The following is a 107,937-nucleotide window of genomic DNA, read 5'->3' as shown; positions in this document are numbered from 1 at the left end:
GTCAAGGAGTACAAGGCCGAGCTCATGCACCCGTACTACGCGGCCGAGCGCGGTCTGGTCGACGACGTCATCGACCCCGTCGAGACCCGCTCGGTGCTGATCCGGTCGCTGGCGATGCTCGCGACCAAGCACGCGGACCTGCCGTCCCGCAAGCACGGCAACCCGCCTCAGTAACGCACGTCACCGCACGTCCCGTACTTCAGTCATCGGAGACATACGCATGAACGACACGCTCGTACGCGTCGAGAAGGGCCTCGCGGACGCCGAGGAGCTGGCGGCCGTGACCGCCGTCCTCCTCGCCCGCGCCGCCGGCCACAACTCGGCCGCCGCCCGCATCCCCCGCCCGCGCCGCAGCACGGCCGCCTGGCGCCGCCTGGAGCGCACGCCCGGCTTCCGGGCACCGCACAGCTGGCAGGGCTGAGCCGGCAGGGCTGACGCCCGGCCCGCACGCACGGGGAAGGGCCCCGAACCGACCGGTTCGGGGCCCTTCGTCTGCCTGTGCCGCAACGCGAAGAGGTCCCCGCACTCCCGAGGAGTGCGGGGACCTCTTCGCATCCGAGCTGCGGCGCAGCCGCCCGGCTAGCGCAGTCGCGCCATGAGGGCGTGCTCGACGAGCGTGATGAGGGCGCTCTTGGCCTCGTTGCGGTGCCGGGCGTCCGTCGTGATGATCGGCGCGTCCGGGCCGATCTGGAGGGCCTCGCGGACCTCCTCCGGCGTGTACGGCTGGTGTCCGTCGAAGCCGTTGAGGGCGATGACGAAGGGCAGGCCGCTGTTCTCGAAGTAGTCGACGGCCGGGAAGCAGTCCGCCAGGCGGCGGGTGTCGACGAGGACGACGGCGCCGATGGCGCCGCGCACCAGGTCGTCCCACATGAACCAGAAGCGGTCCTGACCCGGCGTACCGAACAGGTACAGGATCAGGTCCTGGTCCAGCGTGATACGGCCGAAGTCCATGGCCACGGTCGTCGTGGTCTTGTCCGGCGCGTGGGTGAGGTCGTCGATGCCCGCCGAGGCGGAGGTCATGACGGCTTCGGTGCGCAGCGGGTTGATCTCCGAGACCGCGCCGACGAACGTGGTCTTGCCCACGCCGAAGCCACCCGCGACGACGATCTTCGCGGAGGTGGTGGAGCGGGCTGCCTCGCCGCTAGAGGTTCCGAAGTCCACTGAGCACCCTTTCGAGCAGTGTCACGTCAGGCTGGCCGCCGGCGGACGCATCGCCGCCGGGCTGATGAATGGCGACGAGTCCGGCCTCCGCCAGGTCGGCGACGAGGATTCGGGCGACGCCGAGAGGAATGGTCAGAAGTGCCGAGATCTCGGCGACCGACTTGATCTCATGGCACAGGTGGCAGATGCGCTGGTGTTCCGGCAACTGCCCTTGGAGCTGGGACGGCTGGGCCGTGGTGTGCACCAGTGCCTCGATGGCGAGCTGGTACCGCGGCCGGGTCCGGCCGCCGGTCATCGCATAGGGACGGACCAGCGGGTTGTTCTTCTTGCCGCCCGACGGGGCGGCCGCGCGCCGTTGCTGAGGCTGGGCCGGCACATGGGGAGGGCGCTGCTGCTCCGGCATGGACCCGTAGCCCGGTGAGGATGGTGAGGAGGGGAAGTTGTAGCGGTTCCAGGGCTCTTGAGCCTGCTGGTCATTGCCGTACGGGTAACCGCCTGGGGGCGTTGCCACGTCTTCCTCCTCCAACTTGCCTGTCTACTGCTGGTCGCGCCACCGCACCCTATGGCGCGGTGGCGCGAAACGCACTGCCTCTTTGCTAGTTGAGAAGGCTCCCCTGCAGTTCCGCCCGCAGGTCGGGCGTCAGTACGTTGCCCGCGCGGTCGACGAGCAGGGCCATCTCGTAGCCCACGAGGCCGATGTCGCACTCCGGGTGCGCCAGCACGGCCAGCGAGGAACCGTCGGAGATCGACATGATGAAGAGGAAGCCGCGCTCCATCTCCACCACGGTCTGGTTGACCGTGCCGCCCTCGAAGATCCGGGAGGCACCGGCGGTCAGTGAGGTCAGGCCGGAGGCCACTGCCGCCAGCTGGTCGGCGCGGTCCCGCGGAAACCCTTCGGACATCGCCAGAAGGAGTCCGTCGGCGGAGACCACGACGGTGTGGGACACCCCTGGGGTGTTGTCCACGAAACTGGTGATCAACCAGTTCAGGTTCTGCGCCGCCTGGCTCATCGGGCTCAACTAACGCTCCTGATCGTAGGTGCCGCCGGGGCCGAAGCCCTGGTCGTGTTGCTGCTGGTCGTTCGCGGAGGTCTCCCCCGCGGTGCGCCCCTGCTGGATGCCGCGGCGCAGGTTGGCGAGCCTGCCACGGACGTCCTCCGGTGCGCGGGAGATCTGGGGGCCGCCCTGGGGGGTCTGCTCCGCCTTGCCCTCGACCAGATTGGCCTTGGGAACCCGGCGAGGGAGACCGGAGGGGGTCACGCCGCCGGCCTTCGGCTCACGGAGCTGTCCGGCACGCTGCCACCGCTCGTCGTTCGCCGACCGCCATTCGGAGTTGTCACCCTCCTGAGGCTGCTGTGGGACCTCCTGCTGGGACTGCTCCCGGTCTCCGCCGTCCCTCGTGGCCTCCTCGCCCGTCTCGGTGTGCTGCCACCGCTTGTCGCGGCGCGGCAGACCGGACCCGGTCAGCGAGGGGGATCCGCTCGAGGCGGGGCCCGGACGGTCGAACTCTACGCGCTCCGGCTGGGCCGTGTCAGCGGTCGGCCGGGATTCCGATTCCGCTCCGTAGCCCTGTCCGTACCCATGCTGGTACGTACCTGCGTCGGTCCACTCGCCTTGATGAGCGGGGGCGTTGTAGTCGCCGTAGCTCGGGGAACCGCCGGCGTCCGGCTGCGGGTAGGAGGGTTCCGCGTAGCCGTTCTCCGCATAGGCCTGCCCGTCCTGGTGGTACGGGTCGGCGGCCGGTGCGGCGGTGGGCTGCGCCTGCGGGGGTATGTGCTCCTGCGGCTGTGCGTGGGGCTGCTCGAACTGCTGCTGAGGAACCTCGTCGCGGAACAGCGGGCGGTTGTCGGCGGCCTGCGCCTCCAGCGCCGCACGCCGCTCCTCGCGCATCAGCGAGCGTCCGACCGGGTCCAGCGAGGCGCCGGAGCCGGCGGCGTCCGGCCGCGCGTCGTAGCGGGAGTCGTCGAAGCCGAGCTCGGCGGCGGTGCGGCCCTGGGCGACGGGCGGCGCCGCCTGCTGCTGGCCGGGCACCATCCGGGAGACGGTGAAGTCGCCGTCGGCGAGCTCGTCGCCGCCACCGCCGTGCGTGATCGCGTCCGGGAGCATCACCAGGGAGGTGGTGCCCGCCTGCTCGCCCGAGGGGCGCAGCTGGACGCGGATGCCGTGCCGGGTGGCCAGGCGGCCGACCACGAACAGGCCCATGCGCTGGGAGATCGCGGCGTCCACCGTCGGCGGGTTGGCCAGCTTGTGGTTGATGTCCGCGAAGTCCTCGGCGGTCAGGCCGATGCCCTTGTCGTGGATCTCGACCATGACGCGGCCGTCGGGCAGACGGGTCGCGGTGACGCGGACCTTGGTGTGCGGGGAGGAGAACGAGGTGGCGTTCTCCAGCAGCTCGGCGAGCAGGTGCACGAGGTCGGTCACGGCCAGGCCGTGGATCTCGGCCTCCGGGACGCCGCTCAGCTCGATGCGCTCGTACGCCTCCACCTCGGAGGTGGCCGCGCGCAGCACGTCCACCAGCGGGATCGGCTGGTCCCAGCGGCGGCCCGGCTCCTCGCCCGCGAGGATGAGGAGGTTCTCGCCGTTGCGGCGCATACGGGTGGCCAGGTGGTCCAGGCGGAAGAGGTTCTCCAGCTGGTCCGGGTCGGCCTCGTTGTTCTCGAGGTCCGTGATCAGGTTCAGCTGACCCTCGATCAGGGCCTGGTTGCGGCGCGAGAGGTTGGTGAAGATCGCGTTGACGTTGCCCCGCAGCAGGGCCTGCTCGGCGGCCAGCCGGACGGCCTCGCGGTGCACCTGGTCGAAGGCGCGGGCGACCTCGCCGATCTCGTCCTTGGTGTCGATCGGGATGGGCGTCACGCGGGTGTCCACGCGGCCCGGGTCGGTGCGCGAGAGCTGGTCGACCAGGGCCGGCAGGCGCTGCTCGGCGATGTCGAAGGCGGCGGTGCGCAGGCGGCTCATGCTGCGGCTCATCGAGGCGGCCATCTTTCCGGCCACCAGGAAGGCGATCAGCAGCGCCAGGATCATGATCGAGGAGTTGACGATCGCCTCGCGTTGGGCGTCCGAGGCGATCCTGTCGGCCTCCTCCACCGCGTGGTCGGCCAGGTGCTCCTCGACGGAGCGGTAGGCGCCGAACTTGGCGGTCGAGGTGGTCAGCCACGAGTCGGCGGTGACGCCCTTGGCCTTCAGCTGGGCGGCGGTGGCGCCGGACATGATGGTCAGCGCCATCTTGTCCTGCTCCTCGACCTGGGCGTCGGAGCTGAGCGCGCTGTTGAGGCGCTTGATGTCCTCGTCCATGCCGCCGGCCTCGTACTCGCCGCGGGCGATGTACTCGAGGAAGTTGTAGGAGGCGAAGGCGGTGAGCAGCGTCTCGCGGTTCTTGGCCGTGCCCGGGTCCACCAGCAGGTGGGTGCCGATGGAGCGCTGCAGGGACTCGGCGGCCTTGGCGAGCGAGACCGCGTAGACCATGCGGCCGTAGGAGGTGACGTTGCCGGTGCCCAGGCCGAGCTCGTTGGTGAAGGCCATGAGCGGACGCTGGATGGCGCCGTAGCCGTCCTCGGTCTTCGCCCCGTCCAGGGCCGGGGTGTACGCGGCCTGGCGCAGCTTCGGCAGCGTCGGCTCGGCGTCGCGGACGGCCTTGAGACGGCGCTTGAGCGCCGGGGTGTCCGGCATCTCCTTGACGCGCTTGTCGAACTCGGCGCGGGCGGAGTCGGTGGTCTCGCGGGCCTTCTTGACGGTCGCGTCGTCGCGGTTGCCCTCGAGCAGCGGCTTGGCCGACACGTCGCGCTCGTCGATGACGGCGTGGGCGTAGGTGGCCGCGGCCCGCACCAGACGCGCGGTGTCCGCGGCGTCCTGCGCCTCGAGCCAGGTGTCGACGGAGGACTTGACGTTGAGGCCGCCGAACACGAGGGCGATGATCACGGGGATCAGCAGGATCGCGTTCAGCCGGAGGCGCACTCGCCAGTTGCGGGGCGAGAATCTCCCGCCGCGGCCCTGGGGGGCGGCGGGGGGTTCGGGCATGTCGGAAGGCGGCACCGCTGTGCGCGACGGCGGGGTGAAGTTGCCCCGCTCGTCCCGCGCCTGCTGCGCGGCGCCCGTCTTTCTTCGCCTCACTCGACCAACAACCTCTCGGCGTCTGCACCTGTGCTGTGCCGTTTATCCGTGAGAGCCATGACGGCTCGGTCCGGGAATTCCAGCACGTCCGGCAGGTGCATTCCAAACAACGGACAGAGCCCGTGAAGGCCGCGATTTGCCTGACATAAAACGGGCATTAAGGCCGAGCCGCGCCAAATGGCGGGGTGGTTGACTGCAGAACGAAGTCGGCCGGACGCGCCCAGTGGTCGCGTCCGGCCAATTCTCTGTCGAAACGTTATGAACGAAGAAGGACGTCGTGGTCAATCCCACAACTTACACACCGTCACGACATTCGGTCGAACAACGCTATTTCAGCCGCGCCATCAGCGCGTGCTCGACGAGCGTGATGAGCGCGCTCTTCGCCTCGTTGCGGTGGCGCGCGTCGGTCGTGATGATCGGCGCGTCCGGGCCGATCTGGAGGGCCTCGCGGACCTCCTCGGGAGAGTACGGCTGGTGTCCGTCGAAGCCGTTGAGGGCGATGACGAAGGGCAGGCCGCTGTTCTCGAAGTAGTCGACGGCCGGGAAGCAGTCCGCCAGGCGGCGGGTGTCGACGAGGACGACGGCGCCGATGGCGCCGCGCACCAGGTCGTCCCACATGAACCAGAAGCGGTCCTGACCGGGCGTACCGAACAGATAGAGGATCAGGTCGTCATCGAGGGTGATTCGGCCGAAATCCATCGCCACGGTCGTCGTGGTCTTGTCCTGAACGTGACTCAGGTCGTCGATGCCCGCCGAGGCGGACGTCATCACGGCCTCGGTGCGCAGCGGACTGATCTCCGAGACCGCACCGACGAACGTGGTCTTGCCGACGCCGAAGCCACCCGCCACCACGATCTTCGCGGAGGTGGTCGAACGGCCGGTGCCGACCGTGCTCCCGTTAGAGCTTCCGAAGTCCACTGAGCACCCTTTCGAGCAGTGTCACATCCGGCGTACCGCCGGACTCCCCGCCGCCGCCCGGCTGGTGAATCGCCACCATGCCGGCCTCCGCCAGGTCCGCGACCAGGATCCGTGCCACACCGAGCGGCATGTTCAGCAGCGCGGAGACCTCCGCGACCGACTTGACCTCCCGGCACAGGTGGCAGATCCGCTGGTGCTCGGGAAGCAGCCCCCCGAGGTGGGCCGGGTCGGCCGTGGAGCTGACCAGCGCCTCGATGGCGAGCTGGTAGCGCGGCCGGGTGCGACCCCCCGTCATGGCATAGGGGCGGACCAGCGGCTGGTCGCCTTCATCCCCGTACGGCGCATGGTGAGAAGCGCCGTACGGGCCGGGCGAGGCGGGCGGGGTCATGAATCCTCCGGACGGGACAGCAGGATGGCAATAATGCCGTCGAGCGGGGGCCGGTGGGGGGTTTTCGGCCGTACGGTCGGACGGGATATGCGGTGTGTGTCGGTCAGTTCAGCAGGCTGCCCTGGAGCTCGGCGCGGAGATCCGGCGTGAGCACATTGCCCGCGCGGTCGACGAGCAGGGCCATCTCGTAGCCCACGAGGCCGATGTCGCACTCCGGGTGCGCCAGCACGGCCAGGGACGAGCCGTCCGAGATGGACATGATGAAGAGGAACCCCCGCTCCATCTCCACCACGGTCTGGTTGACCGTGCCGCCCTCGAAGATCCGGGACGCGCCGGCCGTCAGCGAGGTCAGGCCGGAGGCCACCGCCGCCAGCTGGTCGGCGCGGTCGCGCGGGAACCCTTCGGACATCGCCAGAAGCAGTCCGTCGGCGGAGACCACCACCGTGTGCGACACCCCCGGGGTGTTGTCCACGAAGTTGGTGATCAACCAGTTCAGATTCTGCGCCGCCTGGCTCATCGGACTCAACTAACGCTCCTGCTGGTAAGTGGGGCCAACATTGTGACTGCCGGTGGTCGGGCCGCTGCCGGCCTGACGTCCCTGCTGGATGCCCCGGCGGAGATTGGTCAGCCGGCCGCGTACGTCGTCGGGCGCACGCGAGACCTGCGGACCGGTCGGAAGGGACTGGGTCTGCGTCGTTTCGGCGGTTCCCTCGACGAGGTTGGCACGCGGCACCCGCCGCGGCAGCCCGGAAGAGGTGATTCCGCCCGCCGCCGGCTCGCGGACCTGCTCGGCCCGGCGCCAGCGCTCGTCGTTGGGGGAGCCCGGCCAGTTCTCCTGCGCGCCGCCGCTCGGCGCGGCCGGCGTGCGCGGCACGTCGCGGCGCGGCGCCGGGCGCTCGGAGTCGGCCGGCTGCTGCGGCACTCCGCCGCCCTGCGTGTCACCGGCGGCGCCGCGGAACCAGTGCGACTCCAACTCCTCGAACAGCGGGGTACCGGCCTGCGGCTCGGCGCCGGCGCCCGGACGTCCGCCGCGGGCGGCCGGCTCGAACCTCTCGCCGCCGGCCTGCGCGTCGCCGGGCACGGCCTGCGGGAACTGACCCGTCGCCGCGTCGCGGGAGTCACCCGGTACAGCCTGCGGGAACTGGCCCGTGCCTGTCAGCGCGTCGCCGGGGTTCGGCTGGGCGAACCGGCCCGTGGGCGCGTTCCGGTGGTCGCCGGGCGCGGCCTGCGGGAACCGGCCGGTGGCCGCGTTCGGCGTCTCGCCGTGCGTACCGGGCAGGTCGTACTGGCCGGAGGTGTTGCCGGACTCGTTCCCCGCGGGGCGGGTGAAGGAGCCGGTGGCCTCGGGGCCGCCGGGCAGCGCGAACTGACCCGTCGTGGTGTTCGGCGCCTCGCCCGCGGCGGGCAGCGCCGGGAACCCGGCGGTGTCGGCGGGCTGCTGGAACCGGCCCGTCGTGGCCGACGGCGGCTCGGTCGCGTCCGTGATCGGCGGGAACTGCGCCGTGTCGCCGGGGCCGCCGCCGAGCGGGGCACCGCCGGCGGCCGGGCCGCCCTTCTTGCGCTTGGGCGGCTTCGGCGCCGAGGGACGGCGGCCGGAGTGCTCCGCGTCCTCGTGACCGCGCGGCGTGTCCTGGGCGGCGCGCGGCGAGCCGTCGCCGGCCAGCGGCCAGTCGTCGGCCGGGGCGCCGGGGCCCTTGCGGCCCGGCCCGGCGGCCGGAGCCTGCGGGGAGTTCTGGGCGTTCCGGTCGTTGCCCCAGCTCGGGGCCTGACGGCCGGTGTCACCGGCGGCGGGCGGGGAACCGGCCGCACCGCGGGCGGGCAGCTGCGGACGGCCACCGGCACCGGCCGGCGGCGGGACCGCGGCGGGGCCGCCGGCACCGCGGGTGGGCAGGCCGGGGGTGCCGGAGGCCGGGGCGCCCTTGCCGCCGCGCGGCGTGGTGTCGAAGAGGCTGCCGGTGGCGGCGCCGCCGCTGGGGCCGGAGCCCGGGGCGGGACGCGTCGGCAGGCCGTTGCCGGTCGCACCGCCGCGCGGCGTGATGGCCGGGCGCGGGCCGCTGCCCGGCACCTGGCCGCGCTGCTGGCCGGGGCCGGCCGCGGGAGCACCCGGGCCGCCGGGACCGCCGGGGCCGCCGGCACCCGCACCGGGGGCCGGCTTCTTGTGGCCCTGGGCCACGTCGACCGGCAGCATGACGAGCGCGGTCGTACCGCCGGAGTCGGACGGGCGCAGCTGGATGCGGATGCCGTGTCGCAGGGACAGACGGCCGACCACGAACAGACCCATGCGCCGGGAGACGGAGACGTCCACGGTCGGCGGGCTGGCGAGCCGCTCGTTGATCGCCGCGAGGTCCTCGGGCGAGAGGCCGATGCCGGTGTCGTGGATCTCGACCAGCACCCGCCCGTCGGGCAGCGCGTGACCGGTCACCTTGACCTTGGTCTGCGGGGAGGAGAAGGAGGTCGCGTTCTCGAGCAGCTCGGCGAGGAGGTGGACGAGGTCGTTGACCACGCGGCCGGCGACCTCGGTCGGCGGCACGCCGCTGAGCTCGATGCGCTCGTACTGCTCCACCTCGGACGCGGCGGCACGCAGGACGTCGACGAGCGGCACGGGCCGGGTCCACCGGCGGCCGGGCTCCTCACCCGCGAGGACGAGGAGGTTTTCGCCGTTACGGCGCATACGGGTCGCGAGGTGGTCGAGGCGGAACAGCGAGGAGAGCTGGTCCGGGTCGGCCTCGCGGCTCTCGAGCTCGGAGATGAGCGAGAGCTGACGCTGGATGAGACCCTGGCTGCGGCGCGAGAGGTTGGTGAACATCGCGTTGACGTTGCCCCGCAGCAGGGCCTGTTCGGCGGCCAGACGCACGGCCTCGGTGTGCACCTCGTCGAAGGCCGCGGCCACCTTTCCGATCTCGTCCCGGCTGTGCACACCGACGGACTCCACGGACGTGTCGACGTCCTGCGGGTCGGTCTCGGACAGCTGCTTGACGAGCTCGGGCAGACGTTCCTGGGCGACCTTCTGGGCGGTGTCCTGCAGCCGGCGCAGCGAGCGCACCATGGAGCGGGCCACGACGAAGGCGCCGACGAGCGAGATGCCCAGAACGAGGACGATGAGGGCACCGTTGAGGATGGCCTCCTGGTTGGCCTCGTCTCTCAGCTCGACGGCCTTCTGCTCCATCTGGTTGAGCAGGGTGGTCTCGATCTTGCCCATTTCGGTGATCTTGACCGTGTCCTGGTCGTACCAGTCGCGGTAGCTGGTCTTCTCGTCCTTCAGCGCGTCGGTGTTGCCGAAGACGCGGTTGGCGAAGGTGTTCGCCGAGGTGATGTTCGGGTCGCCGCCGTTGAGCGCCTTGAGGAGCTCGACGCCGTCCTCGGAGCGGATGGCGGTGAACCGCAGGAGGGCCTGTTCCTCCTGCGACAGCGCGGACTGGCCGTACTGGTGGTCGTTCTCGCCGAGGTGGGCGCCCTTGGGGTTGGCGAGCGCGGCGCTCAGCATGGCTCGCTGGATGGAGGCGAACTCCTTGGCGGACGAGAACGTCGCCAGCGCACGCGTCGCGGTGATCATCTCGCTGTTGCTGGTGGCCTGGGCCATGTCCTGGGACAGCGAGAGCAGGGCGTTGATCAGGCCGTTGTAGTTGCTGATCGTCCGCGCGATGTACTCGCGGTCCTTGTAGGACTCCTGGCGGATCTTCTTGATCTTGTCGAGCTCACGCGTGATGTCGACAAGGGTGGCCTGGACGCCGTTCATCGTCGGGTCGTCGGGACGCGCCTTCTTGGTGGTCTCGCGGAACGCCTCGATGGCCCGGTCGGCCCGCTGGCGGGAGGCGACGACCTGGTCGTCCTTGGAGTTGGGGTCGCGGTTGAGGGGACCGGCGGACCGGTCGCGTTCCTCCTGGAGCGCGCTGGCCAGCTGGGTGGCCTTGCCCGTCATCTCCGTGAGGAGCTTCATGTGGTCGAGCTGGTCGACGTTCTCGAGCGAGGTGTCGATACGCAGGGCACCCAGCGTCGTCGCGGCGACAACGGGCAGCGCGAGCAGGGAGACCAGTCGGGTACTGATGCGCCAGTTGCGCAGGGCTATTCGTGAGCCCGTGCTGTTGGCACCCTTTCCCTTCGGCCGTTCGGCGGGCTTGCCACCGTTCGGTGCGTCGACGGGCGTGCCGCGGTCGGTCGCACCGCGCGGCTCCGGCTCCGCCGCAGCGCTGCCATCCCTCTTGAAACGTCCCTGCACTAGCGTCGCAACCTCTGGACCAGGCGTCCCGCCGGGTGAGCGGAGGGACGGTGTCGAGTCGTGGGGGACCGCGGTGCCCCCCTGGCGGTCCCCGGAATTCCAGCACAGTGCCGGATCTCCCAACAAGGCCGGTGCCCGGGGTGAGAAAAAGGGTGACGCTCGGTGAGGGGTTCGGTGACGCACCGTAGAAGATCGCGCCCTGTATGCCGGATTTAATGTCATGAGTCGCCTGGTCCGCCTCGACGGCCCCGGCGTGTCCCAGTCGCCATGATCAGGAGCGGAACGTCTGATTCAGCCCTGCAATGTCCGTTTCGTGGGGGCCAATTGAGCGCCCGTTATGCCGCATTTTTCGGTTCCGTCGTGAGCAAACTCACAGGAGGGCCAGGTCTTGTCCGGCGCGCCGCTGGGGATAGGAGCGCCTTAGCCTGGTCCTTTGCCCAGGCTCCGGCCCGGGGCCCGAAAAGCGCCACGATCCCGGCCGCTCCTCCCGGACGCGCCGCGATCCCGAACAACGCGAGGCACCGCCAGTGAAGACGACCATGCCCTCCCGGAAGACCGCCAACCCGCGCCGCACCACGCTGGCGCACCTGAAGGCCGCCGAGACGACCGGCCTCTTCGCCGTCGCCGAGCGCCCGGAGCACGCCACCGAGCTGCCGACCTCCACCGCCAACCCGCGCCGCACCGTCCTCATGGTCGCGCCGCAGACCCAGGCGCCCCAGGACTGACCGCGAAGCGCACGGGCCGCGCCGCGCCCCCCGCGATAGCCTGAGGTGTCAGACTCCGGCCAATCAGACAAGGGGCACGAGCTTCCCGTGCGCATCGCCAGGTTCTCCATCGAAGGAAACGTCGCCTTCGGCGTAGTGGAAGGGGACGCGTCGACCGAGGGCGGTCCCGTCCTCGACATCATCAAGGGGCACCCCTTCGCGGAATTCGAGCGCTCCGGGCAGAAGGTCCCGCTGAGCAAGGTGCGGCTGCTGCCGCCCGTGCTGCCCAACAAGGTCGTCGCGATCGGCCGCAACTACGCCGAGCACGCCGCGGAGCTGGGCAATGAGGTCCCGGAGGTGCCCGTCACCTTCTTCAAGCCCTCCACCGCCGTCATCGGCCCCGGCGACCCGATCGCCTACCCCTCCTTCTCCAGCGAGCTCCACCACGAGGCCGAGCTCGCCGTCGTCATCGGCCGCATGTGCCGCGAGGTCCCGCGCGAGCGCGTCAAGGACGTCGTCCTCGGCTACACCTGCGCCAACGACGTCACCGCGCGCGACGTCCAGCAGCGCGAGAAGCAGTGGGCGCGGGCCAAGGGCTTCGACACCTCCTGCCCGCTGGGCCCCTGGATCGAGACCGAACTCGACCCCTCCGACCTCGGCATCATGTGCACCGTCAACGGCGAACAGCGCCAGCTGGGCCGCACCGGCGACATGCTGCGCAAGGTCGAGGACCTGATCGTCCACATCACCGAGGCGATGACGCTGCTCCCCGGCGACGTCGTCCTCACCGGGACTCCGGCCGGCGTCGGACCCCTCAACGTCGGCGACGAGGTCGCCGTCACCATCGAAGGCATCGGCACTCTCACCAACAAGGTGATCAAGCGTGGCTAACGCGAACGTCCGCGTACGTTTCTGTCCCTCGCCGACCGGCAACCCCCACGTGGGCCTGGTCCGCACCGCCCTCTTCAACTGGGCGTTCGCCCGCCACCACGGCGGCACCCTGGTCTTCCGCATCGAGGACACCGACGCGGCCCGCGACTCGGAGGAGTCGTACCAGCAGCTCCTGGACGCCATGCGGTGGCTGGGTCTGGACTGGGACGAGGGCCCCGAGGTGGGCGGCCCCCACGCCCCGTACCGCCAGTCGCAGCGCATGGACATCTACAAGGACGTCGCCGCCAGGCTGCTCGACGCCGGTCACGCGTACTACTGCTACTGCACGGCCGAGGAACTGGACGAGCGCCGCGAGGCGGCCCGTGCCGCCGGCCGCCCCTCCGGTTACGACGGAAAGTGCCGCGAGGTCAGCGAGGAGCAGAAGGCGGAGTACGAGCGCGAGGGCCGCGAGCCCATCGTCCGCTTCCGGATGCCCGACGAGGCGATCACCTTCACCGACCTGGTGCGCGGCGAGCTGACCTTCACCCCGGAGAACGTGCCCGACTTCGGCATCGTCCGGGCCAACGGCGCCCCCCTCTACACGCTCGTCAACCCCGTCGACGACGCGCTGATGGAGATCACGCACGTGCTGCGCGGCGAGGACCTGCTCTCCTCCACCCCGCGCCAGATCGCCCTCTACCGGGCGCTCGCCGAGATCGGCGTCGGCAACGGCGGCACCCCGAGCTTCGGCCACCTGCCGTACGTGATGGGCGAGGGCAACAAGAAGCTCTCCAAGCGCGACCCGCAGTCCTCCCTCAACCTCTACCGGGAGCGCGGCTTCACCCGCGACGGGCTGCTCAACTACCTCTCGCTGCTCGGCTGGTCCCTCTCGGCCGACCAGGACATCTTCTCGATGGACGAGATGGTCGCCGCGTTCGACGTCACCGACGTCAACGCCAACCCGGCCCGCTTCGACCTCAAGAAGTGCGAGGCGGTCAACGCCGACCACATCCGCCGGCTGGACCCCAAGGCGTTCGCCGAGGCCTGCGAGCCCTGGCTGCGGGCCCCGCACGCCAACTGGGCGCCGGAGAACTTCGACCAGGCCGCCTGGGAGGCGATCGCCCCGCACGCCCAGACCCGCCTGACGGTCCTCTCCGACATCACCGCCAACGTCGACTTCCTCTTCCTGGACGAGCCCGTCGAGGACGAGGCGTCCTGGACCAAGGCGATGAAGGAGGGCTCGGACGCGCTGCTGCGCACGGCCCGGGAGAAGCTGGCCGCGGCGGAGTGGAACGCCGACGCCCTCAAGGCCGCCGTCGTCGCCGCGGGCGAGGAGCACGGCCTCAAGCTCGGCAAGGCCCAGGCCCCGGTCCGGGTGGCCGTCACCGGCCGCACGGTCGGCCTGCCGCTCTTCGAGTCCCTCGAGGTCCTCGGCCGCGAGCGCACCCTGGCGCGCGTCGACGCCGCCCTGGGCAGGCTCGCGGGCTGACGTCCACGACGTCCGGCCGTACCGGGGCCCGGCAGCCTGTTCCAGGCCGCCGGGCCCCGGCGCGTGTCCGGGGCGGGTCGCGCCCCGGCCGCACGACCGCCCGGCCACCAGGCGGGTTATCGATTTTGGACCCCAGTCCACCTTCGGGTAATGTTCTTCCTGCGCCGCCCGAGAGGGCCGAGAGGCCGGAACGGAAGGCGCAAGCCGGACAAGACCCCTTCAGGGGGGTGGAGTTACGGTGGGGTATGGTGTAATTGGCAGCACGAGTGATTCTGGTTCACTTAGTCTAGGTTCGAGTCCTGGTACCCCAGCCAGAGGAAATCCACTGGAAATTCTCTGGCGAAACTACTGGTAAAGTAGAAACCGCGCGAAAGCGCAAAACGCGAAGTGCAAGCCCCCGTTGTGTAGCGGCCTAGCACGCCGCCCTCTCAAGGCGGTAGCGCCGGTTCGAATCCGGTCGGGGGTACAGATTCCTCAGAGGGAGACCTCGAAGGGGATCGCTAGGGCCCCCGTTGTGTAGCGGCCTAGCACGCCGCCCTCTCAAGGCGGTAGCGCCGGTTCGAATCCGGTCGGGGGTACTGGTTAATAACCACCATGGGGTATGGTGTAATTGGCAGCACGAGTGATTCTGGTTCATTTAGTCTAGGTTCGAGTCCTGGTACCCCAGCGCAGATTGCTTTTCGAGTCTGCAAAGCAAAACAAAAGCAAGCCCCCGTTGTGTAGCGGCCTAGCACGCCGCCCTCTCAAGGCGGTAGCGCCGGTTCGAATCCGGTCGGGGGTACAAAAAAGAAAGAATGCCTTTCGCTTCGGCGGAGGGCATTTTTTCATGCGTCCTTCCCCCCGCCCCGGAGGCGGCGGGATAATCCCCGCATGGTCCATCCCCACGGCGTGCGCCGCCGGGTCCACGCCGGTGACCTCCAGCCCGGCGACCACGCGTGCCTGCTGTTCGAGTCGGACGAGGAGCGGGCGTCGATCCTGCGGGACTTCGTCCTGGGGGCCTGGACGCGGAGGACAAGATCCTCTACCTCAGCGGCGAGGACGACCCGCCCGGCCCCGACGCCCTGCTGGACGCATACCGCCTGAGCAGCGCCCCCGGAGCCCGCGCCGACCGCGTCGAGGTCGTACGCCTGGCCGAATTCCTCTCCGGTCCCGGACAGTTGGAGCCCACCGCTCTGATGCACCGGCTGCGCAGCGCCGCCCGGCGCTCGCGCGAGGAGGGCTACCGCGCGCTGCGGGTCGCAGGAGAACTGTGCGCCGCGCTCCACGACGGCCAGGACGTCCACCGGCTGCTGCGCTACGAGGCGTTGCTGGCCGAGGAGTTCAGCTCCGGCGGGGCCCTGGCCGTCTGCCAGTACGACATCCGGCGCTGCGAACCCGCGGCCCTGGACGCCTTCGCCTCGGCCCACGCCCGCAGCGTCGAGGCGGACCCGCTGGTGCGCACCGCCGAGCTGGTCGTCGCCCGCACCTACCGCCCGCAGGGGCTGCGCATCGAGGGAGTGGTCGACGAGGGAGCCCACCGGTGCCTGCGGGACGCCCTGCGGTCGGTCGCGGGCGTGCGGGACGACGTCCGGCTGGAGATGTCCCGGGTGGAATTCCTCGACCTGGGCGGGCTGCGGCTGCTGATGACCTTCGCCCGCGCCCGCGCCGCCCGCCACTGCACCGTCGAGCTCAGCGGGCTGCCGCCGCACCTGCTGCAGGTCATCACCGTCGTCGGCTGGGACCGGACACCCGGCCTCCGGCTGGGGGCCGTGCATGCCTGCTGAGGGCCCCGCCGGGACCGGCTTCGTCCACCACGCCTGCCTGTACGGCAGCGACGCCGAGTTCCTGGCGACGGCCGTGCCCTTCGTGCGCGACGGGCTGGCCGCCGGCGAGCCCGTACTGGCCGCGACCACGCCCGCCAACATCGAACTGCTCCAGCGGGCCCTGGGGGAGCGGGCGCACGCGCTGGACACCGCCGAGACCGCCTACTTCGGCCGCCGCCCCGTGGAGCGGGTGACCGCCTTCCTGCGCTACCACGACCGCCGCGCCCGCCCCGGGCGGCGCACCCGGATGATCGCCGAGCCGGTGTGGGGCGGGAAGTCCGCCCGTCAGGTCGCCGAGTGGAAGCGGATGGAATCCGGGCTCAACGTGCTGCTGGCCGCCCTGCCGGTGTGGATGATCTGCCCCTACGACACCAGGACCGTCCCCGCCGACGTGGCGCGGGCCGCCTGCGCGACGCATCCCGCGCGGCTGGACGGCCGGCGGCTGATCCCCTGCGCGGGATACGCGGACCCCGGCGCCTACGCGGCCGAGGTGGCGCCGCCGCGCTCCCCGGCGCCGCCGGGGGCCGCGCGCACCGGCCCGACGGCGCGGCGCGCGGCGGTGCGCCGCTTCGCCCGCGAGCGGGCCGTGGCGGCGGGCCTGAGCGGTGAGCGGCTGGCGCTGGCCGTCCTGGCCGTCTGCGAGGCCGCGGGCTATCTGCTGGCCGGGGGAGGCACGCGGGTGGCCCTGCGGGCCTGGGAGGAGCCGGGGGCGGTGGCGTACGAGCTGCTGTGCACCCGGGACGGGGGCCGGGCCCTGGCGGTGCCGGCGTTCGTGGGCTTCCATCCGCCGGGGCCGGCCGCCCACCCGGAGGACGGTCTGTGGCTGGCCCGCACGCTCAGCGAGTCCCTGGAGGTCCGGGCGAAGGGCGCGCTGACGCGCGTCACCCTGCGGATCGCCGGCCCCGGGGACGCGGAACGGCTGTGACGACAGGCGCTGGGCCTGCCGTCACAGCCGTCGTTCCACGGGCTCGCCCGCCTCAGCCGTTGCGGCGCAGGGCCTCCGTGAGGCGGACGGCGGCGTCCAGGACCGCCTGGGCGTGCATGCGGCCCGGGTGGCGGGTGAGGCGCTCGATGGGGCCCGAGACGGAGACCGCCGCCACGACCCGGTTGGACGGGCCGCGCACGGGCGCCGAGACCGAGGCCACGCCCGGCTCGCGCTCGCCGATCGACTGGGCCCAGCCCCGGCGCCGCACGCCCGAGAGCGCCGTCGCCGTGAAGCGCGCCCCCTGCAGGCCGCGGTGCAGCCGCTCCGGCTCCTCCCAGGCCATGAGCACCTGGGCCGCCGAGCCGGCCTTCATCGGCAGGGTGGAGCCCACCGGCACGGTGTCCCGCAGTCCGGACAGCCGCTCGGCGGCCGCCACACAGATGCGCATGTCGCCCTGGCGCCGGTAGAGCTGCGCGCTCTCGCCCGTCACGTCCCGCAGGTGCGTGAGCACCGGCCCCGCCGTGGCCAGCAGCCGGTCCTCGCCGGCCGCGGCCGCCAGCTCGCTGAGCCGGGGCCCCAGGATGAACCGGCCCTGCATGTCGCGCGCCACCATCCTGTGGTGCTCCAGCGCCACCGCGAGCCGGTGCGCCGTCGGACGCGCCAGCCCCGTCGCCGTGACCAGCCCGGCCAGGGTCGCCGGACCCGACTCCAGAGCACTCAGTACCAGAGCCGCCTTGTCGAGTACTCCCACGCCGCTCGAGGCGCCACCAGTGTTGTCCATGCAACGATACTCGCGTCTCAAAGTATGAAACGCAAGTTCAAATTTTCCCGAGACCCGCCAACCTGGAACGCACAGCACCATCCGGCAACGAGTTGGCCGGCGACGACGCCGGCCGGAGGGACAGCGATGGGACGGACACTCGCGGAGAAGGTCTGGGACGACCACGTCGTCACGCGCGCCGAGGGCGAGCCCGACCTCCTCTTCATCGACCTGCACCTGCTCCACGAGGTCACCAGCCCGCAGGCCTTCGACGGCCTGCGCAAGGCCGGGCGCCCGGTCCGCCGACTGGACCTGACCATCGCCACCGAGGACCACAACACCCCCACCCTCGACATCGACAAGCCCATCGCGGACCCCGTCTCCCGCACCCAGCTGGAGACCCTGCGCCGCAACTGCGCCGAGTTCGGCGTCCGGCTGCACCCGCTGGGTGACGTCGAGCAGGGCGTCGTCCACGTGGTGGGGCCGCAGCTGGGCCTGACCCAGCCGGGCACCACCGTCGTCTGCGGCGACTCCCACACCTCCACCCACGGCGCCTTCGGCGCGCTGGCGTTCGGCATCGGCACCAGCCAGGTCGAGCACGTACTGGCGACCCAGACGCTGCCGCTGTCGCCGTTCAGGACGATGGCGGTCACCGTCGAGGGCGCGCTGCCGCAGGGTGTCACCGCCAAGGACCTGATCCTGGCGATCATCGCCAGGATCGGCACCGGCGGCGGCCAGGGCTACGTCATCGAGTACCGCGGCGAGGCCATCGAGCAGCTGTCGATGGAGGCCCGCATGACCGTCTGCAACATGTCCATCGAGGCGGGCGCCAGAGCCGGGATGATCGCCCCGGACGAGACCACCTTCGCCTACCTCAAGGACCGCCCGCACGCACCCAGGGGCGCGGACTGGGACGCGGCCGTCGAGTACTGGCGCACCCTGCGCACCGACGACGACGCCGTCTTCGACCACGAGGTCGTCATCGACGCCGGCGAGCTGTCCCCGTTCGTCACCTGGGGCACCAACCCCGGCCAGGGCGCGCCCCTGTCCTCGGCGGTGCCCGACCCCGCCTCGTACGAGGACGCCTCCGAGCGCCTGGCCGCCGAAAAGGCCCTGGAGTACATGGGGTTGACGGCAGGTCAGGCACTGCGGGACATCCGCGTGGACACCGTCTTCGTGGGCTCCTGCACCAACGGCCGGATCGAGGACCTGAGGGCCGCCGCGGCGGTGCTCGAGGGCCGCGGCGTGGCCGACGGCGTCCGGATGCTGGTCGTCCCCGGGTCCGTCCGGGTGGCCCTGCAGGCCGTCGAGGAAGGACTGGACAAGGTGTTCACCGCGGCCGGCGCCGAGTGGCGGCACGCCGGCTGCTCCATGTGCCTGGGCATGAACCCCGACCAACTCGCGCCGGGCGAGCGCTCCGCGTCGACGTCCAACCGCAACTTCGAGGGCAGGCAGGGCAAGGGCGGCCGCACCCATCTGGTCTCGCCGCAGGTCGCCGCCGCCACCGCCGTCCTGGGCCATCTGGCCTCCCCGGCCGATCTGCCCGCCGCCGACGCCCCCGCCCCCCTGGAGGTCTGAGCCATGGAAGCCTTCACCACGCACACCGGCCGGGCCGTCCCCCTGCGCCGCAGCAATGTCGACACCGACCAGATCATCCCGGCGCACTGGCTGAAGAAGGTCACCCGCGACGGCTTCGAGGACGGGCTCTTCGAGGCCTGGCGCAAGGACCCGGACTTCGTGCTCAACCGTCCCGAGCGCGCGGGCGCCTCCGTGCTGGTCGCCGGGCCCGACTTCGGCACCGGCTCCTCCCGCGAGCACGCGGTCTGGGCGCTGCAGAACTACGGCTTCCAGGCCGTGGTCTCCTCCCGCTTCGCCGACATCTTCCGCGGCAACTCGCTGAAGAACGGTCTGCTGACGGTCGTCCTGCCGCAGGAGACCGTCGAAGCGCTGTGGGAGCTGACCGAGAACGACCCCACCGCCGAGGTGACGGTCGACCTGGTGGACCGGCAGGTGCGGGCCCCGGGCATCACGGCCGGTTTTGAGCTTGACGAGAACGCCCGGTGGCGGCTGCTGGAGGGGCTGGACGACATCGGACTGACCCTCCGGCACGAGGCGGACATCGCCGCTTTCGAGGCCCGGCGGCCCGCTTTCAAGCCCTCCACGGCCCTGATCTGAGGTCGATTCCGGCTCGTTTGGCCCAGTGTCGGGCGGCTTGGGACGGCTCCCCGGAGCCCCGGATTTTCGCTGCTCACCCAGGGTTTGGCATGATGCGCCCCCTGTCTTCGGACAGGGGGCGCGTTGCTTTGTTGAGGGCCCGTGAAGCGACAACTCGCCTCAGATGGCACAATCGGTGCATGGAACGCGACAGCCAACTCGAGCTTTACCGGCTTGTCGCCGCCCAACTGAAGGAAGCGCACACGAAAGTGCGCACACTGCAAGTCCCGGAGGGCGTACGGATGGCGCTGTCCCGGCAGCTGCTGGCCATCACGGCCTCGGCGAAGCACGATCTCTCAGGCGCGGCAAGGCGTCTGGACCGGCTGATGAACGACCTCGACGAGGGCCGTTTCCCCCAAGAGCCCGGCACGCACGGAACTCCGTGATGCGTCGGGTTCGTTGCGGCACAAGGGTGATTAGACCGTTTCGTGTTTGATTTGCGGTATATATCTGCCTAACGTGCGAAAAAGCTGGAGCACATTCCAGCCAATGTCTCCGAAGGGGAAGACGTGAACAAGGCGCAGCTCGTTGAAGCGATTGCCGACAAGCTCGGTGGCCGTCAGCAGGCCGCAGACGCGGTCGACGCGGTACTCGACGCGATTGTCCGTGCGGTTGTCGCCGGCGACCGGGTCTCGGTCACCGGTTTCGGCTCGTTCGAGAAGGTCGACCGTCCCGCCCGCTACGCCCGCAACCCGCAGACGGGTGAGCGGGTTCGGGTCAAGAAGACCTCGGTGCCGCGCTTCCGTGCGGGCCAGGGCTTCAAGGACCTGGTGAGCGGCACGAAGAAGCTGCCGAAGGGTGGCGAGGTCTCTGTCAAGAAGGCCCCCAAGGGCAGCCTGACGGGTGGCAAGGTCACCGCCAAGGCCGCGGCCAAGAAGGCCACCGCCAAGAAGGCGGCCGCGAAGAAGGTCACCGCCAAGAAGGCGGCGCCGACGAAGGCAGCCGCGGCGAAGAAGGTCACGCCCGCCAAGAAGGCGGCAGCCGTCAAGAAGACGACGGCCGCGAAGAAGACCACGGCCGCCGCCACCAAGGCGGCAGCGGCGAAGAAGACCACCGCCGCGAAGAAGACGACCGCCAAGAAGGCGGCCCCGGCCAAGAAGGCGGCCGTCGCGAAGAAGACCGCGCCCGCCAAGAAGGCCACGACCCGCACCACCACCGCGCGCAAGACCACCGCCAAGAAGACCGCCGCCAAGAAGAAGTAAGGCAGCGGCACACGGCGTCACGCGCCGGGCCGGGCTCCCTCCGGGGAGCCCGGCCCGCGGTGCGTGTACGGCCGTGCGGCGACGGCCACCGCTATGGCGTCGTGCGGCTGGAGGGGTCGTCCGGCGGGAGGGCCCGCAGTCAGAAGGTCTGCAGCGTCACCAGGGCCACCCGGCGCTCCGCCACCGGGCCCGAGGCGCCCTCGGCGAACTCGATCCGCACCCGCTGCCCCGGCCGCAGCAGCCGCAGCCCGCCGGCGTCGAACGCCGCCGTGTCGAAGGGCACGGGCGTGCCGTCGTCCAGGAGAACGCTCCCGGAGCGGGTCTGGGGGTCGAAGGTGTACGCGGTGGCCTGCATGTCAGCAGCCTAGTCCGCCCCACTGACAACGGCCGTCACGGCACCGGCCAGGGCCGCCGTGCGGGGCCCCACGCCCAGCCGCAGCGCCGCCCGCAGGTCCCGCGCCGTGTCCACGTCCCGGCGCACGGAATCCACCCCCGCCAGGCCGATCTCGCGCGCTCCCGACGCGCTGTGCCGCGCCCGCGAGGCGCCCTCGAACGCCGGCGCCAATTCCATTCCGCGGTTGGCCGCCAGCAGTGTCGTACCGATTCCGGCGGCGTCCGCGAGAAATGCGCGCGGGAATTCCGCGGCGAAATCGAGCACCCGCCCGAGTTCGGCGGGGCGCAGTGCCGGCAGATCCGCGTTCAGGGTCGCCACCGGTGAATCCGGCCGCCCCGCGCGGACCGCCCGCGCCCCGTGCGCCAGCGCCGCGTTCAGGCCCCCGTCCCCCGGCGGCTCGGGCAGCACCCGGGCGCCCAGGGCGGCCAGCTCGGCGCCCGCCTGCCGGTCCCGGGTGACGACCGCCACACCGCCCACTGACGGGCAGGCCAGTGCCGCGCCCACGGTGTCCAGGGCGAAGGCCAGCGCGAGCGCCGGGCCCGGCAGCCGCGCGGACTCCGCCCGGAGACGGCTCTTGGCCATGGCCAGCGGCTTCACCGGCACCACCAGCGTCCACACCACATCCGCCCCCTCGCTTCGCTTCGGTCTCATTGTCACCCGCTGCCGCAGCCATGACCGGAACGCGGGGTTACGGTGTTCTCGACAGACCGGGTACCTGGGGCGACACTTGTCCGGCCCCCGGGTGAGCACCAGACCCGAAGCAGCCGCCAGGTCCCAACAGAAGGGTGTCCGAGTGTCCCGCCGCAGAATCGGCTTCTGGTACCGCTTTACGGCGGTGTTGGCAAAACCGCCGCTCGTGGTTCTGTTCAAGCGGGACTGGCGGGGAATGGAGCACATTCCGGCCGACGGCGGATTCATCACCGCGGTCAACCACAACTCCTATCTGGACCCGCTGTCCTACGCGCACTTCCAGTACAACACCGGGCGCGTCCCGCGCTTCCTCGCCAAGGCCGGCCTGTTCAAGGGCAGCTTCGTCGGCGCGATCCTGCGCGGCACCGGGCAGATCCCCGTCTACCGCGAGTCCGCCGACGCCGCCACCGCCTTCCGGGCCGCCGTGGACGCCATCAACAGGGGCGAGTGCGTGGCCTTCTACCCCGAGGGCACCCTCACCCGCGACCCGGACATGTGGCCCATGGAGGGCAAGACGGGCGCCGCCCGCGTCGCCCTGCTCACCAAGGCCCCCGTCGTCCCGGTCGCCCAGTGGGGCGCCAACGAGGCCATGCCGCCCTACGCCAAGCAGAACAAGCTCCGGCTGTTCCCCCGCAAGACCCTCAAGGTGCTGGCCGGCCCGCCCGTCGACCTCTCCGCCTATTACGGCAAGGAACCCACCGCCGAGGTGCTGCGCGAGGTCACCGACCTCATCATGCGGGCCATCACCGACCTCCTCGCCGAACTCCGCGGCGAGCCGGCCCCCGCCGAGCCGTACAACCACAAGAAGGCCCGCGCCGCGGCACGCCGCGCCGCATCGGCCGAGGAGGACAGCAAGTGACGCGCGTCGCCGTCTACGGCACCGGATCCTGGGGCACCGCCTTCGCGATGGTCCTCGCCGACGCGGGCTGCGAGGTGACCATGTGGGGCCGCCGCGCCGCCCTGGTGGACGCCATCAACACCGGCCGCACCAACCCCGACTACCTCCCCGGCGTCGAGCTGCCCGCCGCGGTACGGGCCACCACCGACCCCGCCGAGGCCGCCCGCGACGCGGCGTTCACCGTCCTCGCGATCCCCTCCCAGACCCTGCGCGCCAACCTCACCGAGTGGGCGCCCCTGCTGCCGGACGACACCGTGCTCGTCTCCCTGATGAAGGGCGTCGAACTGGGCACCGCCAAGCGGATGAGCGAGGTCGTCGAGGACGTGGCCAAGGTCTCCCCGGACCGCGTGGCCGTCCTCACCGGCCCCAACCTCGCCAAGGAGATCGCCGCCCGGCAGCCCGCCGCCGCCGTCGTCGCCTGCCGCGACGAGTCCGTCGCCAAGCGCCTGCAGGCCGCCTGCCACACCGCCTACTTCCGCCCGTACACCAACACCGACGTCGTCGGCTGCGAACTGGGCGGCGCCGTCAAGAACGTCATCGCCCTGGCCGTGGGCATCGCCGACGGCATGGGCCTCGGCGACAACGCCAAGGCCTCCCTCATCACCCGGGGACTGGCCGAGACCACCCGGCTGGGCCTGGCCATGGGCGCCGACGAGCACACCTTCGCCGGCCTCGCCGGCATGGGCGACCTGGTGGCCACCTGTGCCTCGCCGCTCTCCCGCAACCGCACCTTCGGCGCCAGCCTCGGCCGCGGCATGACCCTCGAGGAGACCATCGCGGTCACCCGGCAGACCGCCGAGGGCGTCAAGTCCTGTGAGTCCGTGCTCGATCTGGCCCGGCGTCACCATGTCGACATGCCGATCACCGAGACCGTCGTGGACATCGTCCACGAGGGCAAGCCGCCCATGGTGGCCCTCAAGGAGCTCATGTCGCGCAGCGCCAAGCCCGAGCGGCACTGACGCACCCGCTGCCAGCAGGTACTCTCGACGCGATATGAGCAGCGAGACCTCCCCCCAGAGCACTGACCGGAAGCCGCGTGTCGCGGTCGTCTTCGGCGGCCGCAGTTCCGAGCACGCCATCTCCGTGGTCACCGCGGGCGCCGTCCTGCGCGCCATCGACCGCACCAAGTACGAGGTGCTGCCGATCGGCATTACCACCGACGGCCGTTGGGCACTGACCGCCGACGACCCGGAGCGGATGGCCATCACCGGCCGCACGCTGCCCAGCGTCGACGACCTCACCGAATCCGCCGAGGGCGGCGTCCTGCTGCCGGTCACCCCGGCCAGCCGCGAGGTCGTCTACACCGAGCCCGGCGCCGTGCCCAAGGCGCTCGGCGAGGTCGACGTCGTCTTCCCGGTGCTGCACGGCCCCTACGGCGAGGACGGCACCCTGCAGGGCCTGCTGGAGCTGGCCGGCATCCCCTACGTCGGCGCGGGCGTCCTGGCCTCCGCCGTCGGCCAGGACAAGGAGTACATGAAGCGGGTCTTCATCTCCTTCGGGCTGCCCGTCGGCCCCTACGAGGTGATCCGCCCCCGCGAGTGGGAGACCGACCCGGCCGCCGCCCGCAAGAAGATCGTGGACTTCGCCGGCGAGCACGGCTGGCCGCTGTTCGTGAAGCCCGCCCGCGCCGGCTCCTCCATGGGCATCACCAAGGTCGACGACCTCTCCGGCCTGGACGAGGCCATCGCCGAGGCCCGGCGCCACGACCCGAAGATCCTGGTCGAATCGTTGCTGCGAGGCCGTGAGATCGAGTGCGGCGTCCTCGAGTTCGCCGACGGCCCGCGCGCCAGCGTGCCCGCCGAGATCCCCCCGGTCAGCGCGCACGACTTCTACGACTTCGAGGCCAAGTACATCGACTCCGCCTCCGGCATCGTGCCCGCCCCGCTGAGCGACGACGAGACCCGCCGCGTCCAGGAGCTGGCCGTCGAGGCCTTCGAGGCCGCCTCCTGCGAGGGACTGGTCCGCGCGGACTTCTTCCTCACCGAGGACGGCGAGTTCGTGATCAACGAGATCAACACCATGCCCGGCTTCACGCCCATCTCCATGTACCCGCGCATGTGGCAGGAGAGCGGCGTGGCGTACCCCGAGCTGGTCGACCTGCTCCTGCAGGCCGCCCTGCGCCGCTCCACGGGCCTGCGCTAGCCGCACGGACCCCGGTGGGCGGCCTCAGGACTGGACGCCCACCGGGACGGTCTTCCCGACGGCGTCGGCGAGATCGGTCAGCGCGCTGATGTCACCGGCGCCGCCCACCACCGCCTTCGGCAGCGTCACCTCCACCCACGCCTGCCGCAGCGTCGTGGTGCAGCGCACACTGCCGTCCGGCTGCTTCTCCGGCAGCCACTCCACACCGTCGATCTCCACCGAATCGGCCGTGGGGTTGTAGTGTTCGGTGCCGGGCGTAAGGATCTTGGGACGCCCCACCCCGCAGCGCAGCGAGATCGCCGGGTCACCCCACACGGCGGTGAGATCCGAGACGGGATCGGCACTACGCCGCTTCCGTCCGTCCACGGTCCCGGGCAACTCCTTGTGCAGCGCCCTGCAGAGCTCGGCCTGCCGGGCCGGCGGCGTGGGCACCGCCAAGCTCGCCTTGCCGTCCGTGGCCGCAGTGCAGGCCACGGACGTGCACAGCAGGGCGACGACAGCGGGCAGGCCGAGGGGCCGGCGAAGCGAAATCTTCACCGGCCGAGCATACGGGGGAGCTAGATGTGGACGACCGGGCAGGTCAGGGTTCGGGTGATGCCCTCGACCTTCTGCACCTTGGCGACCACCATCCGGCCCAGCTCGTCCACGGTGTCCGCCTGCGCGCGCACGATCACGTCGTACGGCCCGGTGACGTCCTCGGCCTGGATCACTCCCTCGATCTTGCCGATGACTTCGGCCACGGTCGACGCCTTGCCGACCTCGGTCTGGATCAGGATGTACGCCTGTACCACGGGACCTCCAGGGCGGCTACGAGGATCATGTGGGGAGAAGAGACGCCACGGTACCGCGTCGCCGCACGCCGCGGGGAGACCCGCGCGGCCTGCGCGGCGCGGGACACGTCATGAACAGGGCAACCGAACACTCCGAGGAGGAGCTCAGTGAAAGGCACCGTGGGCGAGTTGGGGGAGTTCGGGCTCATCAGAGAGCTGACCTCCCGGCTCACCACCACCCCGGCGGTCCGTCTCGGGCCGGGTGACGACGCCGCGGTGGTCGCCGCGCCCGACCGACGGGTCGTGGCCAGTACGGACGTGCTCCTGGAAGGGCGGCACTTCCGCCGCGACTGGTCCACCGCCTACGACGTCGGCCGCAAGGCCGCCGCCCAGAACCTGGCCGACATCGCCGCCATGGGCGCCGTGCCCACCGCCGTCCTGCTCGCCCTCGTCGTCCCCGCCGAGCTCCCCGCCACCTGGCCGACCGAGCTCATGGACGGGATCCGCGACGAGTGCCAGGTCGCCGGCGCGGCCGTGGTCGGCGGCGACGTGGTGCGCGGCGAGACGATCACCGTGGCCATCACGGCCCTCGGCGACCTGCGCAACCACGAGCCCGTCACCCGCTCCGGCGCCCGCGCCGGCGACGTCGTCGCCGTCACCGGCTGGCTGGGCTGGTCCGCGGCCGGACTCGCCGTGCTCTCCCGCGGCTTCCGCTCCCCGCGCGCCTTCGTCGAGGCCCACCGGCGGCCCGAGCCGCCCTACCACGCCGGCCCCGCGGCCGCCGCGCTCGGCGCCACTGCCATGACGGACGTCAGCGACGGCCTCATCGCCGACCTCGGGCACATCGCCGAAGCCAGCAAGGTCCGCATCGACCTGCGCACCGCCGCCATCGACGTGCCCACGCAGATGTACGACATCGGCCAGGCCGTCGGCGTCGACCCGCTGCAGTGGGTGCTGACCGGGGGAGAGGACCACGCCATCGTCGCGACCTTCCCGCCGGACGTGAAGCTGCCGGCCCGCTGGAAGATCATCGGAGAGGTGGTCAACCCCTCCGCCCTGCCACAGGTCACCGTCGACGGCGCGCCCTGGGACAAGGCCGGCGGCTGGGACCACTTCGGGGACGACCTGGAGCCCGGCGAGTAGATTGCGCCCATGCGCATACCCCCGCCCCGCGTGCTGACCGTCGCCGGATCCGACTCCGGCGGCGGCGCGGGCATCCAGGCCGACCTGAAGACCATGCTCGCCCTCGGCACCCACGGCATGAGCGTGCTCACCGCCGTCACCGCCCAGAACTCCCTGGGCGTCCAGGGAGCCTGGGAGCTGCCCGCCGAGGCGGTACGGGCGCAGTTCCGCAGCGTCGTCGACGACATCGGCGTCCAGGCCGTCAAGACCGGCATGCTGGCCTCGGCCCCCCTCGTGGAGACCGTCGCCGGGCTGCTGGAGGGCGTGGACGCCCCCGTGGTCGTCGACCCGGTGGGCGTCTCCAAGCACGGCGACGCCCTGCTGGCCGCCTCCGCGCTCGAGGCCGTCCGCACCCGCCTGCTGCCCGCCGCCACCATCGCCACGCCCAACCTGGACGAGGTCGCCTGGCTCACGGGCGTCCAGGTGAGGGCGGAGGACGACCTGCGGCGCGCGGCGGAGGCCGTACTGGCCCACGGGCCGCGCTGGGCACTCATCAAGGGCGGCCACCTGGAGGGCGACGCGGTCGATCTCCTCACGGACGGCGACGAGGAGCACTGGCTGAGGGCCCCGCGCCACGACAACCGCCACACGCACGGCACCGGATGCACGCTGGCCAGCGCGATCGCCGCCGGCCTGGCGAAGGGCCGCACCGTGCCGGAGGCCGTCACGGCGGCCAAGGAGTACGTGACGGGGGCGATAGCGGCGGGATTCGCGCTGGGAGGCGGGATCGGGCCGGTGGACCACGGATGGAATCTCGGCCCGGCCGGCGCTTGAGGCCAACGGGGTCCGGGGGCGGGGAGCCCCGGACACGCAACCCGGACATGCGAAAAGCCGGCCACCCCGAAGGGAGACCGGCTTTCAAGGGGCGGCGAGGCTGCCGCGCTACTAGCTAGTTAGCGCGAGACCTTGCCGGCCTTGATGCACGAGGTGCAGACGTTGAGGCGCTTCGGCGTCCGACCGACCACGGCACGCACACGCTGGATGTTCGGGTTCCAGCGACGGGACGTACGGCGGTGCGAGTGCGAAATGTTGTTGCCGAAGCCCGGCCCCTTGCCGCAGACGTCGCAGTTGGCAGCCACGGGTCACTCCAAAGACTTCAGATGCACTTACGGGAAATCCCGGCGTGCCGGGTCGTAGGTGACTGGCTTGCCAGGGGATGGCCTGATTCTCATCAGGCAACCGGAGCAGCATACAACGACCGCTCCTGGACAACGAAACTACCATGACCGGCCCGGACACCGCCCGGCCCACCTCCCCCGAGGCCCGGCGGGACTAGTCTGCTCCAGTCCCGGCTCGGGAAGCCCCGAGACCCGGGATCCGTGACCCGAGAACCCCGAGAAGTCCGAGGAGGACACAGGTGCCGCATGCGCTCGACGCCGACGTGGTCCGCACCTGGTGCGCCCTGGCGCTCGACGCGCTCGGCCGGGCCCGCGAGGAGATCGACGCGATCAACGTCTATCCCGTCGCGGACGGCGACACCGGCACCAACCTCTACCTGACCGTCGAGTCCGCCGCCCGCGCCGTGGACGCCGTCTTCGACGGCCACGCCACCACCGGTCCGGGCTCCCGCCCGGGTCTGGCCGAGGCCGTCCGGGCCATGGCGCACGGCGCCCTCATAGGGGCGCGCGGAAACTCCGGCACGATCCTCGCCCAGCTGCTGCGCGGCATGGCGGAGGTGCTGGCCGCCGGTGACGAGGATCACCGCGCCCCCGGGCCGCCGCCCGACGAGGCCGGCCTGCTGCGGCGCGCCCTGCGCCGCGCGGTGGAGTCGGCCTACGAAGGCGTGGCCCGCCCGGTGGAGGGCACCGTCCTGACCGTCGCCGTCGCTGCCGCCGACGCCGCCGCCTCGGCGGCGGGCGACGCCGCCACCGTCGCCCGCGCCGCCCACGAGCGGGCCCGTACGGCCCTGGCGGCCACCCCCGGCCAGCTCGAGGTGCTCGGCCGGGCCGGAGTGGTCGACGCGGGCGGCCAGGGCCTGGTCGAGGTCCTGGGCGCCCTCGCCGCCGCCCTGGCCGGCACGACGCCCGTCCCCGCGGCCGCCGCGGCACCCTCCCCTCGCCCCACGCGCGCGTGGCGCCACGAGGGCTGCCCCGCCGACCTCGGCGGCGACGCGGCGACGGGCGCCGCACCCGCCTTCGAGGTGATCTACCTGCTGGACGCCGGTGACGACGCCGTCGCCCGGCTGCGCACCCGCCTCGACGCGCTCGGCGAGTCGCTGGTCGTCGTCGGCGGCGACGGCCTGTGGAACGTCCACGTGCACGTGGACGACGCCGGGGCGGCCGTCGAGGCCGGCATCGAGGCCGGCCGCCCGCACCGGATCCGCATCACCCACTTCGGCGCCGCGGCCCAGGAGGCCACCCGCGTCGGTGAGCCCGCCCAGCGGGCCGTCGTCGCGCTCGTCCCCGGCGAGGGGCTGGCCGCACTGTGCGCCGAGGCCGGGGCGACGGTCGTGGGCGTACGACCGGGGGAGCCGCCCGCCAGCGGCGAGCTGGTCCAGGCGATCCGGCGCGCCAACGCCCGCGAGGTCGTCCTGCTGCCCAACGACGCCGACCTGCGGCACACCGCCGCCGCTGCCGCCGAACAGGCCCGCACCGAGGGCGTACGCGTCGCCCTGATCCCCACCCGCTCCCCGGTCCAGGGCATCGCGGCCCTCGCCGTCCACGAGAGCGCCCGCCGCTTCGACGAGGACGTCGTCGCCATGACCGCCGCCGCCGGCGCCACCCGCTACGCGGAGCTGACCGTCGCCGAGCGGCAGTCGTGGACCATGGCGGGCGTCTGCCAGGCCGGGGACGTCCTGGGCCTGATCGACGGCGACGTGGCCGTCATCGGGGCCGAGCTGGCCTTCACCGCCGAGACGGTGCTGGACCGGATGCTGGCCGCGGGCGGCGAGATGGTCACGCTCGTGCTGGGCGCCGGCGTCCCCGACACGGTCGCCGACCGCCTCCAGCGGCACGTGCGCGGCGGCCACCTCGCCGTCGACACGGTCGTCTACCGGGGCGGACAGCAGACCGCGCCGCTGCTCATCGGCATCGAATAGGGCGCGTTGTCAGCGCCGTGGTGTGCAATGGACCCGTGCCCGCGCTCCAGGAACCTCTGAAGAAGACGCTCGGCGGCAACACCGCGAAGGTGCTGGCCGAGCACCTCGACCTGCACACGGTCGGCGACCTGCTGCACCACTACCCGCGCCGCTACGCCGAGCGCGGGGAGCTGACCCGCCTCGCCGACCTGCCGCTGGACGAGCACGTCACGGTCGTCGCCCAGGTCTCCGACGCCCGCGTCCACAAGTTCAACAACGGCCGCGGCCAGCGCCTGGAGGTCACGCTCACCGACGGCAGCGGCCGGCTGCAGCTGGTCTTCTTCGGCCGCTCGATCTACCACCACCAAAAGGAGCTCGTCCCCGGCCGCCGCGGCATGTTCGCGGGCAAGACCGGCACCTTCCGCAACGTCCGCCAGCTGTCCCACCCCGCCTACGAGATGCTCGGCAAGGACAGCGGCGCGGACACCGTCGAGGCCTGGGCCAACGCGCTGATCCCGCTCTACCCCGCCTGCTCGCAGATGGAGTCCTGGAAGATCTCCAACTGCCTCGACGTCGTCCTGGCCTCCATGGAGGCCGCCGGCTGGGACGAGGTGGTGGACCCGCTGCCGGACGCCCTGCGCGAGGGCCGCGGCCTGCTGCCGCTGCCGGAGGCGTTCCGCAAGGTCCACCGCCCGCGCACCAAGGCGGACATCGAGGACGCCCGCTCCCGCCTGAAGTGGGACGAGGCGTTCGTCCTCCAGGTCGCCCTCGCCCGCCGCCGGCACGCCGACTCCCAGCTGCCGGCCGTGGCCCGCAAGCCCGCCGCGGGCGGGCTGCTCGACGCCTTCGACGCCCGGCTGCCCTTCACCCTCACCGACGGCCAGCGCAAGGTCTCCGCCGAGATCTTCGACGACCTGGCCACCGAGCACCCCATGCACCGGCTGCTGCAGGGCGAGGTGGGCTCCGGAAAGGCCCAGCCCCTCGATGCCCTCGTCCTGACTCCGCTGGGCTACCGGCGCATGGGGGACATGTCCGTCGGGGACGAGGTCTTCGTCCCCACAGGGGAGCTGGCTGTCGTCGACGGGGTGTTCCCCCAGGGTGAGCGGGACGTATGGCGCATCGTCCTGTCCGACGGAAGTGCGGTCGAATGCGACGATGAGCATCTGTGGATCGTAGGCACCAGCTGCGCCTGGGACCGCGGACAGCAGCCCAAGGTGATGACGACTCGCGAGATCAGGCTGGACGCCTACAAGGCGAACGGATCATCCAAGTGGTACATCCCGCCGGCCGCTCCGGTCGACCTCGGTGACGGCGCGCCGCCGCCGCTCGACCCTTACCTGTTCGGTCTGCTCCTGGGAGATGGGTCCTTCCGTCACAACTTGCGGCTCTCGACCGTGGACGAAGAGATTCACTCGGCCGTGGCAGCCGTCGTCGCCCCGGACTGCCGACTTGTCCCTGTGCGCGGATCTCGGTGCGACTACACCATTCAGATGGCGACACCGAGGGGCGGAACGCGACGAAACCCGGTCATCGGCTCGTTGCGGTCCCTGGGCCTGTGGGGCCTGACCTCGCATGAGAAGTTCGTCCCGGATGCCTTCAAGAACACCACGATCAAGAATCGTCTTGCTGTCCTGCAGGGCCTGATGGACACCGATGGCACGGTGCAGTCCGACGGGCTGAGCATTTCGTTCTGCTCGGCTTCGCGGCGGCTCGCGGATGACGTCGCCTGGCTCGTGCGTTCTCTCGGCGGCCGGGCTCGTGTGCTGCCCAAGAAGTCCGCGTTCAACGTGTCGGTCGCGCTGCCCGAGGAGTACGCGCCGTTCCGGCTGTCCCGGAAGGCATCACGTCTGCGGCCCCGGCCGAAATACAACACCTTCCGGCGGGGCATCCGCGCCGTGGAGTACGTCGGGCGGAAGCCGGTCCAGTGCATCAGCGTGGCCCATGCGAGCCACGCCTACGTGACGGACCATTTCACAGTGACCCACAACACCATGGTCGCCCTGCGCGCCATGCTCGGCGTCGTCGACGCGGGCGGCCAGGCCGCCATGCTCGCCCCCACCGAAGTGCTCGCCCAGCAGCACCACCGCTCCATCACCGAGATGATGGGCGACCTCGCCGAGGGCGGCATGCTCGGCGGCGCCGAGAAGGGCACCAAGGTCGTGCTGCTCACCGGCTCCATGGGCACGGCCGCCCGCCGCCAGGCACTGCTGGACCTCGTCACCGGCGAGGCCGGCATCGTCGTCGGCACCCACGCCCTGATCGAGGACAAGGTCCAGTTCCACGACCTGGGCCTGGTCGTCGTCGACGAGCAGCACCGCTTCGGCGTCGAGCAGCGCGACGCCCTGCGCTCCAAGGGCAAGCAACCCCCGCACCTGCTGGTGATGACCGCGACGCCCATCCCGCGCACGGTCGCCATGACCGTCTTCGGCGACCTGGAGACGTCCGTCCTGGACCAGCTGCCCGCCGGGCGCTCGCCGATCGCCACCCATGTGGTGCCCGCCAAGGACAAGCCGCACTTCCTGGCCCGCGCCTGGGAGCGGGTGCGCGAGGAGGTCCAGGGCGGCCACCAGGCGTACGTGGTGTGCCCGCGCATCGGCGACGAGGAGGAGCCGAGGAGCGGCGGGAAGAAGCCGGCCGCGGACGACGAGGGACGGCGCCCGCCGCTGGCCGTGCTCGAGGTCGCCGAGCAACTGGGCGCCGGGCCGCTGGCCGGGCTGCGCGTGGAGGTGCTGCACGGCCGGATGCAGCCCGAGGCCAAGGACGACGTCATGCGCCGCTTCGCGGCCGGCGAGGTGGACGTGCTGGTCGCCACGACCGTCATCGAGGTTGGCGTGAACGTGCCCAACTCCACCGTGATGGTGATCATGGACGCGGACCGGTTCGGCGTCTCCCAGCTGCACCAGCTGCGCGGCCGCGTCGGCCGCGGCGCCGCCCCGGGGCTGTGCCTGCTGGTCACCGAGGCCTTCGAGGCGAGCCCGGCGCGCGCCCGGCTCGGGGCGGTCGCCGCCACCCTCGACGGCTTCGAGCTCTCCCGCATCGACCTCGAGCAGCGCCGCGAGGGCGACGTCCTCGGCCAGGCGCAGTCCGGCGTCCGCTCCTCGCTGCGCATGCTCACCGTCATCGACGACGAGGACGTCATCGTGGCGGCCCGCGAGGAGGCCGCGGCGGTCGTCGCGGCGGACCCCGAGCTCGAGCGCCTGCCCGACCTGCGCACCGCGCTGGACGCCCTGCTGGACGCCGAGCGGGAGCAGTTCCTGGACAAGGGCTGAGCCCTGCCCGTGGGGACGGCGCACCGCCGACGGCATACGCTTCAGGGGGCGGCCCCGCCGCCCCGTCCCACCACACCGCGAAGGACTCCTCACCCATGACCCGCGTGATCGCCGGCGCCGCCGGCGGACGCCGCCTGGCCGTGCCGCCGGGCACCGGCACCCGTCCGACCTCCGACCGGGCGCGCGAGGGCCTGTTCTCCACCTGGGTGTCCGTCCTCGGCACCCTCCAGGGCACCCGCGTCCTGGACCTCTACGGCGGCTCCGGCGCGGTCGGCCTGGAGGCGCTCTCGCGCGGCGCCGGGCATGTGCTGCTGGTGGAGGCCGACGCCCGCGCGGTGCGGGTCATCCGGGAGAACGTGCGCGCGGTGGGCCTGCCGGGCGCGGAGGTGCGTACCGGCAAGGCCGAGCAGGTCGTCGCCGGGGCGCCGCCCACGGGCGCGTACGACGTGGTCTTCCTGGACCCGCCCTACGCCGTCACCGACGACGACCTCCGCGAGATCCTGCTCACACTCCGCACCAGGGGCTGGCTCGCGGACGAGGCGCTGGTCACCGTGGAGCGCAGTACCCGAGGCGGCGAATTCCGCTGGCCGGAGGGGTTCGAGGCACTCAGGGCCCGTCGCTACGGCGAGGGGACGCTTTGGTACGGTCGCGCCGCCTCGGCGTGCACCGCCGGATCGGGATCGGGCACGTCATGAATGGACCGGAGAGCGAGGAACCACCGTTGCGCCGCGCCGTCTGTCCGGGGTCGTTCGACCCCGTCACCAATGGACACCTCGACATCATCGCCCGCGCTTCCAAGCTGTACGACGTCGTGCACGTCGCCGTGATGATCAACAAGTCGAAGCAGGGCCTGTTCACCGTCGACGAGCGGATAGAGCTGCTGCGGCAGGTCACCGCCGAGTACGGCAATGTGCGGGTGGAGTCCTTCCACGGCCTGCTCGTCGACTTCTGCAAGCAGCGTGACATCCCCGCCATCGTCAAGGGGCTGCGGGCCGTCAGCGACTTCGACTACGAGCTGCAGATGGCCCAGATGAACAACGGCCTCTCGGGCGTCGAGACGCTGTTCGTGCCCACCAACCCCACCTACAGCTTCCTGTCCTCCAGCCTGGTCAAGGAGGTCGCGGCCTGGGGCGGCGACGTCTCCCACCTGGTGCCGCCGCTGGTGCTCGAGGCCCTCGACGAGCGGCTCGCCGAGCGCCGACCAACTGACTGACCGTCAGTTGCTGCCGGGCGGGGCCCGCCGGCCCTACAGTCGTCCCGTTGCTGCCGTCGTCCCGGGAGAGTGGCGAGCGCCGAGGTGGACGTCCAGAAGAAGCTCGACGAGATCGTCACGACCGTGGCCGGCGCCCGCGCGCTGCCCATGTCGGCCTCCTGCGTGCTGAACCGGGCGGAGCTGCTGGCCCGGCTGGAGGAGGTACGGGCCGCCCTGCCCGGCTCCCTGGAACGGGCGCGGGAGGTCATCGGCGGCCAGGAGCGGCTGGTCGCGGACGCGCGGGCGGAGGCCGAGCGGATCCTCGAGGCGGCCCGCGCCGAGCGCGGCGCGCTGGTCTCCGGCACCGAGGTCGCCCGCCGCTCCCACGAGGAGGCCGAGCGCATCCTCGCGCGGGCCCACCGGGAGGCCCAGGAGATCCGCGCCGGGTCCGACGACTACGTCGACAGCAAGCTCGCCAACCTCGAGGTCGTCCTCACCAAGGCCGCCGGCTCCCTCGACCGCGGCCGCGAGAGGCTGCTGGGCCGTCTCCAGGACGACCGGGGGACGGACGACGGCGCCCCGGAGCGCAGCGCCGACCCCGCGAGGCAGCGGCGGAACGCCGACGCCTACGCGGACGCCGGGCTCCGGGCCGCCTCGGGCGTGCTCGCCGAGGCCCTCGAGGCCGTCGGCCGCGGCCGCGAGAAGCTCCTCGGTGGCCGGCCCGTGGACGAGCTGGCCGCCCACATGGCCGCCCAGGAGGGCCTGCGGGCCGGCCGCCCCACCAGCGACGCCGACTTCCTCGCCGGGCTCGCGGACCCCCGGGAGACGGACCGGGAGCCACAGCCCGCGGCCTGGCCCAGTCACGCGCCGGCCGCCGACCACTCGCAGGACGTGCCGGAGCCGTACGGCGATCCCTACGGCCACCAGCAGCACCCGCAGTACCCGCCCCAGCCGGACCCGTACGCGGTGCCCGGCGGCTACCCTCAGCAGCCCGACCCCTACGCCTGGCCCGCCCAGGACCCGGGGCAGCAGCAGTACGGGCAGTACGGGCAGTACGACCAGGGGCGCTGACCCCGGCTTCCGTCCGCGGCCCGCAGGGGTCCGGATTGGGTCTACGGCGGGCCGTCCAGTATCCTGGCTCTTCGGTCGCGCGTACGTCCGCGATCCAGGCTGCCCGCCGCGTGTCAGAACCCGGGGGCCGCCGTCACCGCAGCGTAGAAAGCAGGAAGCCCTGAACGCCCGCCTTGATCCCCGCAACCCTCTCGTGTTCGATACACGCGAGCTGGGCCGGCGTCCCGGCGCGCTGAAGAGGATCTCCCGCTCCGTCCCGGCCCCCAAGGACCTCGGTATCGAGGTCATCGGTGTGCCCGAGAGCGCCGCGGTGGAGCTCGACCTCCGCCTCGAGTCGGTCATGGAAGGGGTGCTTGTCACAGGCACCGCCCGTGCGCCGCTCACCGGGGAGTGCGTAAGGTGTCTGGAGCCGATCGAGCGCGAGCTCGAGGTGGACTTCCAGGAGATGTACTCCTACCCCGACGCCGACGCCCGGGGCCGCATCGTGGCCGCGGACGACGACGCCGAGGACGACGAGGAGGACATGCTCTTCCTCGAGGACGACTTGCTCGCCCTCGAACCCGTGCTGCGGGACGCGGTGGTGCTCTCACTGCCGCTGCAGCCGGTGTGCCAGGACGACTGCCCCGGCCTGTGCTCCGAGTGCGGAGCGCGGCTGGCGGACGACCTGGACCACCACCACGACGCCGTCGACATCCGTTGGGCGGCACTGCAGGGACTCGCCGGTTCCGACCAGGACGGCGAGAAGGACAACGCACCCCGTTCCGACGGGGATGACTCACAGGAGAAGTAGCCGTGGCTGTTCCGAAGCGGAAGATGTCGCGCAGCAACACGCGCCACCGCCGGTCGCAGTGGAAGGCTGCGGTCACCCCCCTGGTGGCGTGCGAAAGCTGCCACGAGCCGAAGCAGCAGCACATCGCGTGCCCGAGCTGCGGCACCTACAACAAGCGCCAGGTCCTCGCGGTCTGATCGGCGGGTGACAGGCTTCATGTCAGACGCCAGTACGCCGTCCCGCAACCGCGGGCAAGAACCGGCGCCGACGGACACGGCCTCGTCTCACACGCTTCTGGAAGGGCGGCTCGGGTACAGACTCGAGACCGCCCTTCTGGTGCGTGCGCTGACGCACCGTTCCTACGCGTACGAGAACGGCGGCCTGCCCACCAACGAGCGGCTGGAGTTCCTGGGGGACTCCGTGCTGGGCCTGGTGGTCACGGACACGCTCTACCGCATCCACCCGGACCTGCCCGAGGGCCAGCTCGCCAAGCTGCGCGCCGCGGTGGTCAACTCCCGCGCGCTCGCGGAGGTCGGCCGGGGTCTGGACCTGGGCGCCTTCATCCGGCTCGGCCGGGGCGAAGAGGGCACGGGCGGACGCGACAAGGCGTCCATCCTCGCGGACACCCTCGAAGCGGTCATCGGCGCGGTCTACCTCGACCAGGGCCTGGAGGCCGCGGCCGAGCTGGTGCACCGGCTGTTCGACCCGCTGATCGAGAAGTCCTCGAACCTCGGCGCCGGCCTGGACTGGAAGACCAGCCTCCAGGAGCTGACCGCCACCGAGGGCCTGGGCGTGCCGGAGTACCTGGTCTCCGAGACCGGACCGGACCACGAGAAGACCTTCACGGCTGCTGCCCGCGTCGGTGGTGTCGCGTACGGCACCGGCACCGGCCGCAGCAAGAAGGAAGCGGAGCAGCAGGCGGCCGAGTCCGCCTGGCGCGCCATCAACAGCGCGGCGGAAGCGCGCGCGGCGGCCGCGAAGGCGGCTGCCGAGGGCGCCGACGACGCGCAGGGTGCGTCCCACTGACGCACCGTTCGTCCTCGATCGCCGGGTGTTCCCGCTGAAGCGGGAACACCCGGCGATCGGTCAATTCTCCGGAGGGGTGCGTTGCCCGAGCTGCCCGAGGTCGAGGTCGTCCGCAGTGGCCTGGAGCGCTGGGTCGGCGGCCGCACGGTCGCCGCGGTGGAGGTCCTGCACCCCCGGGCCGTCCGCCGCCACCTGGCCGGACCGGACGACTTCGCGGCCGGGCTGACCGGGCACCGGCTGGGTACTCCCCGCCGCCGCGGCAAGTACCTGTGGCTGCCCCTCGAGCCCCCGGCCGCCGGGGCCGCGCCGGACCGCGCCGTCCTCGCCCACCTGGGCATGAGCGGCCAGCTCCTCGTCCAGCCCCAGGGCTCGCCCGACGAGAAACACCTGAGGGTCCGCGTCCGCTTCGCCGACGCCGAGGCCACCGAACTCCGCTTCGTCGACCAGCGCACCTTCGGCGGGCTGTCGCTGCACGACACCGTGCCCGGTGACCCCGACGGGCTCCCGGACGTCATCGCGCACATCGCCCGCGACCCGCTCGATGCCGCCTTCGACGACGCCGCCTTCCACACCGCGCTGCGCCGGCGGCGCACGACGATCAAGCGGGCGCTGCTCGACCAGTCGCTGATCAGCGGCGTCGGCAACATCTACGCCGACGAGGCGCTGTGGCGCACGCGGCTGCACTACGACCGCCCGACCGCGACCCTGACCCGGCCGCGCACCGACGAGCTGCTGCTGCACATCCGCGAGGTCATGAACGAGGCACTGGCCGCGGGCGGCACCAGCTTCGACAGCCTCTACGTCAATGTGAACGGCCAGTCCGGCTACTTCGACCGCTCGCTGGACGCCTACGGGCGTGAGGACGAGCCCTGCCGGCGCTGCGGCACGCCCATCCGCCGTCGGCCCTGGATGAACCGTTCCAGCTACTTCTGCCCGCGCTGCCAGCGCCCACCGCGCACCGCCTAGGGCGTGCCCGGCCGGTCGGCGCGGCGTGTGGTCAGTAGCCGAAGTCCTGCGTCCACCAAGGGCCGTTGCCACCGTGGTGCACGCCCACGCCGATGCTCCGGTAGTCGCAGTTGAGGATGTTCGCGCGATGACCGCTGCTGCGCATCCACGCCTCCATCACGGTGTGGGCGTCCGGGTGGCCGCGCGCGATGTTCTCCCCGCCCAGGTTCTTGATGCCGCGCCGGGCGGCCCGGTCCCAGGGGCTGCGGCCGTCCGGGTCGGTGTGGTCGAAGAACCCCCGCCGGGCCATGTCGTCGCTCATCGACTGGGCGAGCCGGTTCAGCTTGGAGCTGGCCCGCAGCGGCCGGCAGCCCGCCTTCGCCCGCTCCGCGTTGACCAGCGACAGCACCAGATGCGCCGCCGCGGACTGGGGATCGGCCAGCGTGCCGTGCGCCGCCGCCCGGACGACCTCGTCCCGCTCCGCCGCATGCGGGCCGTCGGCCGTGGGGGAGTGGTGCCCGTCCTGGTGCGGCCACTCGTCGGAGCCGGTCCGCCGCCCCGTCGGGACCGCCGAGGGCGGCGCCGAAGCGGCTGACGGCGCGGGGCGCCCGGCCCCGCGCGAGACGCGGGCCTCCTCCGTGCCCCGTCCCCCCGCCCCGTCCTGCCGCTCGTCCCGGCCGGGGGCGTTCCGCGCCACCGCCTCCCGGGCGGTGCGAGCCTGCCGGGCGCGCTCCTCCCGCTCCTGCTCCTGCTCGTGCGCTCGGTCCGCCTGGGTGGTGGCCGACGGGCGGGGGCGCTGCTCGGGGACCTCGATCGGGCCGTCGGCGAGGATCTGCCCGCTGCCGCCGCCGGCCGCCGGGCCGTCGCCGCCGCCCGGCAGCCCGCCGGTGGGCAGCAGGCCGGAGACCATGGCGACGGCGCCCATCGCCACGGCGGCCGAGGCGCCCAGCAGCCCGGTCCGGCGGGCCGGCGGAACCGCCTTGACGACCTTGCCGGCGGTGCCCGCCCTGCCGGTCCTGGCCGCCTTGCCGGTCTTGGTGCCGCTCTTGGCCGCGCCGCCGCGACGGCGGGGGCTGCGGTGACGCCCGGGGCCCGTGGGGCCGGTGCGGATGACGGGGATGGGCTGGGTGACGGCTTCGGCCGGATCCTCCGGCTCGTACGCTGGGGCCGACTCGTTCGTCAGGGGCGCCGTGGCTTTCCGGGCATTCACTGCCGCTTCGTCAGCGGTAGCGCGGGCAGAGCGTCGATGGCGACCCATCCGCTGCCTTCCTCACGTGTTCGGCTGTTCGGCTGTTCGGCGTCAAAATGCGTCACTCGTACGGGGGAGCCGTATTTGGCCGCGACTGTACGGCATGAGGTGCCGGGCCGAAGTGCTGCTTATGTAATTGGCCGGTTAACGTGCAGACATGAACGAGAATGTCCGTCTCACGGCGTGGGTCCGTGGACATGTGCAGGGTGTCGGCTTTCGTTGGTTCACCCGGGCCAACGCATTGCGCATCGGGGATCTGATCGGCTTCGCCTCGAACCTCTCCGACGGCAGGGTGCAGGTCGTCGCCGAGGGTCCCCGCCTCGGCTGCGAACAGCTGCTCGACTGGCTGCGCACCGGCGACACGCCCGGCCGCGTGGACGGCGTCACCGAGATCTGGGACACACCCAAGGGTGGTTACGACGGCTTCGAGATCCGCTGAGCGGATGACACGGAAATCGCATTCCGGCTCGGTTTCGAAGGGGGAGCGGGGGTGACGATCGGCGGATTCTTATGACGCTGGCATATGCGGCCGATGGAAATTGCCTGATGGTTGCCAACTCGGCCGCATCGTGCAAGGCTGCCTCTCAACGGATGATCTCTACGCCCCCTGGACCCCGGGTGCGGAATGCGGCGCGGATATCCACCGCGCGCACCCCCGGGACGCCCACCGGTACGGGGTGTGATCGTGTTGACCGTCCAATCATTTGGTGAGACGCTGGAAGCCCCGCGCACCTTAGCTGTTTGGCATTGAAACACCGCAGTAGTGATGGCAGACACCGCGGGTGCGAATCCCTCACGACCCACACCGCTTCGGTCGGTCACTCAGTGTGGAGGACCATCCATCATGGCAAAGGCGCTTCTCGGTTACGTCGGCGGCTCCGACCCCCGAGTCCTCTCCGAGATGCGACGGCTTCAGCAGCGTGTCCAGGACCTCGAATCCGAGCTCATTCGGATGCAGGCCGAGAACGACGCGCTGACTGCCGCCGCTCACGGTGACTCGCTGCTCGACAGCATCGACGTATCCCAGGCGGAGCCTGCGCTTGCCTGACCCGTGCCCTGCCCCGGGGGCCGGTCGGGCTGCACTGTCAGCCGCTTGAGAGCTGCAAGGGACGCTTCGGCGTCCCTTCGTCGTTTCCCCGCCGGTCACCCGACGTTTTCTCCCCGTCGCCCCTCACAACTGATCTGCCCTGCGCCTTCCCGGGTGAAACCCGGGGAAAGACCGGGGGACGCGCCCGGCACGCCAGCGCCCGCGCCGGGACGGGAGCGGAAGACGGCCGGCCGGTAGAGTCCTTCCGCGTGCACCTCAAGAGCCTGACCCTGCGCGGGTTCAAATCCTTCGCCTCCGCCACCACCCTGCGCTTCGAGCCCGGCATCACCTGCGTCGTGGGCCCCAACGGCTCCGGAAAGTCCAATGTCGTCGACGCCCTTTCCTGGGTCATGGGCGAGCAGGGCGCCAAGTCCCTGCGCGGCGGCAAGATGGAGGACGTCATCTTCGCCGGGACGACCGGCCGCCCCCCGCTGGGCCGCGCCGAGGTCTCCCTGACCATCGACAACTCCGACGGCGCACTGCCCATCGACTACGCCGAGGTCACCATCACGCGGATCATGTTCCGCAACGGCGGCAGCGAATACCAGCTCAACGGCGACACCTGCCGCCTCCTGGACATCCAGGAACTCCTCTCCGACTCCGGCATCGGCCGCGAGATGCACGTCATCGTCGGCCAGGGGCAGCTCGACTCCGTCCTGCACGCCGACCCCACGGGCCGCCGGGCCTTCATCGAGGAGGCCGCCGGCGTCCTCAAGCACCGCAAGCGCAAGGAGAAGGCGCTGCGCAAGCTGGACGCGATGAAGGCCAACCTCGCCCGCGTCCAGGACCTCACCGACGAACTCCGCCGCCAGCTCAAGCCGCTCGGCCGGCAGGCCGCCGTGGCCCGCCGGGCCGCCGTCATCCAGGCCGACCTGCGCGACGCCCGCCTGCGGCTGCTCGCCGACGACCTGGTCACCCTGCGCGAGGCACTGCGCTCCGAGATCGCGGACGAGGCCGCGCTCAAGGCCCGCAAGGAGGCCGCCGAAGCCGAACTGCGCGCGGCGGCCCAGCGCGAGGCCGCCCTCGAGGAACAGGTCCGCGCACTCGCCCCGCGCCTGGCCGAGGCCCAGCAGACCTGGTACGAGCTCTCCCGCCTCGCCGAACGGGTGCGCGGCACCATCGGTCTGGCCGACGCCCGCGTCACCAGCGCCACCGCCGCCCCCGCCGAGGAACGCACCGGCCGCGACCCCGAGGACCTCGAGCGCGAGGCCGCCCGCGTCCGCGAGCAGGAGGCCGAACTCGAGGCCGCCCTGGAGGCCGCAGGCCGGGCCCTGGAGGACACCGCCCAGCACCGCGCCGACCTCGAACGCCGCCTCGCCGGGGAGGAACGCCGCCTGCGCGACGCGGCCCGCGCCATCGCCGACCGCCGGGAGCAGCTCGCCCGCCTGCACGGCCAGGTCACCGCCGCCCGCGGCCGGGCCGCCTCCGCCGAGGCCGAGATCGGCCGCCTGGCGGCCGCCCGCGACGAGGCCCGCGAACGCGCCGCGGCCGCTCAGGAGGAGTACGAACGGCAGCAGGCCGAGTCCGACGGCGCCGACGCGGACGACGCCGAACTCGCCGCCCGCCACGACAGCGCCAGAGCCGCCCTCACCACGGCCGAAAGCGCCCTCGACGCCGCCCGCGAAGCGGCCACCGAGGCCGAACGCCGCCGGGCGGCGGTTACCGCACGCCACGACGCCCTCGCCCTGGGCCTGCGCCGCAAGGACGGCAGCGGGGCCCTGCTGTCGGCGAAGGAACGATTGGGCGGACTGCTCGGCCCGGCCGCCGCGTTCCTGTCCGTCACCCCCGGCTACGAACTCCCCGTCGCCGCCGCACTGGGCGCCGCCGCCGACGCCATCGCCGTCACGGGCCCCGCGGCCGCCGCCGACGCACTGCGCCTGCTGAAGAAGGAGGACGCCGGCCGGGCGACGATGCTCCTGGGCACCGCGGCCGACGACACCCCGGACACCACGCCCGGCACCCCTCCGTCCGCCGCCCGATTCGTCCGCGGCGCCCCCGAGGTGCTGCCCGCCGTGCGCAGACTGCTGCACGGCATCGTGGTCGTCGACACCCTCGAGGACGCCGAACACCTCGTCACGTCCCACCCCGGCCTGACCGCCGTCACCGCCGAGGGCGACCTGCTCGGCAGCCACTACGCCCAGGGCGGCTCCGGCGGAGCCCCCAGCCTCCTGGAGACCCAGGCGGCCGTCGACGAGGCGGCGGCGGAGCTCACCGAGCTCGACGCGCGGTGCGGGGAACTGGCCGCGGCCCGGCGCGAGGCCGAGGAGCACCGTGCCGCCTGCGCCGCCCTCGTCGAGGAACTGGCCGCCCGCCGCAGCGCCGCCGACCGGGAGAAGTCGCAGGCCGCCCAGGCCCTGGGCCGCCTCGCCGGCCAGGCGCGCGCCGCCGCCGGCGAGGCCGAGCGGTCGGCGGCCGCCGCCGACCGCGCCCAGGAGGCGCTCCTGCGCGCCACCGAGGAGGCCGAGGAACTGGCCGCCCGGCTGGCGGCCGCCGAGGAACGGGCCGGCGACGAGGACGCCGCCGACGAGCCCGACACCTCCGTACGCGACCGCCTCGCCGCCGACGGCGCGAACGCCCGGCAGACCGAGATGGAGGCGCGCCTGCAGGTCCGTACACACGAGGAGCGCATGAAGGGACTCGCGGGACGAGCCGACGGGCTCGACCGCGCGGCCCGCGCCGAACGCGAGGCACGGGAGCGCGCCGCCGAGCGCCGGGCCCGGCTGCGGCACGAGGCCGAGGTCGCCTCGGCCGTGGCCGCCGGAGCCCGCCTGCTCCTCGCCCACGTCGAGGTCTCGCTGGTCCGGGCCGACGAGGAGCGCCGTGCGGCCGAGGCCGCCAAGGCCGAGCGCGAGAGCGAGCTCACGACGGGCCGCGACCGGGCCCGCGAGCTGAAGACGGAACTCGACAAGCTCACCGACTGCGTCCACCGGGGCGAGGTGCTCGGCGCGGAGAAGCGGCTGCGCATCGAACAGCTGGAGGCGAAGGCGCTGGAGGAACTGGGCGTGGAGCCCACCGCCCTGATCGCCGAGTACGGCCCCGACCAGCCCGTGCCCCCCTCACCCGCGGCGGAGGGCGAGGAACTGCCCGGGGACCCGGACCACCCGCGCAACCGGCCCGTCCCCTACGACCGCGCCGGGCAGGAGAAGCGCCTGAAGCAGGCCGAACGCGCGTACCAGCAGCTGGGCAAGGTCAACCCGCTCGCCCTGGAGGAGTTCGCGGCGCTGGAGGAGCGCCACCAGTTCCTCTCGGAGCAGCTCGAGGACCTCAAGAAGACCCGCGCGGACCTCCTGCAGGTGGTGAAGGACGTCGACAAGCGGGTGGAGGAGGTCTTCACGGCGGCGTACCACGACACGGCGCGCGAGTTCGAGGGCGTCTTCTCCCGCCTCTTCCCCGGCGGCGAGGGCCGCCTGGTGCTCACCGACCCGGACGACATGCTGGCCACGGGCGTGGACGTCGAGGCCCGTCCGCCCGGCAAGAAGGTCAAGCGCCTGTCCCTGCTCTCCGGCGGCGAGCGCTCCCTGACCGCCGTCGCCCTCCTCGTGGCGATCTTCAAGGCCCGCCCGTGCCCGTTCTACGTCATGGACGAGGTCGAGGCCGCGCTGGACGACACCAACCTCCAGCGGCTGATCGGGATCATGAAGGAACTCCAGGAGAGCTCCCAGCTGATCGTGATCACTCACCAGAAACGCACGATGGAAGTGGCCGACGCGCTCTACGGAGTGTCGATGCAAGGCGACGGAGTGTCGAAGGTGATCAGCCAACGCCTCCGTTAGCTTCAACTATTGAACTCAACACCCGGTAAACCCACGGGAAACATCTTGGTCACAACCTATTGACTTCGAAAAATGAAGACATAGGGTCTCCCACGTTGCTTACGGCTTCATGTGGTGGTCACTTCGATCTTGTGCCCCACTGGAATGGCCGCCCCCCACCCCGGCAACGTGGCCGGGTTCCAGGAGTACACGTTGACCAGTACCGCCACGGCGCAGGGGACCGAGGGCCGCAAGGCCCAGCCGGATCACCTCGGCCACGTCATCTTCATCACCGCGGCCGCGGCGATGGGTGGATTCCTCTTCGGCTACGACAGCTCCGTGATCAACGGTGCGGTCGAGGGCATCCGGGGGAAGTACGACATCGGCTCGGCCGCCCTCGCCCAGGTCATCGCCATCGCCCTGATCGGCTGCGCCATCGGCGCCGCCACGGCCGGCAAGCTCGCCGACCGCATCGGCCGCATCCGCGTGATGCAGATCTCCGCGGTGCTGTTCACGATCAGCGCCGTCGGCTCGGCCCTGCCCTTCGCGCTCTACGACCTCGCCTTCTGGCGCGTCCTGGGCGGCATAGCCATCGGCATGGCCTCGGTCATCGGCCCGGCCTACATCGCCGAGGTCTCCCCGCCGGCCTACCGCGGCCGCCTCGGCGCGTTCCAGCAGGCCGCGATCGTCATCGGCATCGCCGTCTCGCAGCTGGTCAACTGGGGCATCCTCAACGTCGCCGACGGCGACCAGCGCGGCAAGCTCATGGGCATCGAGGCCTGGCAGGTCATGCTCGGCGTCATGGTGATCCCGGCCGTCCTCTACGGCCTGCTCTCCTTTGCGATCCCCGAGTCCCCCCGCTTCCTGATCTCGGTCGGCAAGACCGACAAGGCCAAGAAGGTCCTGGCCGACGTCGAGGGTCACACCGTCGACCTCGACAAGCGCGTCGCCGAGATCGAGCACGCGATGAACACCGAGCAGAAGTCCACCTTCAAGGACCTCCTCGGCGGCCGCTCCGGCCTCCTGCCGATCGTCTGGGTCGGTATCGGCCTCTCGGTCTTCCAGCAGTTCGTCGGCATCAACGTCGCGTTCTACTACTCCTCGACGCTGTGGCAGTCGGTGGGCGTCAACCCGGCGAGCTCGTTCTTCTACAGCTTCACCACGTCGATCATCAACATCGTCGGCACCGTGATCGCGATGGTCCTCGTCGACCGCGTCGGCCGCAAGCCGCTCGCCCTCGTCGGCTCCGTCGGCATGGCGGCCTCCCTGGCCCTGGAGGCCTGGGCCTTCGCCTCCAAGACCGCGGACGGCTCCCTGCCGACCACCCAGGGCACGGTCGCCCTGATCGCGGCCCACGCCTTCGTCCTCTTCTTCGCCCTGTCCTGGGGCGTCGTGGTCTGGGTCTTCCTGGGCGAGATGTTCCCCAACCGCATCCGCGCCGCGGCCCTCGGCGTCGCCGCGTCCGCCCAGTGGGTGGCCAACTGGGCCATCACGGCCAGCTTCCCGAGCCTGGCGGACTGGAACCTGTCGGGTGCGTACGTGATCTACACGGTCTTCGCCGTGCTCTCGATTCCCTTCGTGCTGAAGTTCGTGAAGGAGACGAAGGGCAAGGCGTTGGAGGAGATGGGCTAACCCCCCCCCCGCCGCCCCTCTCCTCGAAAGGGCGTTGCCACCGGCTTCCTGGCCGGGGGCAACGCCCTTTTCCGTTGTGCGGCGCGGTACGGGGTTCGGGTGCGGCTCGGTGGGTGGGTTTGTGCCCACCCGTTCCGCCCTGCGGAACGATTGCCCACAAACCGGCGGGCGGGGTGACTGCCCGCAAACCGGGCCGCAGGTAGCAGGCGGCGGGAGGGGCCGGGGCGGGCTGGGGTGGGCCCTGGCAGGGGCGTAAGGGTTATTTGCGGCGAACTGCCGGGTGAGCTCAACACGTGACCCGGGGCCGTAAATAATCCAGCCCCAGAAGGGCCCGGCCCAGACCGACCCGGCCCCGCCCCACAACGCAAAGAGGGCCCCCGCGCAGGGGGCCCTCACAATATTTGCGGCTACGCCGTGACCTTCTCGCGCTCCGCGCGCTCGGTCACCGCCGCGCTCTCGCGCGGCACCGGCAACACAGCCATCAGCACCGCCGAGATCACGATCGTGGCCGCCCAGCCCAGGCCGTACTCACCCACGAACGTCGACGCGAACGGCCCGGTGAACCAGTCGCACTTCGTGAAGCACAGGCCGGCCACCAGCGCCACGCCCCAGGCCGTCATCGCCTGCCAGCAGAAGCCGCCCACGTACCAGTAGCGGCTCGTGCGACCGGTGTCCATCAGCCCCTCGGCGTCGTACCGGACGGCCCGCGCCCGGCGCCGCGCCATGTCCACCGCGTACACACCGATCCACGCCGAGAACGAGACGGCCAGCAGGATCAGGAAGGTGATGAAGGAGCTCAGGAAGCTCTTGGCGACCAGCATCAGCAGCAGACCGCCGACCAGCGAGATGGCGGCGTTGATGCTCACGGCCATCGCACGCGGCAGCTTGACGCCCATGGTCTGGGCGGTGAAACCGGCCGAGTACATCGACAGGCTGTTGATCAGCAGCATGCCCACGATCGCGGTCACCAGGTAGGGCACGGCCAGCCACGTCGGCAGGATGTCACCGAGGAACGACACGGGGTCCGGCGCGTCGGCGAGCCCCGGCGTGGCGACGGCCATCACCGCGCCCATGAGCACCATCGGCACCATGACCAGGCCGGCGCCCGAGACGGTCGCGCCCACGATCTTCTTGCCCGACGCCGCGTGCGGCAGGTACCGAGCGAAGTCCGGCCCGGTGGGCACCCAGCTGATGCCGCCGGCGGCGATGGTCCCGATACCGGCGATCATCATCGCCGTCGTGCCGGCCGGCTTGGAGAAGACGTCGTCCCACTCGATGTTGGCGATCAGGTAGCCGAGCACCAGCACGCTGAAGACGCCGAACAGGTACGTCGACCACTTGTTGCAGACGTTGAGCGCCTTGCGCCCCATGCCGCTCACCAGGAACGTGCACGCGACGAACACGAACAGCGTGATGACGATCAGCACGTTGTTGCTCTTCACGCCGAGGAGCAGATCCAGCACCGTCAGCACGGCGTACGCGCCGGTGACCGCGTTGATCGTCTCCCAGCCGAACCGCGCGACCCACAGGATGGCGCCGGGGAACAGGTTCCCGCGTACACCGAACGTGGCGCGCGAGAGCATCGCGCCGGGGGCGCCGCCCCACTTGCCGGACACGGACAGCACGCCGACGAGGCCGAAGGAGACGACCGCGGCGCACGCCGCGACGATCAGGACCTGCCAGAAGTTCAGCGCGTTGAAGACCACCAGCGCCGCGCCCATGGTGAGCAGCAGCACGCTGATGTTCGCGGCGACCCAGGTCGGGAAGAGCTCCCGCACCCGGCCGTGCCGCTCGTGGTCGGGGACGGGTTCGATGCCGCGGGTCTCGATGGCGCCCGCGGCGTCATCAGGGCTGGACACGTTGGCGCCGTTGGCAGCGTTGTCCATGGTGGGGGGCATAGAGGGGGCTCCGAGCGGGGTGAAACAGGGCGGGGCCTGGGCAGAAAGTGACGTTGGGACTCTACGCGCGTCGCGCGAGCCCACGCCATCGTACTTTGATCTAACTTTGGCCGGTTAGGGCCATTCGTCCTTGTGGGAAACCACAAGAAAGCGCGAGAACGCCCCGCGGACAGCGCCGGGCGCCGCGTCCGCATCGCGGCGCAGCGCCCGCGCGCCCCGGTGTCCGATACTGGTGGCGTTATGGAAATCGTCATCCTTGCCGTAGTCATCGCTGTGGTCGCGCTCGGCGCGATCAGCGGGCTCGTGGTCAGCAGCCGAAAGAAGAAGGCGCAGCTGCCCCCCGCTCCGCCGAGCACCCCGTCCGTCACCGCGCCGCCCGCCGAGCCGCACGTCGGCGAGGAGGCCGAGACCCCGCGCGCCGAGCCGCGCCGCACCGTCGAAGAAGTGGAGCTCCCGCCGGCCGAGGCCCCGGCCCCGGAGGAGGAGCCCGCACCCGTCGTCGAGCCGGAGACCGCGGCCCCCGCGCCCGCCGAGCCCGAGATCGAGGTTCCGGAGCCCACGGCCGGCCGCCTGGTGCGGCTGCGCGCCCGGCTCTCCCGCTCTCAGAACTCCCTCGGCAAGGGTCTGCTGACCCTGCTCTCCCGCGAGCACCTCGACGAGGACACCTGGGAGGAGATCGAGGACACCCTGCTGACCGCCGACGTCGGCGTCGCGCCGACGCAGGAGCTGGTCGAGCGGCTGCGCGAGCGCGTGAAGGTCCTCGGCACCCGCACCCCCGAGGAGCTGCGCAACCTGCTCCGCGAGGAACTGGTCACGCTCCTCGGCAAGGAGTTCGACCGCGCGGTGCACACCGAGCCCGGCGTGGGGGTCAACGGCGAGGAGAAGCCCGGCGTCGTCATGGTCGTCGGCGTCAACGGCGTCGGCAAGACCACCACCACCGGCAAGCTCGCGCGCGTGCTCGTCGCCGACGGCAAGTCCGTCGTCCTCGGCGCCGCGGACACCTTCCGCGCCGCCGCCGCCGACCAGCTGCAGACCTGGGGCGAGCGCGTCGGCGCCCGCACCGTGCGCGGCCCCGAGGGCGGCGACCCGGCGTCGATCGCCTTCGACGCCGTCAAGGAGGGCATCGCCGAGAACGCGGACGTCGTCCTCGTCGACACGGCCGGCCGCCTGCACACCAAGACCGGTCTCATGGACGAGCTCGGCAAGGTCAAGCGCGTCCTGGAGAAGCACGGCTCGGTCGACGAGGTGCTGCTGGTGCTCGACGCCACCACCGGCCAGAACGGCCTGGTGCAGGCGCGCGTCTTCGCCGAGGTCGTGGACATCACCGGCATCGTCCTGACCAAGCTCGACGGCACCGCCAAGGGCGGCATCGTCGTCTCCGTCCAGCGCGAGCTGGGCGTCCCGGTGAAGCTGGTGGGCCTGGGCGAGGGCGCCGACGACCTGGCGCCGTTCGAGCCGGAGGCGTTCGTGGACGCCCTGATCGGCGACTGAGCCGAGAAGAACGCGGGACCGGACGGAGAAGGCCCCGGAGCAGCCCTGCGGCTGCTCCGGGGCCTTCTCCGTCCGGTCGGCTAGGCCGTCCCGGCCGACCGGTGGCAGACGTACGCCAGCGTGCCCAGCAGCAGCCGGGCCTCCGGGGGGCGCCCCGCCGTGTCCAGCGTCGGCGGCAGCAGCCACCGCATCGGCCCCAGCCCGGCGAAGTCGGACGGCGGCGCGGTCACATGGTCCCCCCGGCCCAGGCCGCGCAGATCGAGGCGGGCGTCGTCCCACCCCATCCGGTAGAGCAGCTGGGGGAGTTCGGCGGCGGCGCCGGGGGCGACGAAGAACAGCGCGCGTCCGTGCGGGGTGAGGGCCACCGGGCCCAGCGGCACGCCCATCCGCTCCAGGCGCGCCAGCGCGTGCCGGCCGGCCGCCTCCGCGACCTCCAGTACGTCGAACGAGCGCCCCACGGGCAGCAGCACGGACGCGCCCGCGACCTCGCTCCAGGCGGCCGCGGCCTCGTCCAGCGTGGCCCCCGCAGGGACGGCGGCGGCGAAGGAGAGGGGATGGGCCCCGGGGGAGGGGCAGTCGGCGGCGTCGCAGGAGCACGCCGGCCGGCCGCCGCGGGAGGCACGGGCGCCGGGGACGACGTCCCACCCCCACAGGCCGGTGTACTCCGCGACCGTCATCACGGATTCGGATGCGCGGCCTCGGCGCCGAGAGCTCGAGCGCAGGTCCCGGATGCCGCCGATTGTGAAGCCCATGCCCCCTCCAACGGGTCGTGCTCGCAGATGGTTACGTGTCGGAGTGTCTCGGACACGTACGGTCGCGGACCTCTGCTCCGTGGCGGCGCGACGGTGTGCGACGGGTTGTGCGCGGCGGACCGTGCGCCGTGGCGCACAACAATCCACCTCTCCGTGGGTTTTGCTGCGGATGTTCCGTGTCAAGTCAATCGCGACGAGGGACGAAGGGGTTCATTCGTTGGGGTGGCGAATGGTGGCGTTTACTGGACTGCTCTCGCGTGAGCGGTGATCGTAGGATTACTTTCGGTACATGAACCCGGCCGGACAAGCGGCCCGCAACGAGCGGCAGGCTGTTGGCGGTTCACGCGCGGACGCGATTCCTGGCGCGCCGCGGATGCTGTGAGCAGTTGATTGCAGAGTTTCGGATGGGGGCGTTCCCGTGGGCGGCAATGTCAGCGGTACCGGCGGTGCCGAGAGGGCCGAGTCCTCGTCGAAACGCCCGAACGACCAGCTGAACTCCTGGTTCCTTCGCAGCGGCTGGTCGAAGGGCGAGCTGGCGCGGCAAGTGAACCGCCGGGCGCGCCAGTTGGGCGCACACCACATCAGCACGGACACCTCCCGGGTGCGCCGCTGGCTCGACGGCGAGAATCCCCGCGAGCCCATTCCCAAAATCCTCTCCGAGCTGTTCTCCGAGCGCTTCGGCTGCGTGGTGGGCGTCGAGGACATCGGGCTGCGGGCCGCGCACCAGTCACCGTCCGTGTCGGGCGTGGACCTGCCCTGGGCGGGCCCCCAGACCGTCGAGCTGCTCAGCGAGTTCTCCCGCAGCGACCTGATGCTGGCGCGGCGGGGCTTCCTCGGGACCTCGCTGGCGCTCTCCGCGGGGCCCGCCCTCATCGAACCCATGCAGCGCTGGCTGGTGCCCGGCCCCACCGGCCGCGAGAAGGCCGCCGCCGACCGGGACCGCCCCCGCCGGTCGCGCCTGTCCACCCCGGAGCTGGAGCTGCTGGAGTCCACCACCGTGATGTTCCGGCAGTGGGACGCCCAGTGCGGCGGCGGGCTGCGCCGCAAGGCCGTCGTCGGCCAGCTCCACGAGGTCACCGACCTGCTCCAGGAGCCGCAGCCCGAGGAGACCTCCCGGCGCCTGTTCAAGGTCGCCGCCGAGTTGGCCGAGCTGGCCGGCTGGATGAGCTACGACATCGGGCTGCACCCCACCGCCCAGAAGTACTTCGTGCTCGCCCTGCACGCCGCCAAGGAGGCCGGCGACCGCCCCCTCGGCTCGTACATCCTCTCCAGCATGAGCCGCCAGATGATCCACCTCGGGCGGCCGGACGACGCCCTGGAGCTGATCCACCTCGGGCAGTACGGCTCACGCGAATCGGCCACCTCCCGGACCCAGGCCATGTTGTATGCGATGGAGGGCCGCGCCTACGCCAACATGGGCCAGCCCGCCAAGGTCAAGCGCGCGGTGAGCATGGCCGAGGACTGCTTCTCCGACTGCGCGGCCGGCGACGGCGACCCCGACTGGATCCGCTTCTTCTCCGAGGCCGAGCTCAACGCCGAGAACGCCCACTCCTACCGCGACCTGGCCTATGTCGCCGGGCGCAGCCCCACCTACGCCTCGCTGGCCCGGCCCAAGATGGAACGGGCCGTCGAGCTGTTCGCGCAGGACAGCGAGCACCAGCGGTCGTACGCGCTCAACCTCATCGGCATGGCCACCGTGCACCTGATGGAACGCGAGCCCGAGGAGTCCACGGTCCTCGCCGCCCAGGCGCTCAGGATCGCCAAGCAGGTCCGCTCCGAGCGGGTCAACAACCGCCTGCGCAAGACCGTGGACAACGCCGCCCGCGAATTCGGCGAGGTCGCCCAGGTGATGGAGCTCACCGACCAACTCGCCGTCCACCTGCCGGAAGCGGCCGAGGCCGCCCAAGCGGTCTGACAGCCCGCCCGGCCCCCACGACCCGGCCGCGGCGACCTCCCGTACAGCCCGACTCGGCTCCCCCACGCCAGGTCACACCGGGAGGCTCGCCGCGGTCGGCCACGCCCCGCGCGAACATCCGCCCGTTCATCGCGGCGTAACACGCCCACCCCCATCGTCACCCGGGCGAAACAACCCACGGCACCGGCCGAAACCGCGCTGGGCCAGCCTCGAGGCGAACACCGGCCAAGGGATCGCACCAGCCCGTACGGGGGCCAGGCCGCCGCCGCGAGGAGACATCGACATTGAATGGCGCAGATACCGCATTCGTCTTGATCAGTGCCGCGCTCGTGATGCTGATGACACCCGCCCTCGCCTTCTTCTACGGCGGCATGGTGCGGGTCAAGAGCGTCCTCAACATGCTGATGATGTCGTTCGTCTCGCTCGGCATCGTCAGCGTCCTGTGGGTGCTGTTCGGCTACTCGCTCGCCTTCGGTGACGACACCGGGGCCGGGCTGATCGGCGACCTCGACCACCTCGGCCTCAAGGGCATCGGCCCCGAGACCCTCACCGGGGGCAAGGAGGGCATCCCGGTCCTCGCCTTCGCCCTCTTCCAGCTGATGTTCGCCGTCCTCACCCCGGCGCTGATGAGCGGCGCCCTCGCCGACCGCGTGAAGTTCAGCGCCTGGGCCCTGTTCATCACCCTGTGGGTGACGGTCGTCTACTTCCCCGTCGCGCACTGGGTCTGGCAGGCCGACGGCTGGCTCTTCAAGCTCAAGGTGATCGACTTCGCCGGCGGCACCGCCGTCCACATCAACGCCGGCATCGGCGCGCTGGCCGCCGTCCTGGTCGTCGGCAAGCGCGTCGGCTTCAAGAAGGACCCGATGCGCCCGCACAGCCTCCCCCTGGTGGTGCTCGGCGCGGGACTGCTGTGGTTCGGCTGGTTCGGCTTCAACGCCGGCTCCGCGCTCGCCGCCAACGGCGTCGCCGCCAACATGGCCTTCAACACCCAGGTCGCCACCGGCGCCGCCATGCTCGGCTGGCTCGCCTACGAGCGCGTGCGGCACGGCGCGTTCACCACCCTCGGCGCCGCCTCCGGCGCCGTCGCCGGACTCGTCGCGATCACCCCGGCCGGCGCGGCCGTCGACGCCTTCGGCGCCATCCTCATCGGGCTTGTCGCCGGAGCCGTCTGCTCCTGGGCCGTCAGCTGGAAGTTCAAGCTGGGCTACGACGACTCCCTCGACGTGGTCGGCGTCCACCTCGTCGGCGGCGTCATCGGCACCCTGCTCGTCGGCCTGCTGGCCACCGACGGCGTCGGCGGCCTCACCCAGCTCGGCCGGCAGGCGGCCGGGGCGTTCTCCGTGATGGCCTACTCCTTCGCCGTCTCCTGGCTGCTGGCCAAGCTCGTCGACAAGCTGATGGGCTTCCGGGCGGGCGAGGAGGACGAGATCAGCGGCGTCGACCAGGCCTACCACGCCGAGTCCGCCTACGACTTCAGCGCGGTGGGCGGCGCCCCGGCCTCCCGCGGCGGCTCGCCCGCCCCCGCCCCGCAGGACCCGACGAACAGGACAGTGGACGCATGAAGCTCATCACCGCGGTCATCAAGACCCACCAGCTCGAGACGGTCAAGGAGGCGCTGCAGACCTTCGGCGTCCACGGCCTGACCGTCACCGAAGCCCGCGGCTACGGCCGCCAGCGCGGCCACACCGAGGTCTACCGGGGCGCCGAGTACACCGTCGACTTCGTGCCGAAGGTACGCCTGGAGGTCCTCACCGAGGACGCCGACGCCGAGGACGTCGTCGACGTCATCGTGAAGTCCGCCCGCACCGGGAAGATCGGCGACGGCAAGGTCTGGGTCATCGACGTCGGCACGGCCGTCCGCGTGCGCACCGGCGAGCGCGGCCCGGACGCGCTCTGAACCACGGGGAGCCCCAGTTGACGGAGAACAGGCCGACCGCCCCGGAACCCGACGGCTACGCCGCCGCCAGGCTGCGGCTGCTCGGCGGGCGGCCGCCCGCCGGGGCGGCCCTGCGCACCGAGCTCGCCCACCTCACCGACCGCTGGCTGGCGGCGCTCCTGGGCCCCGCCCAGGGCGTCGCGCTCGTCGCCGTCGGCGGCTACGGACGCGGCGAGCTCTCCCCGCGCAGCGACCTCGACGTCCTGCTCCTGCACGACGGCACCACCGGCGCCGACGGCATCGCCGCCCTCGCCGACCGCCTCTGGTACCCCGTGTGGGACATGGGCCTGGCCCTCGACCACTCCGTGCGCACCCCCGCCGAGGCCCGCAAGGCCGCCACCGGCGACCTCAAGGTCCACCTCGGCCTCCTCGACGCCCGCCACCTTGCGGGCGACCCCGGCCTCACCGCCGCCCTGCGCACCACCGCCTACGAGGACTGGCGCGCCCAGGCCCCCGCCCGCCTGCCGGAACTGCGCGAGTTGTGCGAGGAGCGGGCCGGGCGCCAGGGCGAACTGCGCTTCCTGCTCGAACCCGACCTCAAGGAGGCCCGCGGCGGACTGCGCGACGCCACCGCCCTGCGCGCCGTCGCCGCCTCCTGGCTCGCCGACGCCCCGCGCGAGGGCCTCGAGGCGGCCCGCGCGCACCTGCTCGACGCCCGCGACGCCCTGCACCTGGCCACCGGCCGCGCCACCGACCGCCTCACCCTGCAGGAACAGGACCAGGTCGCCACCCGCCTCGGCCTCGCCGACGCCGACGCCCTGCTGCGCGGCGTCTACGAGGCCGCCCGCACCGTCACCTACGCCGCCGACGTCACCTGGCGCGAGGTGGGGCGGGTGCTGAAGTCCCGCTCCGGCCGGCCCCGGCTGCGTCGCATCCTCGGCGGGCGCGGCGGCCGCGGCGGGTTCGTCGAGCCCGAGCGGATCCCGCTCGCCGAGGGCGTCGTCGAGCAGGACGGCGAGGTGGTGCTCGCCCGCACCGCGCGCCCCGAACGCGACCCCGTGCTGCCCCTGCGCGCCGCGGCCGCCGCCGCGCAGGCCGGACTGCCGCTGTCCCGGCACGCGGTGCGGCGCATGGCGGGCGCCGGCCCGCTGCCGGTGCCCTGGCCGGCCGAGGCCCGGGAACAGCTCGTCACCCTGCTCGGCGCGGGCGAGCCCACGATCGCCGTCTGGGAGGCCCTGGAGGCCGAGGGCGTCGTCTCCCGGCTCCTGCCGGAATGGGAGCACGTGCGCTGCCGCCCGCAGCGCAACCCCGTCCACCGCTGGACCGTCGACCGGCACCTCGTCGAGACGGCCGTGCGGGCCTCGGCCCTGGCCCGCGGCGTCGGCCGCCCCGACCTGCTGCTCGTCGCCGCCCTCCTGCACGACATGGGCAAGGGCCACCCCGGCGACCACTCCCGGACGGGCGCCGTCCTCGCCGGGGACGTCGCCGCCCGCCTCGGCTTCGACGCCGAGGACACCGCCGTCCTCACCACGCTCGTCCGCCACCACCTGCTGCTCGCCGAGACCGCCACGCGCCGCGACCTGGACGACCCGGCCACCGTGCGGGCGGTCACGGACGCCGTGGCCCGGACGAGCACGCTGGAGCTGCTGCACGCCCTCACCGAGGCCGACGCCCGCGCCACGGGCCCGGCGGCCTGGAGCGACTGGCGCGCGTCCCTGGTCGCCGACCTGGTCCGCCGCGCGTCCGCCGCGCTGGCGGGCGAGCCGGTCTCCGACCGCACGGAGCCGGGGCCGCCGACGGCCGAGGAGACCCGGATCGCCGGCGAGGCCCTGCGCACGGGCGGCCCGGTGGTGGTGCTGGGCCCGCCCGCCGACGGTCCGGTCGCGGACGCCCTCGAGCTCACCGTCGCCGTCCCCGACGGCCCCGGCCTGCTGCCCGCGACGGCCGGCGTGCTGGCCCTGCACCGCCTGACGGTCCGGGCGGCGGAACTGCGGGCCGCCGGCGGCGCCCTGCTGCTGCACTGGCGGGTCGCCGCCGAGTACGGCGCCCCACCGGAGGCCGCACGGCTGCGGAGCGACCTGGTACGGGCCCTGGAGGGCTCCCTGGACGTCGAGGGCCGCCTGGCCGAGCGCGAGGCCGCCTACGCCGGCCGCCGCCGGGGCACCGTCCACGCGCCGCCCCGGGTGACCGTCGTACCGGGCGGCTCCCGGGCCGCCACGGTCCTGGAGGTCCGCGCCCAGGACGCCCCCGGCCTGCTGCACCGCATCGGGCGGGCCCTGGAGGACGCGGGGGTGTGGGTGCGCAGTGCGCACGTCTCGACGCTGGGGGCGAACGTGGTGGACGCGTTCTATGTGACGGGGCCCGCGGGTGCGCCGCTGGGGGAGGACGAGGCGGCTGTGGTGGCCCGGAAGACGCAGGAGTCACTGGGCGGCTGACCGGACGGGGGAGGGGCGGATACCCTTGGGGGTCAGCCGCCGCCCCGACTCCCGACAGAAGGATCCGCGACCACCGTGTTCGATACCCTCTCCGACCGCCTCGCAGCGACTTTCAAGAACCTCCGGGGCAAGGGCCGCCTCTCAGAGGCGGACATCGACGCCACGGCGCGCGAGATCCGTATCGCCCTGCTCGAGGCCGACGTGGCCCTTCCCGTCGTCCGTGCCTTCATCAAGCAGGTCAAGGAGCGCGCCCTCGGCTCCGAGGTCTCGCAGGCCCTCAACCCCGCCCAGCAGGTCATCAAGATCGTCAACGACGAGCTGATCACCATCCTGGGCGGCGAGACCCGCCGACTGCGGTTCGCCAAGAGCGGCCCGACCGTCATCATGCTCGCCGGTCTGCAGGGTGCTGGTAAGACCACGCTCGCCGGAAAGCTCGGCACCTGGCTGAAGAAGCAGGGCCATGCGCCCCTGCTCGTCGCCTGTGACCTCCAGCGCCCCAACGCCGTCAACCAGCTCGGCGTCGTCGCCGAGCGCGCCGGCGTCGCGATCTTCGCCCCGGAGCCGGGCAACGGCGTGGGCGACCCGGTCAAGGTCGCACGCGACTCGGTCGAGTTCGCGCGGGCCAAGCAGCACGACGTCGTCATCGTCGACACCGCCGGCCGCCTCGGCATCGACGCCGAGATGATGCAGCAGGCCGCGGACATCCGCGACGAGGTCCGCCCCGACGAGATCCTCTTCGTCGTCGACGCCATGATCGGTCAGGACGCGGTCAACACCGCCGAGGCCTTCCGCGACGGCGTCGGCTTCGACGGCGTGGTGCTCTCCAAGCTCGACGGTGACGCCCGCGGTGGTGCCGCCCTGTCGGTCGCGCACGTGACCGGCAAGCAGATCATGTTCGCCTCCAACGGCGAGAAGCTGGACGACTTCGACGCGTTCCACCCGGACCGCATGGCGTCCCGCATCCTCGGCATGGGCGACATGCTCAGCCTCATCGAGAAGGCCGAGCAGACCTTCAGCCAGGACGAGGCCGAGAAGATGGCGGCCAAGCTGGCGAAGGGCCCCAAGGAGTTCACGCTCGACGACTTCCTGTCCCAGATGGAACAGGTCCGCAAGATGGGCAGCATCAGCAAGCTGCTCGGCATGCTCCCCGGCATGGGCCAGATCAAGAACCAGATCAACAACCTCGACGAGCGCGACGTCGACCGCACGGCCGCGATCATCAAGTCGATGACCCCGGCCGAGCGCCAGGACCCCACGATCATCAACGGCTCCCGCCGCGTCCGCATCGCCAAGGGCTCGGGCGTGGACGTCAGCGCCGTGAAGAACCTGGTCGAGCGTTTCTTCGACGCCCGCAAGATGATGTCGCGGATGGCACAGGGCGGCGGCATGCCGGGAATGCCGGGCCTGCCGGGCATGGGCGGTGGCGCGTCCCGCAAGAAGAAGCAGCAGAAGCAGGCCAAGGGCAAGCGGCAGTCCGGCAACCCGATGAAGCGCAAGGCCGAGGAGCAGGCCGCGGCCGCCCGGCGCGAGGCCGCGCAGGCGGACAATCCGCTGGGCCTGCCGGCCGGTCAGGGCGCACAGAACTTCGAACTCCCCGACGAGTTCAAGAAGTTCATGGGCTGAGCCCGGCGATCCACAGGCTCCGCGAAGCCCCCGGCGCATCGACGCCCGGGGGCTTTCGCGCGTACGGCCGCACCCCGACTACACCCGGGCTATCAGGTAACGGAAGACATTCGGCATCCACACCGTCCCGTCGCCGCGCAGATACGGGTGGAGCGCCTCGGTCAATTCCTTGGTGACCTGTTCCTCGTCCGCCGCCCGCACCGCCGCGTCGAAGGCACCGGTGGACAGCAGGCCGCGGACCGCGCTGCGCATGTCGGCGTAGCCGTACGGGCAGGAGACGCGTCCCGAGCCGTCCGGGGCGAGCCCGGCCTCGCGGGCGAGGTTCTCCAGGTCGTCGCGGCCGCTGGGGCGCCAGCGGGCGGGGGCACACATGGGGTCGGCCAGGCGGGCCGCCACCCGCAGTGCCCCGGAGGCCGCGCAGCGCTCCTGCGGGCCCCAGCCGGCCAGCACCACGGGCGCGCCTCGCGTGGCGCGGGCGGCGGCCCGGCGCAGGTCGGCGGCCAGGGCGCGGGTGTCCCCGGCGGTGCGCAGCGGGTCGAAGGCGGTGACGAGCGTGAAGGCCCCGCCCGCGGGGCCGGGGACGTCCTCGGGGCCGCCGACCAGCAGCCGGGTGCCGTCGGGCGGGGTGCCCTCCGGCTGCAGCCGTTCGCGGGCCAGCCCCAGCCTCCGGCCGTCCGCGTCGACGCCGCAGACGGCGGCACCGCGGGCGGCGGCCATCAGCAGGGACAGGCCCGATCCGCAGCCGAGGGCCAGCAGCCTGGTCTCGGGGCCGACCTCCAGGCGCTCGTACACCGCCTCGTAGAGCGGTACCAGCATGCGTTCCTGGATTTCCGCCCAGTCGCGGGCCCGTGACTCGGGCGAGGTCGGGGACGGCCGGTGCCGCCGTACGAGCGTGGGTGTCATCGAATGCGCCCCAATCCGCCGGGTGACGTGTCCTGGTGCCCTGGTCCTTGTCCCGCCCCCATGAAGTACCGAAGTGCTGACGTGCTGAAGTACCGACGTGCTGAGGTACCGATGTGCTGAAGTACCGACGTGCCGAGTCCCGCCGTCCGTGCGCCGCGGTGCGGAAATCCGTGCGCCGCGGTGCCGAACCCCCCGATGCCAGAGAACTCCGCTTCAGCCGTCGAGTCCAGGGGGATGGCGCGAGAACGTTCCCGTATGCCCACGATGGCATGTGCCGGGCGTCATCGCACGAATTGCGGGCGCGTACCGGAGGCGAACGCGAGGCGAACGCGGACGCGCCGCGGCCCGGAAGAAGCGGGTCGCCGGCGGACGGATTCACACTCGGCGTGGCGCGCCCCGTACCATTCGCAGCATGGCAAAGGCTCCCATTCTCACCCCCCAGGCGGAAGACTTCCCGCGCTGGTACCAGGACTTGATCAACAAGGCCGAGCTGGCCGACAACGGCCCGGTGCGCGGCACCATGGTCATCCGCCCGTACGGCTACGGGCTCTGGGAGCGCATGCAGCAGGAGATGGACGCCCGGATCAAGGACGCGGGCGCCTCCAACGCGTACTTCCCGCTGTTCATTCCGCAGTCCTACCTGACGAAGGAAGCCGAGCACGTCGAGGGCTTCGCCCCCGAGCTCGCGGTCGTCACGCACGGCGGCGGCAAGGAGCTCGAGGAGCCGGTCGTCGTCCGGCCCACCTCCGAGACGATCATCAACGAGTACTTCTCGAAGTGGGTGCAGAGCTACCGCGACCTGCCCCTGCTGATCAACCAGTGGGCCAATGTGGTCCGTTGGGAGATGCGTCCGCGCGTCTTCCTGCGCACGAGCGAGTTCCTCTGGCAGGAGGGCCACACCGCCCACGCCACCTACGAGGACGCCCGCGACTACGCGGCCCGCATCCACCGCGACGTCTACTACGACTTCATGGTCAACGTCCTCGGCATCGACGTCGTCCTCGGCCGCAAGACGCCCAAGGAGCGTTTCGCGGGCGCGATCAACACCCTCACCCTCGAGGGCATGATGGGTGACGGCAAGGCGCTGCAGATGGGCACCAGCCACGAGCTGGGCCAGAACTTCGCCAAGGCCTTCAACACCTCCTACCTGTCGAAGGGCGGGCAGCAGGAGCTGGTCTGGCAGACCTCCTGGGGCGTGTCGACCCGCATGGTCGGCGGTCTGATCATGTCGCACGGCGACGACAGCGGTCTGCGCGTCCCGCCGCGCCTGGCGCCGGTCCAGGCCGTGGTCCTGGCGATCAAGGGCGACGAGGCCGTGCTGGCCAAGGTCCGCGAGATCGGCGACGTCCTCAAGGCCGCGGGCGTGCGGGTGCAGGTCGACGACCGCACCGACACCCCCTTCGGCCGTCGCGCCGTGGACTGGGAGCTCAAGGGCGTCCCCGTCCGCATCGAGATCGGCCCGCGCGACCTGGAGAACGGCACCGCGATGCTGGCCCGCCGCATTCCGGGCGGCAAGGAGCCGGTGCGCATCGACGAGCTGGTCGCGCTGCTGCCGAAGGTCCTGGAGGAGGACCAGGAGCAGCTGCTGCGCGAGTCGCGTGAGCGCCGTGAGTCCCGCACGACGGACGTGAAGACCATCGAGGAGGCCGCCGAGGCGGCCGCCGCCGGTGGCTGGGCCCGCATCCCGTGGGCGACGCTGGGCGCGGAGGGCGAGGCCAAGCTGGCCGAGCAGGCCGTGACGGTGCGCTGCCTGGTCGCGGAGGACGGCTCGGTGCCGGAGTCCGACGACGCCCCGGGCGCCGTCGCGATCGTCGCGCGCGCCTACTGATCCACCCTGTCCTCGGGCGCGCGCTCCGGAGCGCGCGCCCGAGGCGTTTGCGCCGGCTCATCTCCCTTACTGATGAGTCAGTACGTCCCACCTTGCGAACTGGTGCGCGGCTCATCCGCCTTCTCCGCAGTTCTGCGCACCCGCCCTCGTCAGGACGCATCAGTCGGGAAACTGACTGGTACGTGCAAAATATTTGGGATGGCCCGGTATCGGAACACCGGGCCGCCCCGGCTCGTTGTCACGACGTGAGCACGACACCACCTGTTCTCGCCGCAGAGCTGGCGCAGGCGTGGGCCGACATTCAGCGGTTCCACCCCGAGCTGCCGGATCTAGCCGCGCCCGAATCGTTGATCGGGGAGTCGTCGTCCGCCTGCGGCGCCGAGCTCTCCTTCGAAAGGCTGCTGCACGAGGCAGTGCACGGCATCGCGGCCGCCCGCGGTGTCCGCGACACCTCTCGTGCCGGCCGCTACCACAACCGCCGGTTCCTGGCGATCGCCGAGGAGCTGGGGCTCGACCACAGCGACGAGCCGCACCCCAGCAGCGGCTTCTCACTGGTCGTGCTCAACCCGGAGGCGCGCAAGCGCTACCGGCCCACGATCGACAGACTGCAGCGCGCGCTCAAGGCACACACGGTCGCCACGGCCGCCGACACCTCGCGCACGTTCCGCGGCCCGGCCGCGCGTCACGGCTCGTCGGGCGGCGGGGTGCGGGTGAAGGCGGTGTGCCAGTGCGGGCGCAACGTCCGGGTGGTGCCCTCCGTGCTCGCACAGGCGCCGATCATGTGCGGGGGCTGCGGCCAGCCGTTCCGCATCCCCGAGGCGGTCTCGGTCGGCTGAGCGCCGGCCGGCACCGGACAAGGGGTGAGGTACGTCCGTCTTCCCGGGGTGCGGCCCGGGGCACGGCCCGGGTCGGTGCTCCCGTCAGGGGTGTGGCACAATGGGTCGCTGTACTCGACAGTCGCACAGGACCCCTCTCTCCTCCGGCTGACGCGTCCATCGGGCACCCCGAGTACCGCAAACCCCACGTGGCATCTCGTTGTGCCCCACCACGTCAAGACCAGGAGACACCACTCCAGTGGCAGTCAAGATCAAGCTGAAGCGTCTGGGCAAGATCCGTTCGCCTCACTACCGCATCGTCGTCGCCGACTCCCGCACCCGCCGTGACGGCCGGGCCATCGAGGAGATCGGCCTGTACCACCCGGTGCAGAACCCCTCGCGCATCGAGGTCGACAGCGAGCGTGCCCAGTACTGGCTGAGCGTCGGCGCCCAGCCGACCGAGCCCGTTCTGGCCATCCTCAAGGTCACCGGCGACTGGCAGAAGTTCAAGGGCCTGCCGGCCCCGGCCCCGATGCTCGTCGCCGAGCCGAAGGCCGACAAGAGCGGCCTCTTCGAGGCTGCCGTGAACGCCGCCGACGCGTCGAAGGGTGAGGCCATCACCCCGAAGGCGAAGAAGTCGGAGAAGAAGGACGAGGCCGCTGAGGTCGAGTCCGCTGAGTCGACCGAGGCCTGAGCATGCTCGAGGAGGCCCTCGAGCACCTCGTAAAGGGCATCGTCGACAACCCCGACGATGTGCAGGTCGCCTCGCGCAACCTGCGCCGCGGGCGCGTGCTGGAGGTCCGGGTGCACCCCGATGACCTCGGCAAGGTGATCGGCCGCAACGGCCGCACCGCGCGTGCCCTGCGCACCGTCGTGGGCGCCATCGGCGGCCGTGGCATCCGTGTCGACCTGGTCGACGTGGACGACGTCCGCTGAGCAGCGATAGAGCACCGGCACGGGCCGGGAAGGATTCTCCTTCCCGGCCCGTTGTCGCGTTCGTACGGAAATGTGAGAAGGATTAGGGACGTGCAGCTCGTAGTCGGCAGGATCGGCCGCGCCCATGGCATCAAGGGCGAGGTCACCGTTGAGGTGCGTACGGACGAGCCCGAGCTGCGGCTCGGACCCGGCGCCGTGCTGGCCACGGACCCCGCGGGCGTGGGGCCCCTGACCATCGAGACCGGCCGCGTGCACAGCGGCCGGCTGCTGCTGCGGTTCGCGGGCGTGGGCGACCGCAACGCCGCCGAGGCACTGCGCAACACCCTGCTGATCGCCGACGTCGACCCGGACGAGACTCCCGAGGACCCCGAGGAGTTCTACGACCACCAGCTGATGGACCTCGACGTCATCACCGTCGACGGCACGGCCGTCGGCCGGATCGCGGAGATCTCCCACCTGCCGTCCCAGGACCTCTTCATCGTCGAGCGGCCCGACGGCAGCGAGGTGATGATCCCCTTCGTGTCGGAGATCGTCACCGAGATCGACCTGGAGGGCCAGATCGCGGTCATCGACCCGCCGCTCGGCCTCCTCGACACCGACCAGGCCGAGATCGACAGCGCGCGCGACGCCGAGGCGGAGGCGGGAGCCGGGGCGGAGCCCCAGGCCGGGACCGCCGACGCGCACGGCGCCGAGGAGGGGGAGAAGTAATGCGTCTCGACGTCGTCACGATCTTTCCCGAGTACCTCGAGCCGCTGAACGTCTCGCTCGTCGGCAAGGCGCGCGCCCGCGGTCAGCTCGACGTCCGCATCCACGACCTGCGGGAGTGGACGCACGACAAGCACAACACCGTCGACGACACGCCCTACGGCGGCGGCCCCGGCATGGTGATGAAGCCCGAGCCGTGGGGCGAGGCGCTGGACTCGGTCATCGAGTCGGGCGACGGCGGCAAGCCCGTCCTCGTCGTCCCCACCCCCAGCGGCAGGCCGTTCACGCAGGAGCTCGCCGTCGAGCTCTCCGAACAGCCCTGGCTGGTCTTCACCCCCGCCCGCTACGAGGGCATCGACCGCCGCGTCATCGAGGAGTACGGCGACCGCCTCGACGTCCGCGAGGTCTCCATCGGCGACTACGTACTGGCCGGCGGCGAGGCCCCCGTGCTGGTCATGGTCGAGGCCATCGCCCGGCTGCTGCCCGGCGTCCTCGGCAACGCCGAGTCGCACCGCGACGACTCCTTCGCGCCCGGCGCCATGGCCGACCTGCTCGAGGGCCCCGTCTACACCAAGCCCCCCGAGTGGCGCGGCCGCGGCATCCCGGACGTCCTGGTCAGCGGCCACCACGGCAAGATCGCCCGCTGGCGCCGCGACGAGGCGCTGCGCCGCACCACCGGCAACCGGCCGGACCTGATCGAGCGCGCCGACCCGGCGGCGTTCGACAAGAAGGACCGCGAAATGCTCTCGATCCTGGGCTGGGCCCCGGGCGAGGACGGCCGATTTGGGCGAGTGGCCCCCGTCGTGGAAGAATAAGCCGTTGCCTTGCGCCCGGCGCGCGCCCCTGCCACAGGGGGAACGACGTCCGCCCGGTGTGACGCACCACCCCATCCTTCAGCACGATTCCGCTGATGACCTGTGGCATCAGCGAGGAAGCAGACATTCATGTCCACCCTGCTTTCCGGCGTCGACGCCGCTTCCCTGCGCACCGACGTCCCGGCCTTCCGCCCCGGCGACACCGTGAACGTCCACGTTCGCGTCATCGAGGGCAACCGCTCCCGCATCCAGCAGTTCAAGGGTGTCGTCATCCGCCGCCAGGGCGCGGGCGTCAGCGAGACCTTCACGGTCCGCAAGGTCTCCTTCTCCGTCGGCGTCGAGCGCACCTTCCCGGTGCACAGCCCGATCTTCGAGAAGATCGAGCTCGTCACCCGCGGTGACGTCCGTCGCGCCAAGCTGTACTACCTCCGTGAGCTCCGCGGCAAGGCCGCGAAGATCAAGGAGAAGCGCGACAACTGAGCTTCCCGCCGGCGTCCCGGCCCGGCCGGATAGGCTCTCGGCCGATGGACACCGACGAACAGCTTTCGGAGCGCGACCACTCTCCAGAACCCGCACAGGGGGAGGAGCGGGGGTCGCGCTCCTCGCGTTTTCCCGACCGTTCACCCGGGGGCGTCCGCGGCCACGCCCGCGCGGCACGTCGTTGGGTGGCCGACGGCGGGCCGCTGCGCAAGGCCGGCCTGCTGCTCGTCGTCTGCATGATCTTCCTGCTTCTGGTCAGCAGCTTCCTCGTGCAGCCGTTTCTGATTCCCAGCGGATCGATGAGGAACACCCTCCAGGTCGGCGACCGGGTGCTGGTCAACAAGCTCGCCTACCGCTTCGGGGACGCACCCCGGCGCGGCGATGTGATCGTCTTCGACGGCACCGACTCGTTCGTGCAGGGCGGCCCGCCGGCGGAGAACCCGGTGGCCGCGCTGGTGCGCAAGGGTGCCTCGTCCGTCGGCCTGATGCGCTCGCCGAGCACCGACTACATCAAGCGGGTCGTGGGCGTGGGCGGGGACCGGGTGCGCTGCTGCGACCGGCGCGGGCGGCTGGAGGTCAACGGTCGGCCGGTGCTGGAGGAGCAGTATCTGTATCCCGGGGACTCACCCTCCCAAGTGCCGTTCGACATCGTGGTGCCGGAGGGCAAGCTATGGGTCATGGGTGACCATCGCAGTGACTCCCGTGATTCGCGTGACCACTTGGGCGAGCCGGGTGGTGGAACGGTCCCGCTGGACCGGGTCATCGGGCGCGCCGACTGGATCGGCTGGCCGCTGGGCCGCATCGACTCGCTGAAACGGTCCGGCGCCTTCGCGGACGTCCCCGATCCGGGACGCGGCGGCGGGGCGGTCGGGCACGGCGGTGGCCCGCATGGGTAGCCGGGGGCGCACGGAGCCTCGTACGGCTCCGGCCCGTCCGGCCTCGGCTCGTACAACCCCGCCGGATGCGGAGCGGGGGGCCGCGGGCGCAACCGCGGGGCCGTTGCCCGCGACCGGCGGCCGGGCGGAGCGGCGCAGGGCCGCGCAGCGGCTGAAGCGGCGGCGGCGCCGTTCGGTGATCAAGGAGGTGCCCGTCCTCATAGGCGTGGCGCTGCTGATCGCGCTGGTGCTCAAGACGTTCCTCGTGCAGGCGTTCGTCATCCCCTCCGGCTCGATGGAGCAGACCATCCGGATCGGCGACCGGGTGCTCGTCGACAAGCTGACGCCGTGGTTCGGGGCCCGCCCGGAGCGCGGGGACGTGGTGGTCTTCAAGGATCCGGGCGGCTGGCTGGACGGCGACCAGACGTACTCCGCCGGGCCGGACCCGGTGGGCGTCAAGCAGGTCAAGCAAGGGCTGACCTTCATCGGGCTGCTGCCGTCCGCCGATGAGCGGGACCTGATCAAACGCGTGATCGGGGTGGGCGGCGACACCGTCAAGTGCTGCGACAAGGACGGCAGGATCACGGTCAACGGAAAGCCGGTGGACGAACCGTACGTCCATCCCGGGAACCCTCCCTCGCGGCTGACGTTCGAGGTGAAGGTGCCGGACCGCCGGCTGTTCGTCATGGGCGACCACCGTTCGGACTCCGCCGACTCCCGCTACCACCTGACCGGGCCGGGGCAGGGCACGGTCGGGGAGGACCTGGTGGTGGGGCGCGCGATGGTGATCGCCTGGCCCTTCGGCCACTGGCGCCGGCTGTGACCGGCGGGCGTTGCGGGCCCGTGCGGTTCCGACGCGCCGGGCGTGCGCGGGCGGGGGGACGGTTCGCCGCATAGTGTGTCCCCATGGATCAAGAGGGATTGATCCGGCTCCCGACCCCTGCGGAACTCCCGCTCGTTATGGGAGTGGTGGGCCTGCGTCGTGTGTGCGGCAGGCGGCAGCGTGGAGTGAGGAGTGGATGTGGGGGATTTGGCGGTCGGCGCACGGTCCGGTCACGGTGAGCCCGAAAGGCGGCCCGGGGAGGACGGCCACTCCGGGGAGCCGTCCCGGGAGGTCGCGCGGGACGAGGCCGGCCCCCAGGTGGAGCACGGCCCGGCCGGCCGGGTCTCGGCGGACGACGGCGCCGCGGGTGCGACGGGCGCGACGGGTTCCGGACGTGGCGACGGGCAGGGCCTGTCCGGCGGCGAGGCCGAGGCCGCCGGCCGGGACGAGGGGGCCGACGCCGGCGACCGGGACGAGGCCGACCACGAGCCGGTCCGGCGCGAGCCGCCGAAGCAACGATCCTTCTGGAAGGAGCTGCCGCTCCTCATCGTGATCGCGCTGGCCCTCGCGCTGATCATCAAGACGTTCCTGGTGCAGGCCTTCTCGATCCCGTCCGAGTCGATGCAGAACACGCTCCAGCGCGGCGACCGGGTGCTGGTGGACAAGCTGACGCCGTGGTTCGGGTCCAAACCCGAGCGGGGCGAGGTCGTGGTCTTCCACGATCCGGGCGGCTGGCTGGGGGAGAGCCCGGCCGGTGACAACGGTCCGATCGGCAGCGGCATCCAGAAGGTGCTGAGCTTCGTCGGCCTGATGCCCTCGGCCGAGGAGAAGGACCTGATCAAGCGGGTCATCGCGGTCGGCGGCGACACGGTCGAGTGCAAGGGCGACAACCAGCCGGTGGTCGTCAACGGCAAGCCGCTGGACGAGCCGTACATCTTCCCCGGCAACACGCCGTGCAGCGACAAGCCCTTCGGCCCGATCAAGATCCCCGACGGCCGGATCTGGGTGATGGGCGACCACCGGCAGGACTCGCTCGACTCGCGCTGGCACATGGAGGGCGACCGGTTCCAGGGCACGGTCTCCGAGGACGACGTCGTCGGCCGTGCGATCACCGTGGCCTGGCCGCTCAACCGGCTGAGCTTCCTGGAGGTCCCCAAGACCTTCGACCAGCCGGGGCTGAACGCGGCGGGCGCCGCCGTGCCCCCGGCGCTCGGGCTCGCCGGCGCGCTGCCGCTGGTGCTCTGGCGCCGGCGCCGGATCGTCCGCGGGGCGGCGCGCCCGCACGGGCTTGCGGCCGGCGCGGGTGACAGTGCGGGCGCGGGCGTCGACGCCGGAGCCGCTGGCAGTGCGGGCGTCGACGCCGGAGCCGCTGACAGTGCGGGCGCCGGGGTCGTGCAGAAGGGCTGACTCGCGCCCGTACCGCCGGGTAGTGTGCGATTCCGTGCCCCTGGGCATGCGGAATCCGATCTTCCGTGGGGTCCTGCCCCATGGATCCACGACGCTGCGCGGGGGACGGGATGAGCAGAGCGGGACAGGACACGGACGGCCACGGCCGCGCGGGCAGAGTGCTGTCCGGGCTGGCCGTGGCCGTCGGCCTTGTGCTCTTCCTCGGCGGCTTCGCGTGGACGGCCGTGCAGTACCGGCCGTACAGCGTTCCCACCGACTCGATGGCACCCACCATCGGCGTCGGCGACCGGATCCTGGCCCAGCGAATAGACGGCGACGCCGTGCGCCGCGGTGACATCGTCGTCTTCAAGGACAAGGTCTGGGGCGACACACCCATGATCAAACGGGTGGTGGGCACCGGCGGCGACCGCATCGAGTGCTGCGACGACCGAGGCCGGCTGCTGATCAACGGAAAGCCGGTCGAGGAGCCGTACCTGCGGGCCGCCGGCCCCGCCTCGCCCACCCCCTTCACCGCCACCGTCCCCGAGGGCCGGCTCTTCCTCCTCGGCGACCACCGCACCGACTCGGTGGACTCCCGCACCCACCTGGCCGACGGCGGTCAGGGTGCCGTGCCGCGCGACGCCGTACGGGCACGGGTGGACGCCACCGTCTGGCCGGCGTCGGGCTGGGGCATGATCGACCGGCCCGGCTCGTTCGCCGCCCTGCCCGGCGGCACCTCCCGCCCCGGTCCCCTGCCCCTGCTGGCCGGGTGCGTGATCGCGGGCGCCGTGCTCATCCTGGGAGGTGCGGCGTACGGACCGCTGGCGCGGCGGTCGGCGGGCCGCGGAAAGGTGGCGGTGCCCCATGGCTGAGCAGGCCGCGACGGGTGGCGACCTCCGCCGGGCCGCCCGGGTGATCCTCCTCGACCCCTTCGACCGGGTCCTGCTCATCCACGGCCACGAGCCCGAGGACCCCTCGATCACCTGGTGGTTCACCCCGGGCGGCGGCCTGGAGGGCGACGAGAGCTGGGAAGAGGCCGCACACCGGGAAGTGGCCGAGGAGACCGGCATCACGCGCATCGAACTGGGTCCGGTGCTGTGGACGCGCACCTGTTCCTTCCCCTTCGCCGGCCGGCGCTGGGACCAGGACGAGCGGTACTTCCTGGCCCGCACCCGGCAGACGGCCACCTGGACCGGCGGGGAGACGGAGCTGGAACGGCGCAGCACCCTGGGGCTGCGGTGGTGGACGTGCGAGGAACTCCTCGCGGCCCATGAGACGGTGTATCCGAACAGGCTCGCCGAGCTGCTGCGCACGCTGCTCGACGAGGGGCCCCCTAGTACGCCAGTGCTCCTGGAGACTGAGCGCGCCTGACGCACAATGGGGGGACGCACGGCTGAAGGGGAACATGCCATGAGCGCCGAGGACCTCGAGAAGTACGAGACCGAGATGGAGCTGAAGCTCTACCGGGAGTACCGCGACGTCGTCGGTCTGTTCAAATACGTGATCGAGACCGAGCGTCGCTTCTACCTCACGAACGACTACGAGATGCAGGTGCACTCCGTGCAGGGCGAGGTCTTCTTCGAGGTCTCGATGGCGGACGCGTGGGTGTGGGACATGTACCGGCCCGCCCGCTTCGTCAAACAGGTGCGCGTGCTCACCTTCAAGGACGTGAACATCGAGGAGCTCAACAAGAGCGACCTGGACCTGCCGGGGACGTGATCGGGCTTCAGGGAGTCCGGGCGGGGCCGGGGGCAAGGCTGAGTGGGGCGGGGGCCTGAGCGGGGGCCGGGCCGGGGGCCGGGGCGGGGCCTGAGGGGGGCGGAAGCCCCCGTTCGGGCGGCGAGGTTTTCCACATCGCCCCGGTTGTCCACCAAGATCCAACAGGGCGGGGAAAGGGCTTCATAGTCGGCACCGGAGGTGGTGCCCATGAACGCCCGAGGGGGGCTCGGCAGGTACGGGGAAGAGCTGGCCGCGCGCCGGCTGGCCGAGGCCGGAATGACCGTACTGGCCCGCAACTGGCGATGCCGGGAAGGCGAGGCCGACATCGTCGCGATGGACGGCGACGTCCTGGTGATCTGCGAGGTCAAGGCCCGCCGCGAGGGCCGCTACGAACACCCGATGGCCGCGGTGCGCCGCACGAAGGCCGAGCGGCTGCGCCTGCTCGCCGGCCGCTGGCTGGAACGGCACGGCGGCGCGCCGCCGGGCGGGGTACGCATCGACATCGTGGGCGTGGTCGTCCCGGGGCGGGGCGCGCCCGTCGTCGAGCACGTCAAGGGGGTGGCGTGATGGGCTTCGCCCGTACATGCTCGGTGGCCCTGGTCGGCGTGGAGGGCGTGGCCGTCGAGGTCCAGGCAGACCTGGAGCCGGGTGTCGCCGCCTTCACCCTGGTCGGCCTGCCGGACAAGAGCCTGAGCGAGAGCCGTGACCGGGTGCGGGCCGCGGTGGTGAACTCGGGGGCCGAGTGGCCGCAGAAAAAACTGACCGTCGGGCTCAGCCCCGCGTCGGTGCCCAAGGGCGGCAGCGGCTTCGATTTGGCCGTGGCGTGCGCGGTGCTCGGCGCCGCCGAGCGCCTCGACCCCCGAGCGATCGCCGACCTGATGATGATCGGCGAGCTGGGCCTGGACGGCCGGGTGTGCCCGGTGCGGGGCGTGCTCCCCGCGGTCCTGGCCGCCGCCGACGCCGGCTACCGCCACGTGGTCGTCCCCGAACGCTCGGCGGCCGAAGCGGCACTGGTCCCCGGCGTCTCGGTCCTCGGAGTGCGCAGCCTGCGGCAGCTGATCGCCGTGCTCACCGACGAACCGGTGCCGGAGGAGGACGATCCGTCACCGGGGGAGGGACGGCCCGACCCACTCCCCGCGGCCCTGGCCCTGCCGGGCACCATGCCGATGGCGGCGACACGGCCCGGCGAACGGCCGCCGGACCTGGCCGAGGTCGCCGGACAGACCAGAGCCCGCCGGGCACTGGAAGTCGCCGCCGCAGGCCGGCACCACGTCTACTTCCTCGGACCGCCGGGCGCCGGCAAGACCCTCCTGGCCGAGCGGCTGCCCGGCCTGCTGCCACCCCTGACACCCCAGGAATCGCTCGAGGTCACGGCCGTCCACTCGGTGGCCGGGGTACTGCCCGCAGGGCAACCCCTGATCCAACGGGCGCCCTACTGCGCGCCCCACCACTCGGCGTCCATGCCCTCCCTCGTCGGCGGCGGCTCCGGACTGCCCCGGCCCGGAGCGGTCTCGCTCGCTCATCGAGGGGTACTTTTCATGGACGAAGCCCCCGAATTCTCCGGGCGGGTCCTGGACGCGCTGCGACAACCGCTGGAATCCGGGCACGTGGTGGTCGCCCGCTCCGGCGGGATGATGCGGCTGCCCGCCGCCTTCCTGCTCGCCCTCGCCGCCAACCCCTGCCCCTGCGGGCGGCACGGCATGACCGGGGACGGCTGCGACTGCCCACCCCAGGCCGTCCGGCGCTACCTGAGCCGCCTCTCCGGACCGCTCATGGACCGCGTGGACCTCAGAGTGCGCGTCGAGCCGGTCACACGATCCGAACTGACCGGAACCGGCACCGGCGACGGCACGGGAGCCGAAAGCACCGCCGAGGTCGCCGCACGCGTCCGGACAGCGCGCGAACGGGCCGCCGCCCGGTACGCCGGCACACCATGGCGCACCAACAGCGAGGTCCCCGGCCACGAACTGCGCACCCGCTGGAGAGCCGGACCCGACGCCCTCGGCGAGGCCGAACGGGACATGGAACGCGGCCTCCTGACGGCCCGGGGGCTCGACCGGGTCCTGCGGGTCGCCTGGACGGTGGCCGACCTCGCCGGACACGACCGGCCCGACGCCGGCGACGTCGCCCAGGCGCTGGAACTGCGCACCGGTGTCCAGCGCGGCGCCGTCACCACGGGAGGCCGGCCATGACCGCGCCCGGCCCGGACGAACGCCGGGCACGGGCCGCGCTGACCCGGCTGACCGAGCCCGGCGACCAGCAGGTCGGGCGCTGGCTGCGCGAGCTGGGGCCCGTGGCCCTGCTGCGCGGCCTGACCGGCACCGGGCCACCACCGCCCGGGGCGCGGGCGGACCGGCTCGCGGGCTGCCACGCCCGCGCCGCGACCCTCGACCCGGACGCCGACCTGGCGGCCGTCACTCGCTGGGGCGGCCGCTTCCTGTGCCCCGGCGACATCCAGTGGCCGGGCCAGCTCGACGACCTCGGGGACGCCCGGCCCCTCGGGCTGTGGGTACGCGGCTGCCCCGACGTACGGCTGTGGGCACTGCGCTCGGTGGCCGTGGTGGGAGCCCGCGCCTGCACCGACTACGGCTCCCACGTGGCCGCCCTCCTCGGCGCCGGACTCGCCGAACGCGGCTGGGTCGTCGTCTCCGGCGCCGCCTACGGGGTCGACGGCGCCGCGCACCGCGGGGCGCTGGCCGCGGGCGGGGCGACCGTGGCCGTACTGGCCTCCGGCATCGACGTGCCCTACCCGCGCGGGCACACCGAGTTGCTCGACCGCATCACGGAACAGGGGCTGGTCCTGACCGAGTTGCCGCCGGGCGGACACCCCACCCGCAGCCGCTTCGTGCTCCGCAACCGCGTCATCGCCGCACTGACACGCGGGACGGTGGTCGTGGAAGCCGAGTACCGCAGCGGATCGCTGGTGACGGCGCGCCGGGCGAGAGAGCTGGGACGGCACACGATGGGAGTGCCCGGCCAGGTCACCTCGGGCCTCTCGGCGGGAGTGCACGAACTCCTGCGCGAGGGAGCACAACTGGTGACCGACGCCGACGAGATCGCCGAACTCGTCGGCGCCATCGGCGACCTCGCCCCGCCACGGCGCGGCCCCGTCGTCGCCCGCGACCTGCTGGACACCACCGCCCTCCGCGCGCTCGAAGCCGTGCCCGGACGAGGCGGCGGCGGCACCGAGCTGATCGCCCGCAACGCCGGAATGGGCAGGGAACGGACGCTCGCCAGCCTGTACGAACTCCAGGCGCTGGGGTTCGTGGAACGCCGAGGCGATCTCTGGCAGCTGGCTGACGCGGCGTCAACATCCGGCACCCCCAAGCCCCCCGGACGGCGCCCACCTGCGCGGCGAGGCGGTGCTTGACCTGGGGTGATCGGGTGAAAGGGTTAAGGCGGTGACCGTGGCGGCCGATACGGCGGGCTCCGCGGGCCGCCGGACGCCCGGCGGCCGTCACCCGGCGCGCGGCCCGTACGAGGCGGCCGCGCCGAGGAAGGCAGCCGCGTCCATCGAAGGGGTCTCCTCGCTCACTGCAGCGCTCCGGTCACGCTACGCTCACGGAAATTCCCTCCATTCGTACCACCGGTCCACGTCACAGCGACACAGCAGAACGGCTCAGAACGACGAATGCCCCAGCACACCTCCGGGTCCGACCACGCGGCGGCACCGCCCGCAGCGCGCGGCACCGTGCGCCCACCCGCCCCCACGACGCTCGACGAGCTGTGGCGGTCGTACAAGGCCTCGGGCGACGACCGGCTGCGGGAGCAACTGATCCTCCACTACTCACCCCTGGTGAAGTACGTGGCGGGACGGGTCAGCGTCGGACTGCCGCCCAACGTCGAACAGGCCGACTTCGTCTCCTCCGGCATCTTCGGCCTCATCGACGCCATCGAGAAGTTCGACCCCTCCCGCTCTATCAAATTCGAGACCTACGCCATCACCCGCATCCGCGGCGCCATGATCGACGAGCTGCGGGCCCTGGACTGGATCCCCCGCTCCGTCCGCCAGAAGGCCCGCGCCGTCGAGCGCGCGTACGCCACCCTGGAAGCCGCGCTGCGCCGCACGCCCTCCGAGGCCGAGGTGGCCGCGGAGATGGGCATCACCCTCGACGAACTGCACGCCGTCTTCAGCCAGTTGTCGCTGGCCAACGTGGTGGCGCTGGAGGAGCTGCTGTACTCCGGAGGCGAGGGCGGCGACCGGCTGAGCCTGATGGACACCCTCGAGGACACCGCCGCCGACGACCCCGTCGAGGTGGCCGAGGACCACGAGCTGCGCAGACTGCTCGCCCGCGCGATCAACACCCTCCCCGAGCGGGAGAAGACCGTCGTGACCCTCTACTACTACGAGGGCCTCACCCTCGCCGAGATCGGCCACGTCCTCGGGGTCACGGAGAGCAGGGTCAGCCAGATCCACACCAAGTCGGTCCTCCAGCTCAGGGCCAAGCTGGCGGACGTCGGGCGCTGACCGGGTCGCCCGTTCGCCCGCTGAATCGTCCCTCCAGCGTCGTCCCCGGCAAGCCCGGTCCGTAAAGTGGGACCGTGCCCAGGATTCGAGCGGCCTCAGTGGCCGAGCACCGGACGATGCAGCGCGACGCCCTCTTGGACGCCGCCCGCTCACTGCTGTCCGAAGGCGGTACGGAGGCGCTGACCTTCCCCGCCCTCGCCGAGCGCACGGGACTCGCGCGGTCCTCGGTCTACGAGTACTTCCGCTCGCGCGCGGCCGTCGTCGAGGAGCTGTGCGCGGTCGACTTCCCCGTCTGGGCGGCGGAAGTCGAGGCCGCCATGGAGCGGGCCGGCACGGCCGAGGAGAAGATCGAGGCCTATGTGCGCCGACAGCTGGCGCTCGTGGGCGACCGCCGCCACCGCGCCGTGGTCGCCATCTCCGCCGGCGAGCTGGACGCCGGCGCCCGCGAGAAGATCCGCGCCGCCCACGGCGGACTGATCGCCATGGTCGTCGAGGCCCTGGAGGCCCTCGGCCACGAGCAGCCCCGGCTGACGGCCATGCTGCTCCAAGGCGTGGTCGACGCCGCCGTCCGCCGGATCGAGCTCGGCGCGGCCGAGGAGCCGGAATGGATCACCGAGGCCGCGGTGACCATGGCCCTGCGCGGCGTCCGGGGCTGACCCCCGGGGGCCCCTCCCCCCCCGCCCCCTCCCTCCCCCTCCCCTCAGCCCCCAGCCGCAGCTTCCGCTCAGCCCTCACCGCCCGTCGCCCTGCCCACGGCAGCCGACGCCGCGGGCAGGGCGTATCCGCCGAGTGGTCCCGACAGGGGTAGTAGTCGTGACGGGCCGCGTCGCAGCATCCATGGCGGTAGCAGGCTGAGTGGGTCGAGGTAGGTGTCGCCGCGGCGCAGGCCCCAGTGGAGGCAGCCTCCGGTGCAGTGGGTGCGGCTGGCTTCCAGTACTCCGATGACGTCGCCCGCCGCCACGCGGTCGCCGGGGCGGGCTGTGGCGCGCACCGGTTCGTATGTCGTGCGCAGTGGCGGGTCGCCTGTGCCGGTCAGTTCGATGGAGATCACTCCGCGGCCGGCGACGGTGCCGGCGAAGGACACGGTGCCGGGGGCGGCCGCGCGGACCGGTTGGCCGGGCGGGGCCGTGAGGTCCACGCCGCGGTGGCCGGCGGCCCAGGGGGCCGGGGGTGGTTCCCATGCCCGCGCCACCAGTGGCCGGGGGTCCGTGGTGCCGGCCACCGGCCACGCGCGGTCACGGTCCGGGCCCCGTGGGCCGGGGCCCGGGGCCGCGGTGGCGTATGTGCAGCCGAGGAAGAGGCACGCGAGGGCGCACAGGGTGAGCGTCCGCGCGGCGGCCGTGTCCAGTGGTCGTCGCATGGCTCCACGGTGGCGGAGTCCGCCGGTCTTCGGGGATCTTGAGGGCGGGCTGTGGACTACTCGCCGGTTGTGGACAACGCCGTCACCCGGCGCTTCTCCGGTCCCGTACACTTCTCTTGGCGATCCGGGTCACCGGGTCGACTTCGCACGCCCCGCCACTGGCGCGTCAGACCCACTCGGGCAGCCCGGTGGCCGTGTCTCTCGGTCCGCGGTACGGCTTCTCGCAAGGGATCCGTCCACGGCAGGCGCGTCGGGGCGTCAGGAGCGGCGGCCGCCCGGCCGTCGTGGAACCGAGTATTTCAAGGAGCGCGGCCATGGCCGTCGTCACGATGCGGGAGCTGCTGGAGAGCGGCGTCCACTTCGGTCACCAGACCCGTCGTTGGAACCCGAAGATGAAGCGTTTCATCTTCACCGAGCGCAACGGCATCTACATCATCGACCTGCTCCAGTCGCTGTCGTACATCGACCGCGCCTACGAGTTCGTCAAGGAGACCGTCGCGCACGGCGGCTCCATCATGTTCGTCGGTACGAAGAAGCAGGCCCAGGAGGCCATCGCCGAGCAGGCGACCCGTGTCGGCATGCCCTACGTCAACCAGCGCTGGCTGGGCGGCATGCTCACCAACTTCTCGACCGTCTACAAGCGCCTGCAGCGCCTGAAGGAGCTCGAGCTCATCGACTTCGAGGACGTGGCCGCCTCCGGCCTCACCAAGAAGGAGCTCCTGGTCCTCTCCCGCGAGAAGGCCAAGCTCGAGAAGACCCTCGGTGGTATCCGCGAGATGCAGAAGGTGCCCAGCGCCGTCTGGATCGTGGACACCAAGAAGGAGCACATCGCCGTCGGTGAGGCGCGCAAGCTGCGCATCCCCGTCGTCGCGATCCTCGACACCAACTGCGACCCCGACGAGGTCGACTACAAGATCCCGGGCAACGACGACGCCATCCGCTCCGTCACCCTGCTCACCCGCGTGATCGCCGACGCCGTCGCCGAGGGCCTCATCGCCCGCTCCGGTGGTGCCGGTGAGGGCAAGGGCGAGAAGGCCGCCGGCGAGCCGCTGGCCGAGTGGGAGCGCGACCTGCTCGAGGGCGAGAAGAAGGCCGACGAGGCCGCCGAGGCCCCGGCCGCCGAGGCCGAGAAGCCGGCGGACGCCGAGCAGGCCTGACGCCCTGCGGTACCGGACGGCGGGGGTGACCCCGCCGTCCCGGTGGATCCACTGTCGGACCCCGTCAGCGGGACGGGAGCCGACAGCTGTGGTGACCTCAAGACGGACCAGCCTTGCCGGTGACGCCCGAGCGGCCACGGCAAGGCTCAGTGCAGAAGAAGGATTCTGAGGATGGCGAACTACACCGCCGCTGACGTCAAGAAGCTCCGCGAGCAGACCGGCGCCGGCATGATGGACTGCAAGAAGGCGCTCGAGGAGGCCGAGGGCAACCTCGAGAAGGCCGTCGAGATCGTTCGCGTCAAGGGCCTGAAGGGCGTGGCCAAGCGCGAGAGCCGCACCACCGAGAACGGTGCCGTCGTCTCCGTCATCGCCGAGGACAACACCTCCGGCGTGATCGTCGAGCTCAAGTGCGAGACCGACTTCGTCGCCAAGGGCGAGAAGTTCGTCGCCGTCGCCGAGGCCCTGGCCGCCCACGTCGCCAAGGCCGCCCCGGCCGACGTCGAGGCCCTGATGGCCTCCGAGATCGAGGCCGGCAAGACCGTCCAGGCGTTCGTGGACGAGGCCAACGCCACCCTCGGCGAGAAGATCGTCGTCGACCGCTTCGCGCGCTTCGACGACGGCCAGGTCTTCTCCTACATGCACCGCACCGCCGCGGACCTGCCCCCGCAGGTCGGCGTGCTGGTCGAGCTGGACAAGGCCAACGCCGAGGTCGCCAAGGACGTCGCGCAGCACATTGCCGCCTTCGCGCCGAAGTTCCTCTCCCGTGACGCCATCCCCGCCGACGTCGTCGAGAACGAGCGCCGCGTCGCCGAGGCCACCGCTCGCGAGGAGGGCAAGCCCGAGGCCGCCCTGCCGAAGATCGTCGAGGGTCGCGTCACCGGCTTCTTCAAGGAGCAGGTCCTGCTGGACCAGCCCTTCGCCAAGGACAACAAGAAGACCGTCCAGAAGGTTCTGGACGAGGCCGGTGTCACGCTGAAGCGCTTCGCTCGCATCCGCGTCGGCGCCTGAGCCGTCGGCAGCAGCGAATGACCCGCGACCCGCTAGGGTCGTATGCAGCCGACCGTCCACCGGCCGGCAGCTGATGTGACGAGGAGGCCATTGCCGCAGAGGGAACCGAAAGGATCCATCCGGCAATGGCCTTCTTCGTATGTGCACGAGGAGAACTGCAATGAACCAGGGCGCGGACGCCAAGCAGGCCACCGACGGGACGAGCGCCGACCAGGGCAAGCGGCGTCGGTTCCTGCTGAAACTGTCAGGTGAGGCCTTCGCCGGTGGCGGCGGGCTCGGTGTCGACCCCGATGTCGTGCACGCCATCGCCCGGGAGATCGCGGCCGTGGTCCGCGAGGGCTACGAGATCGCCGTGGTCATCGGCGGCGGCAACTTCTTCCGCGGCGCCGAGCTGCAGCAGCGCGGCATGGACCGTGCCCGCTCCGACTACATGGGCATGCTCGGCACCGTGATGAACAGCCTCGCCCTCCAGGACTTCCTGTCCAAGGAAGGCGTCGAGACGCGGGTCCAGACCGGCATCACCATGGGCCAGGTCGCCGAGCCGTTCATCCCGCTGCGCGCCGTGCGGCACCTGGAGAAGGGCCGCGTCGTGATCTTCGGCGCCGGCATGGGCATGCCCTACTTCTCCACGGACACCACCGCCGCCCAGCGCGCCCTGGAGATCCACGCCGAGGCGATCCTCATGGGCAAGAACGGCGTCGACGGGGTCTACGACTCCGACCCGAAGAAGAACCCCGACGCGGTGAAGTTCGACGCCCTCGAGTACAGCGAGGTGCTCTCCCGCGGCCTGAAGGTCGCCGACGCCACCGCCATCAGCCTGTGCATGGACAACCGGGTGCCGATCCTGGTCTTCGAGCTGCTGGCCGAGGGCAACATCGCGCGGGCCGTCAAGGGTGAGAAGATCGGCACGCTCGTGAGCGACCAGGGCACGCGGGACTGACGACCCGCACCGCCGTCCGTCCCCCACCCGACGTGACGGACGGCAACTCCGTGCCGTGGGAAGACCTCGGCACGGGGATGGACAACTGCCTGCCGGTCGGACACCGTGCAGGAGAAGACGCGCGCAGGGGCGAGGCTCTGCTTACTGATAACACCAGGAGCAAGTGGTGATCGAAGAGATCCTCCTCGAGGCCGAGGAGAAGATGGAGAAGGCCGTTGTGGTCGCCAAGGAGGACTTCGCGGCGATCCGCACCGGGCGTGCGCACCCGGCGATGTTCAACAAGATCGTGGCGGACTACTACGGTGCGCTGACGCCCATCAACCAGCTGGCGTCGTTCTCGGTGCCGGAGCCGCGCATGGCCGTGGTCACCCCGTTCGACAAGAGCGCGCTGCGCAACATCGAGCAGGCCATCCGCGACTCCGACCTGGGCGTCAACCCCAGCAACGACGGCAACATCATCCGGGTGACGTTCCCGGAGCTGACCGAGCAGCGCCGCCGTGAGTTCGTCAAGGTCGCCAAGACCAAGGCCGAGGACGCCAAGGTCTCGATCCGCTCCGTCCGCCGCAAGGCCAAGGACGCCCTGGACAAGCTGGTCAAGGACAAGGAGTCCGGCGAGGACGAGGTCCGCCGCGCCGAGAAGGAGCTCGACGACACCACCGCGAAGTACGTCGCGCAGGTGGACGAGCTGCTCAAGCACAAGGAATCCGAGCTCCTCGAGGTCTGATGAACGACGCATCCTGGGGAGCCCCGCCGCGCGCCGGACACTGGGGGTCCACCGACCGGGGACCTTCCCCCGGCTACCGCCGGGAGGTGCCTCCTCCGGCGGGTCCTGTGCACGAGGCGGGCATCGCGGCGCAGACTCGGCCCATGCCCATCGTGCCCGGAGCAGGCGGAGACCAGGACGACCGTGAGCAGGGGGCCGCGCACATCGGCGGCCCCCTGTTCCGCGATGAACAGGAGCCCGACATCCGCCCGCAGGAGCCCGCCGCGCCCCACGGGGGCAAGGCGAAGAAGAGCGCGGGCCGCGATCTGCGGGCCGCGATAGGGGTCGGGGTCGGCCTCGGCGCGGTGATCCTGGCCTCCCTGTTCGTCTACAAGCCCGTCTTCCTCGGCGTGATCGTCGTCGCCGTGGTGGTCGGGCTGTGGGAGCTGACCTCCCGGCTCGCCGAGCGCAAGGACATCAAGGCTCCCCTGGTGCCGCTCGCCATCGGCGGTGCCGCGATGACCGTCGCGGGCTACGTCAACGGCGCCGAGGGCGCGTGGGTGGCCATGGCCTTCACCGCGCTCGCCGTGCTCGTGTGGCGGATGACGGAGTCGCCGGACGACTACCTCAAGGACGTCACGGCGGGCATCTTCGCCGCCTTCTACGTGCCGTTCCTCGCCACCTTCGTGGCACTGATGCTGGCCGCCGGCGACGGCGCCTGGCGGGTGCTGACGTTCCTGATCCTGACGGTCGTCAGCGACACCGGGGCGTACGCGGTGGGCTGGCGCTTCGGCCGGCACAAGCTGGCCCCGCGCATCAGCCCCGGCAAGACCCGCGAGGGCCTGCTCGGCGCGGTGGCGTTCGCGATGGTGGCGGGCGCGCTGTGCATGCAGTTCCTGATCGACGACGGAGTGTGGTGGCAGGGCCTGCTGCTGGGCTTCGCGGTCGCGATCAGCGCCACGCTGGGCGACCTGGGCGAATCCATGATCAAGCGGGATCTGGGCATCAAGGACATGGGCTCCCTGCTGCCGGGCCACGGAGGGATCATGGACCGGCTGGACTCCCTGCTGCCGACGGCACCGGTGGTGTGGCTGCTGATGGTGGCGTTCGTGGGCTCCGCCTGACATCTGCTCGATCACCTCGGCCCGGCCCGGTCCGGAGCGGGCCAGGTACCCTGGAAGGGCTCGTCGCCGTGCGACGGGCCCTTTTCCGGCCCCGCGACCGCGGGGGTGTCCCAGGGAAATCTTCGGGTTCCGGCACCGTCCTGCCGCCGGCTCCGCGACATGCGGAGACCATCCGCTCTCGTCGCAATGAGGAGTTTCCGCTCATGGCCCCCGCGCCCGGAGAACTGACGTTCGTCGCCCCCCGCGGGGCCAAGCTGCCCCCGCGCCACCTCGCCGACCTCAGCCCCGCCGAGCGCCGGGAGGCCGTCGCCGCGATCGGTGAGAAGCCCTTCCGCGCGAAGCAGCTGTCCCAGCACTACTTCGCCCGCTACGCGCACGACCCGGCGGCCTGGACGGACATCCCGGCCGCCGCCCGCGAGAAGCTCGCGGGCGAACTGCTGCCGGAGCTGATGAGCGTCGTGCGGCACATCTCGTGCGACGACGACACGACCCGCAAGACCCTGTGGCGCCTGCACGACGGCAAGCTCGTCGAGTCCGTCCTGATGCGCTACCCCGACCGGGTCACCATGTGCATCAGCTCCCAGGCGGGCTGCGGCATGAACTGCCCGTTCTGCGCCACCGGCCAGGCGGGCCTGGACCGCAATCTGTCCACGGCCGAGATCGTGCACCAGATCGTCGACGGCATGCGCGCCCTGCGCGACGGCGAGGTCCCCGGCGGCCCCGCCCGGCTGTCCAACATCGTCTTCATGGGCATGGGCGAGCCGCTGGCCAACTACAAGCGCGTCGTCGGCGCCATCCGCCGGCTGACCGACCCCGAGCCCGACGGCCTGGGCCTGTCGCAGCGCGGCATCACCGTCTCCACCGTCGGCCTGGTCCCGGCCATGCACCGCTTCGCGGACGAGGGCTTCAAGTGCCGCCTCGCGGTCTCGCTGCACGCGCCCGACGACGAGCTGCGCGACACCCTGGTGCCGGTCAACACCCGCTGGAAGGTCCGCGAGGTGCTGGACGCCGCGTGGGAGTACGCGGAGAAGTCCGGCCGCCGGATCTCCATCGAGTACGCCCTGATCCGGGACATCAACGACCAGGCCTGGCGCGGTGACCTGCTGGGCCGGCTCCTCAAGGGCAAGCGGGTGCACGTCAACCTCATCCCGCTCAACCCCACGCCCGGCTCGAAGTGGACGGCCTCCCGCCCCGAGGACGAGCGCGCGTTCGTCCAGGCGATCGCCGCGCACGGGGTGCCGGTGACCGTGCGCGACACCCGCGGGCAGGAGATCGACGGGGCGTGCGGGCAGCTGGCCGCCACCGAGCGCTGATACTGTCCACCTGCATCACTCGCACAAGCGAGCATTCGCACAAATGAACAATCCGACAGGGGAGCGCAGCGAGCGCTGAGAGTGCGGCACGGCCCGCAGACCCTCGGACCTGATCCGGTTAGTACCGGCGTAGGGAGTCAGCACCACCATGAACACCACCCTCCGGCGTGCCCTCGGCGCGGCCGCCGCGGCCGCCCTGGGCCTGCCCGTCCTCGCGGCCTGCGGGGGCTCGGACGACAAGGGCTCGGGGGAGTCGAAGAGCCGGACCGTCACCCTGGTCGCGCACGACTCCTTCGCCGCGTCCAAGGACGTCCTCGCGGAGTTCACCGCGCGGACCGGCTACACGGTCAAGGTCCTCAAGAGCGGCGACGCCGGCCGGACCGTCAACCAGGCGATCCTCTCCAAGGGCCACCCGCAGGGCGACGTCCTCTTCGGCGTCGACAACACCCTGCTCTCCCGGGCCCTCGACAACGACCTGTTCGAGCCGTACGAGGCCAAGGACCTGGGCCGCGTCCCGGACAAGCTCCGCCTCGACGACGGCAAGCACCGCGTCACACCCGTCGACACCGGCGACATCTGCGTCAACTACGACCGGGCCTACTTCGCCGACCGCAGGCTCGAGCCGCCGAAGTCCTTCGACGACCTGGTCAAGCCGGAGTACAAGAACCTCCTGGTCACCGAGAACGCCGCGACCTCCTCTCCCGGCCTCGCCTTCCAGCTCGCCACCGTCGCGAAGTACGGCGACGACGGCTGGCAGGACTACTGGAAGAAGCTCAAGGCCAACGGCGTCGAGGTCGTCGACGGCTGGGAGCAGGCCTACAACGACCGCTTCTCCGGCTCCGCCGCCGGAAAGAAGGCCAAGGGCGACAAGCCCCTCGTCGTCTCCTATGCCTCCAGCCCGCCCGCCGAGGTGCTCGGCGTCACGCCGGCGCCCAAGGAGGGCCCGACGGGCGTCGCCACCGGCACCTGCTTCCGGCAGATCGAGTTCGCCGGGCTGCTGAAGGGTGCGAAGAACCCCGAGGGCGGCAAGGCCCTCCTCGACTTCCTGCTGAGCAAGAAGTTCCAGGAGGACATGCCGCTGCAGATGTTCGTCAAGCCGGCCCGTGACGACGCCGCTCTGCCCGAGGTCTTCACCAAGTACGGCGCCGAGGTCGCCGGCCCCGGGACCCTCGCCCCGGAGAAGATCGCCAAGAACCGCGACCAGTGGGTCAAGGAATGGTCCTCGCTCGTCCTGAAGTAGCTCCCGAAGAGGCCCCGGCCGGGGCGGCACCCCGCGACGCCGCCGCCCGCACAGGCGGCGGCCCCCGGCGGACGGCGACGCGGCTCGCCCTGATGGCGCTGCCGCTCGCCTTCTTCGGGCTCCTCTTCGCCTACCCCGTCGCCTCCATCGTCGGCCGCGGCCTCAAGGACGACGGCGGCTGGCACCTCGCCCGCATCGGCGAGGTCGTCGGCGACCCGCGCATCGGCGACGTCCTGTGGTTCACCACCTGGCAGGCGGCCGCCTCCACGGCGCTCACCCTCGCCCTCGCGCTCCCCGGCGCGTACGTCTTCGCGCGCTTCGACTTCCCCGGCAAACGGCTGCTGCGGGCCGTGGTCACCGTCCCCTTCGTGCTGCCGACCGTCGTCGCCGGCTCGGCCTTCCTGGCCCTGCTGGGGCGCGGCGGCATGCTGGACGAGCTGTGGGGCGTGCGGCTGGACACCACGGTCTGGGCGATCCTGCTGGGCCACGTCTTCTTCAACTACGCCGTCGTCGTACGGACCGTCGGCGGCCTGTGGGCCCAGCTGGACCCGCGGCAGGAGGAGGCGGCGCGCGTCCTGGGCGCCGGCCGCCTCGCCGCCTGGCGCCGGGTGACGCTGCCCGCGCTGGCCCCGGCGGTGGCCGCCGCCGCCCTGATGGTCTTCCTCTTCACCTTCACCTCCTTCGGCGTCGTCCAGATCCTCGGCGGGCCGCGCTACGCCACGCTGGAAGTGGAGATCTACCAGCAGACCGCGCAGCTCCTCGACCTGCCCACCGCCGCCGTGCTCACCCTCGTGCAGTTCGTGGCCGTGGCCGCGCTGCTGGGTGTCCACTCCTGGACCGTGCGGCGGCGCGAGGCGACGCTGCGGCTGGTCGACGCCCGCGGCACCGTCCGCCGCCCGCGGGGCGCTGCCCAGTGGACGCTCCTGGCCTGCGTGCTGGCCGTCGTCGCACTGCTGGTGCTGCTGCCGCTGCTGGTGCTCCTCCTGCGGTCCTTCGACGGGCCGGACGGCTTCGGGCTCGCCTACTACCGCGCCCTGGCCTCGCCGGGCGCGGGCGGCGGCACGTTCACCGTCGCGGCGCTGGACGCGATCGGCAACTCGGTGACGTACGCGCTCGCCGCCACCGCCATCGCCGTCGTCATCGGCGGCCTCGCCGCCGCAGCCCTCACGCGGCCCGAGGGCCGGCTCGTGCGGGGCTTCGACGCGCTGCTGATGCTGCCGCTGGGCACCTCGGCGGTGACCGTCGGCTTCGGCTTCCTGATCACCCTCGACGAGCCGCCGCTGGACCTGCGCACCTCGTGGATCCTGGTGCCGCTGGCGCAGGCGCTGGTGGGCGTGCCCTTCGTCGTACGGACCATGCTGCCGGTGCTGCGCGCGGTCGACGTCCGGCTGCGCGAGGCGGCGGCCGTGCTCGGCGCGTCCCCGCTGCGCGCGTGGCGGGAGGTGGACCTGCCGCTGGTCGGCCGGGCGCTGGCGGTGGCCGCGGGCTTCGCGTTCGCGGTGTCGCTCGGCGAGTTCGGGGCGACCGTCTTCATCGCCCGTCCCGACAGCCCCACCCTGCCGGTGGCCGTGGCACGGCTGCTGGGCCGTCCCGGCGAGCTCAATTACGGGCAGGCGATGGCCCTCAGCACGATCCTGATGCTGGTGTGCGCCGCGGCGCTGCTGGTGCTCGAGCGCGTGCGCACCGACCGTACGGGAGAGTTCTAGATGCTTCGGCTCGAAGGGGTGACCGTCCGCTTCGGCGAGCGCGCCGTGCTCGACGCGGTGGACCTCGAGGTCGCCGACCACGAGATCGTGTGTGTGCTCGGGCCGAGCGGCAGCGGCAAGTCCACCCTGCTGCGGGTGGTCGCCGGGCTGCAGCGGGCGGACGCCGGCCGGGTGCTCCTGGCGGGCCGGGACCAGGGGCCGGTGCCCACGCACCGGCGCGGGGTCGGCCTGATGTTCCAGGACCACCAGCTGTTCCCGCAGCGGGACGTCGCCGGCAACGTCGCCTTCGGCCTGCGGATGCGGGGTACCGGACGGGCCGAGGCCGAGCAGCGCGTCGCGGATCTGCTGGACCTGGTGGGGCTGCCCGGCGCCCAGCGGCGCGCGGTGGGCGCGCTGTCCGGCGGTGAGCAGCAGCGCGTGGCCCTGGCTCGTGCCCTGGCGCCGGAGCCGCGGCTGCTGATGCTCGACGAGCCGCTGGGCCAGCTCGACCGGAGCCTGCGTGAACGTCTTGTCGTCGAGCTGCGCGCGCTGTTCGGGCGGCTGGGGACGACCGTCCTGGCGGTCACCCACGACCAGGGCGAGGCGTTCGCCCTCGCGGACCGGGTCGTGGTGATGCGGGACGGGCGGATCGCCCAGGCCGGAACGCCGCTGGAGGTGTGGCGGCGGCCGGCGTCGGAGTTCGTGGCCCGCTTCCTGGGCTTCGAGAACGTGGTCGAGGCGACGGTGCGGGGCGGCCGGGCCGAGACCGTGTGGGGGAAGCTGCCGGTGCCCGGGGACACGCCGGACGGTGCGTGCCGGGTGCTGGTGCGGCCGGCCGGGGTGCGGGTGGTGGCGGTGGCGGAGGGGCTGCCGTGCGTGGTCGCGGGGCGGACGTTCCGGGGGGAGCACGTGGTGGTGATGCTGCGGCCGGAGGACGGGCCGGAGCTGGAGGCGACGTGCGCGCTGGAGGCCGCGCCGGGGGTGGGGGACCGGGTGGGTGCGGCGTTCGCGGTGGACGAGGTCGTTGTTCTCCCCTGACCCGCCCCTTCCCGAAACCGGGGGGCTCCGCCCCCGGGCCCCCGGACCGCGCTGCGCGCGGTGTCCTCAAACGCCGGACGGGCTGCATATGCAGCCCGTCCGGCGTTTGAGGACCCGGGTCCGGGGGCGGAGCCCCGGGAAACCTAGCCCACCGCCGTCGGTGCGGGCTCCTGCTCCGCCGCAGGCGCACCCGCATGGGCGTCCGGTTCGCCGAACCAGGCCACGGCCACCGCGCCGGCCACGGCGAGGAGGAAGCCGAGGATCGCCATCCAGGCCAGGCCGTCGCGGGAGGCGTCGCCCAGCCACATGACGCCGATGATGCCCGGCAGGACCGTCTCGCCGACCACCAGGGCGGCCGTGGCGCCGTTGACCGAGCCGATCTGCAGGGCGACGGTGTGCAGGTACATGCCGACGCTGCCGGCTATGAAGATGGCGTAGAAGGCCGGGTCGGACAGCAGCTCGGTCAGGTTGAACGGGTCGACGCCGTCGAGGATGCGGACGCCCACGCCGATGGCGCCGAAGCCGAGGCCGGAGAGCAGACCGGCCAGGATCGCGGCGCGCGAGCCGAGGAAGTGGACGGCGATCCAGCCGCCGCCCATCAGCACCACGGTGATGACCAGCAGCCACCAGTGGGTGGACCGGGCCGCCTCGCCGCTGCCCTCGTGGCCCGCGGCGGTGGCCAGCAGGACCAGTGCCGAGCAGACCACACCGATCGACATCCACTCCTTCCGGTTGAGCCGGATGCCCAGCATCTTGATGCTCAGCAGGGCGGTGACGATCAGGTTGGCGCTGATCACCGTCTGGGAGAGGAACAGCGGCAGCATCCGGGCGGCGAGCGCGCCGAGGGCGAAGCCCACGAAGTCCAGGACCGTGCCGACCATGAATTCCCAGGTCACCGCGGCCTTGGCGGTGGACGACAGACTGGGTCCGCCGTGCTGGGTGGTGCCCGTGGTGGAGGCCTTGGCGGCCTCCCTCTGGGCCGACTTGCGCGACCCGACGGCTTGCAGGACCGATCCTGTGCCGTAACACGCCGAGGCCGCGACAGCCGTGACAAGGCCGATGATCACCAAAAGCTCCGTTCGCCCGATGGCCCGTCCTGCTCTGAGAAGCAGACGTACTTCTGAAGGGACGAACTTTTGGGCGCCGGAGTTGCCTTGGGTCAAGAACTGGTCAAGAGACGGTGGTCGTGGGGCCGGTCAGTGGGTCAGGGGAAAGGCGGTCAGCTCGGCGATCACCCAGGTCAGCGGGGCGAGCACGGCCAGCAGCACCACCGTGCGCACGGCCGCGGCACCGCGCAGCAGCGAGGCGGGCACGCCCAGGCGCAGCAGGGCCGAGGTGGTCTCGGAGCGGATCTGCCGGGCGTCGAGGGCCGCCGTGATCGCGGTGGCCGTCACACAGGCCATCACCACCGCCGCGCCCAGCCCGGTGAGCGGTCCGAACGGGCGGGGACCCGCGTGCGACCAGGCCACGCCGTACAGTTCGACGGCGGCCAGGGCCCCCGAGGCGACCGCGCACAGCACCCCGAGCGGCCGGCCGATGCGGGTGGCCGCGTCCTGCAGTATCCGGCCGGCCAGCAGGCGCATCGCTCCCGGTCGTCCGGAGGACAGCAGCACACCGCACCAGTGGGTCAGCCCGGGGCCGGCCAGCACCAGGCCCAGGGAGGCCAGCAGCCAGCCGCCCAGCAGGCCGGCGGAGGCGCCGCCCTTCTGGCCGGGCAGCGCCAGCAGCGAGCCCGGGGCGGGCGCGGTGCCGCGCCCGACGTACGCCTCCAGGGCGAGACCGCAGGCGATGATCGAGATGCCCCAGGGCAGGCCCGCGTAGGCCACCTTGGGCGGGCGGGGGGCCGCTTGCGCGCCGCCGTCCTCGGCCTCGGCCGCGTGCCGCGCGCCTTTGGCGCGCTCCTTGCGCGGGCGCAGTGCGATGGCGCACGCGCCTGCCGACAGCGCGGGAAGCAGCCCCAACAACGTGAGTGTCGCTGCCCACGGCAGCGCCGCCCGTGCGTCCAGCAGCCCGGCCGCCGCCCCGCTGAGCGGGGTGCCGCCGAGGTCGCCGCGCAGTTCGAGGTAGACCAGCAGCGCGGCGACGCTGCCCAGGCCGCAGGAGAGGGCGGTCGATGTCGCCGCGAGGACGGACAGGCGCACGGGGCCGAAGCCGATGGCGTCCAGGCCGTCGCGGGGGCGGGTGGCGGGGTCGTTGCGGGCGACCGCGACGGCGAACTGCACGACGGCGGCCAGCGGTGCCGCGCACCACAGCAGCCGCACCACGCACTCGTGCGGGTTCTTCGGGTGCGCCACCGCGTACCCGAGCGTGCACAGCAGCAGGAAGCCGACGCCCGCCGCGGCGACGGCGACCAGCAGCCGGCGCAGCAGGACGAGCGGGTGCGCGCCGCGCGTCAGGCGGAGACTGAGCACGCGGCCCTGCCCTCCCCTTCGGACGCCTCGGGGGCCGGGATCGCGCCGCCCCGGCGGCCGTCGACGAGGCCCACCACGCGGTCCGCCGGCGCCGCGCTCTCCTCGTCGAGGGTGGCCAGCACGACGGTGATCTGGTGCGAGCGGGCGGCCGTGGTCAGGGTGCGCAGCACCTGGGCGCGGTCGGCGCTGTGCAGCGGGGCGGTCGGCTCGTCGGCGAAGACGACGGTGGGGTCGGCGGCCAGGGCGCGCGCGATGGCGATGCGCTGCTTCTGGGCCTGTGTCAGGGCGTGGGGCCGTTTGCGGGCGCAGTCGCCGACGTCGAGGCGCTCGAGCCATTCGACGGCGGTCTGCCTGGCCGTGCGGTGGCCGGTGCCGCGCACCAGCAGCGGCAGGGCGGCGTTCTCCCAGCCCGTCAGCTCCGGCACCAGGTGCGGCTCGCTGTCGATCCAGCCGAAGCGTTCGCGGCGCAGCCGCTCGCGGGCGGCGCGCGAGAGGGTGTGGACGGGGGCGCTGTTGAACCACACCTCGCCGGGGTCCGCGAGGAGCTGCCCGGACAGGCATTTCAGGAGCGTGGTCTTCCCGGCTCCGCGCGGCCCGGTCACGGCGAGGATCTCGCCCTCACGGACACCGATGGACACGCCGGTCAGCGCCGGCGAACCGCTGTAGGAGTAGTGCAGGCCGCGTGCCCAGAGCACGTCGTTGTCCGGCGGGGCCACCATATCGAGCACCTCGGGTCGCTGAGAGGGTTCGTTCGCCTGTACGGGTGAACGAACCGGAGGCCATTGGGTCACTGGCACCGTACGGAACCGGGATCCTAGCCCCCGTCCAGGCTCGGCGCTGGAGCGCCCCACTTTCCTCCCATCGGGCTCATATTCCGGGGTTTGGCGGAACGCGGCGTGGCCCACGCGCGCGCGGGGGAGTGGTGCGCGCACGTGGGCCACGGCGGGGAGACGGGCCGTCAGGCGGTTGGGGGGTGCCCGTCGTGAAGTGGTCGGGGTGGTCGGGGAGGGTCAGATCCTGGTCCAGGCCTCGGTGAGGACGCCGCGGACGATCTGCTCGATCTCCTCGAACGTCGACCGGTCGGAGATCAGCGGGGGCGAGAGCTGGATGACCGGGTCGCCGCGGTCGTCGGCCCGGCAGTACAGGCCGTTCTCGAACAGCTTCTTGGACACGAAGCCGTACAGCAGGCGCTCGCACTCCTCCGGCGTGAAGGACTCCTTGGTGGCCTTGTCCTTCACCAGTTCGATGCCGTAGAAGAAGCCGTTGCCGCGCACGTCGCCGACGATCGGCAGGTCGTGCAGCTTCTGAAGGGTCTTCAGGAACGTCGCCTCGTTGTCCAGCACGTGCTGGTTGAGGCCCTCGCGCTCGAAGATGTCGAGGTTGGCGAGCGCGACGGCGGACGAGACGGGGTGGCCGCCGAAGGTGTAGCCGTGCAGGAAGGTGTTGCCGCCCTTGAAGAACGGCTCGGCGATCCGGTCGGAGACGATCGCCGCGCCGATGGGGGAGTAGCCGGAGGTCATGCCCTTGGCGCAGGTGATGATGTCGGGCACGTAGCCGAACTTGTCGCAGGCGAACATGGTGCCCAGCCGGCCGAAGGCGCAGATGACCTCGTCGGAGACGAGCAGGACGCCGTGCCGGTCGCAGATCTCGCGCACCCGCTGGAAGTAGCCGGGGGGCGGCGGGAAGCAGCCGCCCGCGTTCTGCACGGGCTCGAGGAAGACGGCGGCGACGGTGTCGGGGCCCTCGAAGAGGATCTGCTGCTCGATCTGGTCGGCGGCCCAGCGGCCGAACGCCTCGGGGTCGTCGCCGTGGACGGGCGCCCGGTAGATGTTGGTGTTGGGCACCTTGTGCGCGCCGGGCACCAGGGGCTCGAAGGGCGCCTTGAGGGCGGGCAGACCGGTGATGGACAGGGCGCCCTGGGGGGTGCCGTGGTAGGCGACGGCCCGTGATATCACCTTGTACTTCGTGTGGTTGCCGGTGAGCTTGTGGTACTGCTTCGCCAGCTTCCACGCGGTCTCGACGGCCTCGCCGCCGCCGGTGGTGAAGAAGACCTTGTTCAGGTCGCCGGGGGCGTGGTGCGCCAGCCGCTCGGCGAGCTCGATCGCCTTGGGGTGGGCGTAGCTCCACACGGGGAAGAAGGCCAGCTCCTGCGCCTGCTTGGCGGCCGCCTCGGCGAGCTCGGCGCGGCCGTGGCCGGCCTGCACCACGAACAGCCCGGCGAGGCCGTCGAGGTAGCGCTTGCCCTTGTCGTCGAAGATGTAGGTGCCCTCGCCGCGCACGATGGTGGGCACGGGGGCGTTCTCGTACGACGACATGCGGGTGAAGTGCATCCACAGGTGGTCGTACGCCGTTCGGGAGAGGTCCTTGCTCACGGCTATCGGGTTCCCCAGGTGTAGGTCTGCTTGCGGAGCTTGAGGTAGACGAAGCTCTCGGTCGAGCGCACGCCCGGCAGGGTCCGGATGCGCTTGTTGATCGTCTCGAGGAGATGGTCGTCGTCCTCGCAGACGATCTCGATCAGGAGGTCGAACGAGCCGGCGGTGACGACGACGTACTCCACCTCGTCCATCGCGGTCAGGGCGTCGGCGACCGGGTCGAGGTCGCCCTCGACGTTGATGCCGACCATCGCCTGCCGCCGGAAGCCCACGGTGAGCGGGTCGGTGACGGCGACGATCTGCATCACGCCCTGGTCGAGCAGCTTCTGCACGCGCTGCCGGACGGCGGCCTCGGACAGCCCGACGGCCTTGCCGATCGCCGCGTACGGGCGGCGCCCGTCCTCCTGGAGCTGCTCGATGATCGCCAGGGAGACGGCATCGACCGGCTGCGCGCTGTTCACGCTCTTCTGATCCGAACTACGAGTGGCCACGGACCCCACTGTGCATGAGGAGTCAGCGGTCTGGCAAGCGATAAGCGATGAATTTCGTTGTGAAGGATTGATGGAAACACTGATTCCGTCGTTCATGGCTGCGGGGTCTGCCGAAAGCGTCACCTGAATGATTAGGCTGGGCGTCTCAATCGATGGACATCCGACAGAAGGGGTGGCACGACGTGACCACCGAGCTGCGCCGCCTGCGTAACTACATCGCCGGGGAGTTCCGGGACGCCGCCGACGGGCGGACCACCGAGGTCGTCAATCCGGCCACCGGCGAGGCGTACGCCACCGCCCCGCTGTCCGGCCCCGCCGACGTCGACGCCGCCATGGCCGCCGCCGAGGCCGCCTTCCCGGCCTGGCGCGACCTGGTGCCCGGCGAGCGCCAGAAGGTCCTCCTCAAGATCGCCGACGCCTTCGAGGCGCGCGCCGAGGAGCTGATCGCCGCCGAGTCGGAGAACACCGGCAAGCCCCTCGCCCTGACCGCCAGCGAGGAGGTCCCCCCGATGGTGGACCAGATCCGCTTCTTCGCGGGCGCCGCCCGCATGCTCGAGGGCCGCTCCGCCGGCGAGTACATGGAGGGGATGACCTCCATCATCCGGCGCGAGCCGGTGGGCGTCTGCGCGCAGGTCGCGCCCTGGAACTACCCGATGATGATGGCCGTGTGGAAGTTCGCCCCGGCGCTCGCCGCGGGCAACACCGTCGTCCTCAAGCCCTCCGACACCACCCCCGCCTCCACCGTCCTCATCGCCGAGATCATCGGCGGGGTGCTGGAGGAGCTGGGCCACCCCAAGGGCGTCTTCAACGTCATCTGCGGCGACCGTGACACCGGCCGCCTGATGGTCGAGCACCCCGTGCCCGCCATGGCCTCCATCACCGGCTCCGTCCGGGCCGGCATGTCGGTCGCCGAGTCCGCCTCCAAGGACCTCAAGCGCGTCCACCTCGAGCTCGGCGGCAAGGCTCCCGTCGTCGTCTTCGAGGACGCCGACATCGCCAAGGCCGTCGAGGAGATCTCCGTCGCCGGCTACTTCAACGCCGGCCAGGACTGTACGGCCGCCACCCGCGTGCTCGTCCACGAGTCGGTCCACGACGACTTCGTCACCGCGCTCGCCAAGGCCGCCGCCGACACGAAGACCGGGCAGCCGGACGACGAGGACGTCCTCTACGGCCCCCTCAACAACGCCAACCAGCTCAAGCAGGTCACCGGCTTCATCGAGCGCCTGCCCGCCCACGCGAAGATCGAGGCGGGCGGCCACCGCGTCGGCGAGACGGGCTACTTCTTCGCCCCGACCGTCGTCTCCGGCCTCAAGCAGGACGACGAGATCATCCAGCACGAGGTCTTCGGCCCGGTCATCACCGTCCAGTCCTTCACCGACGAGGAGCAGGCCGTCGCCTACGCCAACGGCGTCGAGTACGCCCTGGCGTCCTCGGTGTGGACCAAGGACCACGCGCGCGCCATGCGCATGTCCAAGGCCCTCGACTTCGGCTGCGTGTGGATCAACACCCACATCCCGCTGGTCGCCGAGATGCCGCACGGCGGCTTCAAGAAGTCCGGCTACGGCAAGGACCTCTCCTCCTACGGCTTCGAGGACTACACCCGCATCAAGCACGTCATGACGTCGCTGGGCTGATCCCCTCCGGCGGTCGCGCACGCGCGTACGGTTCGTACGCGCGTGCGCGTATCATCGACGCCCGGCCGACCGGCCCGAACCGCCCCGACCCGCCGTCCGCCGGAATGCGAGAGAAGCCCGTGAAGCCCCTGTCCCGCCGAACCCTGCTGCGCACGCTGGGGGCCGGAGCCGGGGCCGCGGCCCTCGCCGGCTGCGGAGTGCCGGCCGCCTACGTCGCCCCCGGCGACCGCGCCGCCGTCGACCGCTCCGAGCGCGACCGGCACCTCGTCTTCGCCAACTGGCCGCTGTACATCGACATCGACGAGGACGACCCGCAGAAGCGGCCCACGCTGAACGAGTTCGAGAAGCTCAGCGGCCTCTCGGTGAAGTACACCGAGGAGATCAACGACAACGACGAGTTCTTCGGCAAGATCGGCCCGGCCCTGATGAACCACCAGGAGACCGGCCGCGACATCATCGTCGTCAGCGACTGGATGGCCTCCCGCTACGTGCGGCTCGGCTGGGTCCAGGAGATGGACCGCGCCGCCCAGCCCCACGTCGACCGGCACCTCGACCCGCTGCTGCGCAAGCCCCACTTCGACCCCGGACGACGGCACACCGTCCCCTGGCAGTCCGGCATCACCGGCATCGCCTACAACCGCAAGAAGCTCGGCCGCGAGATCCGGCGCACCGCCGAACTGTGGCACGACGACCTGCGCGGCCGGGTCACCCTGCTCTCCGGCATGGACGAGGCGTTCTCCCTGCTGATGCAGGGCAACGGCGCCGACGTCACCCGCTGGACCGCCGACGACTTCCACCGCATGACCGACCAGCTGCGCCGCCTGGTCGGCAAGCGGCACATCCGCCGCTTCACCGGCAACGACTACCTCAAGGACCTCTCCTCCGGGGACGTCCTGGCCTGCCAGGCCTACTCCGGCGACATCATCCAGCTCCAGGCCGACAACCCCGACATCGAGTTCGTCGTGCCCGAGGAGGGCGCCGAGCTGTGGGCCGAGAGCCTGATGATCCCCAACCTCGCCCGCCACAAGCGCAGCGCCGAGCGGCTGATCGACCACTACTACCGGCCCGAGATCGCCGCCCGCCTCGCCGCGTACGTCAACTACGTCTGCCCGGTGCCGGCCGCACGTGACGTCCTGGCCTCGTCCAAGGACAAGGAATCGGCCGAGCTGGCCGAGAACCCGCTCGTCTTCCCCAGCGACGACATGCGCAAGCGGCTCGCCACCGCGCGCGACATGACCGCCAAGGAGCGCCCCGGCTTCGCCAAGGAGTGGAACGAGATCGTCGGGCTGTGAGCCCGCCGCCTCAGGCGGACGCCGGAAGCAGCGAGCGCAGCGTGGCGATGCGGTTGGTGGTGATCGAGTCGACGCCCGCCCGCAGCAGCCGCCGCATGGTGCGGCGCGTGTCGGCGGTCCAGGCCGACACCAGCAGCCCGTCGGCGTGATGGCGGGCGACCAGCTCCTCGGAGACCAGCCCGAAGCGGTAGTTGAGCCAGTGCGGGCGCACGTCCGCGAGCAGCGGCGGGCGGGGCGGGGCGAGCGACGTCCAGGTCAGCGCGATCTCCGCGTCCGCGTCCGCGCGCCGCACGTTCAGCATGGCCGCCGGGCCGCCGCAGTAGTACACCCGCTCCGCCGCCCCGCTCGCGCGCACCTCGGCGACGGCCGCGGCCGCGGCCGAGGGATCCGGCAGATCGACGAACAGCCGCCCCCGTGCGGCGGCAGTGGCCTCCGCCAGGGCCTCGGCCAGTGTCGGCACCCCGCCGCCGGTCAGGGCCCGCACCTCGGCCGCCGTCAGCGACGCCAGTGCCCGCTCCCGTCCCCACAGCCGCCCCAGGGTGGGGTCGTGCAGCAGGACGGGCACGCCGTCGCCCGTCAGCCGGACGTCGATCTCCACCGCGCCCGCCCCCGCCCGCAGCGCCGAGCGGATCGACGGCAGGGTGTTCTCGCGGTGGACGTACGGGTCGCCGCGATGGGCGATGGCGGTGAAGACGGTGACCATGCGCCCCATTGTGGGGGGAACGCCGGCACGCCGCCGGGTCAGCCCTGCCGGCTCGCGGTGTACGCGTCGATCTCGGCGTTGAGGGCGGCCTTGCCCGCCGCGTCCATGAACGACGCCTCCACGGCGTTCTTGGCGAGCGCCGCGACGCCGCGCTCGTCCAGGTCCAGCAGGCGGGCCGCGACCGCGTACTCGGAGTTGAGGTCCGTGCCGAACATCGGCGGGTCGTCGCTGTTGATCGTCACCAGCACGCCCGCCGTGACCATCTCCCGCACCGGGTGCAGCTCCAGGTCCGCGACGGCCCGGGTGGCGAGGTTGGAGGTCGGGCAGACCTCGAGCGGGATGCGGTGCTCGGCCAGGTGGGCCAGCAGCCTCGGGTCCTGCGGGGCGCTGGTGCCATGGCCGATGCGCTCGGCGCGCAGCTCGGTCAGGGCGTCCCAGATCGTCTGCGGGCCCGTCGTCTCCCCGGCGTGCGGGACACTGTGCAGCCCGGCGGCGATGGCCCGGTCGAAGTAGGGCTTGAACTGCGGGCGGGGCACGCCGATCTCGGGCCCGCCGAGCCCGAAGGAGACCAGGCCCTCCGGCTTGAGGTCGCAGGCGATGCGGGTGGTCTCCTCGGCGGCCGCCAGGCCCGCCTCGCCCGGGATGTCGAAGCACCAGCGCAGCGTCACGCCCAGCTCCGACTCCGCCGCCTTGCGGGCGTCCTCGATGGCCTCCACGAAGGCACCGTCCGGGATGCCCCGCCGGGTCGAGCTGTAGGGCGTGACGGTCAGCTCGGCGTAGCGGATGTTCTGCCGGGCCATGTCGCGGGCGACCTCGTAGGTCAGCAGCCGGACGTCCTCGGCGTCGCGGATCAGGTCGACCACCGAGAGGTAGACCTCGATGAAGTGCGCGAAGTCGCGGAAGGTGAAGAAGTCGGCCAGCGCCTCGGGGTCGGTGGGCACCGGCGAGTCCGGGTGCCGGGCGGCGAGCTCGGCGACGATGCGCGGCGAGGCGGACCCCACGTGGTGCACATGCAGTTCCGCCTTCGGGAGCCCTGCGATGAACGAGTCGGGTACGGGCATGCGGACCTCCGTGGCCGGCGGATGGACGGTGCGCCGATCATCGTATGCGCGGTGGGTACCGGGCTCCGGTCCAGGCCTTAGCATGACGGGGTAGCGACTGGGGAGGGGCCATGTCCGAGACGGACGACGCGCGGCCGGAGCCGCGGGACGACGACCCCTGGGCACCGCCGCGACGGCGGGTGCCGCTCGACAAGCCCGCGGCGCGCGACGTGCCGCCGCCGGCCTTCGGGGCCGGCCCGCCCACGATGCCCGCCGGCGCCTTCCCGCCCCCCGCCCCGCCCGTGCCCGCTCCGCCCGCGCCGGGCGACCCGGGCGCGCGGCTGCAGGGCGTCGTGCCGCCCGTGCCCCCGGCCCCCGTGGCACCGGGACCCTACGGGCCGGTCGCGGGCCACCAGCAGCCCTTCCCGCAGCCGCCGCCGTACCCGTACCCCGGCGGGCAGCCCTACGGCACGGGCCCCCACCCCTACCCGGGAGGGCCGGTGCCGGGCTGGGCGCCGGGCTGGGCCGGGCCGGCGCGGGTGCCCAACAACGGGCTCGGCGTCGCGGGCCTCGTGCTCGGGCTCGTCGGGGTCTTCCTCTCGCCCAGCGTCTTCCTCGGCGTCCTCTTCGGGGTGCTCGCGATCGTCTTCGGCGCGATAGGCCGCGGCAAGGCCAACACGGGGGAGGCGACCAACGGCGGACAGGCCCTGGCCGGGGTGATCCTGGGCGGCGTGGCGCTGGCCCTGTCCGCGCTGGTGATCGTGATCCTCGTCCTCGGCCACATGTCCGGTGACGACGACGGTGACGACGACCCCGGCGCCAACCCCACCTACGACGCCTACCTGGCCGAGCCGCCCTCGCCCGGCCCGTTCCCGGCGGCCGCCAGCCGCTGACGCGCCTCCATCAGCGCGAAACCCAGCAGGTTCAGCCCGCGCCAGTGCGCCGGGTTCCCGGCCCGCTCGTCGTCGGCGGCCAGCCCGATGCCCCATATCCGGTCCAGCGGGCTGGCCTCGACCAGCACCCTGCGGCCGGTGCCCAGCAGATAGGCCCGCAGCTCGGGGTGGGCGGCGAACTTGTGGACGCTGCCCTCGACCACCAGCTCGAAGCGGTGCCGGCGCCAGTGCTCCTCGTCGAAGCCGCGCACGGAACGCCCGGCATCCTTCGCCTGCTTGGGGTGGCCGGCCGCGACCACGCGTGCCTCGGCCTCCGCGTCGCCGAAGAGCCGGGCCTTGCCCGCCATCATCCAGTGCTCGGCCGTGGCGTAGACCGTCCCGTCCACCGAGAACGGGGCCGGCCACCACTGGCTGAAGCACCCGGGCCCCACACCGCCGTCGCGGCGGGGCCGGTGCCCCCAGAAGTGCACATACTTCGCCCGCTCGCCCCGGTCGAGGGCCGCCGTCAGCTCGGCCACCGAGCGCGGCCCGTCCGCGACGCCCGCCCGCGCGCCCTGCGTCTCCATGGTTCTTCTCCCCGTGTCGTGACGCGCCCATTGTGCGGGTGACCACTGACAACGGCTCAAACCGTTTACCGAATCCGTCGTGCGGCCGAAATCCGGCGACGGAATCCCTTGTTGCGAGCCGATCACTCTGCCAGGATCGGCAACCATCCCGGTTGAAGCTACACCTGGCCCCAGCCGCGCGGCGCCCCGGCGCGCACCGGCGGGAGGAGCGTGCGCGATGGTGGTGACACGGCCCGTTCGGAACCACACGCAGCCGTATGTCACTGTTATCTGCTCTCCTCTCCGTCCCCCCGAGCCCCAGGACCGACAACCATGACGGCAACCGCCACGACCGGCACCACCGGCGCCGACGTCCGCCTGACCGGCATCAGCAAGACCTACGGCAGCTTCACCGCCGTGCACCCGCTCGACCTGTCCGTCCCCGCGGGCTCCTTCTTCGCCCTGCTCGGCGCCTCCGGCTGCGGCAAGACCACCACCCTGCGCATGATCGCCGGCCTGGAGGACCCCACCACCGGCACCGTCGAGCTCGCCGGCCGGAACGTCACCGCCCTGCCCCCGTACAAGCGGCCCGTCAACACCGTCTTCCAGAGCTACGCCCTCTTCCCGCACCTGGACATCTACGAGAACGTCGCCTTCGGCCTGCGCCGCCGGGGGCTGAAGTCCGTCAAGAAGCAGGTCGACGAGATGCTCGAGCTCGTCCAGCTCGGCGACCTCGCCCGCCGCCGGCCCCAGCAGCTCTCCGGCGGCCAGCAGCAACGCGTCGCCGTCGCGCGGGCGCTCATCAACCACCCGGACGTCCTGCTCCTCGACGAACCGCTCGGCGCCCTCGACCTCAAGCTGCGCCGCCAGATGCAGCTCGAGCTCAAGCGCATCCAGACCGAGGTCGGCATCACCTTCATCCACGTCACCCACGACCAGGAGGAGGCCATGACCATGGCCGACACGGTCGCGGTCATGAACGCCGGCCGCGTCGAGCAGCTCGGCGCCCCCGCCGACCTCTACGAGCTGCCGCGCACCACGTTCGTCGCCAACTTCCTCGGCACCTCCAACATCGTCACCGCCGACGTCACCGGCACCGCGGGCGACGACATCCTTCTGCGCGCCGGTGATACCAAACTCACCCTTCCGGCGACACGATGTACAGCCACCGCCCGCACGGGCGAGAAGCTGCTCGTCGGCATACGGCCCGAGAAGATCAGCCTCACCCACGCCGACGACGCGGCCGGCGTCGCCGACGGCCGCAACCGCGTCCACGGCCGCATCGCCCAGTCCAGCTTCACCGGCGTGTCCACCCAGTACCTCGTCGACAGCGCCGTGGGCACCGGCCTGTCCGTCTACGAGCAGAACATCGAGCGCGACTCCCGCCTCGTCCCCGGCGCCGAGGTCGTCCTGCACTGGAACCCCGGCCACGGCTTCGGTCTCGACGCCGCCCAGGCCGTCTCCGCCGGCAAGACCAGCGAGGCGGGCGCGGACGTGGAAGCCGAGGGCGCCGGATGAGCACCTCCACCGTCACCACCGGGCAGCAGCCCCCCGCGCCCGACGGCGCGCACCGCACCACCACCCGCCGCAGGAAGCTCGTCCCCTACTGGCTCCTGCTCCCCGGCATCCTCTGGCTTCTGGTCTTCTTCGCCGCACCGCTCGTCTACCAGGCGTCCACATCCGTACAGACCGGCTCGCTCGAGGACGGCTTCCGGGTCACCTGGCACTTCGCCACCTACTGGGACGCCCTGACCGAGTACTGGCCCCAGTTCGTGCGCTCCGTCGCCTACGCCACGTCCGCGACCGTCCTGTGCCTGCTGCTGGGCTACCCGCTCGCCTACCTCATCGCCTTCCGCGCTGGCCGCTGGCGGCATGTGCTGATGGTCCTGGTCATCGCCCCGTTCTTCACCAGCTTCCTGATCCGCACCCTCGCCTGGAAGACGATCCTCGCCGACAACGGACCCGTCGTCTCCGCCCTCGGCTCCCTGCACGTCCTCGGCCTGACCGACGCGCTCGGCCTCACCGAGGGCCACCGGGTGCTCGCCACCCCGCTCGCCGTCGTCTGCGGACTGACCTACAACTTCCTGCCGTTCATGATCCTGCCGCTCTACACCTCGCTCGAACGCATCGACAGCCGCCTCCTCGAGGCCGCCGGTGACCTCTACGCCCGGCCGCTGACCACCTTCCGCAAGGTGACCCTCCCGCTGTCCATGCCGGGCGTCGTGGCCGGCACCCTGCTGACGTTCATCCCCGCCGCCGGCGACTACATCAACGCCGAGCTGCTCGGCTCCACCGACCAGAAGATGATCGGCAACGTCATCCAGTCCCAGTTCCTGCGCGTCCTGGACTACCCGACCGCGGCCGCCCTCTCCTTCATCCTGATGGCCGCCATCCTCACGATGGTCACCGTCTACATCCGCAAGTCCGGGACGGAGGACCTGGTCTGATGAGCCCTTGGACCCGTGCCGTGCGCCGGCTGCGCCGCAACCTCGTGGTGATCGCGGGGCTGGGCACCCTCGCCTATCTGCTGCTGCCCAACGTCGTCGTGACGGTCTTCTCGTTCAACAAGCCCAACGGCCGCTTCAACTACGAGTGGGAGCGCTTCTCCACCGATGCCTGGAGAGACCCCTGCGGCGTCGCCGACCTGTGCGGCTCCCTCTCGCTGAGCCTGGGCATCGCCCTGTGGGCCACGCTCGCCGCCACCGTCCTGGGCACCATGACGGCCTTCGCGCTGGCCCGCTACCGCTTCCGGGCCCGCTCGTCCGTCAGCACCCTGATCTTCCTGCCGATGGCCATGCCCGAGGTCGTCATGGCCGCCTCGCTGGCGACCCTCTTCCTCAACATGGGCGTCTCCTTCGGCTTCTGGACCATCCTCATCGCCCACATCATGTTCTGCCTGAGCTTCGTGGTCACCGCCGTCAAGGCGCGCGTGATGAGCATGGACCCCCGCCTCGAGCAGGCCGCCCAGGACCTCTACGCCACCCCGGCGCAGACCTTCCTCAAGGTCACCCTGCCCATCGCCGCCCCCGGCATCGCCGCGGGCGCGCTGCTGTCCTTCGCCCTGTCCTTCGACGACTTCATCATCACCAACTTCAACTCGGGCTCGACCGTCACCTTCCCCATGTACGTCTGGGGGTCCGCGCAACGGGGCACCCCCGTGCAGATCAACGTCATCGGAACGGCGATGTTCGCCATCGCCGTGCTGTGCGTGCTCGCCGGTCAACTGGTCGGGAGACGCCGACAAAGGAGCTGAGACACATGGCCACCGGTGCCATGAACCCTGCACAAGCACTGTCCGACGCCATCCCCCGTCCCTACTGGCTCGACGACCCCGCCCGGCCGGAGGCGCTGCCCGCGCTCGTCGGCGACGAGCACTGCGACCTGCTCGTCGTCGGCGGCGGCTACTGCGGGCTGTGGACCGCCCTGACGGCCAAGGAGCGCGACCCCGCCCGTGACGTGGTCCTCATCGAGGGCCAGGAGAGCGGATGGGCCGCCTCCGGCCGCAACGGCGGCTTCTGCGCCGCCTCCCTCACCCACGGCTGGGCCAACGGCCACGCCCGCTGGCCCGCCGAGCTCACCGCCCTCGAGGAGCTCGGCCGCCGCAACCTCGACGGCTTCGAGGCCGCCCTCGTCCGCCACGGCATCGACTGCGACTTCGAGCGCACCGGCGAGATCGATGTTGCCACCGCCGCCCACCAGGTCCACGAGCTGGCCGAGGCCGCCGGGCAGGCCGAGTCCCTCGGCATCGGCGGCCACGAATTCCTCGACCGCGACGCCGTGCGCGCCGAGGTCGACTCCCCGACCTTCCTGGCCGGGCTGTGGAACCGCACCGGCGTGGCCATGCTGCACCCCGCCAAGCTCGCCTGGGGCCTCAAGCGCGCCTGCCTGCGAGCGGGCGTACGGATCTACGAGCACACCCCCGGCACCGAACTCTCCGCACGCCGCGCGGGCGTGGCCGTGCGCACCCCCTACGGCCGGGTCTTCGCCCGGCACGCCGCGCTCGCCACCAACGCCTTCCCCTCGCTCGTCAAGCGCCTGCGCGCCTACATCGCGCCCGTCTACGACTACGCCCTGATGACGGAGCCGCTGACCGAGCGGCAGCTGGACTCCCTCGGCTGGCGGCGGCGGCAGGGGCTGAGCGACAGCGCCAACTACTTCCACTACTTCCGGCTGACCGCCGACAACCGCGTCCTGTGGGGCGGTTACGACATCGTCTACCGCTACGGGGGCGGGGTGCGGGCCGAGTACGACCATCACCCGGCCACCTACCAGCGGCTCGCCGGGCACTTCTTCCGCTGCTTCCCGCAGCTCGAGGGCGTGCGGTTCTCCCACACCTGGGGCGGCGCCATCGACACCTGCTCCCGCTTCTCGGCGTTCTTCGGCACCGTCCACGGCGGCCGCGTCGCCTACGCGCTGGGCTTCACCGGGCTCGGGGTGGGGGCGACCCGCTTCGGCGCGGACGTCATGCTCGACCTGCTCGGCGGCGAGCGCACCGAGCGCACGGAGCTGGAGATGGTCCGCAGCAGGCCGCTGCCCTTCCCGCCCGAGCCGGTACGGTCCATGGGCATCGGCATCACCCAGTGGGCGATGACCCGAGCCGACGCCAACGGCGGCCGCCGCAACCTATGGCTCAGGACGCTGGACAGGGTGGGGCTGGGCTTCGACAGCTGAGGGCGAACCGGTTGTGGGCAATCGTTCCGCAGGGCGGAACGGGTGGGCACAACCCACCCACCGGGCCGCACCCGACAGCACCACCCCGGCGAGGCACCACGCCCCCACCACATCCAGCGGCCAGTGGTACCCGCGCAGCACCAGCCCGGCGCCGACCCCGGCATTGAGCAGCAGGCAGAGACCGACCCACCACCGGGACCGGACGAGAAGCAGTACGGCCGCCCCATAGGCCACCGCCGCCGTCGCGGCATGACCGGAAGGGAAGAACCCGTCGTGGCCGCCCCCGGCCATGGCCGGCGGCCCCGGCCGCCCGATCCACATTTTCAACGGCACGACGAGCGCCGGCACCGCCGCCATCGCCAGAACGGCGACGCACGGACGCCTCCACCGGCGCTCGCGCCAGGCACAGACGGCGATCGCCACGGCCAGCACGGGCAGGGCCACGACCGTGTTGCCGAGGTCGGCGAGGAACTCCGCGACGGCGGAGGGGAGGGCGCCCGAGGCGGCGACCGCGCGGCCCAGCCGCTCGTCGAGCGCGCGCAGCGGCCCGTGGGCGGCGACCTGCCAGGTGACCAGGGCGAGGAGAACGGCGCACAGCGCCGGGAAGAACGCGAGAAATGCGAGGAACGTGGTCGGCGGCCCCGGAACAGGGGGGATGGTTCCGGGGCCGCCGTGCCGGCCGGTGCACCGCGCGCCCCGGGGGGTCTGGGGCGGGCGGCCGTCCGATCGGTGAGGATGTCCGGAGCCGAGGGCTCCAGTGGTGTGCGCGAAGGCACGGCCGGGTCGGCACTGGGGACGTACCGGCGCGGCATCGCCCGCAGTCCCCTGCGGGCGGGGTGTTTCGTTCATCTGCAGAAACCGTACGGCAGGTATGACCGCTCCGATAGTCGGATCACCTGTCCGCCACCCGCCCCGCACAGGTTCTTCACTCCGTTACGGGGCGGAAACTTCGGTCACAGGCGTGCGAACGCGCCCTCGATGATGTCGAGGCCCTCGTTGAGCAGGTCCTCGCCGATGACCAGCGGCGGCAGGAAGCGCAGCACGTTGCCGTAGGTGCCGCAGGTGAGGACGATCAGGCCCTCCGCGTGGCAGGCCTTGGCCAGCGCGCCGGCGGCCTCCGGGTGGGGCTCCTTGGTGGCGGCGTCCTTGACCAGCTCGATCGCGATCATCGCGCCGCGGCCGCGGATGTCACCGATGACCGGGAACTTCTCCTGCATGGCGGCGAGGCGGCCCTTCATGACCTCCTCGATGCGCTTGGCCTTGGCGTTGAGGTCCAGCTCGCGCATGGTCTCGATGGCGCCCAGCGCACCGGCGCAGGCCACCGGGTTGCCGCCGTAGGTGCCGCCCAGGCCGCCTGCGTGCGCGGCGTCCATGATCTCGGCGCGGCCGGTGACGGCGGCGAGCGGCAGGCCGCCCGCGATGCCCTTGGCGGTGGTGATCAGGTCCGGGACGATGCCCTCGTCCTCGCAGGCGAACCACTGGCCGGTGCGGCAGAAGCCGGACTGGATCTCGTCCGCGACGAAGACGATGCCGTTGTCGTTGGCGAACTTCACGATGGCCGGGAGGAAGCCCTTGGCCGGCTCGATGAAGCCGCCCTCGCCGAGCAGCGGCTCGATGACGATCGCGGCGACGTTCTCGGCGCCGACCTGCTTGGTGATCTGGTCGATGGCCTGGGCGGCGGCCTCGGGGCCGCAGTTCTCCGGGCCGGTCGGCCAGCGGTAGCCGTACGCCACCGGCACGCGGTAGACCTCGGGCGCGAACGGGCCGAAGCCGTGCTTGTACGGCATGTTCTTGGCGGTGAGCGCCATCGTCAGGTTGGTGCGGCCGTGGTAGCCGTGGTCGAAGACAACGACGGCCTGGCGCTTGGTGTACGCGCGGGCGATCTTGACCGCGTTCTCGACGGCCTCGGCGCCCGAGTTGAACAGCGCGGACTTCTTGGCGTGGTCGCCCGGGGTCAGCTCGGCGAGCTGCTCACAGACCTCCACGTAGCCCTCGTAGGGGGTCACCATGAAACAGGTGTGGGTGAAGTCGGCGAGCTGCGCGGAGGCGCGGCGCACCACGGCCTCGGCGCTGGCGCCGACCGAGGTCACGGCGATGCCCGAGCCGAAGTCGATCAGGGAGTTGCCGTCGACGTCCTCGATGACACCGCCGCCCGCGCGCGTGGTGAACACCGGCAGCACCGAGCCGACGCCGCCGGCGACGGTGGCGGTGCGGCGGGCCTGGAGCTCGAGCGACTTGGGGCCGGGGATCGCGGTGACGACGCGGCGCTCCTGGGGGAGGGCGGCGCCTCCGGACAGTTCGGTCATGAGGGGCTCCAGGGGAAGGACGTGGTCATCGGGGTGTGGGGGGCGTTCCCCCCGAAATACTGCAGCAGTCGCAGGCTAGGGGCCGTCGGCGGAGGGAGGCATGCTCCGTTCGGGAGAAGTGCGCGTGCCGCGTTGTCCGCGGCGGACATGGCGGCCTCCGCCGCCCCTCGCGAAGTGATCATGCTCATGAAGGGGGCGCGGCCGGGCCGGGGACGCTGAACTCCCCGCGCACGGCCACTAGATTGGGCCCGGCGACTTCATACGCGTGCACGCACGACCGGCCGGTGGGGGCAAGAGGGCAGCGATGGCAACCGAGGACACGTACGGAGCACCCGACACCCGCGGCCACCGGCCGCCGCCCATGCCCGCGCGACCGCCCGAGCCACCCGCCGAGAGTCCCTTCGTGGCCTGGCTGCGCACCGCCCGCCCGGTCGTCCGGCCCGGCATCTGGCGGCTCGGCCACCGCCCCCGCACGCCCCGCCCGGCCGACGCCGTGCCCGGCCGCCAGCTGGTCAGCGGCGCGATCATCTCCTTCCTGTGCGGCTGGCTGCTGTGGTCGCTGCTGTGGAACGGCTACCTGGGGCCGTACTGGACCTGGCCGCTGCGTGCCATGTCCCCGTGGGAAGCGGGCACCCAGGAGTGGATGGCGGCGTCGTACGTCTACTTCGCGCTGGTCTTCTGCGGGATCGCGTTCCTCTTCGGCCGCATCGGCCGGTGGCGCGAGCTGGGGCGCCGGTACTTCGCGCCGCCGCTGAGGCGGCTCGGCGCGCGGCTGCCGCTGCCGGAGTTCCTTGCCCCCGCCCGGCCGGACCTGATCCCGACGGGCAAGCTCGTCCCGCGTGCCGTCCTCGCCCTCGCCGGCGTCGTCGCCGTCTGGGAGCTGTGCTGGAACGGCGCCTTCGGCACCGTGTGGATCTGGCCGCTGCTCGAGTTCTCGCCCGCCTCCTGGTACGAGCCCCGCGCCTGGTTCTACGCCTCCTACACCTACTACGCGCTCGTCATCGCCCTGCTGCTCGCCCTCGGCGACCGGGCGGGCTGCTGGCGCGAGCTGTGGCGCCGTCACAAGGCCCGCACGGCGGACGACGCGCACGCGCAGCGGCCCGGCCCGCCGGTGCCCGGACCGCGCGCCGGGAGCGACGACGAGGTGCCCGCCGACCTCCCCGACTGGCCCCGGCTGCGGGCCGCCGGCGCGCACGACGCCGCCGACCGGCTGGCCGCCGACGCCCGCGCCGGGCTGATGAACGACGTCGACCACGCCCGCATCGACCGGGCCTGGGACTCCGTGCACCACCAGCCCGGCCGGCTGGCCGCCTTCACCGACACCGTGCTGCGCCACGGCGCCGCCGCCTGCGCCCACCCCTCCGGCGCGCGCGACCTGCCCGTCCGCGCCGCCCAGCACGACCTCGTCACCCGCCAGGTGCGCATCGGCACCGCCGCCGACGACGAACGCAACCCCTACGAGCACCGCGGCGCCGGCTGCGCCCTGGAACCCGCGCTGCTGGGCACCTCGCTGCTGGCCGTCGGCCCGCCCGGCTGCGGGAAGACGGCCCGGCTGGTGCGGCCGGTGCTGGAGTCGCTGTGCCTGCAGGCGCTCGCCGGGCGGGCGGCCGTCGTCGCCGTGGGGGCGGCCGGCGCGGGCCTCGCGCCGGACGAGGCGTTCGACGTCGTGGTCGGGATCGGCCGGGCCGACTCCGCCTACGACCTCGATCTGTACGGGGGCACCGACGACCCCGACGAGGCCGCCGCCATCCTCGCCGAGGGCCTCGTCGGCGACCTGACCGCCACCCTCCCCGGCGGCGACAGCCGGCGGGCCGCCACCGCCCTCGCCCAGCTGCTCGGCCCCTACCGGGCGGCCCACGGGCGCTTCCCGTCCGTCCCCGAGCTGCGCGAGCTCCTGGACGGATCCTCGGCCGCCCTCGGCGCGCTGCGCGACGTGCTGGCGGCCGGCGGTCACGACGCGCTCGTCCGGGAGCTCGACGCCCGCGAGCGGCAGGCGCAGCGGCCCGGCGACGCCGGGCCCGTGCTCGCCGACCGCCTCGCGCTCCTGGACCGGCCGGCCTTCGCGCGCTTCTTCACCACCGGCGACCCCGGCCGCACCTTCTCCCTGCGCGCCCTCGAGCACCCGCTGCGGGTCCGCATCGACCTGCCCGAGCGCGGGCACGCCGAGGCGTCCCGGCTGCTGGCCCGACTGGTGCTGGCCCAGTTCACCGAGTGCGCCGCCGGCCGGGCCGACCGGTCGCTGTTCGCCTGCCTGGTCCTGGACGACGCCACCCACACCGTCACCGCCGAGGCCGTCCGCGGCCTGGGCCGGCTGCGCTCGGCCAACGCGGGCGCGGTGCTGACCCTGCGCACCCTCGACGACGTGCCCGAGGCGCTGCGCAGCGCGCTGCTCGGCTCGGTCGGCTGCCGGATGGCGTTCTCCGGGGTGACCACGTGGGACGGGGCGCGCTTCGCCGAGGTGTGGGGCAAGGAGTGGGTGGAGACCCGCGACGTCACCGACCGCCAGGTCATCGCGCACGAGCCGCTGACCCGGGCGATGCACGTGCTGCGGCACGTCGTGACGGGCCGCGCGGTCACCGCGCAGTCGGTGACGGTGCGCACGGTCGAGCGGGAGCGCTGGTCGGCGTCCGAGCTGGCGCACACCGTGCCCGCCGGGCACGCGGTGCTGTCGGTGACGTCGGTACGGGGCGGCAGCGCCCCGCCGGTCCTGGTCGACCTGGAGCGGTGAGCGCGCGGCGGGCGCGCGCACGCGCGCGTTCCCGCGCAATGCTCCACTGAGGCAGAATCGGTCACAGCCGTTCATACGGGACGGCACCGTCACCGCGCCGCTCCACCCGAAGGTGCCATGCCCCTCACGCTCGCCTCCCTGGTCAACCACTCCGCGCTCAAGCTCACCGTGCTCGCCGGAGCGGACCGGCTGGACACGCCCGTGCGCTGGGCGCACGTCAGCGAGCTGGCCGACCCGGTGCCGTGGATGGACGGCGGGGAGCTGCTGCTGATCACGGCGATGAAGATCGACGCGGCGGACGACGAGGCGATGCGCCGCTATGTGCGGCGCCTGGTGCGCGCCGGAGTGGTCGGGCTCGGCTTCGCCGTCGGCGTCAACTACGACCAGGTGCCGCGGGCGCTGATCCGGGCGGCGGAGGAGGAGGACCTGCCGCTGCTGGAGGTGCCGCGCCGCACCCCGTTCCTCGCCATCACCAAGGCCGTCTCGGCGGCCATCGCCGCCGACCAGTACCGCGCGGTGACTGCCGGCTTCGAGGCCCAGCGCGAACTGACCCGGGCCGCGCTCGCCCCCGAGGGCCCCGCCGCGCTGCTCGCCCGGCTCGCGGCCCACCTCGGCGGCTGGGCCGCGCTCTACGACGCCTCCGGCGCGGTCGTCGCCGCGGCGCCCGACTGGGCAGCCCGCCGCGCGGCCCGGCTGCGCGGCGACGTGGAGCGGCTGCGCGCCCGGCCCGCGCCGGCCAGCGCCGTCGTCGGCGCGGGCGACGACGAGGAGGGCGGCGACCGCGTCGAGCTGCAGTCCCTCGGCTCCGGCCGCCGCACCCGGGGCGTCCTGGCCGTCGGCACCGACGAGCCGCTGGGCACCGCCGAACGCTACGCCGTGCACTCCGCCATCGCGCTCCTCACCCTGACCACCGAGCGCTCGCGCGCCCTGCAGGACGCCGAGCAGCGCCTGGGCGCCGCCGTGCTGCGGATGCTGCTGGCCGGCGAGCCGGAGCACGCGCGCGCGGTGGCGGGGGAGCTGTACGGGGGGCTGCTCGACGGCCCGTTCCGGCTGCTCGTCGCGGAGGCGGAGGAGGCGGACCCGCGCGGTGAGCCGGCGGCGCTCGCCGACGCGGCGGAGAACGCGGCAGGCCGGGCGGCCGAGCCCGTACTGATCGTTCCGCAGGGCACCCGGGTCGTCATCCTCGCTGCCGACGGCAGCGCCGCCGTGGAGGCATGCCTCGCCCACGCGCGCGTGGCGGAAGCCGACCGGCGCGCCGCGGGCACCGAGCGCGCCGGCTCCGGCGGGGCGGCCGCCGGGCTGTCCGCGCCCACCGGCCCCACCGGGGCGGCGGCCGCCTTCCGGCAGGCCGAACAGGCCCTGTCCGTGGCCCGGCGCCGCGGCCGCTTCCTGGTCGCTCACGAGGAGGTCGCCGCCGGCTCCGTGCTGCCCCTGCTGGCCGACGACGCGGTGCGGGCCTTCGCGGACGGCATGCTGCGTGCCCTGTACGAGCACGACGCGACCGGCCGGGGCGATTTGGTCGCCTCCCTGCGCGCCTGGCTGGCCCGCCACGGCCAGTGGGACGCGGCGGCGGCCGACCTGGGCGTCCACCGCCACACACTGCGCTACCGGATGCGGCGCGTGGAGGAGATCCTGGGCCGCTCGCTGGACGACCCGGACGCCCGGATGGAGCTGTGGCTGGCGCTGAAGGCGACGTCGGGA

Annotated in this window: 99 protein-coding genes, 5 tRNA genes, 1 pseudogene and 1 riboswitch (1 of these 106 cut by a window edge); of the genes and pseudogenes, 76 read left to right on the top strand and 29 right to left on the bottom strand. The window is 72.2% G+C overall.

Annotated features, from left to right (window positions below; translation table 11 throughout):
* Positions 1–174, top strand: a 174-nt coding sequence (locus ACIG36_RS30620; protein ID WP_399930123.1) for a carboxyl transferase domain-containing protein, incomplete at its 5' end; no start/stop codon positions are given.
* Between the two features lie 46 nt (positions 175–220).
* Positions 221–421, top strand: coding sequence for an acyl-CoA carboxylase subunit epsilon (locus ACIG36_RS30615; RefSeq protein WP_399934902.1), 201 nt, complete (start codon positions 221–223; stop codon positions 419–421).
* 158 nt (positions 422–579) lie between these two features.
* On the opposite strand, the gene ACIG36_RS30610 is transcribed toward ACIG36_RS30615, so the two are convergent.
* The 8 genes from ACIG36_RS30610 to ACIG36_RS30575 all read right to left on the bottom strand — a co-directional run bounded on the left by ACIG36_RS30610 (position 580) and on the right by ACIG36_RS30575 (position 10,789).
* Positions 580–1,161 carry an ATP/GTP-binding protein gene (locus ACIG36_RS30610; protein WP_099201035.1) on the bottom strand — a complete coding sequence of 194 codons (582 nt, stop codon included), beginning with the start codon at positions 1,159–1,161 and terminating at the stop codon, positions 580–582.
* A complete protein-coding gene (locus ACIG36_RS30605) occupies positions 1,142–1,672 on the bottom strand; it encodes a DUF742 domain-containing protein (protein ID WP_399934899.1) in 531 nt (176 codons plus the stop codon). The genes ACIG36_RS30610 and ACIG36_RS30605 overlap by 20 nt, the downstream gene beginning before the upstream one ends.
* A gap of 85 nt (positions 1,673–1,757) precedes the next feature.
* Positions 1,758–2,171, bottom strand: a complete 414-nt coding sequence (locus ACIG36_RS30600; protein WP_181143878.1) for a roadblock/LC7 domain-containing protein — start codon at positions 2,169–2,171, stop codon at positions 1,758–1,760.
* Between the two features lie 9 nt (positions 2,172–2,180).
* Positions 2,181–5,267 (bottom strand): nitrate- and nitrite sensing domain-containing protein, encoded by a 3,087-nt coding sequence (locus tag ACIG36_RS30595; RefSeq protein WP_399934896.1) that lies wholly within the window; start codon positions 5,265–5,267, stop codon positions 2,181–2,183.
* A 327-nt stretch (positions 5,268–5,594) separates the two neighbouring features.
* Positions 5,595–6,185: a GTP-binding protein gene (locus ACIG36_RS30590; protein ID WP_399934893.1), complete on the bottom strand. Its 591-nt coding sequence runs from the start codon at positions 6,183–6,185 to the stop codon at positions 5,595–5,597.
* Complete coding sequence (locus tag ACIG36_RS30585; RefSeq protein WP_399934890.1) at positions 6,166–6,573, bottom strand: DUF742 domain-containing protein; 408 nt, start codon at positions 6,571–6,573, stop codon at positions 6,166–6,168. Before ACIG36_RS30585 ends, ACIG36_RS30590 begins: the two co-directional genes overlap by 20 nt.
* Before the next feature lie 103 nt (positions 6,574–6,676).
* Positions 6,677–7,090, bottom strand: a complete 414-nt coding sequence (locus ACIG36_RS30580) for a roadblock/LC7 domain-containing protein (protein WP_190063450.1) — start codon at positions 7,088–7,090, stop codon at positions 6,677–6,679.
* A gap of 9 nt (positions 7,091–7,099) precedes the next feature.
* Positions 7,100–10,789, bottom strand: a complete 3,690-nt coding sequence (locus ACIG36_RS30575) for a nitrate- and nitrite sensing domain-containing protein (protein WP_399934887.1) — start codon at positions 10,787–10,789, stop codon at positions 7,100–7,102.
* A gap of 527 nt (positions 10,790–11,316) precedes the next feature.
* On the opposite strand from ACIG36_RS30575, the gene ACIG36_RS30570 reads away from it, so the two are divergent.
* From ACIG36_RS30570 to ACIG36_RS30525, 10 genes are all read left to right on the top strand, one after another.
* A complete protein-coding gene (locus tag ACIG36_RS30570; RefSeq protein ID WP_399934884.1) occupies positions 11,317–11,514 on the top strand; it encodes a hypothetical protein in 198 nt (65 codons plus the stop codon).
* 87 nt (positions 11,515–11,601) lie between these two features.
* Positions 11,602–12,384: a fumarylacetoacetate hydrolase family protein gene (locus tag ACIG36_RS30565; protein WP_399934881.1), complete on the top strand. Its 783-nt coding sequence runs from the start codon at positions 11,602–11,604 to the stop codon at positions 12,382–12,384.
* Entirely contained in the window at positions 12,377–13,852 is a 1,476-nt protein-coding gene (gltX, locus tag ACIG36_RS30560; RefSeq protein ID WP_399934878.1) for a glutamate--tRNA ligase, read from the top strand. Before ACIG36_RS30565 ends, gltX begins: the two co-directional genes overlap by 8 nt.
* Positions 13,853–14,091: 239 nt before the next feature.
* A tRNA-Gln gene (locus tag ACIG36_RS30555) sits at positions 14,092–14,166 on the top strand.
* A 79-nt stretch (positions 14,167–14,245) separates the two neighbouring features.
* Positions 14,246–14,318 (top strand) — tRNA-Glu (locus ACIG36_RS30550).
* Between the two features lie 39 nt (positions 14,319–14,357).
* A tRNA-Glu gene (locus tag ACIG36_RS30545) sits at positions 14,358–14,430 on the top strand.
* 17 nt (positions 14,431–14,447) lie between these two features.
* A tRNA-Gln gene (locus ACIG36_RS30540) sits at positions 14,448–14,519 on the top strand.
* Between the two features lie 41 nt (positions 14,520–14,560).
* Positions 14,561–14,633: transfer RNA gene (locus ACIG36_RS30535), tRNA-Glu, on the top strand.
* A gap of 154 nt (positions 14,634–14,787) precedes the next feature.
* Entirely contained in the window at positions 14,788–15,615 is an 828-nt protein-coding gene (locus tag ACIG36_RS30530; RefSeq protein ID WP_399934875.1) for an MEDS domain-containing protein, read from the top strand.
* Positions 15,605–16,579, top strand: a complete 975-nt coding sequence (locus ACIG36_RS30525; RefSeq protein ID WP_399934872.1) for an anti-sigma factor RsbA family regulatory protein — start codon at positions 15,605–15,607, stop codon at positions 16,577–16,579. The genes ACIG36_RS30530 and ACIG36_RS30525 overlap by 11 nt, the downstream gene beginning before the upstream one ends.
* Positions 16,580–16,631: 52 nt before the next feature.
* On the opposite strand, the gene ndgR is transcribed toward ACIG36_RS30525, so the two are convergent.
* Complete coding sequence (gene ndgR / locus ACIG36_RS30520; RefSeq protein ID WP_179082810.1) at positions 16,632–17,360, bottom strand: IclR family transcriptional regulator NdgR; 729 nt, start codon at positions 17,358–17,360, stop codon at positions 16,632–16,634.
* A 126-nt stretch (positions 17,361–17,486) separates the two neighbouring features.
* On the opposite strand from ndgR, the gene leuC reads away from it, so the two are divergent.
* The 4 genes from leuC (at position 17,487) to ACIG36_RS30500 (ending at position 20,755) form a co-directional block, all read left to right on the top strand.
* Positions 17,487–18,917: a 3-isopropylmalate dehydratase large subunit gene (gene leuC, locus ACIG36_RS30515; protein ID WP_399934868.1), complete on the top strand. Its 1,431-nt coding sequence runs from the start codon at positions 17,487–17,489 to the stop codon at positions 18,915–18,917.
* A 3-nt stretch (positions 18,918–18,920) separates the two neighbouring features.
* The gene (gene leuD, locus ACIG36_RS30510; protein WP_399934865.1) at positions 18,921–19,514 is read left to right on the top strand and encodes a 3-isopropylmalate dehydratase small subunit; all 594 of its coding nucleotides are present in this window, start codon (positions 18,921–18,923) and stop codon (positions 19,512–19,514) included.
* 179 nt (positions 19,515–19,693) lie between these two features.
* Positions 19,694–19,939, top strand: coding sequence for a hypothetical protein (locus ACIG36_RS30505; protein ID WP_399934862.1), 246 nt, complete (start codon positions 19,694–19,696; stop codon positions 19,937–19,939).
* 123 nt (positions 19,940–20,062) lie between these two features.
* The gene (locus tag ACIG36_RS30500; RefSeq protein ID WP_399934859.1) at positions 20,063–20,755 is read left to right on the top strand and encodes an HU family DNA-binding protein; all 693 of its coding nucleotides are present in this window, start codon (positions 20,063–20,065) and stop codon (positions 20,753–20,755) included.
* A gap of 139 nt (positions 20,756–20,894) precedes the next feature.
* Here the strand turns inward: ACIG36_RS30500 and ACIG36_RS30495 are convergent, their stop codons facing one another.
* Both ACIG36_RS30495 and cofC read right to left on the bottom strand, forming a co-directional pair.
* Positions 20,895–21,110 (bottom strand): hypothetical protein, encoded by a 216-nt coding sequence (locus ACIG36_RS30495; protein ID WP_399934856.1) that lies wholly within the window; start codon positions 21,108–21,110, stop codon positions 20,895–20,897.
* 9 nt (positions 21,111–21,119) lie between these two features.
* Positions 21,120–21,800, bottom strand: coding sequence for a 2-phospho-L-lactate guanylyltransferase (gene cofC, locus ACIG36_RS30490; RefSeq protein ID WP_399934853.1), 681 nt, complete (start codon positions 21,798–21,800; stop codon positions 21,120–21,122).
* A 142-nt stretch (positions 21,801–21,942) separates the two neighbouring features.
* Here cofC and ACIG36_RS30485 point away from each other — a divergent pair, with 142 nt between their 5' ends.
* Genes ACIG36_RS30485 through ACIG36_RS30475 form a run of 3 tightly spaced genes read left to right on the top strand, consistent with a single transcriptional unit; the run spans position 21,943 to position 24,879 of the window.
* Complete coding sequence (locus ACIG36_RS30485; RefSeq protein WP_399934850.1) at positions 21,943–22,698, top strand: lysophospholipid acyltransferase family protein; 756 nt, start codon at positions 21,943–21,945, stop codon at positions 22,696–22,698.
* Positions 22,695–23,696 (top strand): NAD(P)H-dependent glycerol-3-phosphate dehydrogenase, encoded by a 1,002-nt coding sequence (locus ACIG36_RS30480; protein ID WP_399934847.1) that lies wholly within the window; start codon positions 22,695–22,697, stop codon positions 23,694–23,696. The genes ACIG36_RS30485 and ACIG36_RS30480 overlap by 4 nt, the downstream gene beginning before the upstream one ends.
* Before the next feature lie 34 nt (positions 23,697–23,730).
* Positions 23,731–24,879, top strand: a complete 1,149-nt coding sequence (locus ACIG36_RS30475; RefSeq protein WP_399934844.1) for a D-alanine--D-alanine ligase family protein — start codon at positions 23,731–23,733, stop codon at positions 24,877–24,879.
* A gap of 24 nt (positions 24,880–24,903) precedes the next feature.
* Here ACIG36_RS30475 and ACIG36_RS30470 read toward each other — a convergent pair whose 3' ends face one another.
* Both ACIG36_RS30470 and ACIG36_RS30465 read right to left on the bottom strand, forming a co-directional pair.
* Positions 24,904–25,416, bottom strand: a complete 513-nt coding sequence (locus ACIG36_RS30470) for a DUF3515 domain-containing protein (RefSeq protein ID WP_399934841.1) — start codon at positions 25,414–25,416, stop codon at positions 24,904–24,906.
* A gap of 20 nt (positions 25,417–25,436) precedes the next feature.
* On the bottom strand, positions 25,437–25,670 hold the full coding sequence (locus ACIG36_RS30465) for an Lrp/AsnC ligand binding domain-containing protein (protein ID WP_190063090.1): 234 nt from the start codon (positions 25,668–25,670) through the stop codon (positions 25,437–25,439).
* A 147-nt stretch (positions 25,671–25,817) separates the two neighbouring features.
* On the opposite strand from ACIG36_RS30465, the gene ACIG36_RS30460 reads away from it, so the two are divergent.
* Entirely contained in the window at positions 25,818–26,792 is a 975-nt protein-coding gene (locus ACIG36_RS30460; protein ID WP_399934836.1) for a thiamine-phosphate kinase, read from the top strand.
* A 9-nt stretch (positions 26,793–26,801) separates the two neighbouring features.
* A complete protein-coding gene (gene thiD, locus ACIG36_RS30455; protein WP_399934833.1) occupies positions 26,802–27,605 on the top strand; it encodes a bifunctional hydroxymethylpyrimidine kinase/phosphomethylpyrimidine kinase in 804 nt (267 codons plus the stop codon).
* 119 nt (positions 27,606–27,724) lie between these two features.
* Here the strand turns inward: thiD and rpmB are convergent, their stop codons facing one another.
* The gene (gene rpmB, locus ACIG36_RS30450; protein WP_003957616.1) at positions 27,725–27,910 is read right to left on the bottom strand and encodes a 50S ribosomal protein L28; all 186 of its coding nucleotides are present in this window, start codon (positions 27,908–27,910) and stop codon (positions 27,725–27,727) included.
* A gap of 278 nt (positions 27,911–28,188) precedes the next feature.
* Between rpmB and ACIG36_RS30445 the strand changes: the two genes are divergently transcribed.
* From ACIG36_RS30445 to mutM, 9 genes are all read left to right on the top strand, one after another.
* The gene (locus ACIG36_RS30445; RefSeq protein ID WP_399934830.1) at positions 28,189–29,868 is read left to right on the top strand and encodes a DAK2 domain-containing protein; all 1,680 of its coding nucleotides are present in this window, start codon (positions 28,189–28,191) and stop codon (positions 29,866–29,868) included.
* A 35-nt stretch (positions 29,869–29,903) separates the two neighbouring features.
* Positions 29,904–33,116 (top strand): helicase-related protein, encoded by a 3,213-nt coding sequence (locus ACIG36_RS30440; protein WP_399934827.1) that lies wholly within the window; start codon positions 29,904–29,906, stop codon positions 33,114–33,116.
* Positions 33,117–33,211: 95 nt separating this feature from the next.
* Positions 33,212–33,811 (top strand): 16S rRNA (guanine(966)-N(2))-methyltransferase RsmD, encoded by a 600-nt coding sequence (rsmD, locus tag ACIG36_RS30435; RefSeq protein ID WP_399934824.1) that lies wholly within the window; start codon positions 33,212–33,214, stop codon positions 33,809–33,811.
* The gene (gene coaD / locus ACIG36_RS30430) at positions 33,808–34,329 is read left to right on the top strand and encodes a pantetheine-phosphate adenylyltransferase (RefSeq protein ID WP_399934821.1); all 522 of its coding nucleotides are present in this window, start codon (positions 33,808–33,810) and stop codon (positions 34,327–34,329) included. The genes rsmD and coaD overlap by 4 nt, the downstream gene beginning before the upstream one ends.
* 84 nt (positions 34,330–34,413) lie before the next feature.
* Entirely contained in the window at positions 34,414–35,379 is a 966-nt protein-coding gene (locus ACIG36_RS30425; RefSeq protein WP_399934917.1) for a cell division initiation protein, read from the top strand.
* Positions 35,380–35,572: 193 nt separating this feature from the next.
* Positions 35,573–36,169 (top strand): YceD family protein, encoded by a 597-nt coding sequence (locus ACIG36_RS30420; protein ID WP_399934817.1) that lies wholly within the window; start codon positions 35,573–35,575, stop codon positions 36,167–36,169.
* A gap of 2 nt (positions 36,170–36,171) precedes the next feature.
* On the top strand, positions 36,172–36,345 hold the full coding sequence (gene rpmF / locus ACIG36_RS30415; protein ID WP_362079123.1) for a 50S ribosomal protein L32: 174 nt from the start codon (positions 36,172–36,174) through the stop codon (positions 36,343–36,345).
* A 19-nt stretch (positions 36,346–36,364) separates the two neighbouring features.
* Positions 36,365–37,174, top strand: a complete 810-nt coding sequence (rnc, locus tag ACIG36_RS30410) for a ribonuclease III (RefSeq protein ID WP_399934813.1) — start codon at positions 36,365–36,367, stop codon at positions 37,172–37,174.
* 81 nt (positions 37,175–37,255) lie between these two features.
* The gene (mutM, locus tag ACIG36_RS30405; RefSeq protein ID WP_399934810.1) at positions 37,256–38,140 is read left to right on the top strand and encodes a bifunctional DNA-formamidopyrimidine glycosylase/DNA-(apurinic or apyrimidinic site) lyase; all 885 of its coding nucleotides are present in this window, start codon (positions 37,256–37,258) and stop codon (positions 38,138–38,140) included.
* Positions 38,141–38,171: 31 nt separating this feature from the next.
* On the opposite strand, the gene ACIG36_RS30400 is transcribed toward mutM, so the two are convergent.
* A complete protein-coding gene (locus tag ACIG36_RS30400; protein ID WP_399934807.1) occupies positions 38,172–39,329 on the bottom strand; it encodes a CAP domain-containing protein in 1,158 nt (385 codons plus the stop codon).
* A 196-nt stretch (positions 39,330–39,525) separates the two neighbouring features.
* Between ACIG36_RS30400 and ACIG36_RS30395 the strand changes: the two genes are divergently transcribed.
* From ACIG36_RS30395 to ACIG36_RS30380, 4 genes are all read left to right on the top strand, one after another.
* Positions 39,526–39,807, top strand: coding sequence for an acylphosphatase (locus ACIG36_RS30395; RefSeq protein WP_399934804.1), 282 nt, complete (start codon positions 39,526–39,528; stop codon positions 39,805–39,807).
* A gap of 405 nt (positions 39,808–40,212) precedes the next feature.
* Complete coding sequence (locus tag ACIG36_RS30390; protein ID WP_399934801.1) at positions 40,213–40,416, top strand: hypothetical protein; 204 nt, start codon at positions 40,213–40,215, stop codon at positions 40,414–40,416.
* Between the two features lie 248 nt (positions 40,417–40,664).
* On the top strand, positions 40,665–44,228 hold the full coding sequence (gene smc, locus ACIG36_RS30385; RefSeq protein WP_399934798.1) for a chromosome segregation protein SMC: 3,564 nt from the start codon (positions 40,665–40,667) through the stop codon (positions 44,226–44,228).
* Between the two features lie 192 nt (positions 44,229–44,420).
* On the top strand, positions 44,421–45,839 hold the full coding sequence (locus ACIG36_RS30380; RefSeq protein WP_399934795.1) for a sugar porter family MFS transporter: 1,419 nt from the start codon (positions 44,421–44,423) through the stop codon (positions 45,837–45,839).
* A 407-nt stretch (positions 45,840–46,246) separates the two neighbouring features.
* On the opposite strand, the gene ACIG36_RS30375 is transcribed toward ACIG36_RS30380, so the two are convergent.
* Positions 46,247–47,725, bottom strand: a complete 1,479-nt coding sequence (locus ACIG36_RS30375; RefSeq protein ID WP_399934792.1) for a purine-cytosine permease family protein — start codon at positions 47,723–47,725, stop codon at positions 46,247–46,249.
* A gap of 252 nt (positions 47,726–47,977) precedes the next feature.
* On the opposite strand from ACIG36_RS30375, the gene ftsY reads away from it, so the two are divergent.
* Positions 47,978–49,228: a signal recognition particle-docking protein FtsY gene (ftsY, locus tag ACIG36_RS30370; RefSeq protein ID WP_399934789.1), complete on the top strand. Its 1,251-nt coding sequence runs from the start codon at positions 47,978–47,980 to the stop codon at positions 49,226–49,228.
* Positions 49,229–49,308: 80 nt separating this feature from the next.
* Here ftsY and ACIG36_RS30365 read toward each other — a convergent pair whose 3' ends face one another.
* Entirely contained in the window at positions 49,309–49,980 is a 672-nt protein-coding gene (locus tag ACIG36_RS30365; protein ID WP_399934786.1) for a bifunctional DNA primase/polymerase, read from the bottom strand.
* A 418-nt stretch (positions 49,981–50,398) separates the two neighbouring features.
* On the opposite strand from ACIG36_RS30365, the gene ACIG36_RS30360 reads away from it, so the two are divergent.
* From ACIG36_RS30360 to ffh, 5 genes are all read left to right on the top strand, one after another.
* On the top strand, positions 50,399–51,895 hold the full coding sequence (locus ACIG36_RS30360) for a hypothetical protein (protein ID WP_399934783.1): 1,497 nt from the start codon (positions 50,399–50,401) through the stop codon (positions 51,893–51,895).
* A gap of 284 nt (positions 51,896–52,179) precedes the next feature.
* On the top strand, positions 52,180–53,457 hold the full coding sequence (locus tag ACIG36_RS30355; RefSeq protein WP_399934780.1) for an ammonium transporter: 1,278 nt from the start codon (positions 52,180–52,182) through the stop codon (positions 53,455–53,457).
* Positions 53,454–53,792 carry a P-II family nitrogen regulator gene (locus tag ACIG36_RS30350; RefSeq protein ID WP_399934777.1) on the top strand — a complete coding sequence of 113 codons (339 nt, stop codon included), beginning with the start codon at positions 53,454–53,456 and terminating at the stop codon, positions 53,790–53,792. Before ACIG36_RS30355 ends, ACIG36_RS30350 begins: the two co-directional genes overlap by 4 nt.
* Before the next feature lie 17 nt (positions 53,793–53,809).
* Entirely contained in the window at positions 53,810–56,206 is a 2,397-nt protein-coding gene (locus tag ACIG36_RS30345; RefSeq protein ID WP_399934774.1) for a [protein-PII] uridylyltransferase, read from the top strand.
* Between the two features lie 75 nt (positions 56,207–56,281).
* Positions 56,282–57,829: a signal recognition particle protein gene (gene ffh, locus ACIG36_RS30340; protein ID WP_399934770.1), complete on the top strand. Its 1,548-nt coding sequence runs from the start codon at positions 56,282–56,284 to the stop codon at positions 57,827–57,829.
* A 78-nt stretch (positions 57,830–57,907) separates the two neighbouring features.
* On the opposite strand, the gene ACIG36_RS30335 is transcribed toward ffh, so the two are convergent.
* Positions 57,908–58,732 (bottom strand): class I SAM-dependent methyltransferase, encoded by an 825-nt coding sequence (locus ACIG36_RS30335; RefSeq protein ID WP_399934766.1) that lies wholly within the window; start codon positions 58,730–58,732, stop codon positions 57,908–57,910.
* A 412-nt stretch (positions 58,733–59,144) separates the two neighbouring features.
* Between ACIG36_RS30335 and proS the strand changes: the two genes are divergently transcribed.
* The 18 genes and pseudogenes from proS (at position 59,145) to ACIG36_RS30245 (ending at position 74,238) form a co-directional block, all read left to right on the top strand.
* On the top strand, positions 59,145–60,560 hold the full coding sequence (proS, locus tag ACIG36_RS30330; protein ID WP_399934763.1) for a proline--tRNA ligase: 1,416 nt from the start codon (positions 59,145–59,147) through the stop codon (positions 60,558–60,560).
* A gap of 245 nt (positions 60,561–60,805) precedes the next feature.
* Positions 60,806–61,396 carry a hypothetical protein gene (locus ACIG36_RS30325; RefSeq protein ID WP_399934760.1) on the top strand — a complete coding sequence of 197 codons (591 nt, stop codon included), beginning with the start codon at positions 60,806–60,808 and terminating at the stop codon, positions 61,394–61,396.
* A gap of 238 nt (positions 61,397–61,634) precedes the next feature.
* Positions 61,635–62,069, top strand: a complete 435-nt coding sequence (gene rpsP, locus ACIG36_RS30320; protein ID WP_399934757.1) for a 30S ribosomal protein S16 — start codon at positions 61,635–61,637, stop codon at positions 62,067–62,069.
* Positions 62,070–62,071: 2 nt separating this feature from the next.
* Positions 62,072–62,311, top strand: coding sequence for an RNA-binding protein (locus tag ACIG36_RS30315; protein ID WP_190063066.1), 240 nt, complete (start codon positions 62,072–62,074; stop codon positions 62,309–62,311).
* Positions 62,312–62,401: 90 nt separating this feature from the next.
* Positions 62,402–63,019, top strand: coding sequence for a ribosome maturation factor RimM (rimM, locus tag ACIG36_RS30310; RefSeq protein ID WP_399934754.1), 618 nt, complete (start codon positions 62,402–62,404; stop codon positions 63,017–63,019).
* Positions 63,019–63,831, top strand: a complete 813-nt coding sequence (gene trmD, locus ACIG36_RS30305) for a tRNA (guanosine(37)-N1)-methyltransferase TrmD (RefSeq protein WP_399934751.1) — start codon at positions 63,019–63,021, stop codon at positions 63,829–63,831. The genes rimM and trmD overlap by 1 nt, the downstream gene beginning before the upstream one ends.
* Positions 63,832–63,960: 129 nt before the next feature.
* Positions 63,961–64,311: a 50S ribosomal protein L19 gene (gene rplS / locus ACIG36_RS30300; protein WP_399934748.1), complete on the top strand. Its 351-nt coding sequence runs from the start codon at positions 63,961–63,963 to the stop codon at positions 64,309–64,311.
* A 44-nt stretch (positions 64,312–64,355) separates the two neighbouring features.
* The gene (gene lepB / locus ACIG36_RS30295) at positions 64,356–65,207 is read left to right on the top strand and encodes a signal peptidase I (RefSeq protein ID WP_399934745.1); all 852 of its coding nucleotides are present in this window, start codon (positions 64,356–64,358) and stop codon (positions 65,205–65,207) included.
* Positions 65,200–66,245 (top strand): annotated as a pseudogene (gene lepB / locus ACIG36_RS30290) (signal peptidase I); the annotation flags it as partial. The gene lepB (ACIG36_RS30295) and the pseudogene lepB (ACIG36_RS30290), both read left to right, overlap by 8 nt.
* Positions 66,208–67,416 (top strand): signal peptidase I, encoded by a 1,209-nt coding sequence (lepB, locus tag ACIG36_RS30285; RefSeq protein WP_399934743.1) that lies wholly within the window; start codon positions 66,208–66,210, stop codon positions 67,414–67,416. The pseudogene lepB (ACIG36_RS30290) and the gene lepB (ACIG36_RS30285), both read left to right, overlap by 38 nt.
* A gap of 110 nt (positions 67,417–67,526) precedes the next feature.
* Positions 67,527–68,267, top strand: a complete 741-nt coding sequence (gene lepB, locus ACIG36_RS30280) for a signal peptidase I (protein WP_399934740.1) — start codon at positions 67,527–67,529, stop codon at positions 68,265–68,267.
* Positions 68,260–68,766 (top strand): NUDIX hydrolase, encoded by a 507-nt coding sequence (locus ACIG36_RS30275; protein WP_399934737.1) that lies wholly within the window; start codon positions 68,260–68,262, stop codon positions 68,764–68,766. Before lepB (ACIG36_RS30280) ends, ACIG36_RS30275 begins: the two co-directional genes overlap by 8 nt.
* 39 nt (positions 68,767–68,805) lie before the next feature.
* Positions 68,806–69,114 carry a DUF2469 domain-containing protein gene (locus ACIG36_RS30270; RefSeq protein ID WP_071965846.1) on the top strand — a complete coding sequence of 103 codons (309 nt, stop codon included), beginning with the start codon at positions 68,806–68,808 and terminating at the stop codon, positions 69,112–69,114.
* 207 nt (positions 69,115–69,321) lie between these two features.
* On the top strand, positions 69,322–69,681 hold the full coding sequence (locus ACIG36_RS30265; protein ID WP_399934734.1) for a YraN family protein: 360 nt from the start codon (positions 69,322–69,324) through the stop codon (positions 69,679–69,681).
* Positions 69,681–71,306: a YifB family Mg chelatase-like AAA ATPase gene (locus ACIG36_RS30260; RefSeq protein ID WP_399934731.1), complete on the top strand. Its 1,626-nt coding sequence runs from the start codon at positions 69,681–69,683 to the stop codon at positions 71,304–71,306. The genes ACIG36_RS30265 and ACIG36_RS30260 overlap by 1 nt, the downstream gene beginning before the upstream one ends.
* On the top strand, positions 71,303–72,484 hold the full coding sequence (gene dprA, locus ACIG36_RS30255; RefSeq protein WP_399934728.1) for a DNA-processing protein DprA: 1,182 nt from the start codon (positions 71,303–71,305) through the stop codon (positions 72,482–72,484). The genes ACIG36_RS30260 and dprA overlap by 4 nt, the downstream gene beginning before the upstream one ends.
* Before the next feature lie 261 nt (positions 72,485–72,745).
* Positions 72,746–73,582, top strand: a complete 837-nt coding sequence (whiG, locus tag ACIG36_RS30250; RefSeq protein ID WP_399934725.1) for an RNA polymerase sigma factor WhiG — start codon at positions 72,746–72,748, stop codon at positions 73,580–73,582.
* A 98-nt stretch (positions 73,583–73,680) separates the two neighbouring features.
* Positions 73,681–74,238, top strand: a complete 558-nt coding sequence (locus tag ACIG36_RS30245) for a TetR/AcrR family transcriptional regulator (RefSeq protein ID WP_399934914.1) — start codon at positions 73,681–73,683, stop codon at positions 74,236–74,238.
* A 68-nt stretch (positions 74,239–74,306) separates the two neighbouring features.
* On the opposite strand, the gene ACIG36_RS30240 is transcribed toward ACIG36_RS30245, so the two are convergent.
* Entirely contained in the window at positions 74,307–74,942 is a 636-nt protein-coding gene (locus ACIG36_RS30240; protein ID WP_399934722.1) for a M23 family metallopeptidase, read from the bottom strand.
* Positions 74,943–75,256: 314 nt separating this feature from the next.
* Here ACIG36_RS30240 and rpsB point away from each other — a divergent pair, with 314 nt between their 5' ends.
* The 9 genes from rpsB to ACIG36_RS30195 all read left to right on the top strand — a co-directional run bounded on the left by rpsB (position 75,257) and on the right by ACIG36_RS30195 (position 85,150).
* Complete coding sequence (gene rpsB / locus ACIG36_RS30235; protein ID WP_399934719.1) at positions 75,257–76,099, top strand: 30S ribosomal protein S2; 843 nt, start codon at positions 75,257–75,259, stop codon at positions 76,097–76,099.
* A gap of 171 nt (positions 76,100–76,270) precedes the next feature.
* Positions 76,271–77,107, top strand: a complete 837-nt coding sequence (tsf, locus tag ACIG36_RS30230; protein ID WP_399934716.1) for a translation elongation factor Ts — start codon at positions 76,271–76,273, stop codon at positions 77,105–77,107.
* Positions 77,108–77,267: 160 nt separating this feature from the next.
* Positions 77,268–78,047 carry a UMP kinase gene (pyrH, locus tag ACIG36_RS30225; RefSeq protein ID WP_399934712.1) on the top strand — a complete coding sequence of 260 codons (780 nt, stop codon included), beginning with the start codon at positions 77,268–77,270 and terminating at the stop codon, positions 78,045–78,047.
* Positions 78,048–78,213: 166 nt separating this feature from the next.
* A complete protein-coding gene (gene frr / locus ACIG36_RS30220; protein WP_399934709.1) occupies positions 78,214–78,771 on the top strand; it encodes a ribosome recycling factor in 558 nt (185 codons plus the stop codon).
* Entirely contained in the window at positions 78,771–79,874 is a 1,104-nt protein-coding gene (locus ACIG36_RS30215; RefSeq protein ID WP_399934706.1) for a phosphatidate cytidylyltransferase, read from the top strand. Before frr ends, ACIG36_RS30215 begins: the two co-directional genes overlap by 1 nt.
* Positions 79,875–80,077: 203 nt before the next feature.
* Positions 80,078–81,187 carry a 23S rRNA (adenine(2503)-C(2))-methyltransferase RlmN gene (rlmN, locus tag ACIG36_RS30210; protein ID WP_399934703.1) on the top strand — a complete coding sequence of 370 codons (1,110 nt, stop codon included), beginning with the start codon at positions 80,078–80,080 and terminating at the stop codon, positions 81,185–81,187.
* A 47-nt stretch (positions 81,188–81,234) separates the two neighbouring features.
* Positions 81,235–81,340: riboswitch (TPP riboswitch) on the top strand.
* Positions 81,336–82,427, top strand: coding sequence for a thiamine ABC transporter substrate binding subunit (locus ACIG36_RS30205; RefSeq protein ID WP_399934700.1), 1,092 nt, complete (start codon positions 81,336–81,338; stop codon positions 82,425–82,427). Its footprint overlaps the riboswitch before it by 5 nt.
* Positions 82,403–84,133: an ABC transporter permease gene (locus ACIG36_RS30200; protein WP_399934697.1), complete on the top strand. Its 1,731-nt coding sequence runs from the start codon at positions 82,403–82,405 to the stop codon at positions 84,131–84,133. Before ACIG36_RS30205 ends, ACIG36_RS30200 begins: the two co-directional genes overlap by 25 nt.
* Positions 84,134–85,150, top strand: a complete 1,017-nt coding sequence (locus ACIG36_RS30195; protein ID WP_399934694.1) for an ABC transporter ATP-binding protein — start codon at positions 84,134–84,136, stop codon at positions 85,148–85,150.
* A 143-nt stretch (positions 85,151–85,293) separates the two neighbouring features.
* Here the strand turns inward: ACIG36_RS30195 and ACIG36_RS30190 are convergent, their stop codons facing one another.
* The 5 genes from ACIG36_RS30190 to ACIG36_RS30170 all read right to left on the bottom strand — a co-directional run bounded on the left by ACIG36_RS30190 (position 85,294) and on the right by ACIG36_RS30170 (position 90,424).
* Positions 85,294–86,217 carry a hypothetical protein gene (locus ACIG36_RS30190; RefSeq protein ID WP_399934691.1) on the bottom strand — a complete coding sequence of 308 codons (924 nt, stop codon included), beginning with the start codon at positions 86,215–86,217 and terminating at the stop codon, positions 85,294–85,296.
* A gap of 129 nt (positions 86,218–86,346) precedes the next feature.
* Positions 86,347–87,561 carry a hypothetical protein gene (locus ACIG36_RS30185; RefSeq protein WP_399934688.1) on the bottom strand — a complete coding sequence of 405 codons (1,215 nt, stop codon included), beginning with the start codon at positions 87,559–87,561 and terminating at the stop codon, positions 86,347–86,349.
* Positions 87,543–88,280 (bottom strand): ABC transporter ATP-binding protein, encoded by a 738-nt coding sequence (locus ACIG36_RS30180; protein WP_399934685.1) that lies wholly within the window; start codon positions 88,278–88,280, stop codon positions 87,543–87,545. Before ACIG36_RS30180 ends, ACIG36_RS30185 begins: the two co-directional genes overlap by 19 nt.
* A gap of 291 nt (positions 88,281–88,571) precedes the next feature.
* A complete protein-coding gene (locus ACIG36_RS30175) occupies positions 88,572–89,951 on the bottom strand; it encodes an aspartate aminotransferase family protein (RefSeq protein ID WP_399934911.1) in 1,380 nt (459 codons plus the stop codon).
* Positions 89,936–90,424, bottom strand: coding sequence for an Lrp/AsnC family transcriptional regulator (locus ACIG36_RS30170; protein ID WP_399934682.1), 489 nt, complete (start codon positions 90,422–90,424; stop codon positions 89,936–89,938). Before ACIG36_RS30170 ends, ACIG36_RS30175 begins: the two co-directional genes overlap by 16 nt.
* A 182-nt stretch (positions 90,425–90,606) precedes the next feature.
* On the opposite strand from ACIG36_RS30170, the gene ACIG36_RS30165 reads away from it, so the two are divergent.
* Positions 90,607–92,058 carry a gamma-aminobutyraldehyde dehydrogenase gene (locus ACIG36_RS30165; protein ID WP_399934908.1) on the top strand — a complete coding sequence of 484 codons (1,452 nt, stop codon included), beginning with the start codon at positions 90,607–90,609 and terminating at the stop codon, positions 92,056–92,058.
* Between the two features lie 128 nt (positions 92,059–92,186).
* The gene (locus tag ACIG36_RS30160; RefSeq protein WP_399934905.1) at positions 92,187–93,350 is read left to right on the top strand and encodes a spermidine/putrescine ABC transporter substrate-binding protein; all 1,164 of its coding nucleotides are present in this window, start codon (positions 92,187–92,189) and stop codon (positions 93,348–93,350) included.
* Positions 93,351–93,360: 10 nt separating this feature from the next.
* On the opposite strand, the gene ACIG36_RS30155 is transcribed toward ACIG36_RS30160, so the two are convergent.
* Both ACIG36_RS30155 and ACIG36_RS30150 read right to left on the bottom strand, forming a co-directional pair.
* The gene (locus tag ACIG36_RS30155) at positions 93,361–94,062 is read right to left on the bottom strand and encodes a glycerophosphodiester phosphodiesterase (RefSeq protein ID WP_399934679.1); all 702 of its coding nucleotides are present in this window, start codon (positions 94,060–94,062) and stop codon (positions 93,361–93,363) included.
* Positions 94,063–94,091: 29 nt separating this feature from the next.
* Complete coding sequence (locus ACIG36_RS30150; protein WP_399934676.1) at positions 94,092–95,114, bottom strand: adenosine deaminase; 1,023 nt, start codon at positions 95,112–95,114, stop codon at positions 94,092–94,094.
* 110 nt (positions 95,115–95,224) lie between these two features.
* On the opposite strand from ACIG36_RS30150, the gene ACIG36_RS30145 reads away from it, so the two are divergent.
* Positions 95,225–95,986: a DUF4190 domain-containing protein gene (locus tag ACIG36_RS30145; RefSeq protein ID WP_399934673.1), complete on the top strand. Its 762-nt coding sequence runs from the start codon at positions 95,225–95,227 to the stop codon at positions 95,984–95,986.
* On the opposite strand, the gene ACIG36_RS30140 is transcribed toward ACIG36_RS30145, so the two are convergent.
* Positions 95,932–96,552, bottom strand: a complete 621-nt coding sequence (locus ACIG36_RS30140; protein ID WP_399934670.1) for an NADAR family protein — start codon at positions 96,550–96,552, stop codon at positions 95,932–95,934. The two genes, ACIG36_RS30145 and ACIG36_RS30140, sit on opposite strands and share 55 nt — an antisense overlap.
* A gap of 312 nt (positions 96,553–96,864) precedes the next feature.
* Here ACIG36_RS30140 and ACIG36_RS30135 point away from each other — a divergent pair, with 312 nt between their 5' ends.
* From ACIG36_RS30135 to ACIG36_RS30120, 4 genes are read left to right on the top strand one after another with little or no spacing between them, the layout of a single operon-like run.
* Positions 96,865–98,049 (top strand): ABC transporter ATP-binding protein, encoded by a 1,185-nt coding sequence (locus ACIG36_RS30135; protein WP_399934667.1) that lies wholly within the window; start codon positions 96,865–96,867, stop codon positions 98,047–98,049.
* On the top strand, positions 98,046–98,978 hold the full coding sequence (locus ACIG36_RS30130; RefSeq protein WP_399934665.1) for an ABC transporter permease: 933 nt from the start codon (positions 98,046–98,048) through the stop codon (positions 98,976–98,978). Before ACIG36_RS30135 ends, ACIG36_RS30130 begins: the two co-directional genes overlap by 4 nt.
* The gene (locus tag ACIG36_RS30125; protein ID WP_399934662.1) at positions 98,978–99,784 is read left to right on the top strand and encodes an ABC transporter permease; all 807 of its coding nucleotides are present in this window, start codon (positions 98,978–98,980) and stop codon (positions 99,782–99,784) included. The genes ACIG36_RS30130 and ACIG36_RS30125 overlap by 1 nt, the downstream gene beginning before the upstream one ends.
* Positions 99,785–99,789: 5 nt before the next feature.
* Complete coding sequence (locus ACIG36_RS30120; RefSeq protein ID WP_399934659.1) at positions 99,790–101,202, top strand: NAD(P)/FAD-dependent oxidoreductase; 1,413 nt, start codon at positions 99,790–99,792, stop codon at positions 101,200–101,202.
* Here ACIG36_RS30120 and ACIG36_RS30115 read toward each other — a convergent pair.
* Both ACIG36_RS30115 and gabT read right to left on the bottom strand, forming a co-directional pair.
* The gene (locus ACIG36_RS30115) at positions 101,155–102,051 is read right to left on the bottom strand and encodes a phosphatase PAP2 family protein (RefSeq protein WP_399934656.1); all 897 of its coding nucleotides are present in this window, start codon (positions 102,049–102,051) and stop codon (positions 101,155–101,157) included. The two genes, ACIG36_RS30120 and ACIG36_RS30115, sit on opposite strands and share 48 nt — an antisense overlap.
* Positions 102,052–102,155: 104 nt before the next feature.
* Positions 102,156–103,508 carry a 4-aminobutyrate--2-oxoglutarate transaminase gene (gene gabT / locus ACIG36_RS30110; protein ID WP_399934653.1) on the bottom strand — a complete coding sequence of 451 codons (1,353 nt, stop codon included), beginning with the start codon at positions 103,506–103,508 and terminating at the stop codon, positions 102,156–102,158.
* 304 nt (positions 103,509–103,812) lie between these two features.
* On the opposite strand from gabT, the gene ACIG36_RS30105 reads away from it, so the two are divergent.
* Both ACIG36_RS30105 and ACIG36_RS30100 read left to right on the top strand, forming a co-directional pair.
* Positions 103,813–106,236, top strand: a complete 2,424-nt coding sequence (locus ACIG36_RS30105; protein WP_399934650.1) for an ATP/GTP-binding protein — start codon at positions 103,813–103,815, stop codon at positions 106,234–106,236.
* Between the two features lie 117 nt (positions 106,237–106,353).
* A protein-coding gene (locus tag ACIG36_RS30100; RefSeq protein WP_399934647.1) for a PucR family transcriptional regulator crosses the window boundary here: on the top strand, positions 106,354–107,937 show its 5' portion. It continues 12 nt past the right edge of the window; only the first 1,584 of its 1,596 coding nucleotides appear in the window; the start codon lies at positions 106,354–106,356; the stop codon falls past the right edge of the window.

The organism is Streptomyces sp. NPDC053048, assembly GCF_044547045.1.
Lineage (GTDB): Bacteria > Actinomycetota > Actinomycetes > Streptomycetales > Streptomycetaceae > Streptomyces.
The sequence above is the reverse complement of the archived record's forward strand: the minus strand, read 5'-3'. Positions and strand labels throughout refer to the sequence as shown.

Excerpts from the sequence above, each read along its gene's own strand:
- ACIG36_RS30615 (WP_399934902.1), top strand. The coding sequence starts at position 221 with ATGAACGACACGCTCGTACGCGTCGAGAAGGGCCTCGCGGACGCCGAG.
- ACIG36_RS30600 (WP_181143878.1), bottom strand. The coding sequence starts at position 2,171 with ATGAGCCAGGCGGCGCAGAACCTGAACTGGTTGATCACCAGTTTCGTG.
- ACIG36_RS30585 (WP_399934890.1), bottom strand. The coding sequence starts at position 6,573 with ATGACCCCGCCCGCCTCGCCCGGCCCGTACGGCGCTTCTCACCATGCG.
- ACIG36_RS30580 (WP_190063450.1), bottom strand. The coding sequence starts at position 7,090 with ATGAGCCAGGCGGCGCAGAATCTGAACTGGTTGATCACCAACTTCGTG.
- ACIG36_RS30525 (WP_399934872.1), top strand. The coding sequence starts at position 15,605 with ATGCCTGCTGAGGGCCCCGCCGGGACCGGCTTCGTCCACCACGCCTGC.
- ndgR (WP_179082810.1), bottom strand. The coding sequence starts at position 17,360 with ATGGACAACACTGGTGGCGCCTCGAGCGGCGTGGGAGTACTCGACAAG.
- leuC (WP_399934868.1), top strand. The coding sequence starts at position 17,487 with ATGGGACGGACACTCGCGGAGAAGGTCTGGGACGACCACGTCGTCACG.
- leuD (WP_399934865.1), top strand. The coding sequence starts at position 18,921 with ATGGAAGCCTTCACCACGCACACCGGCCGGGCCGTCCCCCTGCGCCGC.
- ACIG36_RS30505 (WP_399934862.1), top strand. The coding sequence starts at position 19,694 with ATGGAACGCGACAGCCAACTCGAGCTTTACCGGCTTGTCGCCGCCCAA.
- ACIG36_RS30495 (WP_399934856.1), bottom strand. The coding sequence starts at position 21,110 with ATGCAGGCCACCGCGTACACCTTCGACCCCCAGACCCGCTCCGGGAGC.
- cofC (WP_399934853.1), bottom strand. The coding sequence starts at position 21,800 with ATGAGACCGAAGCGAAGCGAGGGGGCGGATGTGGTGTGGACGCTGGTG.
- ACIG36_RS30475 (WP_399934844.1), top strand. The coding sequence starts at position 23,731 with ATGAGCAGCGAGACCTCCCCCCAGAGCACTGACCGGAAGCCGCGTGTC.
- thiD (WP_399934833.1), top strand. The coding sequence starts at position 26,802 with ATGCGCATACCCCCGCCCCGCGTGCTGACCGTCGCCGGATCCGACTCC.
- rsmD (WP_399934824.1), top strand. The coding sequence starts at position 33,212 with ATGACCCGCGTGATCGCCGGCGCCGCCGGCGGACGCCGCCTGGCCGTG.
- coaD (WP_399934821.1), top strand. The coding sequence starts at position 33,808 with ATGAATGGACCGGAGAGCGAGGAACCACCGTTGCGCCGCGCCGTCTGT.
- rnc (WP_399934813.1), top strand. The coding sequence starts at position 36,365 with ATGTCAGACGCCAGTACGCCGTCCCGCAACCGCGGGCAAGAACCGGCG.
- ACIG36_RS30395 (WP_399934804.1), top strand. The coding sequence starts at position 39,526 with ATGAACGAGAATGTCCGTCTCACGGCGTGGGTCCGTGGACATGTGCAG.
- ACIG36_RS30390 (WP_399934801.1), top strand. The coding sequence starts at position 40,213 with ATGGCAAAGGCGCTTCTCGGTTACGTCGGCGGCTCCGACCCCCGAGTC.
- ACIG36_RS30375 (WP_399934792.1), bottom strand. The coding sequence starts at position 47,725 with ATGGACAACGCTGCCAACGGCGCCAACGTGTCCAGCCCTGATGACGCC.
- ftsY (WP_399934789.1), top strand. The coding sequence starts at position 47,978 with ATGGAAATCGTCATCCTTGCCGTAGTCATCGCTGTGGTCGCGCTCGGC.
- ACIG36_RS30365 (WP_399934786.1), bottom strand. The coding sequence starts at position 49,980 with ATGGGCTTCACAATCGGCGGCATCCGGGACCTGCGCTCGAGCTCTCGG.
- ACIG36_RS30350 (WP_399934777.1), top strand. The coding sequence starts at position 53,454 with ATGAAGCTCATCACCGCGGTCATCAAGACCCACCAGCTCGAGACGGTC.
- ACIG36_RS30335 (WP_399934766.1), bottom strand. The coding sequence starts at position 58,732 with ATGACACCCACGCTCGTACGGCGGCACCGGCCGTCCCCGACCTCGCCC.
- proS (WP_399934763.1), top strand. The coding sequence starts at position 59,145 with ATGGCAAAGGCTCCCATTCTCACCCCCCAGGCGGAAGACTTCCCGCGC.
- ACIG36_RS30315 (WP_190063066.1), top strand. The coding sequence starts at position 62,072 with ATGCTCGAGGAGGCCCTCGAGCACCTCGTAAAGGGCATCGTCGACAAC.
- trmD (WP_399934751.1), top strand. The coding sequence starts at position 63,019 with ATGCGTCTCGACGTCGTCACGATCTTTCCCGAGTACCTCGAGCCGCTG.
- rplS (WP_399934748.1), top strand. The coding sequence starts at position 63,961 with ATGTCCACCCTGCTTTCCGGCGTCGACGCCGCTTCCCTGCGCACCGAC.
- lepB (WP_399934745.1), top strand. The coding sequence starts at position 64,356 with ATGGACACCGACGAACAGCTTTCGGAGCGCGACCACTCTCCAGAACCC.
- lepB (WP_399934740.1), top strand. The coding sequence starts at position 67,527 with ATGAGCAGAGCGGGACAGGACACGGACGGCCACGGCCGCGCGGGCAGA.
- ACIG36_RS30275 (WP_399934737.1), top strand. The coding sequence starts at position 68,260 with ATGGCTGAGCAGGCCGCGACGGGTGGCGACCTCCGCCGGGCCGCCCGG.
- ACIG36_RS30270 (WP_071965846.1), top strand. The coding sequence starts at position 68,806 with ATGAGCGCCGAGGACCTCGAGAAGTACGAGACCGAGATGGAGCTGAAG.
- ACIG36_RS30265 (WP_399934734.1), top strand. The coding sequence starts at position 69,322 with ATGAACGCCCGAGGGGGGCTCGGCAGGTACGGGGAAGAGCTGGCCGCG.
- ACIG36_RS30260 (WP_399934731.1), top strand. The coding sequence starts at position 69,681 with ATGGGCTTCGCCCGTACATGCTCGGTGGCCCTGGTCGGCGTGGAGGGC.
- dprA (WP_399934728.1), top strand. The coding sequence starts at position 71,303 with ATGACCGCGCCCGGCCCGGACGAACGCCGGGCACGGGCCGCGCTGACC.
- whiG (WP_399934725.1), top strand. The coding sequence starts at position 72,746 with ATGCCCCAGCACACCTCCGGGTCCGACCACGCGGCGGCACCGCCCGCA.
- ACIG36_RS30240 (WP_399934722.1), bottom strand. The coding sequence starts at position 74,942 with ATGCGACGACCACTGGACACGGCCGCCGCGCGGACGCTCACCCTGTGC.
- rpsB (WP_399934719.1), top strand. The coding sequence starts at position 75,257 with ATGGCCGTCGTCACGATGCGGGAGCTGCTGGAGAGCGGCGTCCACTTC.
- tsf (WP_399934716.1), top strand. The coding sequence starts at position 76,271 with ATGGCGAACTACACCGCCGCTGACGTCAAGAAGCTCCGCGAGCAGACC.
- pyrH (WP_399934712.1), top strand. The coding sequence starts at position 77,268 with ATGAACCAGGGCGCGGACGCCAAGCAGGCCACCGACGGGACGAGCGCC.
- ACIG36_RS30215 (WP_399934706.1), top strand. The coding sequence starts at position 78,771 with ATGAACGACGCATCCTGGGGAGCCCCGCCGCGCGCCGGACACTGGGGG.
- rlmN (WP_399934703.1), top strand. The coding sequence starts at position 80,078 with ATGGCCCCCGCGCCCGGAGAACTGACGTTCGTCGCCCCCCGCGGGGCC.
- ACIG36_RS30205 (WP_399934700.1), top strand. The coding sequence starts at position 81,336 with ATGAACACCACCCTCCGGCGTGCCCTCGGCGCGGCCGCCGCGGCCGCC.
- ACIG36_RS30200 (WP_399934697.1), top strand. The coding sequence starts at position 82,403 with ATGGTCCTCGCTCGTCCTGAAGTAGCTCCCGAAGAGGCCCCGGCCGGG.
- ACIG36_RS30195 (WP_399934694.1), top strand. The coding sequence starts at position 84,134 with ATGCTTCGGCTCGAAGGGGTGACCGTCCGCTTCGGCGAGCGCGCCGTG.
- ACIG36_RS30180 (WP_399934685.1), bottom strand. The coding sequence starts at position 88,280 with ATGGTGGCCCCGCCGGACAACGACGTGCTCTGGGCACGCGGCCTGCAC.
- ACIG36_RS30155 (WP_399934679.1), bottom strand. The coding sequence starts at position 94,062 with ATGGGGCGCATGGTCACCGTCTTCACCGCCATCGCCCATCGCGGCGAC.
- ACIG36_RS30150 (WP_399934676.1), bottom strand. The coding sequence starts at position 95,114 with ATGCCCGTACCCGACTCGTTCATCGCAGGGCTCCCGAAGGCGGAACTG.
- ACIG36_RS30145 (WP_399934673.1), top strand. The coding sequence starts at position 95,225 with ATGTCCGAGACGGACGACGCGCGGCCGGAGCCGCGGGACGACGACCCC.
- ACIG36_RS30140 (WP_399934670.1), bottom strand. The coding sequence starts at position 96,552 with ATGGAGACGCAGGGCGCGCGGGCGGGCGTCGCGGACGGGCCGCGCTCG.
- ACIG36_RS30135 (WP_399934667.1), top strand. The coding sequence starts at position 96,865 with ATGACGGCAACCGCCACGACCGGCACCACCGGCGCCGACGTCCGCCTG.
- ACIG36_RS30130 (WP_399934665.1), top strand. The coding sequence starts at position 98,046 with ATGAGCACCTCCACCGTCACCACCGGGCAGCAGCCCCCCGCGCCCGAC.
- ACIG36_RS30125 (WP_399934662.1), top strand. The coding sequence starts at position 98,978 with ATGAGCCCTTGGACCCGTGCCGTGCGCCGGCTGCGCCGCAACCTCGTG.
- ACIG36_RS30120 (WP_399934659.1), top strand. The coding sequence starts at position 99,790 with ATGGCCACCGGTGCCATGAACCCTGCACAAGCACTGTCCGACGCCATC.
- ACIG36_RS30115 (WP_399934656.1), bottom strand. The coding sequence starts at position 102,051 with ATGAACGAAACACCCCGCCCGCAGGGGACTGCGGGCGATGCCGCGCCG.
- gabT (WP_399934653.1), bottom strand. The coding sequence starts at position 103,508 with ATGACCGAACTGTCCGGAGGCGCCGCCCTCCCCCAGGAGCGCCGCGTC.
- ACIG36_RS30105 (WP_399934650.1), top strand. The coding sequence starts at position 103,813 with ATGGCAACCGAGGACACGTACGGAGCACCCGACACCCGCGGCCACCGG.